Source organism: Aquihabitans sp. G128 (assembly GCF_019048865.1).
Taxonomy (GTDB): domain Bacteria; phylum Actinomycetota; class Acidimicrobiia; order Acidimicrobiales; family Iamiaceae; genus Aquihabitans.
In genome coordinates, this window is record NZ_CP077604.1 from 3811279 (window position 1) to 3923588 (window position 112310).

Annotated in this window: 107 protein-coding genes and 8 pseudogenes (1 of these 115 running past the window's edge); 81 read left to right on the plus strand and 34 right to left on the minus strand. The window is 73.5% G+C overall.

Going from position 1 to position 112310, the window contains the following annotated elements; all coding sequences use genetic code 11:
* Together KSP35_RS18295 and KSP35_RS18300 are read left to right on the plus strand one after the other, a co-directional pair.
* A protein-coding gene (locus KSP35_RS18295; protein WP_216997216.1) for an ABC transporter ATP-binding protein crosses the window boundary here: on the plus strand, nucleotides 1–547 show its 3' portion. The gene continues 119 nt to the left of window position 1, outside the view; 547 of the gene's 666 nt are visible here — the last part of the coding sequence; its start codon lies beyond the left edge, outside the window; the stop codon is at nucleotides 545–547.
* The gene (locus KSP35_RS18300) at nucleotides 544–1302 is read left to right on the plus strand and encodes a hypothetical protein (protein WP_216997217.1); all 759 of its coding nucleotides are present in this window, start codon (nucleotides 544–546) and stop codon (nucleotides 1300–1302) included. Before KSP35_RS18295 ends, KSP35_RS18300 begins: the two co-directional genes overlap by 4 nt.
* Nucleotides 1303–1318: 16 nt before the next feature.
* On the opposite strand, the gene KSP35_RS18305 is transcribed toward KSP35_RS18300, so the two are convergent.
* Both KSP35_RS18305 and KSP35_RS18310 read right to left on the minus strand, forming a co-directional pair.
* A complete protein-coding gene (locus tag KSP35_RS18305; RefSeq protein WP_216997218.1) occupies nucleotides 1319–2092 on the minus strand; it encodes a bifunctional 2-polyprenyl-6-hydroxyphenol methylase/3-demethylubiquinol 3-O-methyltransferase UbiG in 774 nt (257 codons plus the stop codon).
* Entirely contained in the window at nucleotides 2092–4329 is a 2238-nt protein-coding gene (locus KSP35_RS18310; RefSeq protein WP_216997219.1) for an N-acetylneuraminate synthase family protein, read from the minus strand. The genes KSP35_RS18305 and KSP35_RS18310 overlap by 1 nt, the downstream gene beginning before the upstream one ends.
* 175 nt (nucleotides 4330–4504) lie before the next feature.
* Here KSP35_RS18310 and KSP35_RS18315 point away from each other — a divergent pair, with 175 nt between their 5' ends.
* Nucleotides 4505–5422: a GNAT family N-acetyltransferase gene (locus KSP35_RS18315; protein WP_216997220.1), complete on the plus strand. Its 918-nt coding sequence runs from the start codon at nucleotides 4505–4507 to the stop codon at nucleotides 5420–5422.
* Between the two features lie 246 nt (nucleotides 5423–5668).
* A complete protein-coding gene (locus KSP35_RS18320) occupies nucleotides 5669–6097 on the plus strand; it encodes an N-acetyltransferase (protein ID WP_216997221.1) in 429 nt (142 codons plus the stop codon).
* 16 nt (nucleotides 6098–6113) lie between these two features.
* On the opposite strand, the gene KSP35_RS18325 is transcribed toward KSP35_RS18320, so the two are convergent.
* Genes KSP35_RS18325 through KSP35_RS18335 form a run of 3 tightly spaced genes read right to left on the minus strand, consistent with a single transcriptional unit; the run spans nucleotide 6114 to nucleotide 12402 of the window.
* Nucleotides 6114–8318 carry a cytidylyltransferase domain-containing protein gene (locus KSP35_RS18325; RefSeq protein WP_216997222.1) on the minus strand — a complete coding sequence of 735 codons (2205 nt, stop codon included), beginning with the start codon at nucleotides 8316–8318 and terminating at the stop codon, nucleotides 6114–6116.
* 1 nt (nucleotide 8319) lies between these two features.
* Nucleotides 8320–10062 carry a polysaccharide biosynthesis tyrosine autokinase gene (locus tag KSP35_RS18330; RefSeq protein ID WP_216997223.1) on the minus strand — a complete coding sequence of 581 codons (1743 nt, stop codon included), beginning with the start codon at nucleotides 10060–10062 and terminating at the stop codon, nucleotides 8320–8322.
* Between the two features lie 57 nt (nucleotides 10063–10119).
* A complete protein-coding gene (locus tag KSP35_RS18335) occupies nucleotides 10120–12402 on the minus strand; it encodes a glycosyltransferase (RefSeq protein ID WP_216997224.1) in 2283 nt (760 codons plus the stop codon).
* 603 nt (nucleotides 12403–13005) lie between these two features.
* Between KSP35_RS18335 and KSP35_RS18340 the strand changes: the two genes are divergently transcribed.
* The 7 genes and pseudogenes from KSP35_RS18340 (at nucleotide 13006) to KSP35_RS18365 (ending at nucleotide 20686) form a co-directional block, all read left to right on the plus strand.
* Nucleotides 13006–14163 (plus strand): glycosyltransferase family 2 protein, encoded by a 1158-nt coding sequence (locus tag KSP35_RS18340; RefSeq protein ID WP_216997225.1) that lies wholly within the window; start codon nucleotides 13006–13008, stop codon nucleotides 14161–14163.
* Between the two features lie 216 nt (nucleotides 14164–14379).
* A complete protein-coding gene (locus KSP35_RS18345; RefSeq protein ID WP_254127256.1) occupies nucleotides 14380–15390 on the plus strand; it encodes a glycosyltransferase in 1011 nt (336 codons plus the stop codon).
* Between the two features lie 35 nt (nucleotides 15391–15425).
* Nucleotides 15426–16343 (plus strand): annotated as a pseudogene (locus tag KSP35_RS26155) (glycosyltransferase family 4 protein); the annotation flags it as partial.
* Nucleotides 16344–16644: 301 nt separating this feature from the next.
* On the plus strand, nucleotides 16645–18024 hold the full coding sequence (locus KSP35_RS24755; RefSeq protein ID WP_254126844.1) for a phenylacetate--CoA ligase family protein: 1380 nt from the start codon (nucleotides 16645–16647) through the stop codon (nucleotides 18022–18024).
* Nucleotides 18021–19076 (plus strand): glycosyltransferase family 4 protein, encoded by a 1056-nt coding sequence (locus KSP35_RS18355; RefSeq protein ID WP_216997227.1) that lies wholly within the window; start codon nucleotides 18021–18023, stop codon nucleotides 19074–19076. Before KSP35_RS24755 ends, KSP35_RS18355 begins: the two co-directional genes overlap by 4 nt.
* Nucleotides 19077–19100: 24 nt before the next feature.
* Nucleotides 19101–19757 carry a GNAT family N-acetyltransferase gene (locus KSP35_RS18360; RefSeq protein WP_216997228.1) on the plus strand — a complete coding sequence of 219 codons (657 nt, stop codon included), beginning with the start codon at nucleotides 19101–19103 and terminating at the stop codon, nucleotides 19755–19757.
* Entirely contained in the window at nucleotides 19754–20686 is a 933-nt protein-coding gene (locus KSP35_RS18365; protein ID WP_216997229.1) for an NAD-dependent epimerase/dehydratase family protein, read from the plus strand. Before KSP35_RS18360 ends, KSP35_RS18365 begins: the two co-directional genes overlap by 4 nt.
* A gap of 58 nt (nucleotides 20687–20744) precedes the next feature.
* On the opposite strand, the gene KSP35_RS18370 is transcribed toward KSP35_RS18365, so the two are convergent.
* The 4 genes and pseudogenes from KSP35_RS18370 to KSP35_RS18390 form a co-directional block, all read right to left on the minus strand.
* The gene (locus tag KSP35_RS18370; RefSeq protein WP_216997230.1) at nucleotides 20745–22016 is read right to left on the minus strand and encodes a radical SAM protein; all 1272 of its coding nucleotides are present in this window, start codon (nucleotides 22014–22016) and stop codon (nucleotides 20745–20747) included.
* Between the two features lies 1 nt (nucleotide 22017).
* A pseudogene (locus tag KSP35_RS24760) lies at nucleotides 22018–23852 on the minus strand (carbamoyltransferase).
* Complete coding sequence (locus tag KSP35_RS18385; RefSeq protein WP_216997232.1) at nucleotides 23852–24097, minus strand: DUF5989 family protein; 246 nt, start codon at nucleotides 24095–24097, stop codon at nucleotides 23852–23854. Before KSP35_RS18385 ends, KSP35_RS24760 begins: the two are co-directional and overlap by 1 nt.
* Nucleotides 24094–25107 carry a hypothetical protein gene (locus tag KSP35_RS18390; RefSeq protein WP_216997233.1) on the minus strand — a complete coding sequence of 338 codons (1014 nt, stop codon included), beginning with the start codon at nucleotides 25105–25107 and terminating at the stop codon, nucleotides 24094–24096. The genes KSP35_RS18385 and KSP35_RS18390 overlap by 4 nt, the downstream gene beginning before the upstream one ends.
* 370 nt (nucleotides 25108–25477) lie before the next feature.
* Here KSP35_RS18390 and KSP35_RS18395 point away from each other — a divergent pair, with 370 nt between their 5' ends.
* The gene (locus KSP35_RS18395) at nucleotides 25478–25819 is read left to right on the plus strand and encodes a hypothetical protein (protein WP_216997234.1); all 342 of its coding nucleotides are present in this window, start codon (nucleotides 25478–25480) and stop codon (nucleotides 25817–25819) included.
* 102 nt (nucleotides 25820–25921) lie between these two features.
* Here KSP35_RS18395 and KSP35_RS18400 read toward each other — a convergent pair whose 3' ends face one another.
* The 4 genes and pseudogenes from KSP35_RS18400 to KSP35_RS18410 form a co-directional block, all read right to left on the minus strand.
* Nucleotides 25922–26776 (minus strand): carbohydrate deacetylase, encoded by an 855-nt coding sequence (locus tag KSP35_RS18400; protein WP_216997235.1) that lies wholly within the window; start codon nucleotides 26774–26776, stop codon nucleotides 25922–25924.
* A 5-nt stretch (nucleotides 26777–26781) separates the two neighbouring features.
* Nucleotides 26782–27588: a hypothetical protein gene (locus tag KSP35_RS24765; RefSeq protein WP_254126846.1), complete on the minus strand. Its 807-nt coding sequence runs from the start codon at nucleotides 27586–27588 to the stop codon at nucleotides 26782–26784.
* A 542-nt stretch (nucleotides 27589–28130) separates the two neighbouring features.
* Nucleotides 28131–28277 (minus strand): annotated as a pseudogene (locus KSP35_RS26160) (hypothetical protein); the annotation flags it as partial.
* Nucleotides 28278–28318: 41 nt separating this feature from the next.
* Nucleotides 28319–29563, minus strand: a complete 1245-nt coding sequence (locus KSP35_RS18410) for a glycosyltransferase family 4 protein (RefSeq protein WP_216997237.1) — start codon at nucleotides 29561–29563, stop codon at nucleotides 28319–28321.
* Between the two features lie 93 nt (nucleotides 29564–29656).
* Here KSP35_RS18410 and KSP35_RS18415 point away from each other — a divergent pair, with 93 nt between their 5' ends.
* Nucleotides 29657–31855, plus strand: a complete 2199-nt coding sequence (locus KSP35_RS18415; protein WP_216997238.1) for a UbiA family prenyltransferase — start codon at nucleotides 29657–29659, stop codon at nucleotides 31853–31855.
* A 12-nt stretch (nucleotides 31856–31867) separates the two neighbouring features.
* On the opposite strand, the gene KSP35_RS18420 is transcribed toward KSP35_RS18415, so the two are convergent.
* Complete coding sequence (locus KSP35_RS18420; RefSeq protein WP_216997239.1) at nucleotides 31868–33496, minus strand: radical SAM protein; 1629 nt, start codon at nucleotides 33494–33496, stop codon at nucleotides 31868–31870.
* Between the two features lie 90 nt (nucleotides 33497–33586).
* Between KSP35_RS18420 and asnB the strand changes: the two genes are divergently transcribed.
* Entirely contained in the window at nucleotides 33587–35425 is a 1839-nt protein-coding gene (gene asnB / locus KSP35_RS18425) for an asparagine synthase (glutamine-hydrolyzing) (protein ID WP_216997240.1), read from the plus strand.
* 24 nt (nucleotides 35426–35449) lie between these two features.
* Here asnB and KSP35_RS18430 read toward each other — a convergent pair whose 3' ends face one another.
* Nucleotides 35450–37060, minus strand: coding sequence for a radical SAM protein (locus KSP35_RS18430; protein WP_216997241.1), 1611 nt, complete (start codon nucleotides 37058–37060; stop codon nucleotides 35450–35452).
* A gap of 74 nt (nucleotides 37061–37134) precedes the next feature.
* Entirely contained in the window at nucleotides 37135–37806 is a 672-nt protein-coding gene (locus KSP35_RS18435; protein ID WP_216997242.1) for a cyclopropane-fatty-acyl-phospholipid synthase family protein, read from the minus strand.
* A 142-nt stretch (nucleotides 37807–37948) separates the two neighbouring features.
* Between KSP35_RS18435 and KSP35_RS18440 the strand changes: the two genes are divergently transcribed.
* From KSP35_RS18440 to KSP35_RS18455, 5 genes are all read left to right on the plus strand, one after another.
* Nucleotides 37949–40819, plus strand: coding sequence for a hypothetical protein (locus KSP35_RS18440; protein WP_216997243.1), 2871 nt, complete (start codon nucleotides 37949–37951; stop codon nucleotides 40817–40819).
* A gap of 43 nt (nucleotides 40820–40862) precedes the next feature.
* Nucleotides 40863–40994 (plus strand): hypothetical protein, encoded by a 132-nt coding sequence (locus KSP35_RS25120; RefSeq protein WP_256444503.1) that lies wholly within the window; start codon nucleotides 40863–40865, stop codon nucleotides 40992–40994.
* 6 nt (nucleotides 40995–41000) lie between these two features.
* On the plus strand, nucleotides 41001–42848 hold the full coding sequence (locus tag KSP35_RS18445; RefSeq protein ID WP_216997244.1) for a carbamoyltransferase N-terminal domain-containing protein: 1848 nt from the start codon (nucleotides 41001–41003) through the stop codon (nucleotides 42846–42848).
* A gap of 2037 nt (nucleotides 42849–44885) precedes the next feature.
* Nucleotides 44886–46736, plus strand: coding sequence for a phytanoyl-CoA dioxygenase family protein (locus tag KSP35_RS18450; RefSeq protein ID WP_216997245.1), 1851 nt, complete (start codon nucleotides 44886–44888; stop codon nucleotides 46734–46736).
* Entirely contained in the window at nucleotides 46733–47725 is a 993-nt protein-coding gene (locus tag KSP35_RS18455; protein ID WP_216997246.1) for a phytanoyl-CoA dioxygenase family protein, read from the plus strand. Before KSP35_RS18450 ends, KSP35_RS18455 begins: the two co-directional genes overlap by 4 nt.
* Nucleotides 47726–47738: 13 nt before the next feature.
* Here KSP35_RS18455 and KSP35_RS18460 read toward each other — a convergent pair whose 3' ends face one another.
* The 4 genes from KSP35_RS18460 to KSP35_RS18475 form a co-directional block, all read right to left on the minus strand.
* The gene (locus KSP35_RS18460; protein WP_216997247.1) at nucleotides 47739–48584 is read right to left on the minus strand and encodes an ABC transporter permease; all 846 of its coding nucleotides are present in this window, start codon (nucleotides 48582–48584) and stop codon (nucleotides 47739–47741) included.
* An 83-nt stretch (nucleotides 48585–48667) separates the two neighbouring features.
* A complete protein-coding gene (locus KSP35_RS18465; RefSeq protein ID WP_254127260.1) occupies nucleotides 48668–49486 on the minus strand; it encodes a phytanoyl-CoA dioxygenase family protein in 819 nt (272 codons plus the stop codon).
* Between the two features lie 275 nt (nucleotides 49487–49761).
* A complete protein-coding gene (locus tag KSP35_RS18470; RefSeq protein ID WP_216997249.1) occupies nucleotides 49762–50697 on the minus strand; it encodes a phytanoyl-CoA dioxygenase family protein in 936 nt (311 codons plus the stop codon).
* Nucleotides 50698–50709: 12 nt separating this feature from the next.
* Nucleotides 50710–51588 carry a phytanoyl-CoA dioxygenase family protein gene (locus tag KSP35_RS18475; RefSeq protein ID WP_216997250.1) on the minus strand — a complete coding sequence of 293 codons (879 nt, stop codon included), beginning with the start codon at nucleotides 51586–51588 and terminating at the stop codon, nucleotides 50710–50712.
* 110 nt (nucleotides 51589–51698) lie between these two features.
* Here KSP35_RS18475 and KSP35_RS18480 point away from each other — a divergent pair, with 110 nt between their 5' ends.
* Genes KSP35_RS18480 through KSP35_RS18495 form a run of 4 tightly spaced genes read left to right on the plus strand, consistent with a single transcriptional unit; the run spans nucleotide 51699 to nucleotide 54588 of the window.
* Nucleotides 51699–52436 carry a glycosyltransferase family 2 protein gene (locus KSP35_RS18480; RefSeq protein WP_216997251.1) on the plus strand — a complete coding sequence of 246 codons (738 nt, stop codon included), beginning with the start codon at nucleotides 51699–51701 and terminating at the stop codon, nucleotides 52434–52436.
* A gap of 10 nt (nucleotides 52437–52446) precedes the next feature.
* The gene (locus KSP35_RS18485; RefSeq protein ID WP_216997252.1) at nucleotides 52447–53115 is read left to right on the plus strand and encodes a hypothetical protein; all 669 of its coding nucleotides are present in this window, start codon (nucleotides 52447–52449) and stop codon (nucleotides 53113–53115) included.
* Entirely contained in the window at nucleotides 53108–54217 is a 1110-nt protein-coding gene (locus KSP35_RS18490) for an ATP-binding cassette domain-containing protein (RefSeq protein WP_216997253.1), read from the plus strand. Before KSP35_RS18485 ends, KSP35_RS18490 begins: the two co-directional genes overlap by 8 nt.
* Entirely contained in the window at nucleotides 54118–54588 is a 471-nt protein-coding gene (locus KSP35_RS18495) for a hypothetical protein (RefSeq protein WP_217002327.1), read from the plus strand. The genes KSP35_RS18490 and KSP35_RS18495 overlap by 100 nt, the downstream gene beginning before the upstream one ends.
* On the opposite strand, the gene KSP35_RS18500 is transcribed toward KSP35_RS18495, so the two are convergent.
* The 3 genes and pseudogenes from KSP35_RS18500 to KSP35_RS18505 form a co-directional block, all read right to left on the minus strand.
* Nucleotides 54552–54773 (minus strand): hypothetical protein, encoded by a 222-nt coding sequence (locus KSP35_RS18500; RefSeq protein WP_217002328.1) that lies wholly within the window; start codon nucleotides 54771–54773, stop codon nucleotides 54552–54554. The two genes, KSP35_RS18495 and KSP35_RS18500, sit on opposite strands and share 37 nt — an antisense overlap.
* 505 nt (nucleotides 54774–55278) lie before the next feature.
* Nucleotides 55279–55839, minus strand: a pseudogene (locus tag KSP35_RS26165) (ABC transporter ATP-binding protein); the annotation flags it as partial.
* A 14-nt stretch (nucleotides 55840–55853) separates the two neighbouring features.
* Nucleotides 55854–56723 (minus strand): hypothetical protein, encoded by an 870-nt coding sequence (locus tag KSP35_RS18505; protein WP_216997254.1) that lies wholly within the window; start codon nucleotides 56721–56723, stop codon nucleotides 55854–55856.
* 422 nt (nucleotides 56724–57145) lie between these two features.
* On the opposite strand from KSP35_RS18505, the gene rplC reads away from it, so the two are divergent.
* The 23 genes and pseudogenes from rplC to map all read left to right on the plus strand — a co-directional run bounded on the left by rplC (nucleotide 57146) and on the right by map (nucleotide 69432).
* Nucleotides 57146–57784, plus strand: coding sequence for a 50S ribosomal protein L3 (rplC, locus tag KSP35_RS18510; RefSeq protein ID WP_216997255.1), 639 nt, complete (start codon nucleotides 57146–57148; stop codon nucleotides 57782–57784).
* 2 nt (nucleotides 57785–57786) lie between these two features.
* Nucleotides 57787–58422 (plus strand): 50S ribosomal protein L4, encoded by a 636-nt coding sequence (gene rplD / locus KSP35_RS18515; RefSeq protein ID WP_216997256.1) that lies wholly within the window; start codon nucleotides 57787–57789, stop codon nucleotides 58420–58422.
* Nucleotides 58419–58712, plus strand: a complete 294-nt coding sequence (gene rplW / locus KSP35_RS18520) for a 50S ribosomal protein L23 (protein ID WP_216997257.1) — start codon at nucleotides 58419–58421, stop codon at nucleotides 58710–58712. Before rplD ends, rplW begins: the two co-directional genes overlap by 4 nt.
* Nucleotides 58713–58717: 5 nt before the next feature.
* A complete protein-coding gene (gene rplB, locus KSP35_RS18525) occupies nucleotides 58718–59554 on the plus strand; it encodes a 50S ribosomal protein L2 (RefSeq protein WP_216997258.1) in 837 nt (278 codons plus the stop codon).
* A 15-nt stretch (nucleotides 59555–59569) separates the two neighbouring features.
* Nucleotides 59570–59854 carry a 30S ribosomal protein S19 gene (rpsS, locus tag KSP35_RS18530; protein ID WP_216997259.1) on the plus strand — a complete coding sequence of 95 codons (285 nt, stop codon included), beginning with the start codon at nucleotides 59570–59572 and terminating at the stop codon, nucleotides 59852–59854.
* Nucleotides 59855–59913: 59 nt separating this feature from the next.
* Nucleotides 59914–60381 (plus strand): annotated as a pseudogene (gene rplV, locus KSP35_RS24770) (50S ribosomal protein L22); the annotation flags it as partial.
* 224 nt (nucleotides 60382–60605) lie between these two features.
* Nucleotides 60606–61523: a 30S ribosomal protein S3 gene (rpsC, locus tag KSP35_RS18540; protein ID WP_216997261.1), complete on the plus strand. Its 918-nt coding sequence runs from the start codon at nucleotides 60606–60608 to the stop codon at nucleotides 61521–61523.
* Nucleotides 61524–61525: 2 nt separating this feature from the next.
* Nucleotides 61526–61942 carry a 50S ribosomal protein L16 gene (gene rplP / locus KSP35_RS18545; RefSeq protein WP_216997262.1) on the plus strand — a complete coding sequence of 139 codons (417 nt, stop codon included), beginning with the start codon at nucleotides 61526–61528 and terminating at the stop codon, nucleotides 61940–61942.
* A complete protein-coding gene (rpmC, locus tag KSP35_RS18550) occupies nucleotides 61942–62172 on the plus strand; it encodes a 50S ribosomal protein L29 (protein WP_216997263.1) in 231 nt (76 codons plus the stop codon). Before rplP ends, rpmC begins: the two co-directional genes overlap by 1 nt.
* Nucleotides 62172–62447, plus strand: a complete 276-nt coding sequence (gene rpsQ, locus KSP35_RS18555; protein ID WP_216997264.1) for a 30S ribosomal protein S17 — start codon at nucleotides 62172–62174, stop codon at nucleotides 62445–62447. The genes rpmC and rpsQ overlap by 1 nt, the downstream gene beginning before the upstream one ends.
* An 82-nt stretch (nucleotides 62448–62529) precedes the next feature.
* Complete coding sequence (gene rplN, locus KSP35_RS18560) at nucleotides 62530–62898, plus strand: 50S ribosomal protein L14 (protein ID WP_216997265.1); 369 nt, start codon at nucleotides 62530–62532, stop codon at nucleotides 62896–62898.
* Between the two features lie 2 nt (nucleotides 62899–62900).
* Nucleotides 62901–63218, plus strand: a complete 318-nt coding sequence (rplX, locus tag KSP35_RS18565) for a 50S ribosomal protein L24 (RefSeq protein WP_216997266.1) — start codon at nucleotides 62901–62903, stop codon at nucleotides 63216–63218.
* Complete coding sequence (gene rplE, locus KSP35_RS18570; RefSeq protein WP_371748622.1) at nucleotides 63215–63802, plus strand: 50S ribosomal protein L5; 588 nt, start codon at nucleotides 63215–63217, stop codon at nucleotides 63800–63802. The genes rplX and rplE overlap by 4 nt, the downstream gene beginning before the upstream one ends.
* Nucleotides 63802–63987 carry a type Z 30S ribosomal protein S14 gene (locus KSP35_RS18575; protein ID WP_216997267.1) on the plus strand — a complete coding sequence of 62 codons (186 nt, stop codon included), beginning with the start codon at nucleotides 63802–63804 and terminating at the stop codon, nucleotides 63985–63987. The genes rplE and KSP35_RS18575 overlap by 1 nt, the downstream gene beginning before the upstream one ends.
* A gap of 4 nt (nucleotides 63988–63991) precedes the next feature.
* A complete protein-coding gene (rpsH, locus tag KSP35_RS18580) occupies nucleotides 63992–64396 on the plus strand; it encodes a 30S ribosomal protein S8 (protein WP_216997268.1) in 405 nt (134 codons plus the stop codon).
* A gap of 7 nt (nucleotides 64397–64403) precedes the next feature.
* Nucleotides 64404–64943, plus strand: a complete 540-nt coding sequence (gene rplF, locus KSP35_RS18585) for a 50S ribosomal protein L6 (RefSeq protein ID WP_216997269.1) — start codon at nucleotides 64404–64406, stop codon at nucleotides 64941–64943.
* A gap of 8 nt (nucleotides 64944–64951) precedes the next feature.
* Nucleotides 64952–65314 carry a 50S ribosomal protein L18 gene (gene rplR, locus KSP35_RS18590; RefSeq protein WP_216997270.1) on the plus strand — a complete coding sequence of 121 codons (363 nt, stop codon included), beginning with the start codon at nucleotides 64952–64954 and terminating at the stop codon, nucleotides 65312–65314.
* Complete coding sequence (rpsE, locus tag KSP35_RS18595) at nucleotides 65314–65880, plus strand: 30S ribosomal protein S5 (RefSeq protein ID WP_216997271.1); 567 nt, start codon at nucleotides 65314–65316, stop codon at nucleotides 65878–65880. The genes rplR and rpsE overlap by 1 nt, the downstream gene beginning before the upstream one ends.
* Before the next feature lie 2 nt (nucleotides 65881–65882).
* The gene (gene rpmD / locus KSP35_RS18600) at nucleotides 65883–66071 is read left to right on the plus strand and encodes a 50S ribosomal protein L30 (RefSeq protein WP_216997272.1); all 189 of its coding nucleotides are present in this window, start codon (nucleotides 65883–65885) and stop codon (nucleotides 66069–66071) included.
* Nucleotides 66068–66556: a 50S ribosomal protein L15 gene (gene rplO, locus KSP35_RS18605; RefSeq protein WP_216997273.1), complete on the plus strand. Its 489-nt coding sequence runs from the start codon at nucleotides 66068–66070 to the stop codon at nucleotides 66554–66556. Before rpmD ends, rplO begins: the two co-directional genes overlap by 4 nt.
* Nucleotides 66557–66602: 46 nt before the next feature.
* On the plus strand, nucleotides 66603–67991 hold the full coding sequence (gene secY / locus KSP35_RS18610) for a preprotein translocase subunit SecY (RefSeq protein WP_254126847.1): 1389 nt from the start codon (nucleotides 66603–66605) through the stop codon (nucleotides 67989–67991).
* 5 nt (nucleotides 67992–67996) lie between these two features.
* Entirely contained in the window at nucleotides 67997–68659 is a 663-nt protein-coding gene (locus KSP35_RS18615) for an adenylate kinase (RefSeq protein WP_216997274.1), read from the plus strand.
* 2 nt (nucleotides 68660–68661) lie between these two features.
* A complete protein-coding gene (gene map, locus KSP35_RS18620) occupies nucleotides 68662–69432 on the plus strand; it encodes a type I methionyl aminopeptidase (RefSeq protein WP_216997275.1) in 771 nt (256 codons plus the stop codon).
* A 31-nt stretch (nucleotides 69433–69463) separates the two neighbouring features.
* Here map and KSP35_RS18625 read toward each other — a convergent pair whose 3' ends face one another.
* The gene (locus KSP35_RS18625) at nucleotides 69464–70039 is read right to left on the minus strand and encodes a TetR/AcrR family transcriptional regulator (RefSeq protein WP_216997276.1); all 576 of its coding nucleotides are present in this window, start codon (nucleotides 70037–70039) and stop codon (nucleotides 69464–69466) included.
* Between the two features lie 150 nt (nucleotides 70040–70189).
* Here KSP35_RS18625 and KSP35_RS18630 point away from each other — a divergent pair, with 150 nt between their 5' ends.
* The 8 genes from KSP35_RS18630 (at nucleotide 70190) to rplQ (ending at nucleotide 75208) form a co-directional block, all read left to right on the plus strand.
* The gene (locus KSP35_RS18630; protein ID WP_254126848.1) at nucleotides 70190–71869 is read left to right on the plus strand and encodes an MFS transporter; all 1680 of its coding nucleotides are present in this window, start codon (nucleotides 70190–70192) and stop codon (nucleotides 71867–71869) included.
* 200 nt (nucleotides 71870–72069) lie between these two features.
* The gene (gene infA, locus KSP35_RS18635) at nucleotides 72070–72294 is read left to right on the plus strand and encodes a translation initiation factor IF-1 (protein ID WP_217002288.1); all 225 of its coding nucleotides are present in this window, start codon (nucleotides 72070–72072) and stop codon (nucleotides 72292–72294) included.
* Nucleotides 72295–72350: 56 nt separating this feature from the next.
* On the plus strand, nucleotides 72351–72467 hold the full coding sequence (rpmJ, locus tag KSP35_RS18640) for a 50S ribosomal protein L36 (protein ID WP_216997277.1): 117 nt from the start codon (nucleotides 72351–72353) through the stop codon (nucleotides 72465–72467).
* Between the two features lie 2 nt (nucleotides 72468–72469).
* Entirely contained in the window at nucleotides 72470–72847 is a 378-nt protein-coding gene (gene rpsM, locus KSP35_RS18645; RefSeq protein ID WP_216997278.1) for a 30S ribosomal protein S13, read from the plus strand.
* On the plus strand, nucleotides 72847–73245 hold the full coding sequence (rpsK, locus tag KSP35_RS18650; protein WP_216997279.1) for a 30S ribosomal protein S11: 399 nt from the start codon (nucleotides 72847–72849) through the stop codon (nucleotides 73243–73245). Before rpsM ends, rpsK begins: the two co-directional genes overlap by 1 nt.
* Nucleotides 73246–73262: 17 nt before the next feature.
* On the plus strand, nucleotides 73263–73877 hold the full coding sequence (gene rpsD, locus KSP35_RS18655) for a 30S ribosomal protein S4 (RefSeq protein WP_216997280.1): 615 nt from the start codon (nucleotides 73263–73265) through the stop codon (nucleotides 73875–73877).
* Nucleotides 73878–73913: 36 nt separating this feature from the next.
* A complete protein-coding gene (locus tag KSP35_RS18660; protein ID WP_216997281.1) occupies nucleotides 73914–74852 on the plus strand; it encodes a DNA-directed RNA polymerase subunit alpha in 939 nt (312 codons plus the stop codon).
* Between the two features lie 2 nt (nucleotides 74853–74854).
* Entirely contained in the window at nucleotides 74855–75208 is a 354-nt protein-coding gene (rplQ, locus tag KSP35_RS18665; RefSeq protein ID WP_216997282.1) for a 50S ribosomal protein L17, read from the plus strand.
* Between the two features lie 79 nt (nucleotides 75209–75287).
* Here the strand turns inward: rplQ and KSP35_RS18670 are convergent, their stop codons facing one another.
* The 3 genes from KSP35_RS18670 to KSP35_RS18680 are packed head-to-tail and all read right to left on the minus strand — an operon-like array spanning nucleotide 75288 to nucleotide 77460.
* On the minus strand, nucleotides 75288–75641 hold the full coding sequence (locus KSP35_RS18670; protein WP_216997283.1) for a hypothetical protein: 354 nt from the start codon (nucleotides 75639–75641) through the stop codon (nucleotides 75288–75290).
* Nucleotides 75638–76168 carry a sigma factor gene (locus tag KSP35_RS18675; protein WP_216997284.1) on the minus strand — a complete coding sequence of 177 codons (531 nt, stop codon included), beginning with the start codon at nucleotides 76166–76168 and terminating at the stop codon, nucleotides 75638–75640. The genes KSP35_RS18670 and KSP35_RS18675 overlap by 4 nt, the downstream gene beginning before the upstream one ends.
* Nucleotides 76165–77460 (minus strand): NAD(P)-binding protein, encoded by a 1296-nt coding sequence (locus tag KSP35_RS18680; protein WP_216997285.1) that lies wholly within the window; start codon nucleotides 77458–77460, stop codon nucleotides 76165–76167. The genes KSP35_RS18675 and KSP35_RS18680 overlap by 4 nt, the downstream gene beginning before the upstream one ends.
* 209 nt (nucleotides 77461–77669) lie before the next feature.
* Here KSP35_RS18680 and truA point away from each other — a divergent pair, with 209 nt between their 5' ends.
* Together truA and KSP35_RS18690 are read left to right on the plus strand one after the other, a co-directional pair.
* Nucleotides 77670–78494, plus strand: coding sequence for a tRNA pseudouridine(38-40) synthase TruA (truA, locus tag KSP35_RS18685; protein WP_216997286.1), 825 nt, complete (start codon nucleotides 77670–77672; stop codon nucleotides 78492–78494).
* A 122-nt stretch (nucleotides 78495–78616) separates the two neighbouring features.
* Nucleotides 78617–79789 (plus strand): LLM class flavin-dependent oxidoreductase, encoded by a 1173-nt coding sequence (locus KSP35_RS18690; RefSeq protein ID WP_216997287.1) that lies wholly within the window; start codon nucleotides 78617–78619, stop codon nucleotides 79787–79789.
* 13 nt (nucleotides 79790–79802) lie between these two features.
* Here KSP35_RS18690 and KSP35_RS18695 read toward each other — a convergent pair whose 3' ends face one another.
* The 3 genes from KSP35_RS18695 to ilvA all read right to left on the minus strand — a co-directional run bounded on the left by KSP35_RS18695 (nucleotide 79803) and on the right by ilvA (nucleotide 81887).
* Nucleotides 79803–80057 carry a CDGSH iron-sulfur domain-containing protein gene (locus tag KSP35_RS18695; protein ID WP_216997288.1) on the minus strand — a complete coding sequence of 85 codons (255 nt, stop codon included), beginning with the start codon at nucleotides 80055–80057 and terminating at the stop codon, nucleotides 79803–79805.
* A gap of 69 nt (nucleotides 80058–80126) precedes the next feature.
* The gene (locus tag KSP35_RS18700) at nucleotides 80127–80627 is read right to left on the minus strand and encodes a hypothetical protein (protein WP_216997289.1); all 501 of its coding nucleotides are present in this window, start codon (nucleotides 80625–80627) and stop codon (nucleotides 80127–80129) included.
* A 45-nt stretch (nucleotides 80628–80672) separates the two neighbouring features.
* Nucleotides 80673–81887, minus strand: coding sequence for a threonine ammonia-lyase (gene ilvA, locus KSP35_RS18705; RefSeq protein ID WP_216997290.1), 1215 nt, complete (start codon nucleotides 81885–81887; stop codon nucleotides 80673–80675).
* Between the two features lie 207 nt (nucleotides 81888–82094).
* Between ilvA and rplM the strand changes: the two genes are divergently transcribed.
* The 3 genes and pseudogenes from rplM (at nucleotide 82095) to glmM (ending at nucleotide 84406) form a co-directional block, all read left to right on the plus strand.
* Complete coding sequence (gene rplM, locus KSP35_RS18710) at nucleotides 82095–82544, plus strand: 50S ribosomal protein L13 (RefSeq protein ID WP_216997291.1); 450 nt, start codon at nucleotides 82095–82097, stop codon at nucleotides 82542–82544.
* A 13-nt stretch (nucleotides 82545–82557) separates the two neighbouring features.
* The gene (gene rpsI, locus KSP35_RS18715) at nucleotides 82558–82950 is read left to right on the plus strand and encodes a 30S ribosomal protein S9 (RefSeq protein WP_216997292.1); all 393 of its coding nucleotides are present in this window, start codon (nucleotides 82558–82560) and stop codon (nucleotides 82948–82950) included.
* Between the two features lie 111 nt (nucleotides 82951–83061).
* A pseudogene (gene glmM, locus KSP35_RS26170) lies at nucleotides 83062–84406 on the plus strand (phosphoglucosamine mutase).
* A gap of 6 nt (nucleotides 84407–84412) precedes the next feature.
* Here the strand turns inward: glmM and KSP35_RS18725 are convergent.
* On the minus strand, nucleotides 84413–85675 hold the full coding sequence (locus KSP35_RS18725; RefSeq protein WP_216997293.1) for a cation:proton antiporter: 1263 nt from the start codon (nucleotides 85673–85675) through the stop codon (nucleotides 84413–84415).
* A gap of 155 nt (nucleotides 85676–85830) precedes the next feature.
* On the opposite strand from KSP35_RS18725, the gene KSP35_RS18730 reads away from it, so the two are divergent.
* From KSP35_RS18730 to tsaD, 11 genes and pseudogenes are all read left to right on the plus strand, one after another.
* The gene (locus KSP35_RS18730; RefSeq protein ID WP_216997294.1) at nucleotides 85831–89292 is read left to right on the plus strand and encodes an SIS domain-containing protein; all 3462 of its coding nucleotides are present in this window, start codon (nucleotides 85831–85833) and stop codon (nucleotides 89290–89292) included.
* A 70-nt stretch (nucleotides 89293–89362) separates the two neighbouring features.
* Nucleotides 89363–89731, plus strand: a complete 369-nt coding sequence (locus KSP35_RS18735) for a holo-ACP synthase (RefSeq protein ID WP_216997295.1) — start codon at nucleotides 89363–89365, stop codon at nucleotides 89729–89731.
* 38 nt (nucleotides 89732–89769) lie between these two features.
* Nucleotides 89770–90648: an alpha/beta fold hydrolase gene (locus KSP35_RS18740; protein ID WP_216997296.1), complete on the plus strand. Its 879-nt coding sequence runs from the start codon at nucleotides 89770–89772 to the stop codon at nucleotides 90646–90648.
* Between the two features lie 54 nt (nucleotides 90649–90702).
* A complete protein-coding gene (locus tag KSP35_RS18745) occupies nucleotides 90703–92076 on the plus strand; it encodes an NAD(P)H-hydrate dehydratase (RefSeq protein WP_216997297.1) in 1374 nt (457 codons plus the stop codon).
* A complete protein-coding gene (locus tag KSP35_RS18750) occupies nucleotides 92077–92547 on the plus strand; it encodes a CBS domain-containing protein (RefSeq protein ID WP_216997298.1) in 471 nt (156 codons plus the stop codon).
* A gap of 10 nt (nucleotides 92548–92557) precedes the next feature.
* On the plus strand, nucleotides 92558–93688 hold the full coding sequence (gene alr / locus KSP35_RS18755) for an alanine racemase (protein WP_216997299.1): 1131 nt from the start codon (nucleotides 92558–92560) through the stop codon (nucleotides 93686–93688).
* The gene (locus tag KSP35_RS18760; RefSeq protein WP_216997300.1) at nucleotides 93685–94776 is read left to right on the plus strand and encodes an alpha/beta fold hydrolase; all 1092 of its coding nucleotides are present in this window, start codon (nucleotides 93685–93687) and stop codon (nucleotides 94774–94776) included. The genes alr and KSP35_RS18760 overlap by 4 nt, the downstream gene beginning before the upstream one ends.
* A 108-nt stretch (nucleotides 94777–94884) precedes the next feature.
* Complete coding sequence (gene tsaE / locus KSP35_RS18765) at nucleotides 94885–95403, plus strand: tRNA (adenosine(37)-N6)-threonylcarbamoyltransferase complex ATPase subunit type 1 TsaE (RefSeq protein ID WP_216997301.1); 519 nt, start codon at nucleotides 94885–94887, stop codon at nucleotides 95401–95403.
* Between the two features lie 123 nt (nucleotides 95404–95526).
* A pseudogene (gene tsaB, locus KSP35_RS18770) lies at nucleotides 95527–96093 on the plus strand (tRNA (adenosine(37)-N6)-threonylcarbamoyltransferase complex dimerization subunit type 1 TsaB); the annotation flags it as partial.
* A gap of 99 nt (nucleotides 96094–96192) precedes the next feature.
* Entirely contained in the window at nucleotides 96193–96768 is a 576-nt protein-coding gene (rimI, locus tag KSP35_RS18775) for a ribosomal protein S18-alanine N-acetyltransferase (RefSeq protein WP_216997302.1), read from the plus strand.
* A complete protein-coding gene (tsaD, locus tag KSP35_RS18780; protein ID WP_216997303.1) occupies nucleotides 96765–97814 on the plus strand; it encodes a tRNA (adenosine(37)-N6)-threonylcarbamoyltransferase complex transferase subunit TsaD in 1050 nt (349 codons plus the stop codon). The genes rimI and tsaD overlap by 4 nt, the downstream gene beginning before the upstream one ends.
* A 56-nt stretch (nucleotides 97815–97870) precedes the next feature.
* Here tsaD and KSP35_RS18785 read toward each other — a convergent pair whose 3' ends face one another.
* Both KSP35_RS18785 and KSP35_RS18790 read right to left on the minus strand, forming a co-directional pair.
* Nucleotides 97871–98821, minus strand: coding sequence for a GlxA family transcriptional regulator (locus KSP35_RS18785; RefSeq protein WP_371748994.1), 951 nt, complete (start codon nucleotides 98819–98821; stop codon nucleotides 97871–97873).
* Nucleotides 98821–99405 (minus strand): cysteine hydrolase family protein, encoded by a 585-nt coding sequence (locus tag KSP35_RS18790; RefSeq protein ID WP_216997305.1) that lies wholly within the window; start codon nucleotides 99403–99405, stop codon nucleotides 98821–98823. The genes KSP35_RS18785 and KSP35_RS18790 overlap by 1 nt, the downstream gene beginning before the upstream one ends.
* Before the next feature lie 260 nt (nucleotides 99406–99665).
* On the opposite strand from KSP35_RS18790, the gene groES reads away from it, so the two are divergent.
* Both groES and groL read left to right on the plus strand, forming a co-directional pair.
* Complete coding sequence (gene groES, locus KSP35_RS18795) at nucleotides 99666–99959, plus strand: co-chaperone GroES (RefSeq protein ID WP_216997306.1); 294 nt, start codon at nucleotides 99666–99668, stop codon at nucleotides 99957–99959.
* A gap of 14 nt (nucleotides 99960–99973) precedes the next feature.
* Nucleotides 99974–101623 (plus strand): chaperonin GroEL, encoded by a 1650-nt coding sequence (gene groL / locus KSP35_RS18800; protein WP_216997307.1) that lies wholly within the window; start codon nucleotides 99974–99976, stop codon nucleotides 101621–101623.
* A 133-nt stretch (nucleotides 101624–101756) separates the two neighbouring features.
* Here groL and KSP35_RS18805 read toward each other — a convergent pair whose 3' ends face one another.
* Nucleotides 101757–102473, minus strand: a complete 717-nt coding sequence (locus KSP35_RS18805) for a TetR/AcrR family transcriptional regulator (protein ID WP_216997308.1) — start codon at nucleotides 102471–102473, stop codon at nucleotides 101757–101759.
* A gap of 102 nt (nucleotides 102474–102575) precedes the next feature.
* On the opposite strand from KSP35_RS18805, the gene KSP35_RS18810 reads away from it, so the two are divergent.
* The 9 genes and pseudogenes from KSP35_RS18810 (at nucleotide 102576) to guaA (ending at nucleotide 111669) form a co-directional block, all read left to right on the plus strand.
* Entirely contained in the window at nucleotides 102576–102881 is a 306-nt protein-coding gene (locus KSP35_RS18810; RefSeq protein WP_216997309.1) for a hypothetical protein, read from the plus strand.
* 134 nt (nucleotides 102882–103015) lie between these two features.
* The gene (locus KSP35_RS18815; protein WP_216997310.1) at nucleotides 103016–103606 is read left to right on the plus strand and encodes a CoA pyrophosphatase; all 591 of its coding nucleotides are present in this window, start codon (nucleotides 103016–103018) and stop codon (nucleotides 103604–103606) included.
* 94 nt (nucleotides 103607–103700) lie between these two features.
* A complete protein-coding gene (locus KSP35_RS18820; protein WP_371748995.1) occupies nucleotides 103701–104258 on the plus strand; it encodes a YqgE/AlgH family protein in 558 nt (185 codons plus the stop codon).
* A gap of 49 nt (nucleotides 104259–104307) precedes the next feature.
* Nucleotides 104308–104697, plus strand: a complete 390-nt coding sequence (locus KSP35_RS18825; protein ID WP_216997312.1) for a hypothetical protein — start codon at nucleotides 104308–104310, stop codon at nucleotides 104695–104697.
* A 98-nt stretch (nucleotides 104698–104795) separates the two neighbouring features.
* Nucleotides 104796–106274, plus strand: a complete 1479-nt coding sequence (gene guaB, locus KSP35_RS18830) for an IMP dehydrogenase (RefSeq protein WP_216997313.1) — start codon at nucleotides 104796–104798, stop codon at nucleotides 106272–106274.
* Between the two features lie 99 nt (nucleotides 106275–106373).
* Entirely contained in the window at nucleotides 106374–107579 is a 1206-nt protein-coding gene (locus tag KSP35_RS18835; RefSeq protein ID WP_216997314.1) for a hypothetical protein, read from the plus strand.
* 94 nt (nucleotides 107580–107673) lie between these two features.
* Nucleotides 107674–108855, plus strand: a complete 1182-nt coding sequence (locus KSP35_RS18840; RefSeq protein ID WP_216997315.1) for a hypothetical protein — start codon at nucleotides 107674–107676, stop codon at nucleotides 108853–108855.
* Nucleotides 108856–108975: 120 nt separating this feature from the next.
* Nucleotides 108976–110091 (plus strand): GuaB3 family IMP dehydrogenase-related protein, encoded by a 1116-nt coding sequence (locus tag KSP35_RS18845; protein ID WP_254126851.1) that lies wholly within the window; start codon nucleotides 108976–108978, stop codon nucleotides 110089–110091.
* Nucleotides 110088–111669, plus strand: a pseudogene (guaA, locus tag KSP35_RS26175) (glutamine-hydrolyzing GMP synthase). The gene KSP35_RS18845 and the pseudogene guaA overlap by 4 nt, the downstream one beginning before the upstream one ends.
* Nucleotides 111670–112310 lie beyond the last annotated feature (641 nt).

Sequence of the window (112310 nt, forward strand, 5' to 3'; positions counted from 1 at the left end):
CGTCGACGGCATCGAGGCCGGCGAGCTCGAGGACGACGCCTGGTTCCGCGAGGTCGCCTTCGTCCCCCAGGACTGCCGGGTGATCAGCGCGTCGATCCGCGACAACATCCGCTTCTTCCGCCCGCACCTCACCGACGACGAGGTCGTGGAGGCAGCCAAGCGGGCCCACGTCCACGAGGAGATCGTGGCCATGCCCGAGGGCTACGACACCGTGCTCAGCAGCCGTGGCGGCGGTCTCTCGGGCGGGCAGCGCCAGCGCGTGGCGCTGGCCCGGGCGCTGGCCACCACGCCGAGCATCCTCGTGCTCGACGAGCCCACCAGCGCCCTCGACATGCGCAGCGAGGCCCTCGTCCACGAGACGCTCACCAAGCTGCAGGGCTCGGTCACGCTGCTGGTGATCGCCCACCGCCTCTCGACGCTCAAGACCTGCGACCGGATCATGGTGTTCGGCGCCGGCGAGCTCCAGGCGTTCGGCGACCGGGCCACGCTCGAGACCGAGAACGAGTTCTACCGATCGGCCATCGAGCTGTCGAGGCTGCGGTCGTGATCGTGCGGCGGCGGGCGGTCCGCGAGGGCACCGCGGTGCACTGGCGGTTCCGGCCCCGGCCGGGCAGCGACTACGTGGCCAGCGGCTTCGCGCTCGGAGCGGTCATCGACCTCGTCGAGCGCCGGCGGCCGGCGTCCATCCTCGAGGTGGGAGCCGGCATCGGCACCCTGACCACGGCGGTGGCGGAAGCCGCCATCCGGGTCGGGCTCGAGCCGTCCCAGGTGGCGGTCGAGGAGATCGACTTCTGCCTCGAGCAGCTCGACGCCAACCTCGGGTCGCTGGGCGACCGTGTGCGCATCGTCCGGCGGGCGGCCGACGTCCCCGCCGAGGTCGCGCCGTACGAGCTCGTGGTGATCGACGGCGGAGCCACCACCGACCTCCTGCCCGAGGACCAGCCGGGCTGGACCGCGCAGGACGAGCGCGCCGAGGTGGCGGCGTGGATCGGCCGGCTCGCACCGGGGGCGATCGTGGTGGTCGAGAACGAGCGGGCGCCGCAGCGCTCCCACATCGAGGCCGAGGCCACCCGCCCGTACCGCCACGAGCACGTGCGTCCGGTGGACGGCAGCCCGGGGCTCCACCTCTACCAGTTCGACCCGACGCCGGGGCTGCAGGCTCGGGCCCGCGTGCGCGACGCGGTCCGGGCCCTCTGGTTCCCGAGGGGCCTGCGGCTCCTGCGGCGGGCGCACCTCGTGGTGCTGCGCCGTTCGGGCCCGGATCGGGCTGCCGTGGCGCCGGGCGGCGACAGCGGGGCCTGAGCCTCGCCCCCGGCCCTCAGGCGCCGTGGGGCCGGTCGAGGTGCCAGAAGCGGTCGTCGTCGCCGGAGAGCGCGGCGTGGCGGTGCAGGTCCGGGGTGAACCGGTCCGTCCACAGGTCCTCGGTCACGTCGACCCCGGCCCCGCGCCAGCGGTCGAGCAGGTCGGCGCCGTAGATGCGGACGTGGTCCGACTGCCCGTAGAGCCGCTCGTAGTCGGCCGGGTCGGCGCCCTCGACCTCGAAGGTGTCCGGGCGGGCGTCATCCCGGGGGACCACGACGAGGACCTCGCCGTCCGGGGCGGTGATGCGCACGAGCTCGCGCACGGCGGCGCGGTCGTCCGGGACGTGCTCGAGCACGTGGAAGCAGACCACGAGGTCGAAGCTGGCCTCGCCGAAGGGCAGGGCGGTGAGGTCGCCGAGCACGCGGGCCCGGGGCGAGGAGAGGTCGAGGCTGGTGTAGGTGTAGCCCAGCTGGACGGCGAGCGGCTCGACGGTGTGGATCGGCGCGACCTCGAGGAGCCGGGTGCCGGGGGGCACCGGTCCCCGGCGGTTCAGGGCGATGGCGAGCGCGCGATAGCGCTCGCTCGAGCCGCAGGAGGGGCAGATCCGGTTCGGCCGGCGCGGCTTGGTGGAGGACTCGAAGCGCTGGCCGGACCACCCGCACACGGGGCAGCGCACGCGGTCGCCGACCGCGAGCAGCCGGACGTGGGCCTGGCGGCTGAGCCGCCGCTTCCGGCGCCGGAGGGCCGACAGGGCGCGGTCGACGTCGACGCGGCGATCGGGGCGAACCATCAGAACCATGCCTCCAGGCGATCGAGGGCCATCCAGAACCCTTCTCCGTCGTTCTTGTGGCCCTGCCAGATCTCGGGGATGAACGCCACCCCCGGTGCCAGGCGGTCGAGCTGCTCGGCCAGCACGGGCCAGTCGATGTCGCCGTCGCCGACCTGGATCCCCTCGCCGTCGGAGCCGGTGGCGTCGACGAGGTGCAGGTGGCGCACGTGCGGCCCCAGCGTCTCGACGAACGTGGCGAAGGAGGTCCCGCGGTGGTTGCACGCCAGCTTGGAGTGCGACACGTCGAGGCACAGCCCGATGTCGGCGTCGCGGGCGAAGCGGGCGGTGTCCTCGGGATCGACGAACAGGTTGCAGTGGAGCTGGCCGCCCAGGTACCACGGGAACGGCGGCAAGGTCTGGGCGACGAGCTCGACGCCGGTGCGGTCGAGGCGATCGAGGCCGGCTCGGACCCGGTCGTAGCGGGCCTGGCGCTCGGTGGCGGCGAGGGGCGCGTCGGCGGTGAAGCCGCCCAGGCTCACGATCACCGTGGGGCGCTCGGTGCTGGGGAACAGCGGCTTCATCCGGCGGGTCAGCTCGAGGCACCGGTCGAGCTCGAAGATCGAGCGCTCCCACCACTCGTCGTCGGTCGAGGCCAGGTTGAGGATGTGGTCCCCGCGGAACAGGTCCGGGCTGTGGACCGCGAAGTCACAGGTCTGCGGGCCCTTGACGTAGGTCTCGGGGTCGAGGTCCATGTCCTGGTACGACAGGTGGAACTCCACGAAGTCGGGCGCGGCCCGCTGGAGCATGGCGTCGAAGTCGTGGTAGCGGACCGGCAGGCCCCAGGGGCGGCGGAACGCATAGGGCCGGGGCTCGACCCGGTCGGCGTCGAGGTCCGACGGGTAGAAGCAGGTGCCCGCCGCCACCGAGCGGGTGAGCACGTGGCCGATCAGGTCGTTGCGGCGGTTGGGCTGGAGGCCCCGGCCCGGGCCCTGGACGGCGATGTCGGAGCGGGTGACCGTGGCTCCGGCGGCCAGGTCCCGCACGGCCACGAGGCTCTTCGCCAACGTCACGCGGTTCATGGCCTCGCCCTGGCTGATCGAGCGGCTGCGGGGGGAGCCGAGCGACTCCTCCAGCTGGCGGACCTCGGTGACCATGCGGGCCAGCTCGTCCGGCAGCAGGCTGACCTTGTGGTCGTTGCCCTCCATGGAGCGGTCGACGGTGAGGTGCTTCTCGATGATGCGGGCGCCGAGGGCGACCGAGGCCACCGGCACGTGCCAGCCCCGCTCGTGGCCGCTGTAGCCCACCGGGCAGGCGCCGAGCTGGCGGAGGCGCTCGAGGTACCGGAGGTTCACGTCCTTGTAGGGCGCCGGATAGGTCGAGTTGCAGTGCAGCAGGGCGTAGGCCGCGCCGTGCTGCTGGAGCACCGCGACGGCCTCGCGGATCTCGGCCTCGGTGGACATGCCGGTGGACACCAGCACCGGCTTGCCGGTGGCCGCCACCGCGGCGACGAGGTCGTGGTTCGTGAGGTCCGCCGAGGCCACCTTGTAGCCCGGGATCCCGTAGCCCTCCAGCACGGCCACGCTCTCGTGGTCCCACGGCGTGCACAGCGGGACCAGGCCCCGGCTCCGGCAGTGGTCGAAGGCGGTGAACATCTCGTCGTTGGTGAGCTGGAACTTGTCGAGCAGCTCCCGCGTGTACTGCGAGCCGAGGTCCTCGCCGGCCCGGTCGCTGGCGCCGTAGAGCGAGCCGAGGTCGCGGAGCTGGAACTTGGCGCTGTCGGCACCGGCATCGGCGGCGTGGTCGATGAGGGCGAGGGCGGTCGCCAGCGAACCGTTGTGGTTGATGCCGATCTCGGCGATCACGAACGTCGGCTGGTCCTCGCCGATGGTGCGGCCATCGAGCTCCAGGCGGCCGGTCCGCGACGACGCGACCCCCACGAGGTGGCCCTGGTCGTCGACGAGGGGGATGTGGGCGATGCGGTCGTCGAGGAGGCCCTCCAGCTCCGCGGGGCCGGCCGACGCGGGCGCGGTCCGCGGCGACCGGTTGGCGATGTCGCGCACCGGTCGGTGCAGGTCGAGGTCGGCCTGGTCGACCACCCAGCGGCGGAAGTCGCCGTCGGTGAGCACGCCGACGAGGCGGCCGTCGGGCTCGACGCAGAACACCGCACCGTGGCGGTTCGCCGAGATCTGGGCCAGGGCGTCCAGCACCGGGGCGTCGGCGGCGCACGACCAGGAACGGAGGTCTCGGGCGATGATCATCGGTGCACGTCCGTTCGTGGCTGCTGGTGCAGCGGGCCAACGGCGCGCGCTGCTCGTTGCTGGTTCACGACACGGCTCCCCTCCGTCCGGCTCCACAGCCGCCTGGCAACCCTACTGCCGAGCGGCCCGCGATCCAGACGGCGGGAGGGCGCAGCGGCTGTGCCATGCTCGGTCGATGACCACACCAGGGCCGGCACCGGCGTGGCTCGCCGGCCTCGAGGCCCAGGGCATGTCGACCACGTGGTCGCCGGCTGGCCACTGCTGGGTGCGCTTCAAGCGGGTCGCGCACCTCCGCTACCCCACGAACGACCTCGCGCCGCTCGGGGCCGACGAGCGACGGGCGCTGCTGTGGCGCCGTCGCATGGCCGTCCTGCAGTACCACGAGCCGGCGGGCATCGAGCGGGCCAACGCCTCCCTCTACCTCTGCACCACGCGGGACTACGGCATCGACGTGCTGAGCAGCAACAACCGCTCGAAGGTGCGGCGGGGCCTCAAGCGCTTCGAGGTGCGCGAGACCTCGGCCGCCGAGGTCCTGGCCGCCGGCTACCCCAGCTACGCCGACACCCGGGCCCGCCACGGCTCCGGGGCCATGACGCCCGAGCAGTTCCGGGCGAACTGGGAGCGCCAGCTCGAGGTGCCGGGACGGGAGATCTGGGCCGCCTGGGCGGGCGCGGAGATCGCCGCGTTCGGCACCGTGCACCGCTGCGGGCGGTGGGCGTCGATCAGCGCCACCGTCTCCGACCGCGCCCACCTGCGGGACTACCCCAACCACGCCCTGTTCTTCACGATGCTCGAGCACCTGATGGCCGACCCGTCGGTGGAGAGCGTCTCCTACGGCCTCAGCTCGCTGCGCGCCGAGACGGCTCGGGAGTCGCTGCACAGCTTCAAGGTCAGCATCGGGCTCGAAGCCGTACCGGTCGTGCGCAAGGTGGTCCTGCACCCCCTCCTGCGCCCGGCCGTGAACCACGGTTCGCTGGCCGTGGCCGGCGCGGCGGCCCGGCGGGCCCCGGAGGCGAGGCTGCCGAAGGCCGCGCGGGCGGCGCTCGAGTTCCTGCTGGAGCCCGACGCCGACGGCGCGGACGACGCACCGTGACCGGGCCCGGCGCCGCGGGCGCCGGAGCCCGATCGGCCTCCCCGCAGGACGTGCCGCGGGTGGCCGAGCTCCACCGAGCCGTCTTCCCCGAGTACCAGAGCAGCCAGCTCGGACCGGCCTTCTGTCGGAGGCTGGTGGCCCGCTACCTGGCCGATCCGGCCACCGACGTCCTCGTGGTCGACGGGCCCTCGGGCCCGGTGGGCTACCTCGTGGGTGGACCGCCGTCGGTCCAGCGCCGCACCAACGATGCCCTCGCGCCCTGGGCGGTGCTCGCCGCAGCTGCTCGCGCCGCCCGATCCCCGAAGCGCGCTGCGGGGCGCCGGGCCGGCCTGGCGCCGGGCCCGACGGGTGCTGGGCTCGCTGGCTGGTCGAGCTCGAGGGCGGGTCGAGCCGCCGGCCCCGCCGTCGGTCGGAGCACCCGACGCAGAGGTCGAGGCCGACACCCGCGTGGTCCTCGTCGGCGTGGCGCTCGAGGCCCGCGGCGCCGGTGCGGTCGATGCGCTGCTGGGGGAGTTCGCCCGCCGCTCGGTGCAGCGGGGCCACCGCCGGGCCGACCTGCTGGTGGTCGCCGACAACCCGGCTGCCCTCCGGGCCTACGAGCGCAACGGCTGGCGGGACGGCGGCGCTGCGGGCGCCGGCACCGTGCGCTACCTGCTCGACCTCGCGCCGGGCTGACCCGACGAGGGTGCCGTCAGCCCGGCTGGCGGCCGTGGAGCCGGGCGATCGCCCGCTCGGCAGGGTCCAGGTCCTCCGGTCGATCGATGTCGACGCCGCCGCCTGGCGTCTCGAAGGCGATCATCCGGGCGCCCGACATCGAGCCGGCGACCACCACGGGAGCGCGGACGACGTCGATCACCCCGTCGTGGACCCATGCCGGGGGCAGCGCTTGGCGAGGCTCGTTGAAGCGCTCGGCCTCGAGGGTGCCCAGCAGCGGGCGCAGCAGGCCCTCGGCGTCGATCTCGTAGGTCTTCCACGGGGTGATCGGCGCCGGGCTCACCGAGCGCACGGAGGTGGCCGACGGGTCGGCGCGCAGCGCGGCGACCGCCTGGTCGACGAGGCCGGGCGGCCGGGCCGGCGACGTGGGCCGGAGGTGCACGACCAGGCTCGGCTGGTCGCCGCCCGAGGCCTCGATCCAGGAGAGCGCGTGCTGGAACACGGGCAGGTCGGTGACCAGGTCCCCGGCGAGCTCGGCGGGCCGGAGGAACGGCACCTCGGCGCCGAGCTGGCGCGCCGTGGCAGCGATCTCCTCGTCATCGGTCGAGACGATGACCCGGTCGACCGCTGGCGCGGCCAGCGCGGCATCGATGGACCAGGCGATCAGGGGGCGACCGCCCACGAGGACCAGGTTCTTGCGGGGGATCCCGACGCTGCCGCCGCGCGCCGGGATGAGGGCGAGGACGCTCACCGGGCCACGGCGGCCAGGGGGATCGGTGCCGGCGGCGAGCTCATCGGGGGGCGCGCCCGGACGGGCATCCGGACCGACCACGCGGATGAAGGCGAAGGCGAAGGCGATGGGGATCGCGACCACCCGCATGTTGGCGTAGAACATCTGCGCCACGCCCCAGGCCAGGAAGGTGACGCAGGTGGCGCGCGAGGTCCCCGACCGCCGGTAGGCCTGCAGCGAGAGGGCTGCGAACACCACGATCGAGCCCAGCCCGGCCAGCCCGTGCTCGCTCAGCATCCGGGTGAACTCGGTGTGCGAGGAGCCCTCGTTGGCGCACTTGTCCGTGCGCAGCTGGCACAGGTCGTAGGGCAGGCGGGAGTACCGGCTCATGCCCGGGCCCACGCCGAACGCGAGGTGGGACTTGAAGATCTCGACGTCGTTGGTGGCGAGGCCGGTGCGCCCCGACGACGTGTCCTCGAAGCGCTCCTTGAACTTGCCGTCGGTGAAGGCGTCGAGGCGCGGGACGATCAGGTAGTAGCCGACCGCGAAGGCGACGCCCACCACCAGGATCACCTTCCGTCGACCGTCGCGGCTGGTGGACTGGGCGATCACCAGCGCGCCGAGGGCGATGGCCGTGGCGAACATGCCGCCTCGGCTGAAGGTCAGCAGGCTCTGCACGGTGGCGAGGAACGCCAGGCCAGCGGCCATGATCCGGGCCACCAGGTCGACCTCGTTGAGGAACAGGAGGATGGCGGCGAGGACGGTGAGGCCCATCACCGACGACACCTGCACCGGTCCGAAGCCACCGCTGGTGATGAAGTTCGACTCGCTGCCGAACTCGATCGAGCCCTGGGTGGCGATGGTGTCGTTGATGGCCGTGAGGGCGATCGCCAGCGGGCCGACGCCGCCGATGGCCAGGATCCAGAGCAGGCGGCGGTAGAACCACGGCTGGATGGCCATGGGGGAGAGCAGCAGGACCATGGCGGTCAGGGCCGCCGGACCGGCCAGGGCGAAGGCCACCGGCTGGCGGAACGAGCCGCCGCCGACCGTGGACACCGTGACGACGATGGAGGGGAGCAGGAGGGCGAAGTAGAACATCGCCGTCCGCCCGGGCTTGGCGATCGTGCGCACCACCGTGAAGGAGGTGGCGACGGCGAGGATCATCGTGAGGTAGGCCGCCGTGTACTGCGGCACGGGTGCTCGGGTCTGGCGCCACACGATCTCCGCGCCCGGCAGGTAGGCGATGATCGACAGCGACAGCAGGGGGTTGCGGCGCAGCACCGCCCACCCGCCCAAGGCCAGCAGGCCGGCCGCCTGGACGAGGCCGAGGCGGGGTGACTGGCTCATGGCCCGGGCCAGGGCGGCCTGGGCCAGCATGAGGCCGAGGAGGAGCATCCACCGGGGGATGGCCAGCTTCCGGCGGTGCTCGGCGAAGGTGAGCACCTCGCCGGCGCGCGGCCCGGCGGTCCGGAGGTCGGTGGCGGAGGTCCCCGTCACCGGGACGAGGTCCACCTCAGCGACGGTCCTGGATCGGCTCTCGCTCTGCGGCAGGCGGATCCTCCGGAAGGTGGTCGAAGTCGGCCACCGGGACGTCGGCGGCCTGGCGGTGGAGGAACCGGCCGATGATCGGCATCCGCGACCGGCGGACGTAGCCGTAGTACTCGTAGAGCGAGCCGTAGGTGTCCTCGGCGGCCACGCCGTTGAGGACGGTCCCGAGCAGCGGGGAGGAGACCTGGCGCAGCATCTCGACGCCGCGGCGGGCGGTGCGCCGGCTGGTGCGGTTGGCCGAGGCCAGGAAGATGGTGGCGTCGACGACGCGGCTCAGCACCAGGGCATCGGTGACCGGCAGCACCGGCGGGCAGTCGAGGAAGACCACCGAGTACTCCTCGGTGAGCGAGCGGATGATGCTGGCCGAGCGGTCCAGGCTCAGCAGCTCCGACGGGTTCGGGGGCCGGGGGCCGGAGGCCAGCACGCTGATGTTGGGGTGGATCGGCGACTGCTGCACCGCCTCGGCGAGCGTGAGGTCGCCGAGGACCACGGAGGTGAAGCCGATGCTGCCGTCGACCTGCATGAACTGGTGCAAGCGGGGCTTGCGGAGGTCGCAGCCCACCACGCACACCCGCTTGCCGGCCTGGGCGAAGGCCAGGGCCAGGTTCGACAGCAGGGTGGTCTTGCCCTCGCCGGCACCGGAGCTGGTGATCTGGATCAGGTTCATGGGCCGCTCGAGCGCGGCGTACTGGATGGCCGTGCGGAGGCCTCGATAGGACTCGGCCGCCGCCGACATGGGGGCGGCGATGGTGGCGAGGTGGGGCCGGCGGGCATCTCGCCACGTGGGGTCGAGGGGGACCATGCCGATGGTGGGCAGGTCCTTGACCGCTCGCTCGAGGTCGGCCTTCGTGCGCAGCGAGTCGTCGAACTGGTCTCGGACGAACGCGAGGCCCACGCCCAGGAACAGCCCGATCACGAGGGACTGGACGGCGTCGCGCACCGGCGTCGGCGAGACCGGCGTGCTCGGGGCGACGGCCGGGTTCAGCACCTGGACGCCGCCGGTGGTGGCCAGGCGCTCCGAGATCTGCAGGATCTGCAGCCGCTGGGTGTAGTCGGTGAGGCCGGCCTGGGCCTCGGCCCGCTCGGCGTCGGTCTGGGACTTCAACCGGTTCCGCGCCTCCAGCTTGGCGTCGTAGGCGGGGTCGGTGGTGGGCAGCTTCGCCAGCTCGTCGTCGAGCGCCACCAGGGGTTCGTCGATCTTGTTGATCTGGGCCTGGAAGTCGTCGACCTGCTGCTGGACGATGGTCTTGGTGGACGAGAGGTCGGCGAGGATCGCATCGAGCCGCACGTCTTGGTAGGTGCTGGCGTAGACGTTGGCCCGGCGGGCGGCCTCCCGGCCGGTGGTGGCCGTGGCCTGCAGGACGATGACGTCGTCCTCGCCGCCGGCGATGGCCCGCACCCCGATCGGGGAGCCGTAGGCCTTGGCCACGGCGACCTTGACCGTCCGGCTGTTGATGATGCGCAGCTCGTTCTGGAGCGCCCGCTGCGGGTCCGAGACCTGCTGGGTCGGCACCAGGATGTTCTCCGACGTCTTGGCCTGGAGCAGCATCTGGGTGGACGCCTGGTACTGCGGTGCGGCCCGGAGGTCGGTGAGCAGGGAGAGCCCGACGAGGACGACGACGGTGCCGGCGATCCACAGCCAGCGGCGCCGCAGCACCTCGAGGTACTCCCCGATGCTGACCTCAGTGGTGTCTTGTACCGAGTACATGCCATCTTCCCCGGGGCGGCCGGCCGGCCCCGTTGTCCGTTTGGACAGTATGACCGGTCAGCCGACGGCTCCCCGGTCGCGACGGAAGGCCGACCTGGGGCCCTCCCCTGCTCCCGGCCCACCGTCGGAGGGACGGATGAGCAACTGGTGGTATACCTCCTCGACGCGACGCGTGACCAACTCCTGGCCGAAGACGTCCCGGGCGGCGGCCCGGCCGCGATCGCCCATGGCGCGGCGGCCGTCGGGCCCGAGGTCGAGGACCTGCTGCAGCGCGGCGGCGAACTCGTGGGGGTCCCGGGGGACCGGGGCGAAGCCGACGTCGAGGTCGCGCACCGCCGTCATGATCTCGCCGGTGTCGCTGGCCACGAACGGCAGGCCGCTCGCCATGTACTCCAGGACGACCAGGGGGCCGGTCTCGTTCTTCGAGGCCAGGAAGGCCCCGTCGGCCCCGGCGAGGTAGCGCAGGGGCTCGTCGAGCGCGCCGGCGATGCGGACCTGGTCGCCGACGCCCAGGGCCTCGACCATGGCCATGCACCGCTCGTAGAAGGCGCGCTCCGCGCTGGTGCTCCCGATGAACACCAGCCCGATGCGCCGCCGCTGGTCCGGCGGGAGCTCGGCGAGGGCCCGGAGCGCCGTCGGGTGGTCCTTCTGCTGGCGGAAGTTGGCGACCATCGCGAGGACGACCTCCGTGCCCTGCAGGTCGAACGCGGCGCGGAGGTCGACCGGCTCGACGTCGTCGAAGCGTCGGAGGTCGACGCCGCTGCGGGCCAGGTGCACCCGGTCGGCGGGCATCCCGATGGCCGTGCGGGCCCAGCGGCAGAGGCGGCTGTCGACCCCGAGGTACTCGTCGACACCGATCCGCATCGCCTTGCGGAGGTCGGCGCCCGCCCGCCGGTCGAGGTGGAGGCGGCCGTAGTGGTCGTGGAACACGTGGGGCGTGTCGAGGAGCCCGGTCTGGCGGCAGAGCGCCACGATCTTCATGGTGCCGCGGCCGTGGGTGTGGATCACGTCGATGTCGGACCGGCGCACGAAGCGGGCGAAGCGCACCAGCCCGGCGACGTCCCACGTGGCCCGACGGCCGATGACCTCGACGGCGACGTCGTCCCGGAGGACGTCGTGCAGCGGACCGTCGTTGCGCGTGGCGCAGAAGGCCACCTCGTGGGTCCGGCGATCGAGCGAGTTGGCGATGTCGACCGCCACGCGCTCGGCCCCGCCGACCTCGAGGGTGTCGGTGACGGCGAGGACGCGGGTGGGCCGGACGGCGGTCACCGCCTCGCCTCGATCGCGTCGCGCACCGAGCGGGCGACGTCGGCGACGGCTCCGCCGAAGCCGATCGGTGAGCGGTCGTAGCCGCCGGAGCGGACCTCGGCGGCGATCGTGCGCAGGCGGCTCCCCAGGGGGGGCGTCCCGGTCGGCGCGGACCCGGTGGTGCCGGCTGATGGCCTCGAGCTCGTCGGCCTCCTCGAAGTCGCCGAGCAGGTCGGCTCGGCGGGCGGCCTCGGCGAGCTGCTCGGCGCGGACGCGGTGCTCGCGGACGGTGCTCTCCTGGGCGGGGCCGAACGCCTCTCGGGCGGCGCGGAGACGGCGGCGCCGGAGCTCGGCGGGCTCGAGGACCCCGGTCTGCTGGGCGGGGTGCACCCGGAACCCCAGGAGCGGCTCCGGCACGGCCTGGACGGTGCCCACGGCGGCGGCCACCAACGACAGCCACCGGTCGTGGCGCATGGGGGCGACGGGGTCCTCGAGCGACGTGGGGAACGGCAGGGCGGCGTCGACGGCGCGGCGTCGGACGGCCATCGTGCAGCCGGTGCTCAGGGCGCGGCGGGCGAACATCGGGCCGGGCACGATCTCGTTGGTCCGCAGGTAGCGGCCGATGCCTCGGCTGTCCCACAGGCGCCGCCCGATCGGGCGGCCGTCGGCGCCCAACAGGTCGGCGTCGGAGAAGACCAGCGTGAGGATCGGGTCCTGGTCGAGCAGGTCGACGAGGTGGGCCAGCTTCGCCGGGTACCAGACGTCGTCCTGGTCGGCGAGGGCGACGATGCGCCCGGAGCTCCGCTGCAGCGCGAGCTCGAAGTTGGCCGTCGAGCCCACCTGGTGGTCGTTCACCTCGAGCAGGACGGGGAACGGTGCGTCCTCGGCGAACGCCCGGACCAGGTCGACGGTGGCGTCGGTCGACCGGTCGTCCTGGACCACCAGCTCGTCCGGTGGGCGGTCCTGGGCAACCAGGGAGGCGAGCAGGTCGGGCAGCCACGCAGCGCCGTTCCAGGTGCAGAGGGCCACGGTGACCGAGGAACCGGGGCGCGGGGCGACGGCGGGGTCGATGGTTGCTGCGCTGTCGGTCACGGCCCTCCCTCCGAACCAGGGGACCGCAGCGTAGCGACGACGGGCCGCGTGCCCCGAGCCGTCGTCGCGCCGGTCGGGGCTCGGCGGCGGGCGAACACTAAGGTCGAACCCTCATGGCCACGGATCGGGAGGGACCGGTGGACGAGCGCATCGACGTGTTGTCGTGGGGCCCCGCCCCCACGTGGGACCTCGGCGCGACGGTGGTCCTGCCGGACCGCCTCGCCGCCGCGTCGGCGGCCGTCGACGCCCACCTCGCGGGCGACCCCGCACCGTGGACCCTGTTCTGGCACCCCCGCCTCGGCCCGCCGCCCGCCGCGACCGTGCGCGCCCTGGTCGACGGGGCCCAGGCCGACGTGTGGCACGCCGGCCTCGCGCTGGGCACGGCGGGCCTGCCCGCCGAGCACGACTACATCCACCCCACCACCCCGTTCGTGCTCGATCCGGCGCCCGACGTGCCGGGCACGTGTTGGCGGTTGGGGCTCGGGGCGGCGCTCGTCCGCACCCGCGCCCTCGCCGCCGTCGGGGGCCTCGACCCGGCGTTCGAGGGCACCACCGGAGCCGGCCTCGAGCTGGGGCGCCGGCTCCTCGAGCGGGGGGGCGGTCGTGCGCAACGCCCCGGACCTGCTGGCCGCCCCGGGCGCCCTGGCCGACCCCCTCTCGGAACGAGACCGGTTCCTCCTCCTCCGTCGGCTGTTCGGGCGCAAGTGGGTGGTCTACGCCGGCCTCCGTCGCGCGCTCGCCACCCGTCGGCCCGTCCGGGTGGGTCGCGGCCTCGCCGCGTCGGCCCGCGCCGAGCGCGCCACCCCGGCGCCGGTCGCCGGCCTCGTCGAGCGCGAGCCGGTCGCCATCGACCGGACGGCCCGGATCAGCGTGGTGCTGCCGACCCTGGGCCGCTACGAGCTCCTCCGGCCGCTGCTGGCCCAGCTCGGCGCCCAGACGGTGCCCGCCCTCGAGATCCTCGTCGTCGACCAGAACGATCCCGAGAAGCGCGACCTCGCCCTGTACGAGGACTTCGCCGCCATCGGCGTGGTGCCGATCTTCCAGGAGGTGCGGGGCCAGTGGATCTCGCGCAACGCCGCGGTCCAGCGGGCCCAGGGGGACTGGATCGCGTTCATCGACGACGACTCCGAGATCGAGCCGGACTTCCTCGAGGCGCACCTGGAGGGCCTGGCCCGCTACGACGCCCAGCTCACCACCGGCGCCTCGCTGGCGGTCGTGGGCGCACCGATCCCCGAGAACTACGGGTTCTTCCGCGTGGCCGACCAGTGGGACTCGGGCAACGGCCTGTGCCGTCGCTCCCTCTTCGGCGAGGTCGGGCTGTTCGACCAGCGCTACGACCGGCAGCGGCGAGGCGACGCCGAGTTCGGGCTGCGCGTGCAGCTGAGCGGTCGCCTCGTCGTGCACGTCCCGACCGCCACGCGCGTCCACCTCAAGGCGGCCGAGGGCGGGCTGCGGACCTTCGGGCAGTGGGACGGGTTCCGGTCGAAGCAGCGGCTCGGGCCGCTCCCCGTCCCGTCGATGCGCTACTACAGCGCCACGTACCACTCGGCCCGCCAGCAGCGCGAGGACCTCGGCCTCGGCCTGGTCCACGCGCTGGTGCCGTACCACCTGAAGCGGCGGGCCACCCCGCTGCAGTGGGCGGGGTTCGTGGCCAAGGAGCTGCTCCACCTCCCGTCGCTGGTGCGCCGGGTCCGCCAGTCGGGCGTCCTGGCGGCCGAGATGGTCGAGGCCGGCCCCGACATCCCGTCGTTGCAGCCGTGACCCGAGCGGCCCCGGGCGCCACCCCCCGGCGCGTGGCGGTGATCGGCGACATGCCCCACCACCGGGACGCCGACGGCGCCATCCACGGCCTCGAGCCGGTCGTCGCCCAGCTCGATCGCTGGGCCGCGCTCTTCGACGAGCTCGTGCTGTGCGGCCCCCTGGTCGACGGGCCGCCCCCCCTCGGGCTTCGCCCCCTACCGGTCGCCGAACGTGACCATGGTCCCGGTGGCCCGGGCCGGCGGCAACACGTGGCGGGCGAAGCTGGCCATGGCGCCCCAGGTGCCGCGGTGGTTCCTCGAGACCCGACGGGTGGCCCGCTCCGTGGACGCCGTCCACCTGCGCTGCCCCTGCAACATCGGCCTGGTCGCCATCTTCTCGACGTGGCGCGCCGTGCGGTACCGCTACGCCATCTACGCCGGGGTCTGGCGGCCCTACGCGGGCGAGCCGAGGTTCTTCCGCTACCAGCGCGAGCTGCTCGGCAGCCGCCGGTTCGGCGGCCCGGTCAGCGTGTACGCCGGGCCCGACCCCGAGCGGCCGCACCTGGAGCCGTTCTTCAGCCCGTCGCACGACGATGCCTCGTGGGCCGCAGCCGGCCCGGGCGCGGCGCGGACCCGGGCGTCGATCGCCGAACGGCCCGCCGCCGGGCCGTGGCGCCTCGTGGTGGTCGGTCGACTGACCCGGAACAAGAACCAGCGCGCCGCGGTGGAAGCCGTGCGGCTCCTGGTGGAGGGCGGGCTGGACGTCTCCCTCGACGTCGTGGGCGACGGGCCGGAGCTCGGGGCCCTCGAGGCCCAGGTGGCCGCCGCCGGCCTCGCCGATCGCGTGGTCTTCCACGGGATGGTCGACCACGCGGCCGTGATGGCCACCTTCGGGCGTTCCGACCTGCAGCTGCTGACCACCTACCAGGAGGGCTACGGCAAGGTCCTGCTGGAGAGCATGGTCGTCGGCGTGGTGCCGATCTTCTCCTCGAGCCCGGTGTCCGGCCAGATCAGCGGCGACGGCTCCCGGGCCGTGGTGATCGATCCCGACCACCCCGAGCAGGTGGCGGCCGCGGTCCGGGGCCTCGTCGAGGACCGTGACCGCTGGCTGGCGATGATCGACGACGGTCGGGCCTACACCGCCGGGCTCAGCCTGGAGGCCTTCGGCCGCGAGGTCCGCGCGCTGCTCGAGCGGCAGTGGCACGTGCGGCTCCCCGAGCCCGCCTCGCCGACGGACGGGCGACCGTGAGCCCGGGCAAGGCGGACGACCGCTCGTTCCTCTTCGTGACGCAGTACTTCCCGCCCGAGCGCGGCGCGGCGCAGGTCCGGCTGGGGGCGGTCACGCAGGAGCTGGCCCGCCGTGGGCACCGGGTCGAGGTCGTCACGGCCATCCCCAACTACCCCACGGGGCGCCTCTTCCCGGGTTGGCCCCGGCGGCCGGTGCAGCGCCGGACCGAGGACGGGATCTCCGTGGTGCGGGTGTGGCTGTGGGCGGCCATGGGCAGCGGCATCGGCCGGATGGCCAACTACGCCACCTTCGGGGCCATGAGCATCGTCGGCCTGCTGCGCGCCCGGCCGGCCCGTTGGACGGTGGTCGAGTACCCCACGCTGTTCGGCGCCCTCCCGGCCGTGGTCCTCGCCAAGCTGCGCCGCCGCCGGGTCGTCGTCAACGTCGCCGACCTGTGGGTCGATGCTTCCGTGGCCGTCGGGGCGCTGCCGGACGGCGCACTGGTCCGCGTGCTCCTCGCCGTCGAGCGCTGGATGCTGCGCCAGGCCGATGCCGTGAACGCCGTGACCGACGGGGTGCGGGACGCCCTCGTGGCCAAGGGCGTGGCGCTCGACCGGCTCTGCTGGCTCCCGAACGGGGCCGACACCGACCTGTTCCGACCCCGCGCGGCCACCGATGAGGCGCGCAGGGAGGCGGGCCTCGCCCCCGGCGAGCACCTGTTCCTCTATGCCGGGACCCACGGCTACGTCCACGGGCTCGAGGTGGTGCTCGATGCCGCCGAGCTGCTCCGCGACGTGCCGGTGCGCTTCGTGCTGGTGGGCGGCGGCTCCGAGCGCGACGCCCTGATCGCCGATGCCCGGCGCCGGGGGCTGGCCAACGTCGAGCTCCGGGAGCCGGTGGCCCCCGAGCGGGTGGCCGAGCTCCTGGACGTCGCCACCGCCGGCCTCGCCACCGTGCGGGCCGGGGACCTCTACCGCTCCATCCGGTCGGCCAAGATGCTCCCCGTCATGGCGAGCGGCAAGCCGATCCTGTACGCAGGCGACGACGAGGGCGCCGCCCTCGTCGCGCGAGGGCGCCGGCTGGCGCCTGCCCCCGGGCGACGGTGCCGCGCTGGCCGCCGCGGTGCGCGAGGTCCTCGCCGACCCCGAAGAGGCGGCGGCGCGCGGCGCGGGGCCGGGCCTACGTCGAGGCCGAGGCCAGCTGGCACGCCATCGTCGACCGTTGGCTCGAGGACCTTGCGGCGGTCGAGCAGGGTCGGGCGCCGGAGCGGCGGCCGTGAACCTCTCCGACCTCTACGGCCGGTCGCCGGTGCTGGTGCAGAACGCGTTCGCCACCGGCTACGGGCTGCGCGAGCACGCCCGGCGCTACGGCGGCGGCTTCCGCTCGCTGGTCGAGGACCTGGACGCACGCCAGTGGGCCGAGCCGGAGCTCTTGGCCGCCGACCAGGTCTCGCGGCTGCGCCACCAGCTCGCCTGGTGCGCCAGCGAGGTCCCGCACTACCGGGACCTGTTCGCCCGCATCGGGTTCGATGCCGCCGCGGTGCGGTCGGTCGACGACCTGCAGGCGCTGCCGCTGCTGGACAAGGAGCAGGTCCGAGCCGAGCCCGAGCGCTTCGTGCCCGATCGGCGCAAGCTCCGCCTCATCGCCCAGACCACCGGTGGCACCACCGGCACCCCGCTGCGGTACTGGGCCACGCTCGACGCCGTGCGGTGGAACTACGCCACCTACGAGAGCCGCTCGCGCCGGTGGGCCGGTGTGCGCCTGGGCGACCGGACCGCCTCGCTCCACGGCCAGCCGATCGTGCCGGCGGCGCAGCAGCACGGCCCGTTCTGGCGGCGGAACCTGGCCTTCAACCAGCTGTACCTCTCGGTGTACCACCTCAACGAGCGCACGCTGCCGGCCTACGTCGGGGCCCTGGCCGACTTCGAGCCCCGCGTGGTGGTGGGCTACACGTCGGCGGTCCACCGCATCGCCCGGCACCTGCTGGAGCGGGGCGACGTGGGGCGCGTCCTCCCGGACGCCGTGATGGTCAGCTCCGAGACGCTGACCCCGGCGGCTCGCCTGGACATCGAACGGGCCTTCGGCTGCCGGGTGTACAACGGCTACAGCCTCGGTGAGCTGGTGGCCTACGTGTCGGAGTGCCCGCTCGGGTCGCTGCACGTCAGCACCGACTACGGGGTCCTCGAGGTCGGCCCGGAGGGCGCCGCCGGCGAGCTGGTGGCCACCGGCCTGGCCAACCGGGCGATGCCCCTGCTGCGCTACCGCACCGGCGATCGCGGCGCCGCCGCGGCCGTCGGGTGCGAGTGCGGGCGGACCCTGCCGGTGCTGGCCGAGCTCGAGGGGCGCGTCGACGACGTCGTGCACACCCCCGAGGGCTCGGTGGTGGGACCGGCGCCCATGAGCCTGGCCTTCCAACGGGCCTCGCACCTCCGCCGTGCCCAGGTCCTCCAGGACGACGCCTCGTCGATCCGCGTCCTGCTCGAGGTCGCGCCGGCGTTCAGCGAGGCCGACGAGGCGTTCCTCGACGGCGAGCTGCGCAAGCGCCTCGGGACGTCGCTCGCCATCAGCTACGAGGTGGTCGACGAGGTGCCGCGCACCTCGGGGGGCAAGGAGCGCCTCATCATCTCCACGGTGGGCCGCGAGGGCGGGCGATGAGGGCCCGTCGCCAGGCGGTGCTCGGCTTCGTGGGGATCCACGCCGGCCGGCGCACCGACCAGCCCGTCAGCCAGAACGAGACGCTCGCCCTCCTCTTCGAGAGCGTGGGGTACCGGGTGCGACGCACCTCGGCCGTCAAGCACCCGATCCTGCGCACCGCCGACCAGCTCCTCTCCCTCCTGTGGTGGCGGGACGTCGACGTCGTGATCGTGGCGGTGTTCTCGGGCCCGTCGTTCCGGATCGCCGAGTTCTCTTCGTTCCTGGCGCGCCACGTCCGGCCCAAGAAGGTGGTGCTGTTCATGCACGGCGGGAACCTGCCGACCTTCGGGCCGGAGCACGAGCGGCGGGTGCGGCGCACCTTCGACCGCGCCGACCTGCTCCTCGCCCCGTCGCCGTTCATCGCCGATGCCTTCCGGCCGTGGGGCTACGACGTCCGCGTCATCCCCAACGTGCTCAGCATCGATCGCTACCGGTACGACCGCCGCACCGCCGCCCGGCCCGCACTGCTCTGGATGCGGACCTTCCACGAGCACTACCACCCCGAGCTCGCCATCGAGGTGCTGGCTCGCGTGGCCGCCGTGCACCCGGAGGCCACGCTCACCATGGGCGGTGCCGACCACGGGCTGCTCGAGGCCACCCGGGCGCGGGCAGAGGAGCTCGGCGTCCTCGACCGGGTGCGCTTCGCCGGCTACCTCGACGCCGCCGGCAAGCAGGCGGCGTTCGCCGCCCACGACGTGTTCCTCAACACGAACCGGGTCGACAACATGCCGGTCAGCGTGCTGGAGGCCGCCGCCAGCGGCCTCGTCCCCGTGGCCACCGAGGTCGGCGGGATCCCCGACCTGCTGACCGACGGCGTCGACAGCGTGCTGGTGCCCGGCGGCGACGCCGACGCCATGGCGGCCGCCGTCCTGCGCCTGATCGACGACCCGGCGCGCTACGCGGCGCTCGCCGCAGGGGCCCGGGCGCTGGCGGAGTCGTGCGCCTGGCCGGCGGTCGGCCGGCGCTGGCGGGACGAGCTCGAGCTGCTCCTCCCGGCGGTGGTCATCCCGTGATCCCCCCCGGATCCGGCCGGCGAGGTGCTCGTCTCCGACCTCACCCTCGACGACGTCGAGACCATCGCTGCGCTCCACCTCGCCGCGTTCCCGCACAGCGCCCTGTCGACCCTCGGCGAGGAGGCGGTGCGGCGGCACTACCGCTGGCAGTTCGAGGGCCCGCACGACCTCACGGCGCTCGGGGCCTTCTCCGACGACGTCCTGGTGGGCTTCCTGCTGGGCGGGGTGTTCCGCGGGTCCACGAGCGGCTTCGTGAAGCGCGAGCGGTGGTTCCTCGTGGGACAGGTGCTGCGCCACCCGCACGTCCTGGCGCAGACCTCGGGCCGCCGCGTCGCGCCGGTCGCGACCCGCCTGCTCCTGCGGAGGTCGAGCACGGCCCCCGAGCAGCCGAGCCGGGTGCCGGCGGGCTCGCTCGGCGTGCTCGTGGTGGCCGTGGACCCCGACGTCCACCGCCTCGGGGTGGGCACCTCGCTGCTCCGGGCGGCCGAGGCGAGCGCCCGCCGAGACGGCTTCGAGCGGATGCACCTCACGCTGCACCCCGGCAACGTGCCCGCCCTGTCCTTCTATACCGACCAGGGCTGGAGGCGGCTGGGCCTGCCCGGCGACGACGAGCACCAGTGGCTGCTGGGCAAGGAGCTCGGCGCGGCGATCGACCCGGGCGCGCCCGGCTCTGCCCGGTGAAGGTGGTGGTCACCGGCGCGGCCGGGTTCATCGGGTCGCACCTGTGCGAGGCGCTCCTGGCCCGCGGCGACACGGTGGTGGGCGTCGACTGCTTCACCGACTACTACGAGCGGCGCCACAAGGAGGCGAACCTCGAGGGCCTCCACGCCGCGCCGGGCTTCACCCTGGCCGAGGTCGACCTGCGGACGGCCCCGCTCGAGCCCATCGTCGATGGCGCCGATGCGGTGGTCAACGAGGCGGCGACGCCGGGCCTGGTGCTGAGCTGGGACGACTTCGAGCGCTACCAGTCGTGCAACCTGGGGGCCGTCCAGCGGTTGGCGGCGGCCTGCTCGGCCGTGGGCATCGGCCACTTCGTGCAGGCCTCCACCTCGTCGGTGTACGGCGTCGAGGCCACCGGTCCCGAGTCCTCGCCCACGCACCCGGCCTCGCCCTACGGCGTCACCAAGCTCGCCGCCGAGCAGCTGCTCGATGCCTACCGGTCCACCGGCGGGCTGCCGCTGACGGTGCTGCGCTACTTCTCGGTGTACGGGCCCCGGCAACGGCCGGACATGGCCTACCGCACGTTCTGCGACCGGCTCCTCAGGGGCGAGCCGATCACGATCTTCGGCGACGGCGCCCAGACCCGCAGCAACACCTACGTGACCGATGCGGTGGCCGCCACCGTCGCCGCCCTGGACGCCGAGCCGGCCGGTGCCACCTACAACGTGGGTGGTGGACGGGAGCTGGCGCTGCTGGACGCGGTCGCCCTCCTGGCCGAGGCCCTCGGCGTCGACCCGGTCCTCGAGCACCGCCCCGCCCGCCGTGGCGACCAGCGGCGGACCGTCGCCGACACGAGCCGGATCGCCCGGGACCTCGGCTGGGCGCCGGTCGTGGCGCCCGAGGAGGGTCTCCTCCGCCAGGCCCGCTGGGCCCTGGGCCGCCGGCGCTGACGTGCGGCGCCGATGGTGCGGCGCCGATGGGTGCGGCGCCGATCCGGGGCCTCGGACGTCAGCGGGCCCGTCGGGTGGGAGGAGCGACGGGCACGGGCGGCCGGCCGAGGGCCTCGGGCCAACCCTCTCCGGCGCCGCGGCCTCGCAGCGCACCGAGCTGGCGGTGCCACGTGGCGAGTCGAGCGCCGCTCACCGTGGCCTCGACCTCGGGGGTGCGGCTCGTGAGGCCGTCGACCACCCGGTGGAGCTGGTCCTCCGGGAGGTGGTACAGGCTGTGGCGCTCGGGGAACCGCACGGTGTTGATGGCCACGTCCAGGCCGCGCCCCTCGGCGAGCTGGAGGAGCTCGGGGAAGGTCTCCCAGTTGTCGACCATGAGGCAGTGCGTGAGGTTCGTGCGGCCGCCCTGCTCGGCACAGAGGGCGCTGAGCCGATCGAGGTTGGCGAGCACGCCCTCGAACGAGGCGCCCACGCGGATGCGCTCGTAGGCCTCGGCCGTCCCGCCGTCGAGCGAGACGGCCACGAACGGCCGGACCTGGCGCAGGGCCCGCTCGACCCGGGGCGTGAAGGTGGTGGCGTTGGTGACCACCACCACGGCGAGGTCGCTCGAGCCGTGCGTGGCGAGCAGCTCGAGGATGCGCATCGGCTCGGTGCCGAGGAACGGCTCGCCGCCGGTGAAGGTGACGTGGCGCAGGTGGGGGATGAAGGCCACCAGCTCCTCGTAGAACCGCTCGGGGTAGGCGCTCGGCAGCGGCTCCCGGCCCTCTCGGCGCGACCGGATGGCCGAGGACCAGTCGCCGTTGCACATGACGCACTGGAGGTTGCAGGTGTTCGAGACCGCGAACTCGAGCTGCTGCGGCCACCTCGGGTGCGAGCGGGGACCGGCGGGGCGCCCGTCGTACAAGCGGGGGAAGGACCCGACCGCCCCGGACTCCTCGACCTGCCAGGCGCAGAACTCGCACCCCTGGCCGAGGTCGGCGCGCTCGAGGGCACGGCGCAGCGAGGCAGCCGGGGCGCCGTCCCAGATCTCGCGCAGGGTCGATCTCGCGATGCTCCCGAGCGGGTGCTCGGTGTTCTGGCAGCACGCCCGGGCGGTGCCGAACTGGTCGAGGTAGAGCGACACCATGGGGGCGTAGCACGCCGACCAGCGCCACTGGTGGTCGATCTCCCGATCCTCGTCCCAGCCCTCCGGTGCGTCGTCGGGGCGGCGCAGCCCCCGTGCCGACCGGCGGGCGCGCCCCCGCACGGGGCGGGACCACCGCTCGGCGTAGCGCCCGAGCCGCACCGGCAGCGCGGGGCGGTCCCGCTCGGTCGCCGCCTGGTGGGCGGTCACGTCAGTCGAGCTCGATCTCGAGCGCGGGACCGGTCCAGGGCGGCTGCTGGGCCCGCTCGAGCAGGCAGTCCTCGAGGAGCAGCCAGTCGATGTCGGTGTTCACGAAGCACCGGTAGGCGTCATCCGGCGTGGCCACGATGGGCTCGCCGCGGATGTTGAAGGAGGTGTTGACCAGGACCGGGCAGCCGGTGCGGCGGTGGAACGCCTCGAGGATCCGGTGGAAGGCCGGGGCCTGGTCGCGGTCGACGGTCTGGATGCGTGCCGAGTGGTCGACGTGGGTGACGGCGGGGATCTCGGAGCGGACCTGGGCGACCACGTCGGTGAGCGCGCCGCCGGCACCGTCGGCCACCGGCTCCACCCACCGCGCCGCCGCGACGGGGGCCACGAAGGTCATGTAGGGCGAGGCCACGTCGAGGTCGAACCACTCGGCGGCGTGCTCGGCGAGCACGGCAGGCGCGAAGGGCCGGAAGCCCTCGCGCTGCTTCACCCGGAGGTTGAGCGACCGCTGGACCTCGGGGTCCCGGGCGTCGGCCAGGATCGACCGGTGCCCGAGCGCGGGGCCCGAACTCCATGCGCCCCTGGCACACCGCCACCACCTGGCCCTGGGCCAGCAGGGCGGCCACGCGATCGGCCCGCTCGTCGGGGTCGGCGATGCGCTCGAAGGGCCGATCGGCCGCGGCGAGGTCGGCGGCGACGTCGTCGCCCGAGCAGCCGGGGCCGAGGTAGGTGCCGTGCATGGCGTCGGGCTGCTGGGGCGTGCGTGGCCGCTCGAGGACCTGGTGGTGCGCCCACAGGGCACAGCCCAGCGCGCTGCCGGCGTCGCCTGCTGCGGGCTGGACCCACACGTCGTCGAACGTGCCCTCGCGCAGGAGCCTGCCGTTGGCCACGCAGTTGAGCGCGACGCCGCCGGCCAGCACGAGCTGCCGCTCGCCCGTCAGGTCGCGCCGTGCGGGCGGTGCCGAGCACGGCCCGCTCGACCACCTCCTGGATGGAGCGGGCGAGGTCGCACTCCCGCTCGGTGATCTCGGACTCGGGGCTGCGGGCCGGACCACCGAACAGGTCGTCGAAGCGGCGGTTCGTCATGCGCCCGCCCGCCAGGTAGTCGAAGTAGCGCAGGTCGAGGCGGACCGAACCGTCGTCGGAGAGCTCGAGCAGGTCGTCGAGGATGCGGTCGACGTAGGTGGGCCGGCCGTACGGCGCCAGGCCCATCAGCTTGTACTCGCCGGAGTTCACCTGGAACCCGCAGTGGTGGGTGAACGCGGAGTAGAGCAGGCCCAGCGAGTCGGGGAAGCGCTGCTCGCGGAGCAGCTCGACGGATCGGCCGCGCCCGACGCCGATGGAGCTGGTGGCCCACTCCCCGACGCCGTCCATGGTCACGATCGCCGCCCGCTCGAAGGGCGACGGGTAGAACGCGGCGGCGGCGTGGCTGACGTGGTGCTCGGCGTAGAGGAGCTGCTTCGGCATGGTCCAACCGAGCTCGCGGATGCCCCGCTCGACCTCCAAGGAGGTCCAGAGCTTGCGGCCCGACCACTCCGTCATGGCCTTGGGGAAGGTGCGGATGCCCCGGGGCCCGGCCGCGACGTAGCTCTTGAGCACGCGCACGAAGGTGGTCAGCGGCTTGTCGTAGTAGGCGACGGCGGTCAGGCCGTCGACGGGCACCTCGCCGGCCTCCAGGCAGTACCGGATGGCGTCGAGCGGGAACGAGGGGTCGTGCTTCCGGCGGCTGAACCGCTCCTGCTGGGCAGCCGCCACCACCTCGCCGTCGACCACCAGGGCGGCGGCGGCGTCGTGGTAGAGGGCGCTGATGCCCAGGATGGTGGCGGGGGCGGCGGCCATCAGAAGAGGGTGTACACGGCGACGGGGAGCGCGGACGTCGTGGCGGTCACCGCGAGGGCGAAGAGCAGGACGATGGTCACCAGCGGCACGAACCACCAGAGCCGCTGCTCGGCACCGAAGCGGCTGACCTCCCGGGCCAGGCGGAGGCCGTGCTTGAACCGGAGCCCGGTGCGGGTGGCGAGCGGCAGGCCTTGGCCGGGTCGGCGCGCCGGCGACGACGTGCCGCCGTGGTGTGCTGGGCTCATCGGTGCTCCTCGTACCACTTCTGGACCGCGGGCTTCACGTGCTTCCAGATCTCGACCGCCACCAGCCTGGCGCCCTCCTCGTTGGTGTGCCCACCGTCGATGAACACCTCGGGGTGGGCGGCGAGGGTGTCGGCGATGTCGATGGTGGGGGAGGTGAGCAGGTCCCGGGCGTTCTGCTGCGCCTCGCCGTTGTAGCCCACCGGCTGCCAGAAGAGGAACGACCGGACGTCGTAGCGCTTCGACAGGGCCATCGTGAGCTGCTTGCCGTTCTCGTAGACCTTGCCGGCGTCGGTGCCGTCCTGCGGGGTGGTCTGGTAGTTGGAGACGCTCCCGTTGGCGCCCTGCTGCTGGCCGCCGGTGAACTCCTCGCCCGGCGCGTCCCCGGCGCCCTGGCCGGTGGAGGCCGCCGCCGGAGAGGGGCGGAACCAGGCGACGACCTTGTGGATCGCGGAGTGCTTCGAGTACGTGTGGTACAGCTCGCTGAGGCTGGTCTCGGGCTGGGGCTGCTCGGTGAAGCGGGTGGCGATCGTCTTGCCGGCCAGCATCTCGGCGTAGGTGTAGGCCAGCGTGTGGGTCGGGATCGCCACGTTCAGCAGCGACTGGCTGGTGATCTCGTTGGCGCCGTCGTAGAAGATCGAGAAGTCGGGTGCCGCGTGCAGGCCCAGCTCCTGCTCGTAGAGGATCATCTCCTGGAAGTGGGTCCAGCCCCGCTCGCCGTAGTTGTCCATGCGCACCGGCAGCCCGTCGCGCTCGGACAGGCGGGCCACGTAGGAGGCGATGGTGTAGTCGTCGCGCTGGCCCTCGCCCCAGGTCGTGGAGCCGCCGAACATCCAGATCGTCGGCATGGTCGACACGTCGCCCTTCGGGCGGTAGCTGCGCCGGAGCCAGCCCTTGATGTTCACGTAGGGAGAGGAGAAGTCGTCGGGTCGGTACTCGGTGAAGGGCCAGTAGCCGCCAGGGGTGCGCTGGATGTCGGCGAAGTACCGGTCGCGCCAGGGGTACGCCGCCATGGCCGGGAGGTCGGCGCGGGTCGGCCCGGGTGGGGTCGGTGTTGGCCCGCTCGGCCACCGTCCGTGGCACGGCGCCGGAGTCCACGGCCCGGTCCCAGGCCCAGCCGGCGCCGTAGTTGGCGCCCAGGAGCAGGACGATGCAGCCCAACCCCCAGGTCAGGCGGCCGGTGAGGGTGCGGCGTCCCGCCTGGGCGCCCAGCTGGCTGCCCAGCGACGATGCCCGCCCGACCCCGCCGACGTGGGCCGACCAGGTCGATCCGCTCGTCGGCCGCCGGCTGCGGAGCAGGTCCTGTCGCCGAAGCCGCGACCAGGCCCAGGCCGGCACGAGCAGGACCACGAAGATGGCCCCGGCGGCGGCCACGCCCAGCACGTGGCCGATCCGATCGACCGCCCAGGCGATCCCGCGCGCCACGTCGACCCCGGCGGCGAGCAGCACCGCCACCACCAGGCCGACGGCCGCCAGCGCAGCGGCACGGTCGGTGAACGCAGGGTCGCCCCAGGCGATCCCGCGGAGGTTGCCGCCGTCGGTGGTGCCGTAGAGGCCGACCAGGGTGCTGAGGAAGAGGGGGGCGAGCGCCGGCGTGAGCCGCCGGGTCGCGGGCCAGCCGACGAGGACCACGGCGATGGCCAGCTCGATCGCCGCCACCACCGCGGTCCCGCCGAGGAAGGGGTGGCCGGCGCGCCAGAGCACGATCGCGGCGAGCAGCGGTAGGCCGGGCAGCGCGGACCAGAAGGCCCGGTGTTGCAGTTCCACGTGGTCCCCCCTCCCTCTGGCCGGACCGGCGGAACCCTACTCAACCCCGTGGTCCGCAGATCAGGCGCGGCCGCCGTGCTGGCGGGTGACGGAGCTCGGGCCCACGAGGGCGAACCCCGCAGCGGCGACCGCCGACCGGCTGCGCGGGTCGGTGCACGCCGCGAGCTCGTCGGCCCAGCGGTAGGCCCACCGGTACCGGTGGCGCTCGCCGTCCTGGATGGCGCCGGGGTGCAGGTTGACCTCGACCACGTCACCGGCGACGTGGGCCAGGGCGTCGCGGAGGGTGCGGCCGTCGAAGCTGCCGGCTCCGTCGAGGCCCACGAAGCCGTCGCTGGTGGCCAGCCCCGCCGCGGCGAGGTCGGTGCCGAGCGACCGGGCCAGCCGCCGGACCACCACGCCGGTCGGGCCGCGGGCCTCGGACCACGGCCGGCGCACGAACCCGATGCCGTGCGCAGCGGCGGCTTCGAGGATCGGTGCCCGCAGGACCGGCCAGAGCTGGAGGTGCTGGTGGAGGTTGAGGTGGGTGATCGGGCGACCGCCGGAGGCGACGACCTCCAGCTGGGCCGCCAGCTCGCGGCGGACGTCGGCAGGGTCGACCCGCCCGGCGCCCAGGTCGACGACGAGGCGGCGCCACGACGGGCGGAACCGGCCCCGGCGATCGACCAGGGTGGGGATGGCGACGGCCGGTGCCACCGGCGGGTCCTCGCCCACCAGGGCCACGTGGGCACCGACCTCGAGGTCCGGTGCGCCCTCGAGGAGCGAGAGGGTGGCGACGGTGGCCGGGCCGTTGCCCAGGACCGAGGTGGCGGTCACGATGCCCTGGCGGTGGGCGGTCACGATGGCCTCGGCCGTGGCCGTGGTCAGGCCGTAGTCGTCGGCGGTCACCACCAGCTGGCGGGTGGTCGGGCGCACCACGTCGACTACGTCGCGGGGGCGGCGACGTAGAGCAAGGTGCGCTCCGGGCCGGCGGCCTCGGCGAAGCGGTGGGCGTGCAGCTCCTGGCGCTCGTCGCCGCGGCCGACCACCAGGACCCAGGTGGCGATGCGGGGGTCGTCGGAGGGCAGCCACCCCGGGGCCACCGGACCGACGCGGAGCTCGAGGGCGTCCTGGAGGCCGGCGAGCTCGAGGCCCGGCCAGCTGCGGGCGCCGAACGGCTCGGCCCAGGTGGGCACGTCGGCCCCGGCCACCACCTCGTCCTCGAAGCGCAGGTCGAGCGGCTCGCACCCGTAGGCGTCGGCCAAGCGGCGGCGCAGGGCAGCGACCTCGTCGGCCGACAGCCGATCGGGCGCCGGAGGCCCTGCGGCACGGCTGGGCGCGGCGACCGGCGCGGCCACCGGGGTGGACCGCAGCACGAGCTCCACCGGGTGCTCGATCTGCGACCGGACCCGGTCCAGCACCTCCTGCCAGTTGCGGCCGACGAGCTCCGAGCGGAAGGGGGCCGGGAGCGGGGCCAGCTCGGCCAGGACCGCCTCGAGCTCGTGGCGCGGCAGGCGGAGCAGGTCGTGGCGGTGCGGCTGGTTCACGAAGATCACGTTGCCGTTGACCCCGCGCCGGTCGGCCTCCAGCAGGAACGGCAAGGTCTCGCGCCAGTTGTCGGCCATCACGCAGAAGCTGAGCGTGATGCCCTTGCCGCTCTCCTCGCCGAGCGCCTGGAAGCGGTCGACGTTGCGCCAGATGGTGGGGGCGTGGACGCCGACGCGGATCGACTCCAGCGTCTCGGCCTGCATGCCGTCGATCGAGAGGATGGCGTGCGCCTCGAGCTCGCGGACGTAGCGCTCGACGTTCTCGTTGTAGATGGTGCCGTTGGTGGTGATGGTGACCTCGGGGCGGAGGCCGTGGTCCAGGAAGAAGTCCCAGATGCGGCGGTTCTCGCGCGAGGAACGGCTCGCCGCCCTTGAACTGGGCCCGGACGAGGTGCGGGAGGAACTCCTCGAGCTCGGCGAAGAACCGGTCGTCGTAGCCGGCGGGCAGCGGCGGCAGGCCCTCGCGCTTGGCCCGGATGGTCGACGAGAGGCCGCCGTTGCACATGATGCACTGCAGGTTGCAGCGGTTGGACAGGGCGAAGTCCATCATCAGCGGGAACGGGTGCGGGGCGCCCGTGGCATAGCGATCGAAGTGCGACGCCGTGGTCGCCGCCCGGCCGCCGGCCGCTTCGCCGATCTCGCACTCCTGGCAGGCGTACTCGTAGCTGCCCCGCTTCGAGCGCGGCGCGCTGGGCGGCGGTGTTGGCCCCCTCCCAGATGTCACGGAGCGACTGGCGGGCGGGACCGGACACCTGCCCCAGGTGGAACCCGGTGGCGCAGCAGGCCTGGACGGTCCCGTTGGGCTCGAAGTAGAGCGCCGAGTGGGGCGCGTAGCAGGCCGAGGAGAGCGGCGGGGCGGTGGGCGCCCGTCGGGCGAAGATCTTCGTGCGCACGCCCTCCCCCCTCTCGAGCCCCCGGTCCGACTGGGCCGAGGCTATCCGCCCGGCGTCGGGGCGGGCCGGGCCAGGACCCCGTCCAGCACGGCCCGGATGCGGGCGACGCCGACCGGCACGTCGTGGTGCTCGGCCACGAGCGAGCGGGCCCGGTCGCCCACCGTCGCCCGACGGTCGGCATCGCCGAGCAGGTCGGCCAGGGCGGCGGCGAAGGCCGCCACGTCGGGGTGCTCCACGGCGACGCCGGCGCCGTCGTCGGCCAGCCCGGCCACGCCGCCCGTGCGGAAGCAGACCAGGGGCAGCCCGGCGGCGCCGGCTTCGAGGGCCGCAAGGGGGAACGCGTCCTCGCGCGCCGGCAGGGCGAAGACGTCCAGGGCGCCCAGCAGGTGGTCGGGCCGCTCGCTGTGGCGGGCGTGGACGAAGCGGTGGTCCATCCCCAGCCGGCGGGCCTCGTCGGCGAGGTGGCGGCCGTCGATCGAGGCCGGGTCGCCGCCGATCCACGCGACCCACGGGTCCAGCTCCGGGTGGGTGCGGCGCAGCAGCCATGCGGCGTGCAGCAGGCGCTCGGGGTCCTTGCGCCAGTCCGGGAGGCCGACCGATCCCACCACCGCAGCATCGGCCGGGATGCCCAGCCGGCGTCGAGCCTCGGGCCGTGGGAGCGGGGCCACTGCGCCGACGTCGACGAACTCGTCGCAGCGGGTGGTGCGGGCGGGGTCCACGCCGTGGCCGGCGACGAGGAGCTCGGCCACGGGGTGCGACGCGGCGATGACGTGGTCGGCGCGAGCGAGCAGGAAGGCCAGGTCGACCGGGTCGAGCGTCAGGCGGAGGCCCACGTCCAGCTCGTGGACGTGCAGCACCACCGGCGTGGCCGGCGGCGGGTCGAGCGCCCGGAGCAGCGCCGCGGTGGGCGGCGTGGCGGCGTTCACGTACACGAGGTCCACGTCGGCCAGGCGGCGCACCGCCCGGCCCCGGGCCCAGGCCTGGGCGGGGGCCACCAGCGCCGCGCCGCCAGCTCGGCGGAGCGCAGCCGCCACCGGCTCGATCGGCTCGCGGCCCGTGGCGACGGCACGAGCCTCGGCGCCCGCCGCCCGGTAGGTGTCGAGCAGGGGTCCGCCCCGTGCCGTCACCACCGACGCCCGGTCGCCCCGGCCCTCGGCGAGGAGGCCGCGCAGGAGGTGGCCGAGCAAGATCGGTGGCCCGGTCCGCTCGGCGCCGTGCCCGAGGAAGGCGAGGTGGCGGCCGGCGTCGGCGGGGGTCCCCGGTCGGAGGCGATCGGCGGCGGGCACCGCGGAAGCTTCGCACGCCGCCGGGGAATCGGGGCCCTCGACGGGCGGCCGGTACGGTGGTCACCTCAGTTGGGGACGGTCCGGGGGACGGCGGTGCAGACGCGACGGGTGGTGCGCTCCGAGCAGTGGTGGGACCACAAGGTCCCGGTGCTCGTGGCGGCCGGCGCCCTGGCCATCGGCAGCCGGCCGGGCGCAGCGTCGCTCGGCGACCTCGGCCAGCTGGTGCTCCTGGTGGTCTCCGTGGTCGGGGTGGCGGCCTTCGGCCACCTGGTCAACGACTGGTGCGACCTGGAGGCCGACGCTCGAGCGGGCAAGGGCAACCGCCTCGTCGCCCTGTCCGGTGCGCGCCGCACGACCCTGGTGGCGGCTGCGCTCGTCGTCGGGCTGGCGCCCTGGCTGCTGCTCGAGCGCCGACCCGCCGCCCTGCTCGCCCTGGCGCTGGAGCTCGCGCTGCTCCTGGCGTACTCCGTGCCGCCCCTGCGCCTGAAGGGCCGCGGCGCCCTCGGTGCGGCGGCCGACGCCGGCTACGCCTACGCCGTCCCGCTGGTGCTGGTGGTGCTGGCGGTCGGACCGAGGGGCCACCCCCACGCCGGTCCCCTGCTCGCGGTGCTGGCCCTGTGGGGGTTCGTGCAGGGGCTGCGCGGGATCCTCTGGCACCAGATCGAGGACCTCGACGCCGACCAGGCCGCCGGCACCTCGACCTGGGCGCTCGCGCTCGGTCGCCCGCGCGCCGAGCGCCTGGTGGGCACGGCGCTGCTGCCCGTCGAGCTCGTGCTGCTCGCCGCGCTCGTGGTCCTGGTCGGGCGGTGGTGGATCGCCGGGCTGCTGGTGGGGTTCGCCCTGTGGCGGACCTTCCAGCTGCTGTTCCTGTGGACCGAGCCGCTGGACCCGTCCTCGCTGCGCCAGCTGCGCCACCGGGTGCAGGTCGTGGGCTTCGAGTACGTGAACGACCTCCTCGAGCGCTGGCTGCCCCTGGCGGCGGTGGTGTGGGTGGCCTGGTCCTCGCCGTGGTGGTGGCTGGGGGTCGCCGCGGTGCTCCTGGGCTTCCGCAACGCGGTGCGCACCTTCGTGGCGTGGGACGTGTGGGTCCTGCCGGACGGCATCGAACGGCTGGCCTATGCCCGGCGGGCCAGCCGCGACATCCAGGAGGTGGCTCGCCGTCGGCGGGCGCGGGTGGCGGCCGGGCCCGGCGCGCTGGCGGACCCGGCGGCGCGCCGCTGGGTGTTCGTGGTGTGCGGGCCCGCCATGCACGTCGAGACCCTGGCCACCGCCCTCGGCCACCTGCGGCCGCTCACCGCCGCCGAGATCTGGGTGGTCACCGACGTTCGCCGGAACGCCATCCCGATCGACCACCCGGGGATCGACCACGTGGTCGACGTCGCCACGCCGGGCGAGCTCGACGACCACCAGGCCAGCATCTGGCTCAAGACCTCCGTCCACCGCCACCTCCCGCAGGGGGAGTGGTGCTACCTCGACAGCGACATCATCGCGGTGGCCCCCGGCGTCGAGGTGGTGTTCGACCATCGAGACGGTCCGGTGGCCTTCGCCTCGGACCTCACGATCCGCGAGAACTCGGTCGACCGGTTCAGCCCGTGGGCCATGACCTGCTCCTGCCTCGGCTACGACGACGAGCACTCCTGCGGCCACCTCCGGGAGCAGCTCGCGGCGCGCTTCGACGTCGAGGTCCCGGGCGACTGGCTCCACTGGAACGGCGGGGTCTTCGTCTTCGGTCCGGAGGCGGCGCCCGTGCTCGACCTGTGGCACGAGCGGGCCGTGGCCTCCTTCGCCTGGCCCGAGTGGCGCACGAGGGACCAGGGCGCCCTGATCGCCACCGTGTGGTCGCTCGGCCTCCAGGACCTGCCCCGGCTGCCCCCGACCTGCAACTTCATCGCCGACCTGGGCAACTTCGACCTGTGCCTCGACGTGGAGCGTGGGTGGGCGCACCACCCGTCCGGGCCGTGGTACGACGCACGGCTGCTGCACTGCTACACGAGCGCCCTCGAGGACCCCGAGTGGGACCTGGGCCGCGACGTCGAGGCGGTGGTCCTGCGCCGGAGCCGGGTGCGCATCTACCGCTACCGCCGGGCCGAGGCCCAGTCGAAGGTCGCCATGGCGGCCAACGACGTGCGGTGGAGCGTGCAGGAGCGCCTCGAGCTCACCGCCCTGCGGGTGCGCCGCTTCCCGCGCCGGCTGGCGCCCGGCCGCCTGTGGCGGGCGGTGCTGGCCCGCCTGGGACGCTCGGTGGGCGAGCCGCCACCGCCCGGTCCCCAGCGGGCCGACGGCCCGGCCTGACGTCCGGACCGCTCACGTCCAGGCGGTGCTGGCCTCGCGGGTCCTCGGCCGGAGGACGAGGGCCAGCCCGCTGAGGGAGCCGTCGCCGTCGCGGCGGGCGGAGCCGATCAGCTCGTGGTCGCCGCTGGCCTCGACGCCGTTGAGCAGGAGCCAGAAGCGGTCGTCGTCGGTCGGGGCCCGCCGCGTGGCCTGGTGCCAGGACCCGGGATCGCCGAAGGCCGACGCCAAGCGGGCCATGAGCTCGGCCACGGACCGCCCGTCGAGGCCGCTGCCGTCCACCACGAGCGCCGGATCGAGGCGCTGCACCGAGACCGTGCCCTCGAGGTCGACGGTGAAGTGCCCCTCGGGCCCCGCGGACGGGGCCGGCGTCGGGTCGGCTGCGCCTGCGGTCGCGACCTCGGGGAACGGGAGCCACGCCCACCGGCTGGAAGGGCCGGCGACAGGCGTGCCCGGGACCTCATCGGCGTAGCGGTCGCGCTCGGGCCGTGGTCGCTGGAGCAGGTCGGCCCGGTGGGCCAGGGCGTCGACGTGGCTGGTCCAGGCGGCGAGGCGCGGCCCGGTGAGCTCGGGCTCGGTGGCCCGCAGGGTGGCGACCACCGCGGCGAGCTCGTCGCCACCGAGCTGGTAGAGGCTGTGCTCCACCGGCAGGCGGACGACGTTGACGCCGACGTCGAGGCCGCGAGCCTCGGCCAGGCCGAGCGTGCGGTGGAACTCGCGCCAGTTCGACGCCATCAAGCAGGTGGTGATCGACACGTGGTCCGCGCCGACCAGCTCGACGAAGCGGTCGAGGTGCGCCAGGACGTCGGGCAGGTGGGCGCCCACCCGGATGGCGTCGTAGGTCTCGGTGGTCGCCCCGTCGATCGACACGATGAGGTGGGGCTGGAGCACCTCGACCAGGCGCTCCACCCGAGGGGTGAGGGTGGTGCCGTTGGTGATGATGCTGACCGCAGGGGGGCGCTCCAGGGCGGCCAGCTGCTCCATCGCTCGGAGCGGCTCGGCGCCGAGGAAGGGCTCACCGCCGGCGAACTGGACGCTCTCGAGGTGGGGGAGGAACTCGGCCAGCTCGTCGAAGAACGCGTCGTCGTAGGCCCTGGGGAGCGGCGGCAGGTGCTCGCGGCGGCTGCGGATGGCCGAGGACCACTCGCCGTTGCACATCGCGCACTGGAGGTTGCAGGTGTTGGTGAGCGCCAGCTCCATCCGCCGGGGCCAGCGCGGTCGAGGATCGGTGGGGCGGAGGTGGTCGTAGCCGCGGGCGAAGACGATCTCGTCGTTGCCCTCGCGCACCTGCCACGCGCAGAACTCGCAGCCCTCGTCGTAGGAGCCGCCTTCGAGGGCGGTGCGCAGGCGATCGGCCTCGGCGCTGTCCCAGATCTCACGGATGCTCTGGTGGGCGACGTCGCCGAGGAGGGTGCCGGTGTTCTGGCAGCACGCCCGCGCTCGACCCACCTGGTCGAAGTAGATGGTGCTGTGGGGGGCGTAGCAGGCCGACCAGGCCGGCGGCACCGGCGCGGGGACCTCCGGCTCGGCGCGCACCTCGATGCGGCGGCTGCGGCGCAGCGCCTGGCGAAGGCGACCGGCGGCGCGGCTTGCGCCCGGCCCCTCGGGGCTGCCCTCCGGCGCCGGTGCGCACCCACCTCCCATCGGCCCAGTCTGGCCCCTGGCCCGCCGGACCGGCGGTTCGCCGAGGCCCGGTAGGCTGGCGCGCCGCCACCGCAGGGGGAAGGTTGCAGGATGTGCGGCATCGCCGGGATCGTCGGGCCGGGCGCTGAGCGCCAGCAGGCAGCGCTCGACCGCATGCTCGCCGCGCTCGAGCACCGGGGCCCGGACGAGGGCGGCCGGTGGTCGGGCCCCTCGGCGCTGCTGGGCATCCGCCGCCTCTCGATCGTCGATCCGGTCGGCGGCCACCAGCCGGTGGTCGACGCCGAGGCCGGCGTGGTGGTCGTGGCCAACGGGGAGGTCTACGGCCACGACCGCATCCGGGCCCGGTTCCCGGACTTCCCCTACCGGTCGGGCTCCGACATCGAGGTGGTGCCGGCGCTGCACCGGGCGCACGGCGACGGCTTCCTGGCCGCCCTGCCGGGCACCTTCGCCCTGGCCCTCTGGGAGGCGGGCCCGGGCCGCCTCACCCTGGCGCGCGACCGGTTCGGCGAGCGGCCGCTCTACTGGGCCCACCGGCCCGACGGGCTCCTGCTGTTCGCGTCGGAGCCCCAGGCGCTCCGCGCCTCCGGGCTGGTGGAGGTCGAGGTCGACCGAGCGGTGGTGGCCCAGCAGCTCCGTCAGGGCTACGTGCCCCCGGGACGGTCGATCTGGCAGGGGATCTCGTCGCTGCCGCCGGCGTCCTCGCTGCGGTTCGAGGTCGGCGGCCAGCCGCTCCTCGAGCGCTGGTGGTCGCCGCCGGAGGTGGTCGAACCGGCGGGAGGCGTCGGCGATCCGGTCGCCTGGTTCCGGACCGCCCTCGACCGTGCCGTGCAGGACCAGCTCGTCGCCGACGTCCCCGTCGGCACCCTGCTCTCCGGTGGCCTCGACTCGTCCACCGTCTCGGCCTTGGCCGCCCGCCACCACCGCCGTATCGCCGGCTTCGCCTTCGACATGCCGGGCGACTCGGAGGTCCCGTACGCCCAGGCGGTGGCGGACCGGCACGGCATCGACCTCCACGTCCTCCGGCCTTCACCAGACGACCTGGTCGACCTGCTCCAAGACGTGGCCCGCACGTGGGGCGAGCCCCTGGGCGACTCCTCCACCGTGCCGACCCTCCTGCTGAGCCGCTTCGTGCGGCGCGAGGTGACGGTGGCGCTCACCGGTGACGGGGCCGACGAGCTGCTCGGCGGCTACCTGTGCTGGGCGCGGCCCTTCCTGCACCCCGACGACCCGGCCCGCGCTGCGGCCGGCGGGTCGGCACCGGCACCGTCGCGCTGGTGGGCCCGGGGCAGCCGAGCACGCCGCACGGGCGGTCGATCGGTGCCGGCCGGCACCGAGGTGGCTCGCCGCTACGCCGACTTCCGCTCCTACTTCTCGGCGGCCGAGCTGGTGGGCCTCGGCCTCCCGCCGGCCTCCGGGGCCGACGTCGACGTGTCCGGGTACGGGTACGGCACGGCCGACGACATCAGCCGCTTCGACCTCGACCACTACCTGCCGGGCGACATCCTGGTGAAGACGGACCGGGCGTCGATGGCCACCGGGCTCGAGGTGCGGGCCCCGTTCCTCGACGTCGAGGTGGCCGAGGGCTGCCTCCGGCTGCCGGCCCGGTGGAAGGTCGACGCCAGCCACGAGAAGCTGCTCCTGCGCGAGGCCTTCGGCGACCTGCTGCCGCCGCAGGTGGTGGCTCGCCCCAAGCAAGGCTTCGGTTCGCCCATGGCGCGGTGGCTCGCCGAACCGGCGGTGGCCGACCTGGTCCGCGCCGAGCTGACCGATCCGGGTGCGCCGCTGTTCGACCTCTTGGACCGCGCGGCGGTGGCTCCCTACCTGGCCACGCCCGACCAGCGGCTCTGGAACCTGTTGACCCTCGCGCTCTGGTGGCGCCACCACCGCCCCGGCGCCGGCGGCGGCACGGCGGTGGGCCCGCAGCCCTGAGGGGCGGGGCTGCCAGGCGGCCGCTCAGCCCGCCGCCGGCTCGGCGGGCGTGCTCCAGGGGTGGGGGCGGGTGCCGCCGCTCCTCACGGTGAAGGTGGCACCGTCGAGCGTCCCGTCCGGCCGGCGCAGGGCGGTGCCGTACACCTCGGCCCGCGGCGTCGCGCCCACCGGTCCGAGCTGCAGGCAGAAGCGGTCATCATCGGTCGGCTGGCGGCGGGCCACGTAGGCCCACTGGTCGTGGTCGGCGAACGCGGCTCCGAACCGCTGGCCGAGGTCGACCACCGCGGCGCCGTCGAGGTCGTCCAGGTCGATGGGCAGCCCGTCGTCGTGCCGGACCGTCCGCAACGTGCCGGAGCGATCGACCACCAGCACCGCCTCCGGGCCGTCGTGGGGCGGGAGCGCGGTGCCGGCGCTGCCGGCGGTCTCCTCGGCGAAGGGCAACCACGCCCACCGGCTGGTGGGCGGGGGCGCCACCGGCTCGCCGGGCATGCCGTGGTCCGGTCCCCGGGCGGGGCCGTCGCTGCGGAGCACGGCGAGCCGGTTCGCCAGGGCCTCCCGGTGACCGGCCCAGGCGGCGGCCCGCGAGCCGGTGAGGTGGGCCTCCCGAGCGGCGAGGCCGGCGACGACCGCAGCGAGCGCCGGCTCGTCGAGGCGATAGAGGCTGTGGGCGGCGGGGGAGCGCACCACGTTGACCCCGACGTCGATGCCGCGCTCCTCGGCGAGGGCGAGGACGTCGGCGAACTCGTGCCAGTTGCCGACCATGAGGCAGGTCGTGATCGACACCTTGCCGGGTCCGAGGGCGGCGCGCAGACGGTCGAGGTTGGCCAGGACGTCGGGCAGGTGGGCGCCGACCCGGATGGCGTCGTAGGTCTCGGCGGTCGCGCCGTCGAGCGACACGATCACGTCGGGCCGCAGCCCCTCGACGATCCGCTGGACCCTCGGGGTGTAGGTGGTGGCGTTGGTGATGATGGTGACGGCGGGCGGGTCGTCGAGGGCGAGGAGCTGTTCCATCACCCGCAGCGGCTCGGCACCGAGGAACGGCTCGCCACCGGCGAACTGCACCTGTTCGGCGTGCGGGAGGAACTCGGCCAGCTGGTCGAAGAACTCCTCGCCGTAGGCCTTGGGGAGGGGCGGCAGGCCCTCCCGCTGGGTTCGGATGGCGGAGCTCCACTCGCCGTTGCACATGGCGCACTGGAGGTTGCAGGTGTTGGTGAGCGCGAACTCCAGCTGGCGGGGCCAGCGGGGGCGCCGCACGTCGGGCCGGAGCTCGTCGAAGCTCCGGGCGAACACGATGGCGTCGTTGCCCTCGCGCACCTGCCACTCGCAGAACTCGCAACCGGCGCCGTAGTCGTCGACCTCGAGGGCGTGGCGCACGCGCTCGGCCTCGGCGCTCTCCCAGATCTCGCGGAGCGACTGCCGGGTCACGTCGCCGAGGTGGACGCCGGTGTTCTGGCAGCAGGCCCGGACCTTGCCGCGCTGGTCGAAGTACATCGACGAGTGGGGGGCGTAGCAGGCCGACCAGCGGATCGGTGCCGAGGCGGGGGCGGGGGGCGTCGAGCGGTCGGGCCGGCGCAGCAGGGCGCGGCGGGCGGCCCGCCGCAACCCTCCGGACCGACCCTCGTCCACCCCCTCCACCGGGTCAGTCTGGCACCTCGCCCCGACACCTCCTCTCCGTCGATCCTCGCCGCGCCGGGATCGGGAGGCGAGGCTCAGGGGCGCGTGGCGACCAGGGCGGCGTGGGCGTAGGGGTAGCCCCGGTCGAGCGGGATGGAGCGCATCGTCCAGCCGAGGGCGTCGAGGACCGCGGCCGCGTCGTCCAGCGGGCGCGGGTTCAGCGCATCGCCGGCGGTGATCCGCAGCAGGCGGACGGCGACGAGCTCCTGGGCCATGCCGAACCGGTGCTTCCAGCGGGGGCGGGTGGCGACCTCCTTGAGCACGAGCACGCCGCGGTCCCGGAGGGACCGGCACGCGGCGCGCACGGTGGTGCCCAGCGCCGGCGGGTCGAGCAGGTAGAGGACGTCCCCGACCACGACGGCGTCGTACGCCCCCGCGGGCGGCTCCCACCCGGCCGGCACGACCTCGAAGGCCACCCGATCGGCGAGGCCGAGGCGTCGGGCGGCCCGGCGCCCGTGGCGCACCTTGTCGCTCGAGATGTCGACCGCGTGGACCGTCCGCCGGTCCGAGGCCAGCACGAGGTGGAGGGACAGCAGCCCGTGGCCGCAGCCCAGGTCGAGGATGTGCCCGCTGGCGGGCACCAGCGCCTCGACCGCGTCGAGGGGCGCGCAGCGCTGGCGGATCGCGGTGTGCAGGCGCACCTGCGGCCCGGCGTCGGCGAAGCCCGATCGAGCCCGGCGGGCTGCCTCGCTCGTGGTCGGTCGCATGCGCGGATCTCCTGGGCGGGCGGCGATCGTCCGGGCGCCGCCCGGGGCGGATCGCGTGCGGGGCCGGATTGGTACCGTACCCCCGCCCGGATACGCTCCTGACCCCGGCCGGCACCCTCGGCCGGGACCGGGAGTGGTCGTGGTGGCAGCGAATCTCGAGGCGAGCGCTGGCCTCCACCGACCATCGACCGAGCGCCTCCGGCGGGCCGTCGGCGCGCTGGTGGCCGTGGCGGCCGTGCTGGCGCTGGCCCAGGCCGTCGTCGACGTCGCCGCTCGCGCCGCCGAGATCCGGGCCGTCCCCGCGCTCGTCGCCCTCCACCTGGACCTCGTGCTGATCGTGGTGGTGGCGATCGCGCTCGTCCTCCGGCTGGCCCGCCGCAGCCCGGGCCCGAGGGGGGCGGGCGGGTGGCGGCTGGCGACGGCGGGCGCCGCCACGATCGCCATCGTCGCCATCCGCTACGGCGTGTCCCCGGCGGAGCCCACCCGAGGCGTCCTGGTGCCGCTGCTCCTCGTGCCCGCAGCCGCCCTGCTCGCCGACCTGGTCCGCACCCGGGGCGACCTCGGGCCGCAACCGCTCTTCCGCGGGGCGCTCGCCTGGTGCAGCGTCGCGGGGGCCGACCTCCTCGCCCTCTCCGTCGGCGCCGGCCGGGTGGAGCGCCTCGACGTCGGTCCCACCCTCGTCCGACCGGCCGGGATCAGCGTGGTCGTGGTGGCCGGCGTGGCGGCCGTCGCCGCGAGCCGCAGCCGGTCGTTCTTCGACGCAGCGGCGATGGCCCTGGCCGCCGCCGCAGGCGCAGGGCTGGTCGCGGTCGGGTCGCCGGCCGACCGCACGGTGCCCGCCGGCACCCCGCTGCTCGCCGCCGGGGTGCTCGCCGCGGCGCTGGTGGCCTGGGAGCCGGCCCGCCGTCGGGCGGGCGCCCTCGGTCGTCGGGTCGCGACGCTGGCCGCTCGTCCCCTCGGACCGGTGCGACGCCGGGCTTCGGCCGCTCGGGCACGCGCCGCCACGCCGACGCCGGTGCGGGTGGAGCCCCGTCCGCGCCTGGACCGGCGCAGCCGCCTCGTGGCCGGCGCCATGGCGATGGGCTCTGCGGCCTTCGTCGGCTCCGGCGCCTGGTGGGCCCATCGGGTCGGGTGGCAGCCCACCGGGCACTCGGCCACCGTCATGGCCCGCTCCTACGACGTCGGCACGGCCGACCACCCCCTGGTCGGCATGATCACCAGCCTCGGCAACCGCGGCTTCGCCTCCCACCCCGGGCCCCTGCTGTTCGACCTGCTGGCACCGCTCGTCCGTGCGTTCGGGATCCAGGGCGGTGCGCTGGTCGGCGGGGTGGTCGCCGCCGTCACCTGCTGGTGGGTCGCCACCTGGGCCGCGTGGCGGGCTGGTGGCGCGATCGCCGCCGTCGTGGCGTGGGTGACCAGCGCGCTGGTCCTGCAGATCGCCGCCCTGGGCATGGTGGCCGATGCCAACAACGTCTCGCTCACCGTGCCGGCCATGTTCACCGCCGTCGTGGCGGCCTGGGCCGCGTGCACCGGCACGTGGCGGGCGTGGTGGTGGGCGCTGGTGCTCGGGAGCTTGGCCGCGCAGGCGTACCTCCCCCACGGGCTGATCGTCCTCGGACCCGTCCTCTGGTCGGGCTGGGTGGTCGCCCGGGCGCGGAAGGCGCAGGACGATCCGGCGAGCGCGCGGCGGGCCCGGTCGGCGTGGCGCGTCGGCTGGGTGATCGGCGTGCTCGTGTGGCTCCAGCCGGTGATCGAGGCGATCACGTCGCAGGGCGGCAACGTCCGCACCCTGGCCGGCGAGGTCGCCAACCCGGAGCCGTCGGTGGGCCTCGGCGGGATCCCACGGTTCGCGGCCTGGCTGGTCGCCGTGCCGCCCCGTTGGAACGAGGTCACCCGGAGCTTCGCCCTGCCGGGTGCAGCTTCGGACTACGTCGGGGGTTCGGTGCTGGCGGGCCTGCTCGTCCTCGCCCTGTTGTGCGGGGCCTGGTACCGCACCCGGCGCGCGGCGCCGCCGCGCGAGCGCCAGCTGCGGATCCTCGTCGCCCTGGTGGTGGTCGGGGCCATGGTCGATGCCACGCAGCTCCCGAGCGACCTGCTCCACTCCTTCCAACTGCTCTGGCTGGTGGTGGCGTCGCTCACCGTGTGGTTCGCGGTGGCCACCTCGCTCTGCTTCGCCGCCGAACGGCGCCTGGCCGCGTCCGCCGGCGCACCGCGACGACGGCGAGTGGCGGTCCGGGTCGGCGGTGCCTTCGCCGCGGCCGTGTTCCTGGTCGCCGCGGTCTCCGGGCCGAACACCATCGGCGACGTGAAGGGCAGCGACTACACGATCGACGCCATGGTCGGCCCGCTGACGGACCAGACGCTCGACGCGCTGCCCGATCGCACCCCGGTCCTGGTGCTGGGGCTGGACACCCGCTTCAACGTCGCGGCGTTCGACACCGTGACGTCGCACCTCATCGTCGGCGGCATCCCCGTCCGGGTCGAGCCGGCGATCGTGCACTACGGCGCCCGGCGGCAGGTCCACGGGTCCTGGGACGGGCCGATGCTGTGGGTGACGAGCGGGGTGCCGCCGGTGAAGCCGGCCGGGACCCGCCTCGCGGCGGCCTCGGTGCCCGGCTGGTCGAAGGCTCGCTTCGATCGGCTCGCCGAGGAGGTGGGCCGCCAGGCCCGGTCCGGCCCGTCGCTGCGGATCGAGCCGTGGGCGCTCGACGCCCTCCCCCGGTACGTCGGGGCCTGGATCTCGGACCGGCCGTGCCAGGTCGTGGCCGACATCCGCAGCGGGCGGCGATCGGTCGCATCCCTCCCCGCCGGGTTGCTGCTCGTGCTGTACGCCGATGCCGCCATCGCGTCCCCTGCGCTCCCGGCGGGGATGCTCGACCGGGCCACCGCGATCGTGGGCCAGGGCCCGATCGAGGTCTGGCGGGTGGAGCGCGACGAGCCCGGGCCGATCTCGTCCGACCTCCTCCTCCGCGACGGGACCTCCTGCCCCACGGCTCCGGGGGCCGGCCGGTAGGGTCGACGGGTGCTCCGGATCCGCCACTCGTCGTTGCTGCTGCGTGACCTCACGTCCTACGCGCATGAACCGGGCGTGGGGGCTGCTCCTGGTGGTGCTGGTGCTGGGCCTGTTGATGCTGGTCGGCACCGCCACGCAGAGCGCGGTCCCGGTCGCGGTCTACACGCTGCTCTGAGCCTCGGTGGCCACGCGCATCCTCGGCATCAGCGGCCTGTACCACGGCGCGGCCGCCGCCCTGGTGGTCGACGGCGAGGTGGTGGCGGCGGCCCAGGAGGAGCGGTTCACGCGGCGCAAGAACGATCCGTCGCTCCCCGTCCGCTCGATCGAGTACTGCCTCCGGGCGGGCGGCGTCGAGCGCGACGGCATCGACCTGGTGGCGTACTACGAGAAGCCGGTGGCCTCGTTCGTTCGGGTCCTCAAGACCTTCGGGGCCATCGGCATCAAGGGCTTGCCGACCTTCCCCCGGGCGATGGAGGAGTCCCTGCGCACCAAGCTCTGGGTCTCCTACGACATCGAGAAGGCGCTCCGGAAGCTCGGGTTCGATCGCCCGGGGGACGTGGTCTTCGCGGAGCACCACGTCAGCCACGCCGCCGCCGCCTTCTACCCGTCGCCGTTCGACCACGCCGCGATCCTCACCTTCGACGGCGTGGGCGAGTGGGCCACCACGTCGATCGGCAGCGGTCGGGGTCGGCGCATCGACCTGTTGCGCGAGCTCCGGTTCCCCTCCTCGATCGGGCTCCTGTACTCGGCCTTCACCCATGCGGCCGGCTTCTCCGTGAACAGCGGCGAGTACAAGCTGATGGGCCTGGCCCCGTTCGGTGAGCCCACCTACCGGGACCGCATCCTGGGGGACCTGATCGACCTCCGCGACGACGGGTCCTTCACGGTCGACCTCACCTGCTTCGACTACCTCGCCGGTCGCCGGATGACGAACGACCGGTTCGACCAGCTCTTCGACGGCCCCCGGCGGGCGCCCGACGCCCCCGTCACGCGGCGCGAGTGCGACCTCGCCCGGTCGATCCAGGACGTCGTCGAAGAGGTGGTCCTGCGGGTGGCCCGCCACGCGCACGAGCTCACCGGCGCCTCGCAGGCCGTGCTCGGCGGCGGCGTGGCGCTCAACTGCGTGGCCACCGGCCGGCTGCTGCGAGAGGGGCCGTTCGAGGACGTGTGGGTCCAGCCGGCCGCCGGCGATGCCGGTTCCGCCCTCGGCTGCGCCCTCTGGGCCTGGCACGAGGTCGCGGAGGGCGAGCGGCCCGCACCGAGCACCGACGGCATGTCCGGGGGGTTCCTCGGGCCCCGGCCGGACGACGGCGCGGGCACCGACGTGGCCTCGGCGCTGCTCGCGGCGGGCCGGCCCCACGAGCGCATCGCCGATCCCGTCGAGCTGGCTCGCCGGGTGGCCGGGCACCTGGCCGACGGCGCGGTCGTCGGGGTGTGCACCGGTCGGCTCGAGTTCGGTCCCCGGGCCCTGGGGCACCGGTCGATCCTGGCCGACGCCCGCGACCCGGCCATGCACCGCCGCCTGAACGTCGCCACCAAGCACCGCGAGACCTTCCGCCCCTTCGCCCCGGTCGTGCTCGAGCGCGCCGTGTCCGACTGGTTCGACCACGACCGGCCGTCGCCCTACATGTCGTTCGTGGCCACGGTGCGGGGCGCGGAGCCGGCGCCGGCGCCGGGGCCGGGGGCTCCGACCGACGTCGAGGACCTCACGGCCCGGCTGGCCGAGGTCCGCTCACCGATCCCGGCGGTCACCCACGTCGACGGCACGGCCCGGATCCAGACCGTCGACCCGGACCGCCACGCCGACCTGCACCGCCTGCTGGTCGAGTTCGAAGCCCTCACCGGCTGCCCCGTCCTCGTCAACACGTCGTTCAACGTGCGCGGGGAGCCGATCGTCGCCTCGGCCGAGGACGCGTACCGCACGTTCCTGGCGACCGACATCGACTGGCTGGTGCTCGACGACTGCCTGCTGGCCAAGCACGAGCAGGCGGAGCGGGCCGAGGTGCCCGCTCCCGCCGCCGACGCCTGAGGCGAGCCGGAGCGAGATCCGCCGGTGCCGGCCTCAGCCGGCGCTCCGCCCGAGCTGCCGCAACGTCGGCTCCAAGGATGCGTACAACGCCGAGGCGACGAGCTTGGCGCCGAGCTCGTTGGTGTGCACCGAGTCCCAGAACACGGGTTGGCGCACGTCGTCGAAGGTGGTGGTGAGGTCGGTGACGCCGAGGGCTTCCAGCCCGGCCCGGGCCGAGGCGGAGGTCGTCTGGAACGACCCGATGGCGTCGGGGTCGAGCCCGGCCGCCTCGAAGCGCCGCGGTCGTCCCCGGTCAGCACCGCCTTGTCCCTGAGGTCCGGCTGCCAGAAGAACCGGATGGGGACCGAGGCCTCCTTGGCGTAGGTGCGCGCCACCTCCACCCCGTGCCGGTACCGCTGGAACACCAACCGTCCCGACGCCGTCGGCCCGAGCGGGGCGTCGGGCTTGCTGGTCCGGTACGACGGCAGGTCGTCGGGGTCGGTGCCGTCGGCCTCGGCCCGCTCGCGGAGGATCTGGTCGAGCTGGGCGTCGACGAGGGAGGCCGGCTCGTCGGAGCGGCCTCGGCCCTGCGCGGCGAGGACCCCTTGGAGGGCGAGGTCGTTGGCGCCGTCGTAGAAGACCACCAGGTCCGGCGGGGCGCTCCAGGACAGCCGCTCGATGAGGAGCACCACGGACTGCCAGTCGACCGTGGCGGGCACGGCCAGGTTGCGGACCTCGAGGGCGACCCCGTCGGCGTCGGCCCGCCGCACCAGCTCCGAGGCGATCGTGTGGTCGTCACGCTGGCCGGCGCCGAACGCCGCCGAGCCGCCGAAGAGCCAGACGACGAGGGGCGGGCCGAGCGCCGGGTCGGGTGCCCGGGTGGCCCGCACGCCGTCCTCGATGTTGATGTAGTCGGAGGAGAGGTCCCGGAGCTGCCAGCCGCCCGAGGCGGCGTTGAACTGGAGGCCCCGCCAGGCGTGCAGGAGGTCGACGCGCAGGTCCTTGGCCCACGGCGCGCCGGCGAAGGCCGGATCGTCCTCCGCGTGTCGGGTGAACGTGCCGCCCGAGATGGGGGACGCCGCGGTGGGCGAGGACGAGCGGCCGAAGGGGAGCGTCGGGGGGCCGACCAAGGCGACGGCGGCGACCGCTGCGGCCAGCGGGACGGCCAGTCGGGCCCGACCACGTCGACGGGTCCCCCGGGTCGGTTCGAGCTCGCGGGCCGCCATGCTGCCGGGAGCGGGCGCCGCACCGGTCGCGGTGCGCATGCGCCGCGGGTCGACCACGGTCCAGGCCGTCTCGGGGGTCGCCCAGCCCGGATCGAGCGGCGAGTAGCCGACGGCGCGCGAGACCAGGTTGACCGGGGTGATGACGAACAGGACGAGCAGCCCGCCCACGGTGCGGGTGATGCCCACCGATGCCATGCGGGCGAGGCGCTGCACGGCCGATCGCACGCCGTCGGCCACCCCGGGCACCCGGGCGTGGAGCTCGAGCAGCGCCACGACGGCGAAGCTCACGAGGGCGAAGGCGATCGGCGAGCCGTGCCGCCGCCACAGGAGGGCGTTGGCCACCAGGGCGCCGACGGCCAAGCCGGCGACGCCCGGGGAGCGCTCGGGCCGGCCGGCGGAGGACGGCCACCGGACCAGCGCGCCGTAGGCGAGCACGGTGCCGACCGTCGTCGCCCCGACCGGCAGCACGACGCCGAACCGCATCGCGACGATCGCCGCCGCCCCGGCGGCCGTGGCTGCAGCCGCCCCGAGCGCCCGCCGGGACCGGCCCTGGTCGAGCGCCGCGGCGATGGCCACGACCGAGGCGCCGACGACGGCAAGCAGCGCCACGAGCCACCGCTGCTCGGCCCGGACGGGCAGCAACCGCAGGATGGGGCCGGCCGTCCCCAGGGCCCAGGCGGCCACGAGGAGCCGGCGCATCGGCGCTCCCGGCCGCGCTGAGGTGCCCACGCCGCAAGACGCTACCGGGTGGGTCTCGGCGGCGGCACGCGTGCCGCCTGCGGTGCGCTGCGGGGACTGCGGCGTTCGCCGATGGATCGACCATACTGGCCCGATGTCGTTCGCCTCCCGGCTCCGTGCTCGGCTGCGCCCGCCGGACGCCGGTGCGCTGCCGACGACCGAGGCGCGCGACCCCGACCCCGAGGCGGCGGCCGTCGCCTCGGAGGTCCCGGCCCCGGCCGAGGAGGCCCCTCGCGCCGAGGCACCGGGCCCGGCGCCGGTGATCGACGAGACGTTCCCGGCCGACGACGTCGCCCGGTACTACGACGAGTGGAACGAGCGCTACGAAGCGGTGTTCGGCGACGTCTACCAGCACCTCAAGGCCACCGACCACGATGAGCTCCTCGACCACATGATCGAGGTCGCGGGGGTGTCCGACGGCGAGCGACTGCTCGACGCCGGGTGCGGCATCGCCGGCCCGGCCCGGCACTTCGCCGCCCGGCGGCGCGTCCATATCGACGCCGTGACGGTCTCGGCCGCCCAGGCCGAGCGCGCCCGCGAGCTGGTGTCGGAGCAGGGCTTCGACGATCGGATCTCGGTCCACGTGGGGGACTTCCACCACCTCGAGGACGCGGTCGAGGGCGGCACCTACGACCTCGTGTACTTCCTCGAGTCCCTCGTGCACGCCGCCGATCCGGCGCAGGTGCTCCGCTCGGCCTTCGCCGTGCTCCGGCCCGGCGGCCGCCTGTACGTGAAGGACTTCTACCGCGGTCGGAGCGACGACCCGGCTGCGCAGCGGACGATCGACGAGTGCGTCGAGGCCACCAACCGCATCTGCCACCTCACCATCCGCAACACCGAGGACGTGCTGGGGTGGATCGAGGCCGCCGGCTTCGAGATCGCCCTCTCGCAGGCGCTGGCCGTGCCCGCCTACTCGATCGCCGATGGCCACGAGTTCTGCAGCCGCTACGACCTCGACGTGGCCGCCGGGCGCGACCACACCACCACCTACTACCTCGACAACCTCGAGATCGTCGCTCGCAAGCCGGCGCGGCACGACGAGGGGCGCGCCGCGGGTGCCGCCTCGGAGCCGGCCATCGAGGTCGTGGCCGCGCCGCCGGTGGTCGGCGTGCGCAGCGCGGACATCGCGGGCCGGCTGGCCCGCGACGGCTACGTCCGCCTGGGACCCTGCCTGGACGCCGCGGAGGTCCGGGCCGCCGCCGAGGTGTTCGACGAAGCGATGCGGACGGCCGACCGGCCCGTGGGCGACGAGTGGTTCCCCACCGGGCTGCTGCCCGACCCGGAGGTCCGGTCGCTGATCACGGAGCGGCTCACGGAGATCGTGGCGCCCCACCTGGCGTCGATCTTCGAGCCCGACGTGCTCGAGGTGGTGCGGCTCGACTTCTCGGTCAAGCCCTCGTCGCCGGCGAGCGAGCTCGGCCCCCACCAGGACTACTCGCTCGTCGACGAGCGGGTGGCCCAGAGCCTCTACCTCTGGATCCCGCTGGTGGACACCGACGAGGTCAACGGGGCGCTGCACGTGGTCCCGGGGTCGCACCGGTTCGCCAACCGGATCCGTTCGCGGCACGTGCCGGCGGTGTTCGACGAGGTCCTCGACCTGGTCGGCGGCTCGAGCACCCGGATCGAGTGCCAGGCGGGGGAGCTCGTGCTCATGGTGTCCGGGGTGGTCCACCACTCCCCGCCGAACCGCAGCGGTTCGCTCCGCCTGGCCGTCCACGGGATCGTGAAGCCGACGGCGGAGCCGCTGCTCTTCTACTACGCCGACGCCGACACCCCCGCCGACGTGGTCGAGTGCTACGAGGTCGACATCGAGGGCTACCTCCGGGCCACGCAGGAGGGCCGGCCGGCCGGCCGCACCCCGGACCGGCTCGAGGCCCGGCCGCCCTCGAGCATGGCGGCCGACCGGTACCGCAGCGGCCTGGCCGCGGTGCGAGACGCCCGATGACCCCGGTCGCGGCGACCGACGGGGCTCGGGGCGCCCGGACCCAGGACCGCCGGACCCACTTCTGCGACGCGGCGGTCAACGACCAGCTGGCCCGGACGGGCTACGCGGTGCTGCCCCAGCGACTCACCCGCCACGCCGTCGCAGAGCTCGCCGAGCTCCACCGGCTGGCGGTCCGCGAGGTCGGCGCCGACGACTCCGGCCACTTCTACCCGTCGATGATGATCACGTCGCCGTCGGTGCGGGCTCGGCTGTGGGACGGTGTCCAGTCGATCACCGAGCCCTTCCTCGCGCCGCTGTTCGAGCCGGGCGCCGTCGAGGTCCTCGGCGGGCCGTTCGTGTCCAAGCCCGCTTCGCCGAACAGCTTCCGGCTCCCCCACCAGGACCCGACCTCGATCGACGAGCGCCGCCACGTGAGCCTCTCGGTCTGGGTGCCGCTGGTCGACAGCACGCGGGAGAACGGCGCGCTGGAGGTGCTGGCCGGCAGCCACCTCATGGGCAACCACCCCCGCCCACCCGACGTCGAGTCGTTGCACCCGGACCTGGCGGCCGAGGCCCTCCGCAGCTCGACGGCGATCGAGCTGGAAGCGGGCTCGATGATGGTGATCGACGGCGCGGTGATCCACCACTCGCTGCCCAACCGCACCGATCGAGGTCGGGTGGCCGCCATCGCCGGCGTCATCCCGCAGGGCCACGAGCTCTACTACGTCCGCAGCGACGCCGGCGCCGAGGCCGGCACCGCAGAGGTCCACGCCTTCGGCATCGAGGGGTACCGATCCGGTGACCTGCGGGCGCCGGGGCTCGACGAGCGGACGCTCGTCGAGCGCCTGCCCTACCGGCTGGCGACCCTCGAGGACCTGGCCCGGTCCCAGGCCGCGGCGTCGGGCACGACGACCGACGACCACGAACCGCCCACCGCAGGGGTCGGCGAGCCCGGAGCAGGGACCGCCCCGCGCCGGTGGGCCCGTCGGTTCGGCCGTCGCCCCCGCTGATCGGACTGGCGGTTCAGCTCCCCACCCGGTCGACCAGGTGCGGGACCGAGACGCGGAACACCACCCAGCTCGCCGCCAGCAGGACGAGGGTGGCGACGAGGAAGACCTCCATCCGGTAGCCCGGGAAGAGCGCGCCTCCGGTCATCCAGTCCCGCGTGGCGATCAGCACGGGGCTCACCGGGTTGACCTTCAGGAGCGCCGTCGCCGGGCCCTTGACCGGTGCGCTGTAGGCGACCGGCGTGATCAGGAGCCAGAACGGGATGGCCAGGGCCAGGATGCGCGGGATGTCCTGGTACAGCATGCCGAACGGGGCCAGGGCCAACCCGATGGCGAACCCCAGCAGGAGCAGCGAGAGCATGCCGACCGGTGCCAGCAGGAGCCCCCACCCCGGCACGACGCGGTAGTACAGGAGCACGGGGACGATCAGGGTCAGGCGGATCACCATGCTCGTGGCCGCATCGGCCAGGCCGGACAGGAGCAGGGCCTCGGCGGGGAAGCTGACCTTCGTCAGCACGTTGGCCGCGTTGGTGAGCTGCGTGCCGGGCGCCATGAGGCCGTCGACGAAGCCCTGCCACAGCAAGGTGCCCACCAGGATGTAGAGCGGCAGCGGGATCGTGGTGACCCCGCTGTTGAGGATCTGGGACTTGTTGAGGAGGAGCCACACGGCCGTCTGGGCGATGGCGGGGAGGACCATCCACGCGTAGCCGAGGACCGACATGCGGTAGCGCGAGCGCAGGTCGCGGACGAGCAGGCGCCGAGCGAGCGGCAGCGAAGCCCGGAAGGCGTTGCGCGACGTGGTGAGGAACTGTCCCCGGTGGCGCAGCTGCGCCGAGGGCCGGAACGTCGAGTGCGTCGTCACCGTGCGCGGCGGCGCGGCGACGGGTGCCGGCCCGGGGTCGGTTCGCCGTCCACGCCGCCACCGGTTCACGGCGGATCGGACGTTCAACGGCGCCCGAAGAAGCGGCGCCACCGGGGCTGGGGATCCTTGGGGCGGGGCGCACCGTGGATGGGCTGCACCGGCCCGAGGCTCCGCAGGTCGGCGGGGGTGGGCGCCCACTCCGGCAGCGGGTGGACCTCGTCGTCGAAGAGGTGCGGCCCGGTCATGTCGTCGATGTCGACGAAGGGCTCGTAGTCCGCGAAGAACTCGGGGTCCACGCGGTAGCGGTGGGACTGGCCGTCGGGCATCAGGCGGTAGTGGTAGAGCTGCGCGGCCCGCGGGCGGAAGGCCACCCCGACGGCCAGGCGCAGGCCGTCGGTCACGTTCTCGTCGCTGCCGTGCAGCACCCGGTTGTCCCAGACGATGGCCTGGCCGGCAGGGATCTCGAGCAGCACGGACCGGTCGTCGATGGCCTGGCGGACCTCGGGGTCCGAGTAGGGGTAGTGGATCTGGTGGCCGGTGTAGCCGGTGTCGAGCCGGTTGGTGCCCGCGGCGACGAAGATCGCCCCGTTGCGGCTCGTCATGTCGTCGAGCGCCACCCAGACCAGGCCGGTGCGGTAGCGGCTCTCGTCGACGAAGGTCCAGTCCGTGTGGAGGGGCTGGATGCCCCCCCGGCCCGGGCGGCTTGGCCAGGATCGCCCCGGCCCAGAAGTCGTGGTCGGTGAACCAGCCGGCGACCTTCGGCACCAGCGCCTCGCAGACGAGGGCGTCGACCTTCCGGCGCAGCGCCGGCGGGTTGTTCCGCAGCAGGTCGAAGAAGTCCCACGGGGGCGGGGGGAGGATGTCGACGACCGCCTGTCGCAGCGCCGCCACCTCGTCCGCATCGAGCACGGGGGCGACGACCACGCCGTCTCGTTCGAACCCGGCCTGCACCGCAGGGTCACGGAACGTCGGTTCGATGGCGGTGGCGGAGAGGACGCCTTCGACCGGTGGCACGGGTGCACGGTACCAGCCGGGCGCTTTGTCCGACCAAGCAGGTGGCGTCGCTCGGGCCCTCCCGCGGCCCTCGGATCGGGCCGCACCCGAGGTCCTCCGGGCCGCGGCGCGGACGCCGATCGGACCGGCCCAGGAGCGAGGCTCGCCCGTCGCCGGACGGTGGTCAGCCGCGCCGGGAGCGGCGGCGGAAGCGGCGGTGCCGCGGCGGGGCGACTGCGGCTGCGGCTCCGTGGATGGGGTGGACCGGCCCGAGCCCCCGCAGGTCGTCGGGGGTGGGCGCCCAGGTCGGCATCGGGTGGACGCCGTCCTCGGCGAGGTGCGGCCCGGTCAGCTCCTCGACCTCGGTGAAGGCGTCGTAGTGCGTGAGGAACTCCGGGTCGACGCGGTAGCGGTGCGCCTGGCCGTCCGGCATCAGGCGGTAGTGGAGGAGCTGCGCCCCGCGTGGCCGGAAGGCCAGGCCGACGGCCAGGCGGAGGTCGTCGGTCGTGTTCTCGTTGCTCCCGTGGAGCAGCCGGTGCTCCCAGACGACGGCCTGGCCGGCAGGCACGTCGAGCAGCACGGAGCGATCGTCGATGGCCTGGCGGACGGCCGGGTCCGAGTAGGGGTAGTGGATGCCCTGGCCCCGGAACCCGGGATCGAGGCGGTTGGTGCCCGGCGCCACCACGATCGCGCCGTTGCGCAGCGTCATGTCGTCGAGCGCCACCCAGACCAACCCCGTCCGGTACCGGCGCTCGTCGACGAAGGTCCAGTCCGTGTGCAGGTGGATGATCCCCCCTGGGCCCGGCGGCTTGGCCAGGATCGACGCGGCCCAGAAGTCGTGGTCCACGAACCACGCCGCGACCTTGGGCTCCAGCGCCTCGCGCACGAGCGCGCCGACCTGCTTGCGAAGGGTCGGGGGGTTGTTGCGGAGCAGGTCGATGAAGTCCCACGGGGAGGTGGGGAGGATGTCGACGATCGCCTGCCGGAGCGCCGCCGCCTCTCCGGGCTCGAGGACGGGCGTGACGAACACGCCATCTCGTTCGAACGCCGCCTGGCGCTCGGCGTCGCGGAAGGTCGGCTCGACCACGGTGGCGGTGGGGACCCCCTCAGCCTGCGGCACCGGGCGACGGTATCAGCGGGCCGCCTGGCCCGACCAGGTGGTGCGGAGCCGATCGAGGGGCCCCACCCGCCGGCTGCGGCGGCCCATGGCCTTGAGCTCCGCGAGGGTGAGGTCGTCGACCTGGTAGTCGTCGATGGTCCGGACCAGCCGTCCGTCCGGTCGCTCGCCGATGTTGAAGGTGCTGAAGAACGACGGCTCGACGGCGAAGACCTCGACCGCCCCGTCCGGCGCCCGGTAGTAGTGGAGGGGTTGGCTGCCCTGGGGCAGGGCGTTGAGGTACGCCGCCACCCGCATCCGCCCGGAGTGGTTCTGGGCCGTGGTGTGCAACACCCGGCCGTCCATCACCATGACCTCGCCCACCGCGACCTCCACCTCCACCATGAGCTCGTCGCGGAGCTCGTCCACGATCGACTGGTAGGGCACCGGGAAGCCGGGGCTCCCACGCAGGCCGTGCAGGTAGCGGTGGCTGCCGGGCAGGACCGTCATCTTGCCCTCGGCCGCCGTGATGGGGGTGAGGGGCATCCAGCAGGTGATGCCGGCGCCGTCGGCCTCGTCCTTGGTGATCCAGTCCTGGTGGACCGGCACGACCGTGGTGCCGGTGGCCGGCTTGACCATGAAGGCGGCGACCAGCGGGCTGAAGTCGGCGAGGAGCGGGGCGACCTGGGGCCACAGGATCGCCGAGAGCTCGCGGTCGACCTGGGCCTTGTACGCGTTGTCGGCGCTGTGGATGCTGGCGTAGTAGCCCTCGCTGATGCCGGAGTCGATGCGCTCGAACACCTCGAGGGCGGGGCCGACGGCGGACGGGTCCGGCAGGGGCAGGACCACGTACCCGTCCCGCTGGAACCGTCGTTCCAGGCGCCGGTCGTTCAGGGTGGATCGCAGGCGGGGCAAGGAGGGCTCCGTGACGGGGTCGGGGTCCCAGTGGACCATCCGCTCGCGACGAGCGTCAAGGTCGCCTCGCCGGCGGGTCCGCCCTCGACCGGCACCGCTACCCTCGCCGTGTGTCCCATCGGCTGACCGTGGTCTTCCCCGCGCTCGACGAGGCGGAGGGGATCCTGCTCGCGCTCGACGAGGCCGAAGGCGCGCTCGGCGCCCTGGTGGCGTCGGGGGTGCTCGACGGGTACGAGCTCCTCGTGGTGGACGACGGCTCGACCGACCGCACGGCCGAGCTGGTGGCGGACCGGGCGGAGGTCGATCCCGCCGTCCGCCTCTTGCGCCACGGTCGGAACCGGGGCGTCGGGGCCGCGCTCACCACCGCGATCGCCGCGGCGTCGGGGGACGTGCTGCTCTACACCGATGCCGACATGCCGGTCGACCTGGCCGTCGTCGAGCAGGCCCTGCCGCTGCTGGGGCCCGCGGTCGGGCTGGTCGCCGGCTACCGGGGACGGAGCGACGCCGACGGTCGGTTCCGCGCCGTCTGCGCCAGGACCTACGACGTCCTGGCTCGTCGGGTCCTCGGCGTCGTGGAGCGAGACGTCAACTTCCCGTTCAAGCTGATGACCACCGCCACCGCTCGACGGGTGCGGCTGCGCAGCGAAGGCGCCCTCGCCGACCTCGAGCTGCTGGTCGCCATCCGCGGCCTCGGCCTGCGGGTCGAGCAGATGGAGGTCGTCTACCGGCCCCGCCACCTGGGGGAGTCGAAGACCCTCAGCCTCCGCGTCCTCGGCGGCCTGGCGCTCGAGCTGGTGCGCAACGGGCGGTCCATCCGCCGCCTCCGGGCTTCGGAGGGCCACGGCTAGCCTCGACCGGATGGCGTCCCCCAACCTCGGACGGAGGATCGACCGCCGGTTCCTCGTGGCTGCGCTGCTGCTCGCGCTGCTCGGGGCGGTGGCGCTCGGCCTGGCGACGAAGGGCCCCGACCGGGCGACGTCGCGGGAGCTGGCCGAGGGGACGCCCGGCTACAGCGATGCGACGGCGCCTGCGAACACCGCGCCGTTCAAGCTGGGCGCGCCCAAGAACGCCGGCGGCCCCACCACCCTGCTGCTGCCGGAGGACCTCGACACCGAGAGCACCGTCGAGACGACGACCACCCCGCCGACCACCGAGCCGGCCGCCCCGCCGGTCGTGCTGCCGGAGCTGGGCGCGGTCACCGACCTGTGCGGGTTCGAGGCGAACCTGGCCCCGTTCCTGAACCTGGCCGAGGTGGCGCCTTCGAAGGTCCAGCCGCTGGTGGACCGCCTCGTCGACCTGGTCGGACGCTACGCGCAGGTCGCTCCCGGAGACCTGCGCGCCACCCTGCTGGCGATCCAGGGGGACATCGGATCCGTGCGGGACGTGCTGGCCGCGAACGGCTGGGATCCCACCTCCGCGGCGTACGCGCAGAAGGTCGCCGACATCGCCGCGTCGGTCGGTGACCCACAGGCCCTGCCTGCCCTCCTCGATCGAACGGTGGAGCGGGAGCACTCGCTCTGTGGATGAGCTCGAACCGGAGTCGATGACGGGGCCGGGCCCCGAGCCCGGTCCGGTGGTGGAGGTCCGCGGCGTCGCCAAGCGCTACGCACGCGACCTGCACCGCAGCCGGCGCAACGGGCTGGCGTCGATCCTCGGCGAGGTGCGGGGCGGGGCCCCGCCCTCATCGGACCTGCGCGAGAGCGAGTTCTGGGCCCTGCACGGCATCGACCTGGCCATCGAGCCCGGGGCGGCCTTCGGCCTGCTCGGTCGGAACGGCGCCGGCAAGTCGACGCTGCTGCGCCTCGTGTCGGGCATCTCCCGCCCGACCCTCGGTGAGATCCGGCGGCGGGGGAGCGTGGCGTCGCTCCTCGACGTCAGCGCCGGCTTCGACCCGCTGCTGACCGGGGTCGAGAACGTCGACGTCGCGTTCGCGCTGATGAGCGGCGCGCCGCCGAGCCGGGCGCTGGTGGAGCAGGTCATCGAGTTCTCCGGCATCGGCGACGCCGCCCGGCACCCGGTCCGCACGTTCAGCCAGGGCATGCGCATGCGGCTGGGCTTCTCCGTGGCGGTGCACGTCGATCCCGACGTCTTGATCATCGACGAAGCCATCTCGGTGGGCGACGCCAACTTCCAGCTGCAGTGCACCGAGCACCTGCGGTCCTTCCGGCGAGCGGGCGGGACGCTGCTCTTCACCACCCACAGCACGCTCCTGTTCCAACTCCTGGCCTCGACCGGCATGCACCTCGTCGAAGGGCGGGTCTGCTGCACCGGCAAGCCCGAGGACGTGGCGAGCCACTACCTGGAGGAGATCCGCCGCCACTCGAAGGACGGCATCAACCCGGGTCCCGGCATCCTCGACCGGGAGCGGATCACCCACCGCGCCCGGGGCGAGGCCGCCGCGGTCGGCCACGAGCTGCCGGACGACGAGCCCGAGGAGGACTTCACGCCGCTCCCGGGACGGCCGGTGGCCTTCGAGCGCGTGTCGGTCCAGCAGCCCGACGGCTCGCGCGCCCGCACGGGGAGGACCTCGTGCTCCGCTTCGACCTGCGCAGCTCCGAGCCGCAGACCCTGGAGATCGGGTTCACGTTCTGGACGGCCGACCTCTCGATCTGCGTCGCCGCCGACCTGAGCGACGGAGCGCGAGACCACCGGCCCGGCGTGGGCACCTACCGCGTCGGAGCCGAGCGGTTCTCGATCTCCTGCGACGTCGCCGAGTTGCCCCTCCGACCGGGCCGGTACGCCGTTCGTGCCGCCGCGCACGACAGCGCCACGGGGGACATCCTCGGCCTGCACGGCTTCGAGGACACCCCGACCTGGTTCGACGTGGTCGACGAGGCCGAGGGCGCGGGCGAGGCGGGGGATGAGGCCGGCAGCGGCGCAGGTCCGGTGGCCGGGAGCGGCGCAGGCACGAGGACGAGCCCGCTGCGGACCATCCGCGGCGCCACGATCGAGCTCGAGGCCGGCTACTCGGACGAGGCCGAGCGCTCGATCGGCCGGTAGCGGGTGGTGAGGGTCGACAGGGCGAGCGCCCCCTCCATCTGCGCCAGCACGTCGATCCGCGAGTTCCGGGAGACGACCTCGACGGTGGACGGGGCGTCGCTCCAGCCGATCTCGGCGCCGGTCTCGGCGTCGAAGAGGTGGAACGACAGGTGGAAGGTGCCCGGCAGGAGCGGCAGGGCCGGCACCGTGCACCGGAGGATGGTCGGCTCGGCCGGGAGGTCCAGCTCGTCGTGCGGGCCGGCGCCCTCGACGCGCGAGGCAGACCTGCTGGTTCTCGGTGAGCACGTCGAGGTGCCAGGTGACCGCCCCGGCGGTCGGCCGGGCACCGATCGCCACCTCGACGGTGGTGGCGCTGCCGTTGCGCGGCGGCTCGCCGTCGGGACCGGTGCAGGACCCGATGACCACGTCGATGGGGCTCTCGACGGCCTGGTCGGCGTTCTCCGCCACGCGTGGGGTCCAGGTGGGACCGCGACGGGTCTTGCGGAGCAGGAGCGAGATCGCGTGGTTCGGTGCCGTGTCGGCCTCGATCCGACCCTCGTCGAGCACGATGCATCGATCGCAGAGCGCCTGGACCATCCAGAGGTCGTGCGACACGAGCACGAGCGAGCCGCCGTCGCGCAGGTGGGTGCGGACGTGGTCGAGGCACTTCCGCTGGAACGCGATGTCGCCCACGGCGATCACCTCGTCGACGATGAGGAGCTGCGGAGCGAGGTGGGCGGCGATCGCGTAGGCGATGCGGAGCTGCATGCCGTTGCTGTAGGTCCAGACCGGGGCGCCGAGGTAGTCGCCCAGCTCGGAGAAGTCGGCGGCGCGTGCCACGAGCTCGGGGAGGTCGCGCCGGCGCACGCCGTTGATGGCGCCGACAGCCTCGATGTTCTCCCGGCCCGAGAGGATCCGGTCGAACGGCGCCCCCAGGTCGAGGATCGCGGCGTGCGATCCCCGGATGGTGATCGAGCCCGTGTCCGGCCGGGTGAGGCCGTTCAGCAGCCGGAGCAGCGTCGACTTCCCGGCGCCGTTGTGGCCGATCACCCCGAGCGCCTCGCCGGGCGCCACGTCGAAGTCGACGTCGCGGAGGGCCCAGAACTCCCCGGGGCGGAGCGACGCCCGGGGCCGCGTGCCGCCGAACTCCCGGAGGATGTTGCTCGTGCCGTACCGGCGGGCGACCACGAGGTCGCGGGCGTAGCGCTTGCCGAGGTCTCGGACCGAGAGCGTCGGGGCCACCGACGGGTCGGTCGACGGGGCGGGCGCCATCGGCGAGGGGTGGGTCACGCCCAGCTGTGGAATCGGGCGCCGTCGCGATCGAGGTGCAGGAACGCGCCGTAGGTGATGCGCGGCCGCCCCGGTCCGATGTCCTCGACCCGGTGGTAGCGGACGCCGCCGGTGAACGCGATCAGGTCGCCCGGGCCCGGGTCGAAGGTCGCGTGCCGCAGCTCCAGGAAGAGCGCCGCCCGCTCCTCCTCGCCGTAGGACTCGAAGTCGGCCGGCCGCCCGGCGTGGGTGAGGTCGTACAACGTGAGGGTCCCGCCCGAGTCGGGGCGCTGCAGCACCATGAACCAGCTCGTCCAGCCGCGGACCTCGTTGATCCCGAGCAGGTGACCCAGCGCGCCGGCCTCGTTCTGCTCGACGAACTCGTTGCCCACGTGCGGGTACAGCCCGCCCTGGCCCGGCAGGTACCAGCGGAGGTTGCCGGGGTTGTAGGCCCGGCCGTCCTCGGTGGGGGGCACCACCTTGCGGCCGCCTGCCATGGGCTCCAGCACCGAGGCCACCCGCTCGTGGGGGTCGAAGCCGAAGGCGGTGCGGTAGAGCTCGCGCGCCCGCTCGGTGGAGTCGTAGTAGGGGGTGCGGTCCGTCTCGCCCTGGCCGAGCCGGAGCAGCGGCATGCCCAGCACGTGGCCCATGAACTCGTCCGAGCGCTGCTCGTGGAGCTCCTCGAACCCGGAGAGCGCCCGATCCACCTCTCCGGGCGACAGCACGCCGCGCAGCAGGACGGCATCGACCTCGACGTCGGCCAGGCGGAGGAGCAGGTCCGGGTGCTGGGCGGTGTCCGCTGCGGCGATGTCGACGACGCGGAACTCGACCGGCTCCGCCGGACGGCGGCCGCGCAGGCGCTTGGTGACGTCACGGAAGCGGGGCACAGGGGCAAGCTAACCGCTTCGATCGGCGGGCCGCACCGCCCGGGACGCTGCGACGCCGGGCCTCGAACGGCGCCCGGGCGCCCGGCGGCGGCGCCCGCGGGCGCCCGACGGCGCTCGTCGTCACCGTCGCCCGGCCCGTGCGCCGGGCGCCCACCGGCCGGCGGCCGCAGGTCGCGGCGGCCCGCTCGCGCTCGCCGGCGAGTTGGCGTTCCACCCCCCGACGCCGTAGAGTTTCCAACTCGTTGCCCTCTGGCGTTCGCGTCCGGGGGTGAGCGTTTGGAATCTCTGTGAAACCGACGTCCGTGTCGGCCTGGTCCGCCAGGAACCCCACGGCACAACCGAACAGGCGCTCCGCCGGGTCTTCCCGAGCGGAGCGTCCGCGTGAACGGGCCCCGTTCCTCCGCGACCAGGAAGACGCATCGATGGCAACCAAAGCAATCGTCGGCCAGAAGGTCGGCATGACGCAGATCTGGGACGACCAGAACCGGATGATCCCGGTCACGGTCCTCCAGGTCGAGCCGCTCCGGATCGTCCAGATCCGCACCCCCGAGAAGGACGGCTACTCCGCCCTGCAGGTGACCTTCGGCCACAAGAAGGCCTCGAAGCTCACCAAGCCCGTCGCCGGGCAGTACGAGAAGGCCGGCGTCGACCCCGGCGTCCGCCTCGTCGAGCTCCGCCTCGACGACGTGTCGGCCTACGAGGTCGGCCAGGAGATCAGCGTGGCCGAGCTGGCCGACGGCGATCTCATCGACGTCACCGCCGTCAGCAAGGGCAAGGGCTTCGCCGGCGTCATGAAGCGCCACGGCTTCGCCGGCCAGCGCGCCAGCCACGGTGCCCACCGCGTGCACCGTGCGCCGGGCGCCATCGGCCAGTGCGCCACCCCCGGCCGCGTGTTCCGCGGCCAGAAGATGGCCGGGCGCATGGGTGGCGAGAAGGTCACCACGCTGAACCTCACCGTCGTGTCCTCCGACTCCGAGCGCAACCTCCTGCTCGTCAAGGGCGCCGTCCCCGGCCCCAAGGGCGGGCTGGTGCTCATCCGCAACGCCGTGAAGGGGAACTGACCATGGTCGACGTCCTCAGCGCCGCAGGCAAGAAGGCCGGTTCCGTCGAGCTCGACGAAGCGGTGTTCGGCCTCGAGCCCAACGTCTCGGTGATGGCCCAGGTCGTCACCGCCCAGCTGGCCGCCCGTCGCGCCGGCACCCAGTCCACCAAGACCCGCTCCGAGACCCGGGGCGGCGGCGCCAAGCCGTGGGCCCAGAAGGGCACGGGCCGCGCCCGTGCCGGCTCCAGCCGGTCGCCGATCTGGCGTGGCGGCGGCGTGGCCCTCGGCCCGAAGCCCCGCAAGTACGTCCAGAAGACCCCCAAGAAGATGGTGCGCCTCGCCCTGCGCTCGGCCCTGTCCGACCGGGCGGCCGACGGCAAGGTCCTCGTGGTCGACGCCTGGGGCTGGGACGCTCCCAGCACCAAGGCGGCCCGCCAGGCCCTCGAGGCGCTCGGCGCCACCGGCCGGGTCCTCGTGGTCCTCAGCCGCGACGACGCCGTGGCGGCCCGCTCCTTCCGCAACCTCCCCGAGGTCCACGTGATCTCGGTGGGCGAGCTGAACGCCTACGACGTGCTCGTCAACGACGTCGTGGTCTTCACCCAAGCCACCCTGCCCACGTCGGCTCCGGCCGCTTCCACCGAGGAGGAGGGCAAGTGAAGGACCCCCGCGACGTCATCATCGCCCCCATCGTGTCGGAGAAGAGCTACCAGCTCATCGAGGGCAACGTGTACACGTTCCTCGTCCACCCCGACGCCGCCAAGCCCGAGATCCGCAGCGCCATCGAGGAGATCTTCTCGGTGAAGGTCACCAAGGTGAACACGCTGAACCGCAAGGGCAAGTCCACCCGGAACCGCAAGACCGGCAAGCTCGGCAGCCGCCCCGACCGCAAGCGTGCGATCGTCACGCTCGCCGAGGGCGACTCGATCGACCTCTTCAAGGAGGCCTGAGCACCATGGCCCTTCGCAAGCGCAAGCCCACCAGCCCCGGCCGTCGGTTCCAGACCGTCTCCGACTTCGCCGAGATCACCAAGACCAAGCCCGAGAAGTCGCTGCTCGTCTACAAGACGAACACCGGCGGCCGGAACTCCTACGGCCGCAAGACCGCTCGCCACAAGGGCGGCGGCCACAAGCAGCAGTACCGCCTGGTCGACTTCCGTCGCACCAAGGACGGCGTGCCGGCCAAGGTCGCGGCCATCGAGTACGACCCCAACCGCAACTGCCGCATCGCCCTGCTCCACTACCTCGACGGCGAGAAGCGCTACATCCTCGCCCCGCGGAACGTGAAGGTCGGCGATCGCCTCCAGAGCGGCCAGGGCGCCGAGATCCGTCCCGGCAACGCCCTGCCCATGCGCTACATCCCCGTGGGCACGGTCATCCACAACGTCGAGCTCAAGCCGGGCGGCGGCGCCAAGATGGCCCGCGCCGCCGGCGTGAGCGTCCAGCTCGTGGCCAAGGAGGGCGACTACGCCACCCTGCGGCTGCCGAGCACCGAGATGCGCCGCGTGCCGATCGACTGCCGGGCCACCGTCGGTGAGGTCGGCAACGCCGAGGCCGAGCTGATCAAGATCGGCAAGGCCGGCCGCAACCGCTGGAAGGGCGTCCGCCCCCAGACCCGTGGCGTGGCCATGAACCCCGTCGACCACCCCCACGGTGGTGGCGAGGGCAAGACCTCCGGTGGTCGCCACCCCGTGTCGCCTTGGGGCAAGGCCGAAGGCCGCACCCGAGACAAGACCAAGCCGTCCCAGAAGCTGATCGTCCGTCGTCGCCGCACCCGCGGCTCGCGACGGTAAGGCAGGAGAGCCGAGATGCCCCGTTCCCTCAAGAAGGGCCCGTTCGTCGACGACCACCTGCTCAAGAAGGTCGACGCACTGAACACCGCCAGCGAGAAGAAGGTCATCAAGACCTGGTCCCGCCGGTCCACCATCATCCCCGACATGGTCGGGCACACCATCGCCGTGCACGACGGCCGCAAGCACGTTCCGGTCTACGTGACCGAGAGCATGGTCGGCCACAAGCTCGGCGAGTTCGCTCCCACCCGGACGTTCAAGTTCCACGCCGGCCAAGAGCGCAACACGAAGGGTCGTCGCTGACCATGGCACAGAGTGGCACCAAGATCGCTGCCGTCCGCGAAACGCGGAAGGGTGCGACCATCTACAAGACCAACGAGCGCCCCGGCACCCGTGCCGAGGTCCGCTACGTCCGGGTCTCGGCCTACAAGGCCCGTGAGGTCCTCGACCTCGTCCGCGGCAAGCACGTGAACGAGGCGGACGAGATCCTCCAGTTCACCGAGCGCGACATCTCCAACGTCATCCGCAAGGGCCTCGCCTCCGCGGTGGCCAACGCCACCAACAACGACGGCCAGGACCCCGAGGCGCTCTTCGTCTCGGCCTGCTTCGCCGACGAGGGCCCCACGCTCAAGCGCTGGCGCCCCCGTGCCCGGGGCCGCGCCACCCGCATCCGCAAGCGCACCTGCCACATCACGATCATCGTGAGCCGGCTGCCCGAGGCCCAGCTCAAGCTGCGCCTCGAGCGCGAGGCCGCCAGCGGCCGCGCCGGTGCCGGCGCTGCCGGTCGGGCCTCCCGCCGGGCCCGCGTGGCCGAGAGCAAGCGGGCCGCCAAGGCCGAGGCTGCGCACGATCACGATCACGATCACGATCACGACCACGAGCACGAGGACCCGGCCGTCGAGGCCGAGGTCGTCGAGACCACCGAGGCCGTCGAGGCCGAGGTGGAGGCGCCCGAGGTCGAGGCCGAGGCCACCGAGGAGGCGCCGGTCGAGGAGACCGACGCCGCCGAGGGCGCCGACGACGCCACCGAGACCGACGAGAAGGACGAGAAGTAATGGGCCAGAAGGTCAACCCCTACGGCTTCCGCCTGGGCATCACCACCGACTGGAAGTCGCGCTGGTTCGCCGACCGCAAGGCCTACGGCGAGTACATCATCGAGGACTGGAAGATCCGGGACCTGCTGATGAGCTCGCTGCCCCACGCGGCCATCAGCCGCGTCGAGGTCGAGCGCACCCGTGACCGCCTCCGGGTCGACGTGCACACCGCCCGTCCCGGCATCGTCATCGGCCGCCGTGGCTCCGAGGCCGACCGCCTCCGCAGCCGGCTCACCGAGATCACCGGCAACAACAAGGTCCAGCTCAACATCCAGGAGATCAAGCAGCCGGAGCTCGACGCGGCGCTGATCGCCCAGGGCGTGGCCGACCAGCTCGCCGGCCGGGTGGCGTTCCGCCGGGCCATGAAGCGGGCCGTGCAGAACGCGCAGAAGGCCGGCGCCCTCGGCATCCGGGTCCAGTGCTCGGGTCGCCTCGGCGGCTCCGAGATGTCCCGCACCGAGTGGTACCGCGAGGGTCGGGTGCCGCTGCACACGCTCCGCGCCGACATCGACTACGGCTTCCGCGAGGCCAAGACCACCGCCGGCCGCATCGGCGTGAAGGTCTGGATCTACAAGGGCGACATCCTGCCGTACAAGGCCAGCGTCGAGGACAAGATCTCCCGTGAGGCCGCCATGGCCGTCGGCGAGACCTCCGGCGATGCCATCCCGGCCAAGGTCGTCTCGTCCAGCCGCCGCCGCAGCGAGGCCACCCCTGTCGACCAGGCGGCCGTCGCGGCCGATCCGGCCGAAGAGGTCAAGCCCCTGGTCCCGGAGGCCGACCCCGAGATCGAGAAGCTCCTCGAAGAAGAGGAAGCGATCGAGCGCTCGGTGCGCGACCACCAGGAGACCCCCCACTTCCGTCCCGGGGAGAGTGACTGATCATGTTGATGCCCCGCAAGGTCAAGCACCGCAAGCAGCACCGCGGTCGCCTCACCGGAGCCGCCAAGGGCGGCACCCGGGTCACCCAGGGTGACTACGGGATCCAGGCCCTCGAGCCCGGGTGGGTCACCGCCCGCCAGATCGAGGCCGCTCGTATCGCCATGACCCGCCACATCAAGCGTGGTGGCAAGGTCTGGATCAACGTCTTCCCCGACAAGCCCGTCACCGAGAAGCCCGCCGAGACCCGCATGGGCTCCGGCAAGGGCAACCCGGAGCGCTGGGTCGCCGTCGTGAAGCCCGGCCGGGTGCTCTTCGAGCTCACCTACGCCGACCCCGTCGTGGCCAAGGAGGCCATCGACCGGGCGATCCAGAAGCTGCCGATCAAGGCCAAGTTCGTGACCCGGCAGGAGGGGCTCTGATGGCGAAGGCCACCACCACCGCATCCGACCTCGACACCGCTTCCATCGTGGAGCGCCTCGCCGAGGAGAAGGACCGCCTCTTCAAGCTGCGGCTCCAGAACGCCACCGGCACCCTGGAGAACACCGCCGGCCTGAAGAAGGCTCGCAAGGAGATCGCCCGCTACGAGACCGAGCTGCGGGCCCGGGAGATCGAGGCCGCCGAGGCGCTCGCCCTAGAGGAGAAGGCCTGATGGCTGAAGAGACCACTGAAACCCGGGAGAACGCCCGCAAGGTCCGCGAGGGCCTCGTGACGTCGTCTGGCATGGACAAGACCGCGGTCGTGACCGTGAGCACCCGCAAGCCGCACCCCCGGTACAAGAAGTCCATGGCCCGCAGCACCAAGCTCTACGTGCACGACGAGGAGAACACCCTCAACGTGGGCGATCGGGTGAAGGTCGGCGAGACCCGCCCGCTGTCGAAGCTGAAGCGCTGGCGCATCCTGGAGATCCTGGAGCGTGCCAAGTGAGCCGCAGGCGAACCGATGAGACGGCATCCCTGGATCTTCGGGCTGCGTCCACCACCGTGCGTGCACTCGAGGGGGTCGCCCGATGATCCAGCAAGAGAGCCGCCTTCGGGTGGCGGACAACTCCGGTGCCAAGGAAGTCCTGTGCATCAAGGTGCTCGGCGGCTCCCGCCGGCGCTACGCCTCCATCGGCGACATCTTCGTCGCCACGGTCAAGGACGCCATCCCCGGCGCCGGCGTGAAGAAGGGCGACGTCGTGAAGTGCGTCGTCGTCCGCACCAAGAAGGAGAAGCGGCGCCCGGACGGGTCCTACATCCGCTTCGACGAGAACGCTGCGGTCCTCATCAACGACCAGCAGCAGCCGCGTGGCACCCGCATCTTCGGCCCGGTTGGCCGTGAGCTGCGGGACAAGAAGTTCATGCGCATCGTGTCGCTGGCACCGGAGGTGCTCTGACCATGGCAGGTCTCAAGATCAAGAAGGGCGATCGCGTGATCGTCCTGTCCGGCAAGGACAAGGGCAAGGAGGGTGTCGTCCAGCGGGCGCTGCCCGCCGACCGCAAGGTCGTCGTCGAGGGCGTGAACACCGCCAAGCGCCACCAGAAGGCCCGCTCGGCCACCGAGGCCGGCGGCATCCTCGAGATCGACAAGCCCATCGACATCAGCAACGTCGCCCTGATCAGCCCCTCGGATGGCAAGGCCACCCGGGTCGGCTACAAGGTCGTCGACGGCAAGAAGATCCGGGTCTGCAAGCGGACCGGTGAGGAAATCAAGTGACCGACACCGCCACCACCACCGAGAAGTCGGTGCCTCGCCTCAAGGTGAAGTACGACTCCGAGATCCGTGACCAGCTCAAGGCCACCCTGGAGCTCGGCAACATCATGGAGGTCCCCCGCCTCGAGAAGATCGTGGTCAACATGGGTGTCGGCGATGCCGTCGCCCAGGCCTCGCTCCTCGAGCACGCGGTCACCGACCTCACCCTGATCACCGGGCAGAAGCCGCTGATCACCAAGGCCAAGAAGTCGATCGCCTCGTTCAAGCTCCGCGAGGGCAACGCCATCGGCGCCAAGGTCACGCTCCGCAACGACCGCATGTGGGAGTTCCTCGACCGGCTGATCGCCCTGGCGATCCCCCGCATCCGGGACTTCCGTGGCCTGCCGGCCAACAGCTTCGACGGTCGGGGCAACTACACGTTCGGTGTCACCGAGCAGCTGATCTTCCCGGAGATCGACTACGACAAGATCGATCGGACCCGTGGGATGGACATCACCATCGTCACCACGGCCCGTACCAACGCCGAGGGCAAGGCCCTGCTCGATGCCTTCGGCTTCCCGTTCAAGCGCGAAGGGCAGCAGAACTAATGGCCAAGAAGGCTCTGATCAACAAGGCCAACAAGAAGCCCAAGTTCAAGGTGCGGGGCTACACGCGCTGCCAGAAGTGCGGGCGACCGCACTCGGTGTACCGGAAGTTCCTCCTCTGCCGCATCTGCCTGCGGGACATGGTCCACGCAGGCGAGATCCCCGGCGTGACCAAGGCGAGTTGGTGACCACATGACCATGACCGATCCCATCGCTGACATGCTCACCCGCATCCGCAACGCCAACGTGGCGATGCACGACGAGGTGATCATGCCGTCCTCCAAGAAGAAGGAGGCCCTCGCGGCCATCCTGAAGAAGGAGGGCTACATCGAGGACTTCGCGGTTGCCGACAACGGCACCCGCCCGGGGAGCTCGCTCACCGTCACCATGAAGTACTCCCCCGAGCGGGCCCGGACCATCTCCGGCCTCCGCCGGGTGTCCAAGCCCGGCCTCCGGGTCTACTCGGCCGCCAACGAGGTCCCCCGCGTCCTCGGTGGGCTGGGTGTCGCCGTCGTCTCGACCAGCCAGGGCCTCATGACCGACCGCGAGGCGCGCAAGCGCCACGTGGGCGGCGAAGTCCTGTGCTTCGTCTGGTAGGAGCACCATGTCCCGCATCGGCAAGTCCCCGATCACCGTCCCCGGCGGCGTCGACGTCACGGTCAACGACCGCCACGTCACCGTCAAGGGCCCGAAGGGCACCCTCGAGCGCGAGCTCCCGGGCACCATCACGGTCCGCCAGGACGGCGACGAGCTCCTCGTGGAGCGCCCCGACGACGAGCGCCAGACCCGTGCCATGCACGGCCTGGTCCGCTCCCTCGTCAACAACATGGTCGTCGGCGTGACCGACGGCTTCACCAAGGAGCTCGAGATCATCGGCGTCGGCTACCGAGCCACGGCCAAGGGTGCTGACGCCCTCGACCTCGCCCTCGGCTTCAGCCACCCCGTCGTGGTGAACGCCCCCGCCGGCATCACCTTCGAGGTCCCCACGCCCAACCGCATCGCGGTGAAGGGCTCCGACAAGGAGCTCGTGGGCCAGGTCGCCGCCGACATCCGCAAGCTGCGCAAGCCCGAGCCGTACAAGGGCAAGGGCGTCCGCTACCTCGGTGAGCACGTGGTCCGCAAGGCCGGCAAGTCCGGGAAGTAGGAACGTCAATGTCTGATTCCGCGAAGAAGAACCGCGAAGCACGGATCCGCCGCCACCGCCGCGTCCGCAAGAAGGTCAAGGGCACCGCCGAGCGCCCGCGCCTGGCCGTGTTCCGCTCCAACAAGCACATCACCGCCCAGATCATCGACGACCGCGCCGGGCACACCCTGGCCGCGGCGTCGACCACCGAGCCCTCGGTCGAGGGTGCGGGCGGCAACGTCGACGCCGCCACCAAGGTGGGCGAGCTCCTGGCCTCTCGGGCCAAGGACGCCGGCGTCACCACCGTCGTGTTCGACCGCGGTGGCAACCTCTACCACGGCCGCATCGCGGCGCTCGCCGATGCTGCTCGCAAGGGTGGACTGGAGTTCTGATGGCCCCGAACAACAACAACGACGTGCAGCTGCGTGAGTCGCGCGTCATCAACATCAACCGCGTGGCCAAGGTGGTCAAGGGCGGCCGTCGGTTCTCCTTCACCGCCCTCGTGGTGATCGGCGACGGCGCCGGCCGGGTCGGCCTCGGCTACGGCAAGGCCAAGGAGGTGCCCCTCGCCATCCAGAAGGGCACCGAGGAGGCCCGCAAGAACCTCTTCTCCGTGGCCCTCGCCGGCTCCACCATCACCCACCCCACCACCGGGGTCATGGGCGCCGGTCGGGTCATGCTCAAGCCCGCCGCCCCCGGCACCGGCGTGATCGCCGGTGGCGCCGCCCGCGCCATCCTCGAAGAGGCCGGCATCCACGACGTGCTCTGCAAGTCGCTCGGCTCGGCCAACCACATCAACGTGGCCCGCGCCACCATCAACGGCCTCAAGGGCCTGAAGCGCCCCGACGAGATCGCCCGCCTGCGCGGCCTCTCGCCGGAGGAGTTCGTCCCCAAGGGCCTGCTCGATGCCTACAACGAGAGCCAGCGCGGCCCGCTGGTCGTCGACGAGGTGAAGTGAACATGGCCGACCTGAAGGTCACCCAGACCCGTTCCACGATCGGCTCCAAGCCCAAGCAGCGCGGCACCATCCGTGCGCTCGGCCTCGGCCGCATCGGCAAGTCCAACACCCTCCCCGATCGCCCGGAGATCCGCGGCATGATCGCTCGGGTGCCCCACCTCGTCTCCGTCGAAGAGGTTGCTGAGTCATGAAGGTCCACGACCTCAAGCCCGCTGAGGGCTCCAACAAGGCTGCGCGCCGCGTCGGTCGCGGCATCGGCGGCAAGGGCGGCAAGACCGCCGGCCGTGGCACCAAGGGCCAGAAGGCCCGCGGCTCCATCCCGGCCAGCTTCGAAGGCGGCCAGATGCCGCTGCACATGCGGATCCCGAAGCTCAAGGGCTTCACCAACCCGTTCCGCGTGGAGTACCAGGCCATCAACCTCGACACCCTCGAGGAGAGCGGCCTGGCCGAGGTCTCCCCGGAGACCCTCCTGGGCATCGGCCTGGTCGGCAAGGACTCCCTGGTCAAGGTGCTGGGCCGGGGCGAGCTGTCCCGTGCCGTCACCGTGAAGGCCCACGCCTTCTCGAAGTCGGCCGAAGCGGCCATCACCGCCGCGGGCGGTACGGTGGAACGCCTGCCCCTCCCGTGGGGAGAGCGTCGCCCGCCCGCCAAGGGCAACCAGTTCACCAACCGCTGATCCGGACGGCCATCGGCCGCTTCTCAACCGCCCTTCAGGAGCGAGAGTGTCGACCCTCCGCAACGTCCTCAAGATCCCGGAGCTCCGCAACAAGCTCCTGTTCACGCTCTTCATGGTGGCGGTGTATCGCTTCGGTGCCCACATCCCGGTGCCCGGCATCGACCTCGCGTCCATCAAGGACCTCGAGGCCCGTGCCGACCAGGGCGGCGTGCTCGACTTCCTCCGGACCTTCTCCGGCGGCGCCATCACGCAGTTCTCGATCTTCGCGCTCGGGATCATGCCGTACATCACGGCGTCGATCATCATGCAGATCCTGGCGGTGGTGATCCCCAAGCTCGAGCAGTGGCAGGAGCAGGGGGCGGTCGGCCAGCGCAAGATCACCCAGTGGACCCGGTACCTCGGCGTCGCCATCGCCCTCCTGCAGGGCACCGGCATCACCTACCTGTTCCACACCGGTGGCGGCGGCGGCTTCGGCTCGGCCGGCAACAGCACGGGCCTCGACCTGTTCGGCGACCACTACAACGCCGGGCGCTTCGCCCTGGTGGTGCTCACCCTCACCGCCGGCTTCTCGCTGCTCATGTGGTTCGGCGAGGTCGTCACCCAGCGCGGCGTCGGCAACGGCATGTCGATCCTGATCTTCGCCTCCGTCGTGAGCCGCCTCCCCGCCAACTTCGGCACGGTGAAGGCCGAGTCCGGCCTCTTCGCCATGGTGGCCATCGCCCTCATGTTCGTGGTGCTGCTGGTGGCCATCGTGTTCGTCGAGCAGGGCGTCCGCCGCATCCCGGTGCAGTTCGCCAAGCGCCAGGTCGGCCGCAAGATGTACGGCGGCCAGAGCACCTACATCCCGCTCAAGGTCAACGGGGCCGGCGTGATCTCGATCATCTTCGCCAGCTCGGTGCTCTACCTGCCGGTGATCGTGTCGCAGATCCTGCCGGTGGGCAGCCACACCGCCACCGACCCGAACTGGGCCTTCAACGTCCAGAAGTGGGTGAACAACCACCTGGTCCGCTCGACCTCGCCGTTCTACCTGACCTTCTACGGCATCCTGATCATCGCCTTCGCCTACTTCTACACGGCCATCCAGTTCGACCCGCACAAGCAGGCCGACCAGATCCGCAAGCAGGGCGGGTTCATCCCCGGCATCCGCCCCGGCTACCAGACCGAGCGCTACCTGGCCAAGATCCTCTCCCGGATCACGCTGCCCGGCGCCCTCTTCGTGGCCGGCATCGCCCTGATCCCCGCCTTCGCCATCGGCAAGAGCCTCGGTGACACCACCGGCGGCCAGCAGCTGGGCTTCTTCGGCATCTCCATCCTCATCGCCGTGGGCGTGGCCCTCGAGACGGTCAAGCAGATCGACGGCCAGCTGATGATGCGCAACTACGAGGGCTTCTTGAACACCAAGACCAAGCCCGCCGCCAAGGGCTCGTCGAAGTAACCGCGATGACCGACGGCATCCGCCTCGTCATGCTCGGCCGCCAGGGCGCGGGCAAGGGAACCCAAGCAGTCCGGTTGGCGCAGCACTTCGTCGTGCCGCACATCTCCACGGGCGACATGCTGCGCGCCGCGGTGGCCACCGGCACCGAGTTCGGCCTGAAGGCCAAGTCGGTCATGGACGGCGGAGGCCTGGTCTCCGACGAGATCATGGTCGGCATCGTCGACGAGCGGCTCAACGCCGACGACACCACGTCGCGGGGCTACATCCTCGACGGCTTCCCCCGGACCGAGGCCCAGGCCCTGGCGCTGGAGAAGATCACCGCCGATCGCCCGCTCGACATCGTCCTGAACCTCGAGGTGCCCGAGGACGTCGTCCTCGAGCGCATCACCAAGCGCCGGGTGTGCAAGACCTGCGGCCACATCTACTCCGTCGACGCCCCGCCCAAGAACGGCTGGCTCTGCGACATCGACGGTGGCGAGGTCGTGCAGCGCGAGGACGACACCGTCGAGGCGGTGCGCAAGCGCCTCGACCTGTACGCGGCCGAGACGCTGCCGCTCGTCGCCTTCTACGGCGACCGTGGCCTGCTGCGCGAGGTCGACGGGCTCGGCACCCCCGAGGCCGTCTTCGCCCGGCTGCTCGAAGCCGTGTCCACGCACCAGCAGGTCTGAGCGTGCTGTTCTCCCGCACCGCTGCGGTGCGGACCCCCGAGCAGATCGCCGTCATGCGCCGGGCGGGCCGCGTGGTGGCCGAGATGCACGACAAGATCCGCGCCGCCATCCGGCCCGGCGTCACCACCGGCGAGCTCGACCGCATCGGCCGCGAGGTGATCGCCTCGCGCGGCGCCACCTCGAACTTCCTCGGGTACTCGTCGCCGCCGTTCCCCGGCGTCATCTGCGCCTCGCCCAACGAGATGGTCGTGCACGGCATCCCGTCCGACGACCTCGTGCTCCACGAGGGCGACATCATCTCCATCGACTGCGGCGCCATCGTCGACGGCTGGCACGGCGACGCCGCCTTCACCGCCCCGGTGGGCACCGTCCGGCCCGAGCTGCTGAAGCTGATCGAGGTCACCGAGGCATCGCTGACGGCGGCGGTGGCGGCCATGGTCGCCGGCGCCCGCATCGGCGACATCGGCCACGCGGTGGAGACCACGGCCTACGCCGGCGGCATGAGCGTGGTCGAGGGCTACACCGGCCACGCCATCGGCCAGGCCATGCACGAGCCGCCCAACGTCCCCAACCAGGGCGACCCGGGCACCGGCGCCAAGCTGCGGGTGGGCAACGTGCTCGCCGTCGAGCCGATGCTGGTCCTGGGCGATCCGGAGACCGCGCTGCTCGACGACGACTGGAGCGTGGTCACCGCCTCGGGCGACTGGGCCGCCCACGCCGAGCACACCATCGCCATCACCGAGCACGGCCCCGAGATCCTCACCCTCCCCTGACGGGAGGTGCGGCCGGCGGGCGACCGCCGGCTCAGCGGTAGGTGGTGCGCAGGAAGGTGGTGCGGGCGTCGACGAACGCCGCGCTCGTCACCGGCGTGCCCGTGACCAGGCGGGCGAGCTGGGGGAAGGCCACCGGGAACATGACCTGGGCCACCCGGGACAGCACCACCTGGGCGGGGTCGAGCTCGGCGGGGATCTCGCCGGCGGCCTGGGCCTGGCGCACCCGCTCCACCAGCTCGAGGTAGAGCTCGCGCCGGCCGTCCTCCTCGGCGACCGCGCCCTCGGGGCCGGCCTCCAGGGCCTCCCACATCAGGAGGCGGACGTAGTCGGGGTCCTCGAGGTGCGTGCGCGCTGCTGCGGCCAGGCGGGCGCCGGTGGTGGGGGAGTCGTCGGCCGGGACCCCCTTGGGCTGGGCGAGCCGCTCGCGCAGGATCTCGCGGAACAGCCCGTCCTTCGAGCCGAAGTAGTAGTAGACGAGCTGCTTGTTGACCCCGGCGGCCTCGGCGATGGCGTCGACGCGGGCGCCGGCGATCCCCTTGGCGGAGAACTCGTGGCGGGCGGCCGCCAGCAGCTTGGCCCGGGTGGCCTCGGGATCTCGGGTGGCCATGGTGGCGGGTCTCCTCTGCTCGGCGCCGGGGCGGCCGGGCGGGTGGGGGCCGGAGGCCCAATCGTGGCCCACGGGCGGCCGGCCCGCGGAACGGTGTGGTTCAACCGGTTGGTTGATAGCTTGGCCGGGTCCGAGACGAGGGAGCAAGCCGTGGACGAGAAGACCCTGCACGAGCGCCGGTGGTGGACCCTGGCGGTGCTGTGCCTGTCGCTGATGGTCATCGGCGTCGACAACACCATCCTCAACGTGGCCCTGCCCAAGATCGTGGGCGACCTCGGGGCCAAGGGCTCCCAGCTGCAGTGGATGATCGACGCCTACACGATCGTGTTCGCCTCGCTGCTGCTCACCGCCGGGGCCCTGGGGGACCGGTTCGGGCGCAAGCGCATGCTGCACGGCGGCGTGATCGTGTTCGGCACCTGCTCGACCCTGGCGGCGTTCTCCGGCTCGGCCACCGGCCTCATCGGCGCCCGGGCCCTGATGGGCATCGGCGGCGCCGCCATCTTCCCGACCACCCTGTCGATCCTCACCAACACCTTCACCGATCCGGCCGAGCGGGCCAAGGCCATCGGCATCTGGGCCGGGGTCACCGGCCTGGGCGTGGCGCTCGGCCCGCTCGGCGGCGGCCTGCTGCTCGAGCACTTCTGGTGGGGCTCGGTCTTCCTGGTCAACGTGCCGCTGTGCCTCGCGGCGCTGGTGCTGGGCTGGTTCGTGATCCCCGACTCGAAGGACCCGTCCGAGGGCCGCCTCGACCCGCTCGGTTCGCTGCTGTCGATCGGCGCACTGTTCGGCATCCTCTTCGCCCTGATCGAGGGCCCGGACCAGGGCTGGCTGTCGGCCCCCGTGGTGGGCGCGTTCCTGGTGGGCGCGGCCCTGCTCGCCGCCTTCGCCTGGTGGGAGCTGCACTGCGAGCACCCCATGCTCGACCTGCACTTCTTCTCGAACCCCCGGTTCTCGGCGGCCTCGGCCACCATCACGCTCACCTACTTCGCCCTGTTCGGCTCCACCTTCCTGCTCACCCAGTACTTCCAGTTCGTGCTCGGGTACTCGCCGCTCAAGGCCGGGTTCATGACCGCTCCCGTGGCCGTCGGCCTCATGGTCGGCGGGCCCACCGCGCCGCGGCTCGTGCGGCGCTTCGGCACCAAGTACGTCGTCACCGGTGGCCTCACGCTGGTGGGCCTGTGCCTGCTGACCTACGCCTCCGACACGGCCATGTCGTCGCTGGCGATCGGCGGCGTGGTGCGGCTGCTCTTCGGCCTCGGGATCGGCCTGACCACCGCACCGGCCACGGAGTCGATCATGGGCTCGCTGCCCCGGGGGAAGGCGGGGGTGGGCTCGGCGGTCAACGACACCACCCGCCAGACCGGGGGCGCCCTGGGCGTTGCCGTGCTGGGCTCGATCTTCTCGGCGAACTACCGGTCGATCATCGACGGCCGGCTGGCCGGGGTGCCGCCGGCGGCGGCCGAGGCGGCCCGGGACTCCATCGGCAAGGCGGTGGGCGTGCTCGACAAGGTGCCCGCCGGCACCGCCCAGGTCATCCGGGGCGATGCCGACCACGCCTACCTCCAGAGCATGCACGTCGTGTACCCGATCGCGGCGGCCGCGGTGGCCCTGGCGGCGCTCATCACCCTCCGGTACCTGCCGGCCCGGGCGTCGGTGGCGGTCGACGACGTGGCCGACGACGCCGACGAGCGCACCGCCGAGGAGCTCTCGGCGGCGATCGGCCTGGAGGACGCCCTGCCCGACGTGCCCCACCAGGTCGACCCGGCGCCCGACGGCGGTGGGGACGGGCCCGGCCCGGAGCGCCCGGCCGTGCCGACGGGCTCCCGGTGACGCCGGTAGGCTCGTCGCCGGCGCCGTCGGCCCGGCGGAACCCCCCATCGAGTCCCTCGCGGGCGCCGGTCGGTGTGGTAGAGCGGCCAACTTGGATGCTCGGCGCAGAGGCGTTAGCATCTTCCTTCGGCCCTGACAGCCGTCGCGTCTCCTGGCGCGCCGGTTGGTGAGCCGAGACAGGTACGACCAGGAGATTTCCGCTGCCCAAGCCCAAAGAAGACGCGATCGTCCTCGAAGGCACCGTGCTCGAAGCGCAGAAAAACGCGATGTTCCGTGTTGAGCTGCAGGACGGTCACGAGGTGTTGGCGCACATCTCGGGGAAAATGCGCATGCACTACATCCGGATCCTTCCGGGCGACAAGGTGCAGGTGGAACTCACGCCGTACGACCTGTCGCGCGGCCGGATCACCTATCGGTTCAAGTAAGCCAGTAGCCGCTCCGCTGACCCAGCGGGCGGTCGACCATCGATCTCGAGGCATTGATGAAGGTCAAACCCAGCGTCAAGACAATCTGTGAGCACTGCAAGGTCATCCGCCGCCACGGCCGGGTCCAGGTCATCTGCTCTTCCAACCCCCGGCACAAGCAGAGGCAGGGCTAGCAATGGCACGCATTTCCGGCGTCGACATCCCGCGCGAGAAGCGCCTGGTGATCTCGCTCACGTACGTCTTCGGCATCGGTCGCACCACGGCCGAGCAGATCTGCGCCGCAGCAGGCATCGATGAGAGCACCCGCACCCGGGACCTCACCGACGAGGAGATCAACAAGATCCGCGCCTACATCGACCAGAACGTCAAGGTCGAGGGCGACCTGAAGCGCGAGGTCCAGCAGGACATCAAGCGGAAGATGGAGATCGGCTCCTACCAGGGCCTCCGTCACCGCAAGGGCCTCCCGGTGCGCGGCCAGCGCACCCACACCAACGCCCGGACCCGCAAGGGCCCGAAGAAGACCGTCGCCGGGAAGAAGAAGGTTCGCAAGTAATGGCCAAGCCCAAGCCCGGAGGCCGTCGGCCCCGCAAGAAAGAGCGCAAGAACGTCACCTACGGGGTGGCGCACATCAAGAGCTCGTTCAACAACACGATCGTCTCGATCACCGACCAGGAGGGCAACGTGATCTCCTGGGCCTCGGCCGGCAACGTCGGGTTCAAGGGGTCTCGCAAGAGCACCCCCTTCGCCGCCCAGATGGCCGCCGAGAAGGCCGCCAAGGGCGCCATGGAGCACGGCGTGCGCAAGGTCGACGTCGTGGTGAAGGGTCCCGGCTCCGGCCGAGAGACCGCCATCCGTTCCATCCAGAACACCGGGATCGAGGTCACGGGCATCAAGGACGTGACCCCCATGCCCCACAACGGCTGCCGCCCCCCCAAGCGGCGTCGGATCTGACGCGGGGTTAAGGATTCATGGCTCGTTACACAGGTCCCAAGGTCAAGATCTCCCGCCGCCTCGGCGTGAACATCTTCGAGAACGAGAAGGGTGCCAAGGCGCTGAACAAGCGCCCGTACCCCCCGGGTGAGCACGGCCGCAGCCGTCGCCGCCAGCCCTCCGAGTACCTCCTGCAGCTGCAGGAGAAGCAGAAGGCGAAGTACATCTACGGCGTCCTCGAGCGCCAGTTCTCCAACCTCTACAAGGAGGCCAGCCGCCAGAAGGGCGTCACCGGCGAGAACCTCCTCCGCATGCTGGAGCAGCGCCTCGACAACATCGTCTTCCGTGCCGGCTGGGCCTCCACCCGGCCCCAGGCCCGCCAGTTCGTGGGCCACGGGCTCATCAACGTCAACGGCAAGCGAGTCGACATCCCGAGCTACCGGGTGCGCAAGGGCGACGTCATCTCGCTGCGCGAGAAGCCCCGCCAGATGATCGTCATCCGCCACAACCTCGACACCATCGATCGGCTCAAGCCGGCGTGGATCGAGGTCGGCGACGGCGGCTTCCAGGTCACGATCGCCGAGCTGCCCGTCCGTGCGCAGATCGACGTCCCCGTGCGGGAGCAGCTCATCATCGAGCTGTACTCCAAGTAACCGCGCCCACCGAACATTCCCTGAGGAAGGCTTCACATGCTGGTCATTCAGCGTCCCACGGTCGAGCCCGTCGGTGAGGAAGAGAGCAACCGGCAGCGGTTCGCCATCAGCCCGCTCGAGCCCGGCTTCGGCCACACGCTCGGCAACTCGCTGCGCCGCACCCTGCTCTCGTCGATCCCCGGCGCGGCCATCACGGCCGTCCGCTTCGACGATGCGCTCCACGAGTTCGACACCATCACCGGGGTCACGGAGGATGTCACCGACATCATCCTGAACCTCAAGGACCTGGTGCTCACCTCGGTCTCCGACGAGCCCGTCACCCTGCGCCTCGACGTGCGGGGCCCGGCCGAGATCACCGGGGCCGACATCCAGGCCACGTCCGACGTCGAGGTGCTCAACGCCTCGCACACCATCGCCACCCTGAACGAGAAGGGCCGCCTCGCGTTCGACGTCACCGTCGAGCGTGGCCGTGGCTACCTCTCGGCCGACCGGGACAAGGGCACCAACACCATCGGCGTCATCCCGGTGGACTCGATCTTCTCGCCGGTGCGCCGCGTGACCTTCCTGGTCGAGCCCACCCGCGTCGAGATGGACACGAACTACGACCGCCTCGTCCTCGACATCGAGACCGACGGGTCGATCACCCCTCGCGACGCCCTGGCGTCCGCCGGCGACACGCTCACCAAGCTGGTGCAGCTCGTCGCCGACATGAGCGAGGAGCCCCCCACCCTCGAGCTCGGTGAGACCAGCGCCACCATGGCGTCCTCGCCCGAGCTGGAGATGCCGATCGAAGACCTCGATCTCTCCGAGCGTCCCCGCAACTGCCTCAAGCGCGCCCAGGTCAACACCGTGGGCGAGCTGCTGCGCAAGAGCGAGGATGACCTCCTGGCCATCACGAACTTCGGCCAGAAGTCGCTCGATGAGGTCAAGGAGAAGCTGAACGAGCGGGGCCTGGCGCTCCGCGGGATGGAATAGACATGCCAGCAACCCCGAAGCGCGGCCGCCGGTTCGGCGGCACCGCCCAGCACCAGAAGCTGATGATGGCGAACCTCGTGTCGTCGCTCATCGCTGCCGAGGGCATCACCACCACCGAGGCCAAGGCCAAGGCCCTGCGCCCGGTGGCCGAGAAGGTCATCACCAAGGCCAAGAAGGGCGGGCTCCACAACCACCGCCTCGTCGTGGCCTACCTGAACGACAAGGAGATCGCCGCCAAGCTGTTCGACGACGTCGGACCTCGCTACGCCGATCGCAACGGTGGCTACACCCGCATCCTCAAGCTCGGACCTCGCCAGGGCGACAACGCCCCCATGGCTCGCATCGAGCTGGTCTAGGTCCTCGCCGCTCCCGAGCGGCACCGACCCGGCGAACGCCCGCTCTTCGGAGCGGGCGTTCGGCGTTTTCGGGCGGGGGTCAGGAGATGGGTGGCGCGTCGAGGGTGGTGACCTTGGTGGGGTTGATGACGATCCAGATCCGGTGGACCTGGCCGTCGGCCACCGAGAAGGCAAGGGCGAAGGGCGTGGCGGCGGCTCGCTCGACGTGGATGCCCGGCTGGCCGTTGACCACGCGGGCGGAGATGACGTCGTCGGGCCCGAGCCGGGCGGCCAGGTTGGCCATGAACCGCGGGATGCGGGCGGCCACCACGGGGCGGCGGGCCGCGTGGTGCTCGGCGCCGCCGTCGCTCACGGCCAGGGCGTCGTCGGCCAGCAGCGCGACGAGGCCGTCGAGGTCGCCGGCCTGGGCGGCCAGCAGGAACGCGCTGGTCACCTCCCAGGCCGCGTCGTCGGTGGGGGCGAAGCGGGGGCGGCCGTCGCGGACCCGCGTGCAGGGCGCGGGAGGCCACCTGTCGGCAGGCCTCTGGGGTCTTGTCGACCACGCGGGCGATCTCGTCGAAGGGCAGGGCGAAGACGTCGGCCAGCAGGAACACCACCCGCTCGACGGGCCCGAGCCGCTTCGAGCACGGCGAGGAAGCCGATGGTCAGCGACTCGGCCAGCTCGGCCCGGTCGGCCGGGCCGGGCTCGGTGGTGGCGGCGTCGGGGAGCCAGGGGCCGACGTAGGCCTCGCGCTGGTGGCGGGCGGACTTGAGGCGGTCGAGGGCCAGGCGGCTCGTCACCGTGGTGAGCCAGGCGGCCGGTCGCTCGATGGTGGAGGGGTCGGCCCGCTGCCAGCGCAGCCAGGCGTCCTGCACCACGTCGTCGGCCTCGGCCCGCGACCCGGTGATGCGGTACGCCAGGCCCACGAGGCGGCGGCGCTCGGCCTCGAAGGTGTCGTCGTCGTGGAGGACACCGGTCATGCCACCGCCATCGTTGCCGCTCGCCGGGCCGCCTGCCGACCCGCTTCGGCGCCGCTCGCGATCGCGGCGTCGGCGAGGAGGCCGACGGGACCGACCCAGTCGCCGGCGAGCAGGACGCCGGGTCGGTCGGCGGCCGAGGCTTCGGGGCGGCCGGAGAGCCCGCCGCCCTGGGCGGTGGGCAGGCCCCCGGTGACCACCATCTCGGCCAGGAAGCGCTCCTCGGCCACGTCGGCCTCGGCGACGCCCGCCTCGGCGGCGGCGGATCGGAGCCAGGCGCGCTGCGCCTTGGCGTCGAGCGCCTCGCCGGCGGCGTGGTTGCGCATCAGGTGCACGACCACCTGGCCGGGTGGGGCGAGCAGGGCGGGCGGGCAGTGGGTGCTGAGGTAGAGCGGCTCGCCCACGCCGAACACCACCGGGTGGGCCGGCGGGCGGCGCAGCCCCAGCTCGAGGCAGGCGGCGGTGACCGGCGGGCTGAGGTGGTCGGCGCCGACCAGCGGCGCACCGAGCAGGGCTTCGGCCGCGGAGGGGGTGCCGGTGGCCAGCACCACCGTCCGGGCCTGGAGGCGGTGGTCCACCGCCTCCACGGTGGCTGCGCCGTCCGCTCCGGCGGGGAGCACCGCCCGGGCGGCGACCGGGCGGACCTCGACGCCGGCGTCCCAGGCGGCCGCCCGCAGCTGGTCGACCAGGCTCTGGAAGCCGCCGTCGAGGTAGCGGACGCCGGGGGCCAGGGCGAGCTGCAGCTGGGCGACGAGGGCGCCGGCGTCGAGGTCGTCCAGGTCGGCGGCGTAGGTGGCGACCCGGGCCAGCATCCGGACCAGGTCGGCCGCCACCGGCGAGAGGCGCTGGTCGGCCAGGTAGGCGGCGAACGTCGTGCCGCTCAGAGCCGGGGCGTCGACCTTCGGGAGCCGGGCCAGGAGCCCGGCCAGGCGGACCTTGTCGCCCGGCCGCAGCAACGAGGTCCGCAGCAGGGACATCGGCCCGCTGGGGAGGCGGTGCAGCCGGCCGTCGCGCCGCGCCATCGCCCGGCCCAGCGCCGGCGCTCCGCCCGCCGAGAGGTCGACGCCGAGCGCCTCCAGGGCCGGTCGGCCGGCGCCGCCCAGGTACAGCGCGCGTGGGCCCCGGTTGAAGCGGAACCCGCTGCGCTCGTCGACCCGGGCCCGCCCGCCGAGCGGGTGGGGCTCGAGCAGGACGGTCCGCCCGCCCGCTCGGGCCGCGGTGGTGGCGGCCACCAGGCCGGCCAGGCCGCCGCCCACCACCAGGGTGTCGATGTCGGGTTCGCTCGTCGGGCCCATGGGTCGCTCCTCGGGGTCGGGGTTCGCCGTCACGACGAGCGCCGCCCCCCGATCGTGACACCGACCCGCCACCCCGACCGGACCCGACCCCGCCCCACCAGCCCGTGCTGCGACCAGCGGCCCGATCTCCGGCTTCGGTCGCGGTCCCGGTCGCGCGCTCGGGACGCCGGGCCCGACGGGGTGGCGGGCGGCCGGTAACCTCCGGCGCCGTGACCCTGTTCGACCCCGCCGAGCTCACCGAGGGGCCGGTCGGCCCGCTGGTGCGGGTGCGGCTGGTGGTGGCCTACGACGGGGCGCCCTTCCACGGCTTCGCCGTCAACACGGGCGTGCGCACCGTGGCCGGGGTGCTCACCGACACCATCGGGACCGTGCTCGGGCACGCCGTCGAGCTCACCTGCGCCGGGCGCACCGACAAGGGCGTGCACGCCCGGGGCCAGGTCGTCACCTTCGATGCGGCACCCGAGCGCCTGGACCTGCCGGGCCTCATGCGGTCGGTCAACAAGATGTGCGGCCCGGCCATCGCCGTCACCGACGCCGCCCTGGTGGCCGACGACTTCGATGCCCGGTTCTCGGCGCGGGCTCGCCGCTACCGCTACCGCATCCTGAACCGCCCGGCACCGGACCCGTTCCAGGCCCACTTCGCCTGGCACGTCGACGAGCCGCTGTCGCTGCCGGCCATGGTCCTGGCCTGCGACCCGCTGATCGGCTCGCACGACTTCGCCGCCTTCTGCCGCCGGCCGAAGCGCCGCGACGGCGAGCAGGCCTCCTTGGTCCGCGACGTGACCGAGGCGGTCTGGCACGACGACGGGGGTGGGGACCTCCGCTTCGAGATCGAGGCCTCGTCGTTCTGCCACCAGATGGTCCGCTCGGTGGTCGGCACGCTGGTCGACGTGGGGCGGGGCAAGAAGCACGCCGGCGACGTGCTCGCCATCATCCGGTCGGGCGATCGCAACCGGGCCGGCGACCTCGCGCCGCCGCAGGGCCTCACGCTGTGGACCGTCCGGTACGACGGTTGGGACTCCGCCCCCGGCTGACCACCGACGTCGGTTCGGGCGGCTCGCCGCCACGTTGACGGGCCTCGGGCCGCCACCCCATACTCGCCCGATCCGGTCGGGCTCCGCGCCCGCAGCGGCCGGACCGAGTTGAGGGGAAGCGCATGTCGATCGTGTTCCACTGGTTCCTGCCGACCAACGGGGACGGGCGGCGCCTGGTCGAGCCCGAGCCACCCGTGCCCGGCGTGGCCGGCGGCAGCCGGCCCGCCACGCTCAGCTACCTCACCCAGATCACCGCCGCCGCCGAGGACCTCGGCTTCGAGGGCGCCCTCACCCCGGCCGGGCCCTGGTGCGACGACGCGTGGATCACCACCATGGCGCTGGCCCAGCGGACCCGGCGGCTCAAGTTCCTGGTGGCGTTCCGACCCGGGGTCACCTCGCCGACGCTCGCCGCCCAGATGTCGGCGTCGTACCAGTTCCACAGCGGCGGCCGCCTCCTCCTCAACGTCGTCACCGGTGGCGACTCCGCCGAGCAGCACTCCTACGGCGACTGGCTGGGCAAGGACGACCGCTACGTGCGCTGTGGCGAGTTCCTCGACGTCGTCCGGGGCCTGTGGGCCGGTGAGGTCGTCGACTACGACGGCACCCACATCAAGGTCGAGGGCGGTGCGCTCGGCCGCCAGCCCGACCCGGTGCCGCCCGTGTACTTCGCCGGCTCGTCGCCACCGGCCCTCGCCATCGCCGCCAAGCACGCCGACGTCTACCTGACCTGGGGCGAGCCGCCGGAGCAGGTGGCCGAGAAGCTCGACCGGGTGCGCGCCCTGGCCGCCGCCGAGGGGCGCACCATCCGGTTCGGCATCCGGCTCCACGTGGTCAGCCGGGATCGCGCCGAGGACGCGTGGGCGGCGGCGAACGCGCTGCTCGACGGGATCAGCGACGAGGAGATCGCCAAGGTCCACGCCCGGATGGCCACCACCGAGTCCGAGGGCCAGAAGCGGATGCTCGCCCTCCACGGCGGCACGCGGGACGACCTCGAGATCGCCCCGAACCTGTGGGCCGGCGTCGGCCTGGCCCGCGGCGGGGCCGGCACCGCGCTGGTGGGGAGCCACACCGAGGTGGCGGACCGGATCGAGGAGTACCGGGCCATCGGCATCGACGAGTTCATCCTCTCGGGCTACCCGCACCTCGAGGAGCTCTACTGGTTCGGGGAGGGCGTGCTGCCGGTGCTCGAGGGGCGGGGCTCCTGGGTGCGGCCCGAGGCCGCCGCCGAGGGGATGCACACCGGCACCGTCGCCCAGGGCGGCGTGGCGTTCGGCGTGGTGCCCGACCGGCGCTGAACGCTCCGCCCCGTCAGGGGCGGCCGGGCTTGCGGGCCACCGGGACGCCGGGTGCCGAGAAGCCCACGCGCTTGTGGGACCCGTCGCAGCTCGGCTTGTCCGCCGAGTGGCCGCACCGGCAGAGGAAGAGGCGCTGGGCGGGCTCGACGGTGCCGTCCGGCCGGGTCAGCCCGACCGGGCCGTCGACCACCAGCGGCCCGTCGGCGCGAGGCGTCACGGTGACGGCGGTGGTCACCGCCGCCTCGTCGGCATCGTCGCTGCTGGGCACGGTCGGCTCCTCCTCGGTGGTCGACGCAGGGCGCACGGTAGCGAGCGCCGGTCCCGCTTCGGCGCCCGGTCAGTGGCCGTGGTCGTCGCCGGCGTCATCGGCGTCGCTCTCGACCTGGGCCACCCACCACCGGCCGTCGACCTGCACCACCTCCACGTCCTCGCCGTAGCTGCCGTCGGCGGCCTCCACGCGGAACCAGGTGCCGGTGGGGCGGTCGAGCGCCGTCACCTGCGCGCCGGTGTAGATCCGCCGGCTCCGGGCCTTGGTGGCGGCGTCGGCATCGGCCACCACGCTGCTGGTGGCCCGCTCGCAGTACCCCTCGGCGTCGGTGTCGTCGTAGGCCGCCATCTCCGCCCGCTTCGACGGGGTGAACAGCTCGCAGGTGCCCGCGAGGTCGTAGCGCTTCGAGGCGGCCACGTGGAGCTCCACCACCCCTCGAGCCGAGGCTGCGCCGCCGGGATCGTCGCCGTCGCTGCCGCCCCCGCAGGCGGTCGCACCGAGGCCCAGCACGAGGAGGGCGACGGCCGTGGCGGTGCGTCGGCGTGGTCGGGTGGGCGGGTTGGGGGACAAGCAGGACCCTCCGTGCGGTCCCCGCCGAGGCTAGGCGCCGCCGCCCTACAGCTGCTCGACCTGGTAGCCGGCGGCTCGCAACCGGTCGAGGACCTCCAGGCGGTGGGCGGGGTCCCGCGTCTCGAGGGTGAAGAGCAGCTCCACCTCGTCGGGGCCCACCCGCACGCCCTGGCGGTGGTGCTCGATGTCGAGGATGTTCAGCCCCGTCTCGGCCACCGAGCGCACGATGAGCGAGAGGGCGCCGGGCTGGTCGGGCACCACGATGCGCAGCCGGAGGTAGCGGCCGACGGCGGTGAGGCCGTGCTCGATGAGGTGGGAGAGCATGAGCGGGTCGACGTTGCCGCCGGACAGGATGGCGACCGCCGGGTCGGTGCCCGCGACGCGACCGGCGAGCAGGGCGGCCAGGCCCACGACGCCCGAGGGCTCCACCACCTGCTTGGCCCGCTCGAGCAGCAGCAGGAGGGCCGTGGCGATCTCGTGGTCGGTCACCGAGATCACGTCGTCGACCAGGGCGTGGGCGTGGGCCAGGGTGAGGGCGGAGGGCGACTTGATGGCGATGCCGTCGGCGATGGTGCGCACGGGGTGGAAGCCGGTGGGGGCGAAGGCGTCGAGCGAGGCCCGCATGGACGCCGCGCCGGCCGCCTCCACGCCGATGATGCGCACCCCGGGCCGTCGAGCTCGGAGGGCGACCGCCACCCCGGCGAGCAGGCCGCCACCGCCGACGGGCACCAGCACCACCCCGGCGTCGGGCGCCTCCTCGGCCAGCTCCAGGCCGAGCGTGCCCTGGCCGGCGATGATGGCCGGGTGGTCGAACGGGGGCACGAAGCGGGCGCCGTGCTCGGCGGCCCACGCCTTGGCCTCCTGGATGCAGTCGTCGACGAGGACGTGGCCGAGCCGGACCTCGGCGCCGTAGGCCTTGGTGGCCTGGACCTTCGGGATGGGCGCGGCGGCGGGCATGAAGATGACCGAGCGCTTGCCGAGGAGGGTGGCGGCCAGGGCCACCCCCTGGGCGTGGTTGCCGGCCGATGCCGCCACCACCAGGTCCTCCTCCGCCGGCAGGTGCGAGAGCAGGTGGTAGGCGCCGCGGATCTTGAACGAGCCGGTCCGCTGGCGGTGCTCGGTCTTGAGCAGGACCTCCCGGCCGCAGAGCCGGGAGAGGGTCTCGGTGGGCTCGGTGGGGGTGGGGCGGAGGATGCCGGCCAGCCCCGCACGGGCCTGTTCGATCTCGGCCACCTGGACCAACGCGACGTCGTCGCTCATGGGCCCGACCCTAGGACCGGCCCTCGCCGGGTGCTCGGAGAAGCTCGACCCGCGCCCACGCGCCCGGCACCGTCCCCCACCCGACGCGCTCCGCCTGCTATTTGCTCCGCTCGGGCGGCGGGCCGTAACGTGTCAACCCGGCCCTGAGGCCCGTCTCACGACGCGTCCTCCGGGGTCCCCGAGAAGTTTGAACCAAGGAATCGTCGCGTGGCCACCTACACCCCGAAAATCTCCGAGATCGAGCGTGCCTGGGTGCTCATCGACGCCGAGGGCCTCGTCCTCGGTCGTCTGGCCACCGAGGTGGCGCACATCCTCCGGGGCAAGCACAAGCCCACCTTCGCCCCCCACATCGACACCGGTGACCACGTCGTGATCATCAACGCCGACAAGGTCGTCCTCACCTCGGACAAGGGCGCCAAGAAGCGGATCTACCGCCACTCCGGGTTCCCGGGCGGCATCTCGTCGGAGACCTACGACACCTTCCTCGGCCGCAAGCCCGCCGACGCGGTGCGCAACACCATCCGCGGCATGCTGCCCCACAACCGCCTCGGTGCGGCCCAGCTCAAGAAGCTGAAGGTCTACGCCGGCCCCACCCACCCGCACGCTGCCCAGCAGCCGCAGACGCTCGAGCTGGCTCACGCCCGCCGCAGCGCGTAGGAGAAGCAGTCTCGTGAGCAAGCCACTGGTGCAGTCCACCGGCCGCCGCAAGGAAGCCGTCGCCCGAGTCCGTCTGCGTGACGGCGAGGGCAAGATCACGATCAACGGCCGTGACGTGGAGGACTTCTTCCCGAACCCCACGCACCGCATGATCCTCTCCGAGCCCCTGCGCCTCACGCAGCTCGAGGAGACCTACGACGTCGACGTCACCATGCACGGTGGCGGCGTCACCGGCCAGGCCGGCGCCCTGCGCCTCGGCATCGCCCGTGGCCTCATCGAGCTCGACCCCGAGCTGCGGGCCGTGCTCAAGCGGGCCGGGTTCCTCACCCGTGACGACCGCAAGAAGGAATCCAAGAAGTACGGCCTCAAGAAGGCCCGCAAGGCCCCGCAGTACTCCAAGCGCTAGCTGGTCGGGGCTCCGCCCCACCGCTCGCCCGCAATCGCCGACCTGGCGTGTGGCCCCACTACGGTGCGGCCGCACGCCAGTCGCCGTTTTCGCCCGAGGTCCGCAGCTCCCATGACGTTGAAGTTCGGCACCGACGGGGTGCGCGGGGTGGCCAACCGGGAGCTCACGCCCGAGCTCGCCCTCACCCTGGGGCGCGCTGCGGCGCGGGTGCTGGGCGGCGACCGCTGGGTGATCGGCAGCGACACGCGGCGCTCGGGGCCGCTGCTCGCCGCGGCGCTGGCGTCGGGCCTCGCCTCCGAGGGCGTCGAGGTGGTCGACCTCGGCGTGCTGCCCACGCCGGCGGTGGCCCGCGTGTCGGCGGTCGACGGCGTCCCCGCGGCGGTGATCTCGGCGTCGCACAACCCGTTCGGCGACAACGGCATCAAGCTGTTCGCCGCCGGCGGGTCCAAGCTCTCCGACGAGGTCGAGGAGTCCCTCGAGGCCGAGCTGGCCGCCCTCAACGCCCACGGCGACCCCCGGCCCCGCCCCGAGGGCGCCGACGTCGGGACCCTCACCAGCGATGCCACCGGGGCCGACCGCTACGTCGCCCACCTGGTGGGCTCGGTGCTCGAGGGGCGTCGGCTCGACGGCCTGCGCATCGTGGTCGACACCGCCAACGGCGCGGCGTCACGCCTGGCCCTCCCGGTCCTCACCGCCCTCGGCGCCACGGCCACCGCCATCCACGACCAGCCCGACGGCCGGAACATCAACGACCGGTGTGGCTCGACCTACCCCGAGGACCTGCAGCGGGCGGTGCTCGCCGAGGGGGCCGACCTCGGCCTGGCGTTCGACGGGGATGCCGATCGGGTGCTGGCGGTCGATGCCGAGGGCGCCCTGGTCGACGGTGACCAGATCATCGCCGTGTGCGCCATCGACCGGCGCGCGCGGCACGCTGCCGCACGACACCGTGGTGGTGACGGTCATGAGCAACCTCGGCTTCCGCCAGGGCATGGCCCGCCACGGCATCACCGTGCTCGACACCGCGGTCGGCGACCGGTACGTGCTCGAGGCGCTCGACCGGGGCGGCCTCTCGCTGGGCGGCGAGCAGTCCGGCCACGTCATCTTCCGAGACCTCGCCTCCACCGGCGACGGGCTCCTCACGGGCCTGTTCCTGGCCGACCTGGTGGTGCGGTCCGGCCGACCGCTGGCGGACCTGGCGGCCGACGCCATGGTGCGGCTGCCGCAGGTCCTCGTGAACGTGCGCACGGCGCGGCGCGACCCCGCCCTGCTCGACCGGCTCGCACCCGACGTCGCGGCGCTCGAGGCCCGCCTCGGCGACCGAGGCCGGGTGCTGCTGCGCGCCAGCGGCACCGAGCCCCTGGTGCGGGTGATGGTCGAGGCGCCCACCGACGCCGAGGCGCGGTCCGAGGCCGAGGCCCTGGCCGCCGCGGTCGAGCGGGCCGCCGCGACCGGCTGAGGCGGGTCAGCTCGGCGGGTCGGCGAGCATCGACGCGACGGCTGGTGCGCCTGCCTCCGGCACCAGGTTCGCCCGCCGCAGGACCGGGACCGCCATGATCGTGGTGGCCAGCGCCATGACGACCATGATCGTGAACATCGTGTCGTCGATCAGGCCGCGCTCCAGGCCGACGGTGAGGATCACGATCTCGGTCAGGCCCCGCGTGTTCATGAGCAGTCCGATGGTGGTGGCGTCCCGCCAGCTCTCGCCGGTCAGGCGGGCGGCGACGGTGGCGCCGCCGAGCTTGCCGGCGACGGCGACCAGGGTGACGACGGCGGCGATTCCCCAGAGCCACGGCTCGTCGAGCAGGCCGAGGCGCGTCGAGAGGCCCACGAGCATGAAGAACACCGGCAGCAGCACGGCGTCGGTGACGGCGGACAGCCGGTCGGCGAGGACCAGCTTGTCGCCCTTGCGCTCGGGCATCACCGTCCCGGCCAGGAAGGCGCCGAACAGGGCGTGGATGCCGATGAGGTCCGTGGTCCAGGCCGAAGCGAAGGCCAGGCCGAGGGCCAGCGCCAGGGGCACCTCGTAGCGGGCCAGGAGGGGCCGCACGACCCACCACATCGCGGCGCCGAACGCCAGGGACCAGGCCAGGGTGGCGAGCACGGTGGCGACGCCCCCGCCGCCCGCCACCGCCAGGACGGCGGCGAGGATGCACCAGGCCGTGACGTCGTCGACGGCTGCGCACGTGAGCGCCATGGCGCCCACCGGCGTCCGGTCGAGGCCCGTCTCCTGCAGGATGCGGGCGAGGACCGGGAAGGCCGTCACCGCCATGGCTGCGCCCACGAAGAGGCAGAAGGGGAGCAGGTCGGACGGTGCGTCGAGCACGCCGTGGAGCCACCACGCCAAGAGGGCTCCGCCGACGAACGGGAGGATGATCGAGACGTGGCTCACCACCACCGCCCGGTGCCGCTGCCCGCGGAGGTGGCGGCGGTCGAGCTCCATGCCGACGACGAACATGAACAGGATCAGCCCGATGTCCGACAGGGGCTTGAGCTGGCCGACCACCTCGGCGGGGAACACCCGTGAGGTCGCTTCGGGCCACGCGGCGCCGAGCACGCTCGGGCCGAGGACGATGCCGCCGACGATCTCGCCGAGCACCCGTGGCTGGCCGATGCGGCGGGCCAGGGAGCCCGAGGCGTGGGCGACGACGACGATGACCGCCACCGCCAGGATCGTGTGCCGGCTCAGGTCGGCGCCCGTGAGCGCCCCCAGGATCACCCCTCCCATGTCGGCGAGCGTAGCGGCGCGGGGGCAGGGGCCTCCCCGGCTCGGGCCCCGCTGGGTCGCAGGCGACGGTGCCACGTGGCCCGGCCAGTAGGTTGGTGCGGCTGCCGGGCCCCCTCGGTGGCGGATCGAGACCCGACCCCGAGGCGTCCCCACCCATGTGCGGCATCATCGCGGTGCTCCGGCGCCGGAGCGACCGAACCCCTCCGACCGCCGGTGAGCTGCTGGAGCAGCTGGCGGGCCGTGCCGAGGTGCTGCTCGCCGCCCCGCCGAGCGACCTGGCGCCCGTGGTCGACGCGGTGGCCGAGCGAGCCGAGCAGGTCGATCGCCTCCTGCGGGGGACGGCGGGCGTGCTGGGGCTGCTGGCCGATCGGTCGCTCCCCGGCGCCCTCGAGGCCCAGTTCGTCGAGGTCGCTGCCGCCCTGGCCGACCGCGAGGCCGCCCTCGACGCCGAGCCGACCGACCCGGCGGGCCTCGAAGCCACCAACGCCGCGGTGATCCGCCTGAAGGACGCCCTCTGGGCGGTCCAGCGCGACCGGCTCCGCACGGCCCGGGCCGTCGCCGACCTCGCCGGTGCCGCGCCGAGCCGGGCCGCCATCGAGGCGTTCGCCTCGGTGCAGGCCGCGCTGTCGGCCATCGATCGGCTGGAGGTCCGCGGCCGGGACTCCGCCGGGCTCACCCTGCTGGTGCGCGGCCACGGCCTCGACCTCGACGATCCGGCGATCCACGCCCTCTGCGCCGCCCGGCTCGGCGACCCGCTCTTCACCGCCGGCGCCGTGCGCGTCACGCCCGAAGGCCACCTGAGCCTCGTCTACAAGGCGGCCGCCGAGATCGGCGAGCTGGGCGACAACACCCGGGTGCTGCGCGACGCCATCCGCGAGGACGCCCTCCTCCAGCGGGCGCTGGTCGCCGACACCGCCGAGGTCACCGTCCTCGGCCACACCCGTTGGGCGTCGATCGGGATCATCTCCCAGCCCAACGCCCACCCCATGAACTCCGACGAAGTCGACCGGGTCGACGGCCCGTACGTCACCGCGGCGCTCAACGGCGACGTCGACAACTTCGCCGACCTCAAGGTGGCCGACGAGCTGCGCATCGCGGCCGAGATCACCAGCGACGCCAAGGTCATCCCCACGCTCGTGTCCCGCCGCCTCGCCGCAGGGGACGAGGCGGTGGAGGCGTTCCGCCAGAGCGTGCGGCGGTTCGACGGCTCCGTCGCCGTGGCCGCCAGCGTCGCCGGCGCCCCCGACCGCCTCCAGCTCGCCCTGCGGGGCAGCGGCCAGGCCCTCTACGTCGGTCTGGACGAGGACCTCTACGTGGTCGCCTCCGAGCCCTACGGCGTGGTCGAGGACGCCACCCGCTACTTCCGGCTCGACGGCGAGACCCCGGCCGACCCCACCGACCCGTCTGCCTCCCGTGGGCAGGTGGTCGAGCTCGACGCCGCCCTCGCCGGCACCGTCGAGGGCATCCGCCGCTTCTCCTACGACGGCACCGAGCTCCCGGTCGGCGAGCGGGAGCTGGTCACGCCGGAGGTCACCACCCGCGACATCGACCGCGGCGCCTTCCAGCACTTCCTGCTCAAGGAGATCACCGAGGCGCCCGGGTCGTTCCGCAAGACCCTGCGGGGCAAGATCGCCCCCGGCGCCGACGGGCTGCTCCGGGTGGTCCTCGGCGACGACACCCTGCCGCCGGCGGTGCGGGCCGACCTCGCCTCCGGCGCCATCACGCGCGTGCTGGTGATCGGGCAGGGGACCGCGGCGGTGGCCGGGCAGAGCCTGGCCCGCAACCTCACCGCCGAGCTGGCGGCCACGCCGGTGCGGGTGGAGGCGCTGCCCGCCACGGAGCTGTCGGGGTTCTCCCTGCGGGCCGACATGGCCGACACGCTCATCGTGGCCATCAGCCAGTCCGGCACCACCACCGACACGAACCGCACGGTCGACCTCGTCCGCGGCCGCGGCGCTCGGGTGATCGCCATCGTCAACCGGCGCGCCAGCGACCTGACCGACAAGAGCGACGGCGTGCTCTACACGTCCGACGGACGCGACGTGGAGATGAGCGTCGCCTCCACCAAGGCGTTCTACGCCCAGATCGCCGCCGGCTTCCTCCTCTCCGCCGCCATCGCCCAGGAGGTGCCCGGCACGGCCGACGGCGCCGCGCACCGGAGCCAGCTGCTGGCCGGGCTGCGCGAGCTGCCCACCGCCATGGAGGCCACCCTCGCCCGCCGCGAGGTCATCGCCGAGGCCGCCCAGGAGCTCACGCCGTCTCGCCGCTACTGGGCGATCGTCGGCTCCGGCGCGAACCGGGTGGCGGCCGAGGAGATCCGGATCAAGCTGTCCGAGCTCTGCTACAAGGCGATCGCCTCCGACGCCATCGAGGACAAGAAGCACATCGACCTCTCGTCGGAGCCGCTGATCCTGGTGTGCGCAGCCGGGCTGTCCGGCTCGAACGCCGACGACGTGGCGAAGGAGGTGGCCATCTACCGCGCCCACAAGGCCACGCCGATCGTCATCGCCACCGAGGACGAGGACCGCTTCAACGCCGCCCTGCGGGTGCTCACGGTCCCGTCGGTCGAGCCGGAGCTGGCCTTCGTGCTGACCACCGTCGTCGGGCACCTGTTCGGCTACGAGGCGGCGCTGGCCATCGACGCCCAGGCCCGCCCGCTGCGCGAGGCCCGCGGCGCCATCGAGGAGGCGGTGTCCGGCCCCTCGGTCCCCGACGCCGACCGGCTGCTCGTCGCCCTCCGGCCCACCTTCGAATCGGTCTCGGCGCGGTTCCACGACGGGCTCCGCACCGGCGCCTACAACGGGCACCTCGAGGCCGGCACCGCGGTGCGGCTGTCGTCGATGTTCCGCTACGCCACCGGCCTGGCCCCGCTGGACGCCTACCAGAGCGAGCACGGTCGGGTGGGCACGCCGAGCATGGTCATCGAGGACCTCACCGCCGCCCTGACCGGCGCCATCGAGGAGCTCACCCGCCCGGTCGACGCCATCAAGCACCAGGCCAAGACCGTCACGGTGGGCATCTCCCGCTCCGACGAGGGCCTCCTGGACGTGCCGCTGGTCAGCGCGGCGCTGGGCGCCGGCGCCGCCCGCGACCGGCTCAGCTACAAGGCCCTGCGGACCCTGGCCGGCCTGGACGCCGCCGTCGAGGAGGTCGTCGGGTACACCCGCTACCGCATCGAGGGCGACGTCGAGGGCGGCGACGCCACCATCGTCGTGGTGGACCGCGGCGGCATCGCCCGGGACCTGCCGCTGCGCACCGAGCGCAACCCGCAGCTGCGGGGCACCAAGCACCGGGTGGCCTTCGAGCGGGAGGTCACCGTGGCGGTGGGCCGCAGCGACGGCCGATCGCTGGTGCTCATCCCCGAGGTGAAGGGGAACCAGTGCACCGGCATCACCCTGTTGCACGCCCGGTTCGCCCCCGCCCTGCCCGCCGGTCGCATGCGCTCGGTGCTCGAGTCCTACCGGGACCGCTACGCGGCGCTCAAGGACGCGGTGACCGAGACCGAGCCCACGTTCCGCGACGACCTCCTCGGCGGCGTCGCCCCCACCGAGCTGCTGACCACGCCGGTCAACGTGCTGGCCGACCGGTGGCGCACGGGCACCGAGGCGTCGGCGTGATCATCGTCATCGTGGTGTTCGTGGTGGCCCTGGTGATGATCGGCATCGCGTTCGTCGACAACCGCCGCGGATGATCGGCATCGGGGTCGACCTCGTCGACGTCGACCGCTTGCGGACCTCGCTGGCCCGCACCCCCTCGCTCGCCGATCGCCTCTTCACCCCGGGGGAGCGGGACTACGCGCTCGCGGCGCGCGACCCCACCGAGCGCTTCGCCGCCCGATTCGCCGCCAAGGAGGCCGTGCTGAAGGCCCTCGGCGTCGGCCTCGGCGCGGCGGACTGGCACGACATCGAGGTGGTGCGGGCCGAGAGCGGCGCCCCGTCGCTCGTGCTGACGGGCCGGGCCCGGGCCCTGTCCGACGCCGCCGGCGTCGGGAGGTGGCTGCTGACGCTCACCCACACGGCCCGCACCGCCGAGGCCATCGCCGTCGCGCTGCCCTGACCACCGGCCCAGCGGGGCGGCGTAGCGTGCGTGGCCCTATGGGCCAGGCCGAGGTGATCACGCTGACCGACGGGCGCACGCTGGGCTTCGACGACGTGGGCGACCCGATGGGCAGCGCCGTCCTCTACGTCCACGGCTCGCCGGACTCGCGCCGGGCCCGCCACCCGGACGACGACCTCGCCGCCCGGCTCGGCGTGCGGCTGGTGGCGGTGGACCGACCCGGCGCCGGGCTCTCCTCGCCGCACCCGGACGGCACCGTGGGCTCCTTCGCCGACGATGCCATCGCCCTGGCCGACCACCTCGGCGTGCACCGGTGGCTGCCCTTCGCGTGGTCCGCCGGCTCCGTCTACGCCCTGGCCGTCGCCGCTCGCCACCCGGAGCGGGTGGCCCGGGTGGCCGTGGCCGCCGGCCTGGTCCCCTTCGCCGCCTACGCCACCCCCGGCATCCTCGACGACGCCGACGGCGGCCGCTGGATGGTGGCCGAGCTGGGCGAGGAGCTGGGCGCAGCCGGCCTGGCCGAGGCTGCCGCCCCGATGCTGGCGCCGTACCCGTGCGACGTGGCCCTGGCCCGCGAGCACGTCCTGGAGCAGGCCGACCCGGTCCGGCGGCGCGAGCTCGAGGCGATCCCCGGTGCCGTCGATGCCCTGGCGGCCGGTGTGGCCGACTCGGTGGCCCACGGCCTGGGCGGGCTGGTCCGGGACCTGGAGCTCCAGGTGGAAGCGCCCGACGTGTCCTGGGACGACGTCGCCGCACCGGTCGACCTCTGGTACGGCCAGCGGGACGCGACCGCGCCGCCGGCCTTCGGCACCTGGTGGGCCGAGCACCTCCGCTGGGGCGAGCTCACCGTCGTCCCCGACGCCGGCCACCTGGTGGCCCTCTCGCACTGGGAGCCCATCCTCGCCCGCCTCCTGACCTGACCCCGGGCCCGGCGACACGGTCTGGTGGGAGGCGGCCAGGGCAGGATGGGGCGGATGCAGGCGATCATGACCCCCGAGGAGATGGCGGCGGTCGACGCGGCCGCCTCGGAGCCGGTGGAGGAGCTGGTCGAACGGGCCGGGGCGGCGATCGCCCGGGCGGCCGTCGAGCTGCTCGGCGGCACCTACGGGCGGCGGGTGGTGGTGCTGGCCGGGAAGGGCAACAACGGCGCCGACGGCCGGGCCGCGGCCGACCGCCTCCGTCGCCGCGGGGTCCGGTGCACGGTGGTCGACGCCGCCGACGCCCCGCCGACGCTTCCGGCGGCCGACCTGGTCATCGACGCGGCCTACGGGACCGGGTTCCGCGGCTCCTTCCAGCCGCCGGCCGTGGCCGACCCGACCACGCCGGTCCTGGCCGTCGACATCCCGAGCGGGGTGTCGGGCCTGACCGGCGACGCGTCCGGGTCGCCGTGGCCTGCCGTGCGCACGGTCACCTTCGCCGCCCTCAAGCCGGGCCTGCTCCTGGGCGAGGGCCCCGGCCTGGCGGGCCAGGTGGTGCTGGCCGACATCGGGCTCGACGTGTCCGGAGCCCGGGCCTGGCGGGTCGAGGCCGAGGACGTGGCGGCCTGGCTGCCCGCCCGCCCGACGGACAGCCACAAGTGGAAGGCGGCGGCGTGGCTGGTGGCCGGCTCGCCGGGGATGGTCGGCGCGGCCCACCTGGCCACGCGAGCCGCCCAGCGGGCCGGCGCCGGCTACGTGCGGCTGAGCACGCCCGGCTCCGACCAGGACCCGTTCGCCCCCACCGAGGCGGTGGTGGTCGCGCTGGCGGCCGAGGGCTGGGCGTCGACCGTGCTCGACGGCGAGGATCGGTTCGGCGCGCTGGCCGTCGGGCCCGGACTGGGCACCGGAGCGGGAGACGCCGAGCAGGTCCGCCTGCTCGTGGCGGGCTCGCGCTCGCCGGTGGTCGTTGACGGAGACGGGCTGCGAGCACTGGGCCCCGGCGCCGCCGAGGCCATCTCGGAGCGCGCCCCGGACGCCGGGCCCGTGGTGCTGACGCCCCACGACGGCGAGTTCGAGGCGCTCGACGGGGGCCCGCCGGAGGCCGGCCGCTTCGCTGCGGCCCGGCGGCTGGCCGGCGCCACCGGCGCCGTCGTGCTGCTGAAGGGGCCCACCACCCTGATGGCCCGGCCCGACGGCCACGTGTGGGCCACGACCACGGGCGACGCCCGCCTGGCCAGCGCCGGCACCGGCGACGTGCTCACCGGCACCGTGGTCGCCCTCCTCGCCCAGGGGATGCCCGCCGACCGGGCCGCGAGCGCTGCCGCCTACCTCCACGGTCGGGCCGGCGCCCTAGCCTGGCGCCGCGGCTTGGTGGCCGGCGACGTCGTCGACCAGCTGCCCGCCGCCCTGTCCGAGCTGCCCGGAGGCTAGATGTCGCGCCAATCGCCCGTGTCCGAGGTCATGACCGTCGAGGTCCTGACCTTCTCGCCCGACGACCTGGTGGGTGATGCCATGCAGGTGCTGGTCGACCGGGGCATCGACGGCGCACCGGTGGTCACCGCCGCCGGCGAGGTCGTGGGCATGCTCTCCACGGGCGACCTGATCGTGCAGGAGAGCCGGCTGCACTTCCCGACGGTGATCTCGCTGCTGGGCGCCACCCTCGAGCTGCCCAGCTCCAAGAAGCACTTCGACGACGACCTCCGCCGCACCCTGGCCAGCACGGTCGGCGAGGTCATGCAGGCGGACCCGGTCACCATCGGTGCCGACGACACCGTCGAGGAGGCCGCCACCCTCTTGCACGAGCACGACATCTCGCGGCTCCCGGTGGTGGGCGACGCCGGCCTCGTGGGCATCGTGTCGCGCGTCGACATCCTCCGGTCGATCATCCGCGACGACGCCTGACGGCTGCGCCGTGCGCCCCGTCTGGGCCGACGTCGACCTCGACGCGGTCACCGCCAACGTCCGAGCGCTCCGAGCCGTCGTCGGCCCGGTGCTGTTCTGCGCGGTCGTGAAGGCCGACGGCTACGGCCACGGTGCCGTGCCGGTCGCCAGCGCGGCGCTGGCCGGTGGCGCCGACCTGCTCGGGGTGGCCCTGGTGGCCGAGGGCGCCGAGCTGCGCGACGCCGGGTCGGCGGCGCCGATCCTGGTCCTCTCCCAGGCGTCGCCGGACGAGCTGGACGTGCTCGTCGGGTGCGACCTCGAGGCCACCGCGTACACCGAGGCCGGCGTCGCCGGCCTGGCGGCCGCCGCCCGGCGCGCCGGCCGTGGTGCCGAGCGCCCGGTCCGGGTCCACCTGAAGGTCGACACCGGCATGCACCGCGTGGGGGCCCAGCCCGACGAGGTCGTCGCCCTCGCTCGGTCCATCGACGTCGAGCCGGGGCTGGCCCTCGCCTCGGTGTTCACCCACTGCGCGGTGGCCGACGAGCCCGACGACCCGTTCACCGCCGAGCAGCTCCGCCGCTACGAGGAGGTCCTCGCCGACCTCGCCGCCGCCGGCATCGACGTGCCGCTGCGCCACGCGGCCAACACGGCGGCGGCCATCGCCCACCCCGATGCCCGCTACGACGTGGTGCGCTGCGGGATCGGCATCTACGGCCTCGATCCCAGCGCCGAGGTGGCCGGCCGGGTGCCCCTGCGGCCGGCCATGGCGCTCCGGTCCCGCGTGTCCCACGTGAAGCGGGTGGCGGCCGGTGAGGGGATCTCCTACGGGCTGCGCTACCGGCCCGAGCGCGAGACCACCATCGCCACCGTGCCCCTGGGCTACGCCGACGGCGTGCCCCGGGCCCTGTCGTCGGTGGGCGCCGAGGTCCTGGTCGGCGGTCGGCGCCGGCCGATCGCCGGGACCGTGACCATGGACCAGTTCCTGGTCGACTGCGGCGACGACCCGGTGGCGGTCGGCGACGACGTCGTGCTGCTGGGCGAGCAGGGCGGCGACCGCATCGGCGCCGACGACTGGGCCCGGCGGCTCGGCACCATCAGCTACGAGATCGTCTGCGGCATCAGCACCCGGGTGCCGCGGCGCTACCTGGAGACGGACACGTGAACACCAAGAAGCTGGTCGGCCTCGGGGCCACCGCCCTCGGCATCGGCGCAGCGGCAGCCGGCGCCTACCGCGCCACCCACCCGCGCGACGCCCAGGGCCCGGTCACGCCGGAGGCCGGTCGGCGCGCGCCCGGCTCGGTGCCCGATGCGCTGCTGGACCTGCCGGCCGACGTCGTCCACCACGAGCTGGGCACGCCCGACGGCGGGGTGGTCCACGCCATCGAGCGGGGCCAGGGCCGGCCGCTCGTGCTGCTCCACGGCATCACCCTGCGGGCCGACGTGTGGGCGCCCCAGTTCCACCAGCTCGCCGACCGCTTCCGGGTCATCGCCGTCGACCTCCGCGGCCACGGCAGCTCCCGGGCCGGCAGCGACGGCTACGGCATCCCCCGCCTGGCCGCCGACCTCGCCACCCTGCTCGTGGGGCTCGACCTGCACGACGCCATCGTCGTCGGCCACTCCATGGGCGGCATGACCGCCATGCAGTTCTGCGGCGACTTCCCCGAGGTGCTGGCCGAGCGGGTGGCCGGGCTGGTCTTCGTGGCCACCCGCGCCCACCAGGTCATGCCGCCCTACGTCGACCGGCTCGCCAAGCGCCTCGTGGGCTCGGGCCAGCGCCGCCTCGACGGCGGTCGGGAGCTGCCCGCCCGGGCGGCGGTGAACGAGCGCATCGTGCGGGCGGCCTTCGGCGACCGCCCCTCGAAGAAGGCCATCGCCGTCGTGGCCGAGATGGGCCGGTCGATGGACGCCCGGGCGCTCATCCCGTCGGTCGACGGCCTCATCGACCACGACGCCCGTGCCGCGCTGCGCGCCACCGACACGCCGTCGCTGGTGGTCGTGGGCACCCGAGACCTGCTGACCCCGGTGCCGTCGGGCCGCCACCTCGCCCACCTGCTGCCCCACGCCGAGCTCGTGGTGCTGCCCAAGGCCGGCCACCAGCTCATGCAGGAGCGGCCCACGGAGCTGGCCGAGCTCATCGACGCCTTCGCCGCCAAGCTGGCCGGGCGCCAGCCGTCGGTGTCCGCCGCGGTCGACGCCTCCGCCGGGCCCGTCGACGCCGACCAGGTCGAGGCCACCCCCGAGCCCGCCTGACCGGCCCGGTCGTTGCGGTCCGGGTCGGGGCGGTCACTACGATCGGACGGTGCACCCCGTCGCCCCTGCCCCCGCCTCCACGGCGCTCCGGCACCGGCGGTCGGCACCGTGAGGCCCCAGGCCCAGGTGGCCCGCACCGCCTCCGCCGCCCAGACCCAGACCCTCGCCGCCGCCCTCGCCGGCCTGTGCGGGCCGGGCGACCTGATCGTGCTGGCGGGCGACATGGGAGCCGGCAAGACGGCCTTCGCCCAGGGCTTCGCGCTGGGGCTCGGCATCGCCGACCGGGTGACCAGCCCCACCTTCACCATCGTGCGGGAGTACGCCGGCGGGCGCCTGGCCCTGCACCACCTCGACGTGTACCGGCTCGACCAGCTGCGGGAGGTCCTGGAGCTGGGCGTGAGCGAGATGCTCGACGAGGAGGCGGTGATGCTGGTCGAGTGGGGCGACGCCGTGCTGCCGGCCCTGGGCGACCAGTACCTCGAGATCCGCATCTCCTTCGGCGAGGGCGACGACGACCGACGGCTGGAGATCTCGCCTCGCGGCCGCCTGTGGGCCGCCCGCGAGCGGGTGCTGGGCGAGGCCCTCGCCAGCTGGACCGAACCTGAACCAGGAGACCCATCGTGCTGATCCTCGGCCTCGAGAGCGCCACCGCGCAGGTGGGCTGCGCCATCGGCGGCCACGAGGGCGTGCTGGCGTCGTCGCACTCGGCGCGGCAAGCGCCACGCCGAGAACCTCACGCCGGCCGTCGAGTTCGTGTGCCGCCAGGCCCGCGTGGAGCTGTCGGAGATCTCGTGCGTCGCGGTCGACCACGGCCCGGGCCTCTTCACCGGCCTCCGCGTGGGCGTCGCGTCGGGCAAGGCCATCGCCCAGGCCCTGCGGGTGCCCATGATCGCGGTGTCGAGCCTGGACCTCCTGGCCTTCCCCCTGCGCTTCACCGATCGGCGGATCGCAGCGGTCATCGACGCCCGGCGCGGCGAGGTGTTCTGGGCCTTCTACCGGCAGGTGCCGGGCGGCATCCAGCGCATCAGCGAGCCCACCGTCGGCTCGCCCGACGAGCTGGCGGCCGAGCTGCTGGCCCAGCACGGCGACACGATCCTGGCCGGCGACGGCGCCATCCGCTACGCCGAGCACTTCGCCCAGCGGCCGGGCGTCGAGCTGGCCGGCGGCGACCACGCCTATCCCTCGGCGCGCTCCCTGGTGCAGCTGGCCCACGCCAAGGCGCTCCGCGAGGACTGGGTGCGGCCTCACGAGATCGAGCTGCTGTACCTGCGCAAGCCCGACGCCGAGATCAACTGGTCCATGCGGGCGGGCGCCTGATGGCCGCCGCACCCCGTGCCCTCCGGCCGACCGGGCGCTGACGTGGCCGGCAACGTCGACGGCCGCGCGCCGTCCGGTCTGGTGGTCACCGTGTCGCCCATGCGCCGCCGGCACCTGCGCGCCATCCTGGCCATCGAGGCCCAGGTGTACCCCCGGCCCTGGTCGTCGCGGCTCTTCGAGGACGAGCTGGAGCGGGGCGGGCGGGTCTACCTGGTGGCCCGCGTCGGGCCCACCGTGGTGGGCTACGCAGGCCTCCTGATGATCGCCGACGACGGCCACGTGGCCACCGTGGCGGTCGACCCGGTGTGGCAGGGCCACCGCGTGGCCACCCGGCTGCTGGCGGAGCTGGTGCGCCAGTCGCAGCGGCTGGGCGCCAACCAGCTGACGCTGGAGGTGCGCATGTCGAACGTGCGCGCCCAGGGCCTGTACCGCCGGTTCGGCTTCGCCCCGGCCGGCGCCCGCAAGGGCTACTACGGCGACAACGGCGAGGACGCCCTCGTCATGTGGGCCCACGAGATCGGCAGCGACGACTACCAGGCCCGGCTCGACGCGATCGACGCCGACCTGGTCCCGGCCACGGCCCGACTGGGCTTCGACGCACCCGTGGGCGTCGGAGCGGGAGCGGGCGACGGTGCCCACCCCGCCTCGTCCCGCGGCAGGATGGAGCGACCATGACCGCCTTCGACCCGACCGTCCCGTCCCGCCCCGGCGTCGACGCCCACACCCGCATCCTCGGGATCGAGACCTCCTGCGACGAGACCGCCGCCTCGGTGGTGGTCGGCGGCCACGTGGTGCGCTCGTCGGTGGTGTCGAGCCAGGTCGACATCCACGCCCGCTTCGGCGGGGTGGTCCCCGAGATCGCCAGCCGCGCCCACGTCGACCTGCTCACGCCGGTCATCGCCGAGGCGCTCGTGGAGGCCGGGGTCGAGGGGCCCGAGCTCGACGCCGTGGCCGCCACCTACGGGCCGGGCCTGGTGGGCTCGCTGCTCGTGGGCGTGAGCACCGCCAAGGCCCTGGCCCTCGTCTGGGGCGTGCCCTTCGTGGCCGTCAACCACCTCGAGGCCCACCTCTACGCCGCCCTCGTCGAGGACCCCAGCCTCGAGCTGCCGGTGGTGGTGCTGCTCGTGTCCGGCGGCCACACCATGCTCATCGAGATGGAGGGCCACGGCCGGTACCGCCTGCTCGGCTCCACCATCGACGGCGCGGCGGGCGAGGCCTTCGACAAGGTCGGCCGCTACCTGGGCCTCGGCTACCCCGGTGGCCCGGCGATCGACCGCATCGCCATGGAGGGGGACCCGCACGCCATCGCCTTCCCCCGGGCGCTGATGGCCGACGGGCTCGACTTCTCCTTCTCGGGCCTGAAGACCTCGGTGGTCAACCACGTGCGCAAGCACCCGGAGGTCGCCACGGCCGACGTCGCCGCCAGCTTCCAGGAGGCGGTGGTCGACGTCCTGGTCACCAAGGCCCGCCGGGCCGCCCAGCAGATCGGGGCCAAGGGCCTGGTGCTCGGCGGCGGCGTGGCCGCCAACTCGCTCCTGCGCGAGCGGTTCCTGTCGGCCTGCGTCGAGGACGGCATCCACGGCTTCCTGCCCAGCCGGGCCATGTGCACCGACAACGCCGCCATGGTGGCCGCCGCCGCCTGGTGGCGCCTCGGCGCCGACGGCCCCAGCCCGCTCGACACGGGCGCCGACCCGAACCTGCGCCTCCAGCTGCTCGACTGAGGTCGACCGGCTCGACCAGCTCGACCGGCTCGTACGAGCAGGTCGGGCCGCGCGGCTCAGGCCGGGCGGCGGGCGAAGGCCTGGCCGGGCGCGGTGCCGGTCTCGGCGCGCCACACGCGGCGGAACTGGCGGGCGTCGTCGTAGCCCGCGGCTGCGGCCGCGGCCTCGACCGTGGCGCCCGACGCCAGCACGGCCCGGGCGTGCTCCACCCGGATCCGGCGCTGGTAGGCGAGCGGGGTCAGCCCGGTCGCGGCCACGAAGGCCCGGTGCAGCGTGCGGGTGCTGGCCGGGGCGCGCGCCGCGAGCTCGGCGAGGGGCAGCGGTTCGGCGAAGCGGCGGTCGATCTCGTCCTGCACGCGGTGGACCAGGTCGTCGAGGTGGTTGCGGTGGCGCAGCAGCGCGCTGTCCTGCTCGGCGTCGCCGTTGCGGCGGGCGTAGACCACCATGTCCCGCGCCACCGCGGCGGCTGCCGCCGGGCCGTGGTCGGTCGCCACCAGGTGCAGGGCGAGGTCGATGCCGCTGGCGATCCCCGCGGAGGTGAGCACGCGATCGTCCTCGGCGTAGAGCACGTCGCGCTGGACGCGCGCCGCCGGGTGGCGCGCCGCGAGCTGGGCCTGCACGCCGTGGTGGGTGGTGCAGCGCCGCCCGTCGAGCAGGCCGGCGCGGCCGAGCACCTCGGCGCCGGCGCAGATCGAGCCCACCCGACCGCCTGCGGCGTGGTGGGCGCGGAGGCGGTCGAGCGTGGCCGTCGAGACCTGCCCGGGGTCGTCGAGCAGGCGTGCTCGGAAGCCGGGGACGAGCACGAGGTCGGACGGGCCGAGGTCGGGCCAGGTGGTCGCCGCTTCCAGGCCCAGGCCCTGGGCGCTGGGCACGCGGGCCGACTCGCCCACGAAGTGCAGCTGGTAGCCCCAGCCGAGGTCGTCGGCGCTGGAGAACGCCTGGGCCGGCCCGGCCAGGTCGAGCAGGTGGACCTGGGGCAGCAGCACGAAGGCGACCTGGCGGCGGATCACGAGGCGAGGTGCTCCTCGACGGTGGTGATCGTGGCGAAGCGCCCGGCCAGGGCGTACTCGGTGCGAGCCAGCACGTCCTGGACGCCCAGCGTGGTGGGGTCGGCGGCCACCTCGGCGAACGGTCGGTCCGCCACCGCGGCGCGGTGCGGGATGGGGAACGTCGCGGTGGCGTCGATGACGAAGTCGACGGCGTAGCCGAGGTCGGCGGCGAGGCGGGTGGTGGTCTCGCAGCACTGCTCGGTCTGGATGCCCGTCACCGCCAGCCGGGTCACGCCGCGCTCGGTCAGCAGCTGCGCCAGGTTCGTGGTGGTGAACGCGTTGCGGGAGGTCTTCACCAGGACGGGCTCGCCGGCGCGGGGCTCCAGCCCGTCCATCAGGGCGACGTGCGGGCTGCCGGGCTCGAAGGGGCCGCCGGTGCCCGGCTCGGTGTGGAGGATCCACACCACCAGGTCGCCGGTCTCCCGGTAGCGGTCGACGAGCGGCCGCACCTGCTCGACGATGCCGGGGTTGGAGCACCAGGGCCAGTACGGCCGGACGGTGAACGAGTTCTGCACGTCGATGACGAGGAGGGCGCGGTTCATGCCGCCACCATCGTGGTCCAGCGCCGTTGGCAGAAGGGCATCGGCGGACGACGACCGGACGGATCGTGCCATCGATCGTCGGTCTCCAGCCCCCGAGCGGGGCGGCCGCGGCCGTCCCGCCCAGCGGGAATTAGCACTCTCGGGCCGCGACTGCTTGCGACTCGGGGGATCGCGCCGTATCGTTGGCACTCGCCATAGAGGAGTGCTAACGCCGGTTTGGAGCGTTGGCACGGACCACTACTCACGCCATGGAGGCGCTGATGTCCCTGCAGCCGCTCGAAGATCGCATCATCGTGAAGCCCGGTGATGCCGAAGAGACCACCGCCAGCGGGCTGGTCATCCCCGACACCGCCAAGGAGAAGCCCCAGCAGGGCGAGGTCCTGGCCGTGGGCGAGGGCCGCTGGGACGAGGACGGCGAGAAGCGCATCCCCGTCGACGTCAAGGTCGGCGACATCGTCGTCTACTCCAAGTACGGCGGCACCGAGATCACGTCGGATGGCCAGGACGTCCTGATCCTGAACGCCCGTGACGTGCTCGCGATCGTCAAGAACTGAGCTGAGGAACGCACATGTCGAAGATCCTGAAGTTTGACGAAGAGGCCCGCCGCGGCCTCGAGGCGGGCGTGAACAAGCTCGCCGACGCCGTCAAGGTGACCCTCGGCCCGAAGGGCCGCAACGTGGTGCTGGAGAAGAAGTTCGGCGCCCCCACCATCACCAACGACGGCGTGTCCATCGCTCGTGAGATCGAGCTGGAGGACCCCTACGAGAACATGGGCGCCCAGCTCGTCAAGGAGGTGGCCACCAAGACCAACGACGTCGCTGGCGACGGCACCACCACCGCCACCGTGCTCGCCCAGGCGCTCGTCCGCGAGGGCCTGCGCAACGTCACCGCCGGCGCCAACCCCATGGCCCTCAAGCGGGGCATCGACAAGGCCGTCGCGGCCGCCGTCGAGTCCATCAAGGACCAGGCCAAGGAGATCGACGACCGCAGCGAGATCGCCCAGGTCGCCACCATCTCGGCCAACAACGACAAGGCCATCGGCGAGGTCCTCGCCGACGCCATCGACAAGGTCGGCAAGGACGGTGTCGTCACCGTCGAGGAGTCGAACACCTTCGGCATCGAGCTCGAGTTCACCGAGGGCATGCAGTTCGACAAGGGCTACCTGTCGCCGTACTTCGTCTCGGACCCCGAGCGCCAGGAAGCGGTCCTCGAGGACGCCCTGATCCTGTTCACCGAGAGCAAGATCTCCTCGGTCCAGGACCTCGTGCCGGTGCTCGAGAAGGTCATGCAGACCGGCAAGCCGCTGCTGATCATCGCCGAGGACATCGAGGGCGAGGCCCTCGCCACCCTCGTGGTCAACAAGATCCGCGGCACCTTCAACTCGGTCGCCGTCAAGGCCCCCGGGTTCGGTGAGCGCCGCAAGGCCATGCTGGCCGACATCGCCACCCTCACCGGTGGACAGGTCATCTCCGAGACGGTGGGCCTCAAGCTCGAGACCACCACGCTCGACCTGCTCGGCTCCGCCCGCAAGATCGTGGTCACCAAGGACCTCACCACCATCGTCGACGGCGGCGGCTCGGCCGACGACGTCAACGGTCGCGTGGCGCAGATCAAGCGCGAGATCGAGGACACCGACTCCGACTGGGATCGCGAGAAGCTCCAGGAGCGCCTCGCCAAGCTGGCCGGCGGCGTCGCCGTCGTCCAGGTCGGTGCGGCCACCGAGGTGGAGCTCAAGGAGAAGAAGCACCGCATCGAGGGCGCGCTGTCCGCCACGCGTGCGGCCATCGAAGAGGGCATCGTCCCCGGCGGTGGCACGGCTCTGGTCCGAGCTCGCGCCGCGGTCGCCAAGGCCATCGAGGGCCTGGAGGGCGACGAGGCCACCGGGGCCAAGTCGGTCCACAAGGCGCTCGGCGCGCCGGCCCGCCTGATCGCCGGCAACGCCGGCCTCGAAGGGGCCGTCGTGGTGCAGCAGGTCGAGTCCGAGCTCGGGGCCTACGGCCTCAACGCCGCCACCGGCGTGTTCGAGGACCTGCTCAAGGCCGGCGTCATCGACCCGGCCAAGGTGACCCGTGCGGCGCTGCAGAACGCGGCGTCGATCGCCGGGCTCCTGCTCACCACCGAGGCCATCGTCGCCGACAAGCCCGAGGAAGAGGGCGCCGGCGGCGGCATGCCGGGCGGCATGCCCGGTGGCATGGGCGGCATGGGCGGCATGATGTAGCAACCCCCTCCCACGAGGTGGTTCGACGGTGCCCGGGCTTCGGCCCGGGCACCGTCGCGTCCGGGGGTGGCCCGGCGCACCCTCGGCGTGGCGTCGGTGGCCCGTGCCGGGCCGCCGACCGGCGAGCGGTCGTTCAGTCGCCGGAGGTGGCCAGGCGGGCGGCCCGGTCGGGAGCCGCGTAGACCGGCTTCACCGCGACGTCCGGGTCGGACCACGCGTGGTGGCCCGCCACCGGGAACTTGGCCTCGAGGTAGGCCAGCATCACGTCGACGTACTCGGCGGTGGTGGCCTCGCGATCGGGGTCGGCCTGGTCGGCGGCGGCCGCCAGCACCAGGTGGGCCAGGGTTACCATGACCTCGGAGGTGCGGGCCACGATGGGCTCCGGCAGGCCGGGCACGCGCAGCTCGATCAGGGCGCGGATGTGGCCGAGCAGGCCTTCGCGCAGCCGTTGGCCGGCGCCGGACCGGCCACCCGGCACCATGGCCGAGACGAGCAGGGCCGGCAGGGCCCGCTGGTCGCGGGTCTCGGCCACCAAGCGGTCGATGACCCGGTGCAGGAACTCGCCGATGCGCTCCTCGGGACCGATGTTGCCCAGGAGGTCGGCGTACAGGTCGACGAGGTGGGCCAGGTAGCGGTCGGTCAGGGCCTCGGCGAGCGCCGCCTTGTCCGGGAACCACCGGTAGAGCGTGCCGACCGGGACGTCGGCGCGTGCCGCGACCAGGTTGGTGGTGGCGGCGTCGTAGCCGACCTCCTCGAAGACCTCGGCGGCGACGTCGAGGAGCAGCTCGACCCGCGCCGCGGATCGCGCCTGGCGCGGTCGGTTGCGCAGGTGGCTGTTCGCTTCGGCCATCGATCCCTCCTCGCCCGCCGGATGGTCTGGGGCAACGCTACCCGGCCCGGACCGGCCGCCTCGGACCGGTGGCGCCGGGACCCCGGTCGGTAGGCTGCGGTGATGGAACGACCCCCTGCCGATCCCTCGAAGCTGCTGGCCTCCTGGGACGACTGGGAGCGGGGCGAGATCACCCCGGGCCGGGTCCTCGCGGATCTCAAGACGGGCGGCCTGCGCGACGTGCTCGACCACCTGGCGGGGCCCGACGGCGCCGCCACCGACGACGGCGTCGACGCCGGCGCCCTGCAGGCCCGGTGGATGACCTGGGAGCGCGGCGAGGCCGCGCCGGGCCAGGTGGTGGAGGACCTGCAGCGCGGCGGGCTGCGCGGCGTGGTGGCCCACCTGGCCGCCGCCGTCGAGCAGGCCTGACCCGACCCGTGGCCGGGCCCGTCGCCGACCCGCCCGCGCGGGGAGGCCCGCAGCACATCCCGCGCCCGCCCTCGGCCCGACCGGGCCCGGCCGCTCCGTGGTCCCACCTCGACGACGCCGATCGGCGCGTCGACGTGGCCCGGCTGCGCGCCGCCTTCGCCGCGGTCGATCCGCCGGTGCGCTCCGTGCGGGAGGGCTCGGTCCGGCGCGGCTCGGCGGTGCTGGCGCCGATCTACGAGCACGACGGCGAGGCGTTCGTCGTCCTGACCCGCCGCTCGGCCCGGCTGCGGGTCCACAGCGGCGAGGTCAGCTTCCCGGGCGGCGGCCAGGAGCCCGGCGAGGACCTGGCCGACACCGCCCGGCGCGAGGCCTGGGAGGAGGTGGCGCTCGACCCGGCGTCGGTGGAGCTGATCGGCGAGCTCGACCACCTGAGCACCATCACCAGCGACTCGTTCATCGTGCCCTACGTCGGGCTGCTCCCGGGTCGCCCGCAGCTCGTCGCCAGCCCTGCCGAGGTCGAGGCCGTGCTCCACGTCCCGCTCGCTGAGCTGCTCGACCCCGAGGTGTACCGCGAGGAGCGGTGGGACCTGTTCGGCGCCGAGCGATCCATCTTCTTCTTCGAGCTCTACGGCGACACCGTGTGGGGCGCCACCGCCGCCATGCTGCGCCAGCTGCTCGGGCTCGCCACCGGCACCGTGGGACGGGGCGACCTTCGGCACCTCTGAGCCGGTTCGGGGCGCTCCGGGCGTACCCTCGGGTCGTGGACCACCACGACCTGCTGCCGGCGCCGGGCCCCACCGCCTCCGTCCCGACCACGGGATCGGTGCCGTCGTGAGCCAGGCCGGGCGGCTGCTCGTGGCCACCCCGCTCATCGGGGACCCGAACTTCGAGCGGACGGTGGTGCTGCTGCTGGCCCACGGGGGCGAGGGCGCGTTCGGCGTGGTGATCAACCGGCCGAGCGAGACCAGCGTCCACGAGGTGGCCGACGAGTGGGCGCCGCACGTCGCCGCGCCCGGCGTGGTCTTCGTCGGCGGGCCGGTGGGCACCGACTCCGTGGTGGGCATCGCCCGCTGCGTGGCCGACCCCGGTCCCTCGTTCGGCCGCCTGGTGGGCGACCTCGGCACCGTCGACCTCCACCGCCCGCCGGGCGGCGACGACCACCCCTGGTCCGGCGTGCGCCTCTTCGCCGGCTCCGCCGGCTGGGCCCCGGGCCAGCTGGAGGACGAGCTCGAGGAGGGCGCGTGGTGGGTGGTCGACCCCACCCCCGACGACCTCACCACCGCCGACCCGTCGGCGCTGTGGGCCGCCGTGCTCCGCCGCCAGCCCGGGCAGGTGGCCTGGTTCGCCAACCACCCGCTCGACACGTCGGCCAACTGAGCGGGACCACCTCGACGCCTCGGCGCTGGGGGAGCGGTAGCGTTCCGCCATGGCCACGCTCTCGTTCGAAGGTGAGACCCACGGCGAGCTGGTGGTGAAGGTGCGCCGATGGCTGGCATCGGTCGAGGGCCAGGACGAGGGCAACCTCACCACCCACGAGGCCATCGAGCAGGGCGCGGAGCTCACCAAGGAAGCCCTCCGGATCATCGCCTCGGCGGCCCCGGAGCCGGTGGCCCAGAGCGAGATCGTCAAGGCGCTCACCAGCGCCGGCTACAAGGCCACCGACGCCACCAAGCAGGCCCTGGTGGACGGGCTCGACAGCGTCGAGGAGGTCACCGGCGGCAGCGTGGTGAAGCTGGCTCGGGACGCCTCGAAGACGGTGGTGTACCAGATGAACACCGCGGTGGCCCGGCAGATCCTGAAGTCGCTCCGGCGCTGAGCGGGCGGCCGCCGTGGGCTGATGTCACGCAGCGGCACCTCGCCCGCACCGGCCCGGGCCGGTAGCCTGCGGCCACGACCAGCCGCCCGGGAGCCCTCATGGCCGAGTTCACGTCCGACCGCTTCGCCACCGAAGGCCTGACCTTCGACGACGTGCTCCTGGTCCCCGCGGCCAGCGACGTCCTGCCCAACGAGGTCTCCACCTCCTCCTTCGTGACGCCGGGCATCGAGCTGCACGTGCCGATCCTGTCGGCCGCCATGGACACCGTCACCGAGGCCAGCCTCGCCATCGCCATGGCCCGCACGGGCGGCCTCGGCATCGTCCACCGGAACCTCTCGGTGACCGACCAGGTCGGCGAGGTCGACAAGGTGAAGCGGTCCGAGTCCGGGATGATCGTCGACCCGATCACGCTCGGGCCCGACGCCCTGGTGGCCGACGCGCTCGACCTCATGGCCCGGTTCAAGATCTCCGGCGTCCCCATCACCGACGGCGACCGCCGGCTGGTGGGCATCCTCACCAACCGCGACCTGCGCTTCCACGACGACGTCAACCAGCGCATCGGCGACGTCATGACCAGCGAGGGCCTGGTGACGGCCCCGCAGGGGACCACCCTGGAGGAGGCCCAGGCCGTGCTGGGCCGCCACCGCATCGAGAAGCTGCCGGTGGTCGACGCCGAGGGCCGGCTCTCGGGGCTCATCACCGTCAAGGACATCCAGAAGCGCATCCAGTACCCGGACGCCACCAAGGACGCCCAGGGCCGGCTCCGGGTGGGGGCTGCGGTCGGCACCGGCCCGGACGCCTTCGAGCGGGCCGGCGCCCTCGTCGACGTCGGCGTCGACGTGCTCGTGGTCGACACCGCCCACGGCCACTCGAGCGGCGTGCTCGACATCCTCGCCAAGATGGTCGAGGAGTTCCCGGTCCCGATCATCGCCGGCAACGTCGCCACCTACGACGGCTCCCGTGCCCTGCTCGACGCCGGCGCCGCCGCGGTGAAGGTCGGCGTGGGCCCCGGCTCGATCTGCACCACCCGCGTGGTCGCCGGCGTCGGCGTGCCCCAGCTGACCGCCATCGCCGACGCCGCCCGGGCCGCCCAGGACTACGACGCCTGCGTCATCGGCGACGGCGGCATCCAGTTCTCCGGCGACATCGCCAAGGCGCTGGCCGCCGGCGCCGACACCGTGATGCTCGGCAGCCTGCTCGCCGGCGTCGACGAGAGCCCCGGCGACGTCGTGCTCTACCAGGGCGAGCGGTTCAAGGAGTACCGGGGCATGGGCTCCATGGGCGCCATGAAGACCCGCTCGTACTCCAAGGACCGCTACTTCCAGGGCGACGTGATCGACGCCGAGAAGCTGGTGCCCGAGGGCATCGAGGGCCGCGTGGCCTACAAGGGCCCGGTGCGCCGCATCATCTTCCAGCTGGTGGGCGGGCTGCGACAGGCCATGGGCTACTGCGGCGCCGGCACGATCGACGCCCTCCACGAGGCGAAGTTCATCCGCATCACCGGCGCCGGCCTGCGCGAGAGCCACCCGCACGACATCACGATCACCGCCGAGGCTCCGAACTACGCCAACCGCTGAGGCGGGGCGTCACCACCAGAGGTGACGACCGCACGGAACGTGGCCGGTAGGGTGGCGCCCGCCCGGAGGAGCCGCCTCGGGCCGTACCCGGGAGCTCCCATGGCCCGTCGCCTCGCCTCCATCGCCGCTGCCGGCGCCGTCCTCGTCGGCCTCTTGGCCACGGCCCCGCCCCTGGCGTCCGCCGAGGTCGACACCACCTACGGCTGGGACCACCGCGCCGCCACCGTCAGCGGGACCTACCAGGTGGTGGTGGGCCAGTTCGCCGGCGACGAAGCCAGCGACATCCTCTTCTACGGCAAGGGCTCGGCCGCCGACACCCTGTGGATCGGCAACGCCGGCGAGCGGGGCCAGGCCGGCTTCGACGTCGTGCCGCTGACCATCGGCGGCGACGTCACGCTGGTGGTCGGCGACTTCGGCGGCGACAGCTACGACGACCTGCTGCTCTACGGCAAGGGCGCCGAGCCCGACGCCCTGTGGACCTCGATCGACGCCGAGGCCATCTTCAGCAAGCGGGCCGTGACCATCGGGGGCACCTACCTGCCGACGGTGCTCACCGACTACCGCGACGGCGGCAAGGACGACATCGTCTTCCTCGGCCCGGGCGCCACGCCGGACTACCTCTGGCACTTCACCGACTCGCCCGGCACCACGAACTACGAGGGGCCCGGCACGTACGCGAGCCGCTCGCTCACGGTGAACGGCAGCTACCAGCTGGTGCCCGGCGACTACAGCGGCGACGGCATCGGCGACCTCGTCCTCTACCAGCCCGGCACCGCCGCGGACTACAAGTGGGTCTTCAACACCGCTGGCGCCGTGACCGAGTCGAAGCTCACCGTCAACGGGACCTACCGCCCGGTCCCGATCCTCGGCGTGCCCTACGACGCCATCCTCTGGTGGGCCGACGGCACGGCCGGCAAGGCCTTCTGGGCCAGCAACGGCAGCACGTTCGTGGCCAAGCCGGTGCCGGCGGAGAACGCCACCGGCACCGTGACGCCCTACGGCCTGGGCTCCGCCGTGATCGAGCAGCCCGGCGCCGGCAAGGCCGAGCGCCAGTTCTTCTACGACGGCACCGCAGCCAGCTTCTACACGCTGGCCAACGTGGCCAAGCACGACCAGACGGTGGCCAAGCCCCTCGTCGGCAACCTCGACGACGACGCCGACGGCTACCTCGACATCTTCTGGTACGGGCCCGGCAGCGCCCGCGACGAGCTCTGGTACAGCCCCTCGACGCTGGCGGCCAAGGCCGCCCCGGCACCCTCGGGCGTGCCCGTGCAGGCCAAGCCGGACGGGCTCGAGCCCCGCTGATCGGGCGGGGGCTGTCCGCTATGGTCGATCCGCCTGGCGGACGCACCCCGGGTGCGGGTGCCAGCAGCTCCCGGCGGAGATGGAGGAGGACCCCGTGGTCCGACGTCTGACGGTGGCCGTGGCAGCGGCCGCCCTGTTCCTGGGCCTGATCGCCCCCACCACCGCGTCGGCGACGCCCGACCCCGACTACGGCTGGGACTACCAGTCGCTGAGCATCAGCGGCAGCTACACCATGCTCAAGGGCCAGTTCGCCGGCGACGGCGCCACCGACGTGCTCTTCTACGGCGCCGGCTCGGCGCCCGACTCCCTGTGGATCGGCAAGTCCGGCACCCAGGGCGCCAACGGCTTCACCAAGGTCAACCTGACCATCAACGGCACCTACGTGCCGGTCGTCGGCGACTTCGGTGGCGACGACTACGACGACATCCTCTTCTACGGCCGTGGCACCAACGGCGACTCCCTCTGGACCTCGGCCGACGTCGCCGGGTACTTCACGACCAAGTCGCTGTCGATCGGTGGCACGTACCTGCCCAAGGTGCTCCACGACTACCGCGGCGTCGGCGCCAAGGACGACGTCCTCTTCCTCGGCCCGGGCTCGGCGCCGGACTACCTCTGGCACTTCACCGACCAGGTGGGCACCAGCGGGTACGACGGGCCCGGCACCTACGCCAGCAAGTCCCTGAAGGTCAACGGCGCCTACCAGCTCGTCGTCGGCGACTTCAGCGGTGACCTGCTCGACGACGTCGTGCTCTACCAGCCCGGCACCGCCGCGGACTACAAGTGGGTCAGCAACGCCGCCGGCGCCTTCGCCCAGACGAACCTGACGGTGAACGGCACCTACCAGCCCGTCACCGTGCGCCACGAGCAGTACGACGGCATCTACTGGTGGGCCAGCGGCTCCCCGAACGAGGCCTACTGGACCAGCAACGGCACCTCGTTCACGGCCCGGACCGTGGGCCAGTACCCCGGCCTCACCGGCACGGCTTCGGAGTTCGGCGGCTACGGCGTGCTCGTCCAGTCCGATGCCGAGCGCGACGGCTACGTCTACGCCGACGAGACCAGCGCCGACTCGTACTACCTGGCCAACGAGAGCCACGACTTCGGCGTGGCCACCCAGTTCGCCACCGGCGACTTCGACCGGGACGGCAACTTCGACGTGCTCTGGTACGGCCCCGGCTCCCGCCCCGACCAGGTCTGGTACGGCCTGCCGGCCAACAACAAGGCCGCCGACCACGCCCCCTCGGCCGAGCGCACCACCCCCTTCGCCGAGCGCTGAGCTTCCGCTCACCCCCATCCCGTCCACCACGGCCCCGACCCCGCTCCGGCGGGGTCGGGGCCGGCGGTGCGCGCCGCGTAGGCTCGGACCTTTCCCGGAACGGGGTCGAGGGAGCGCAACGTGGCTGAGATCGAGATCGGCATGGGGAAGGTCGGGAGGCGGGCCTACGGGCTCGACGACCTGGCCCTCGTCCCGAGTCGCCGCACCCGGGACCCCGAGGACGTCGACCTGTCCTGGGAGATCGACGCCTTCCGCTTCGACCTGCCGATCATGGCCGCCGCCATGGACTCCGTCGTCAGCCCGGCCTCGGCCGTGGCCATCGGCGAGCTGGGCGGCGTGGGCGTGCTGGCCCTCGAGGGGCTCTGGACCCGCTACGACGACCCCGAGCCGCTCCTGGCCGAGATCGCCGAGCTCGAAGGCCCCACGGCAACCGCTCGGCTGCAGGCGCTCTACGCCGAGCCCATCAAGCCCGAGCTGATCCGTGACCGCATCAAGGAGATCCGTGGCGCCGGCGTGGTCTCGTGCGCGGCCATCACGCCGCAGCGGCTGCCCACCTTCGCCGACGCCCTGCTGGCCGCCGAGCTCGACCTGCTGGTGATCCAGGGCTCGGTGGTCTCCGCCGAGCACGTCACCAAGGAGGGCGATCCGCTCAACCTGAAGACCTTCGTGCGCCGGTTCGACATCCCGGTGATCGTCGGCGGGTGCGCCAGCTACCAGGCCGCCCGCCACCTCATGCGCACCGGTGCCGCCGGGATCCTCGTGGGGGTCGGCGCTGGCGCCACCTCCACCACCCGCACCGTGCTCGGCGTGGGCGCCGCCCAGGCGACGGCCATCGCCGACGCCCGCGCCGCCCGCATGCGCCACCTCGACGAGACCGGGGTCTACGTGCACCTCATCGCCGACGGCGGCATCACCACCGGCGGCGACATCGCCAAGGCGGTGGCCTGTGGCGCCGACGCGGTCATGGTGGGCGCCCCGCTCGCGGCCGCCAGCGACGCCCCCGGCCACGGCTGGCACTGGGGCCTCAACGGCGGCCACGCCGACCTGCCCCGCTCCGATCGCGTGCCGGCCACGCCGGCCGGCACCCTGGCCGAGGTGCTCGTGGGCCCGGCCCACCGCAGCGACGGCCGCACCAACCTGGCCGGCGCCCTGCGGCGCACCATGGCCACCTGCGGCTACCCCACCCTGAAGGAGCTCCAGAAGGCGGAGCTCACGATCACCCCGGTGCACCCATGACCGATGCCCCCGTCCCCGCTGCCTCCACCCCGGGGAGCGACGCCGACGGCCCGATCCTCGTGGTCGACTTCGGCGCCCAGTACGCCCAGCTCATCGCCCGGCGCGTGCGCGAGGCGCACGTCTACAGCGAGATCGTGCCCCACACCATCACCGCCGCCGAGATCGCCGCCCGGCGCCCGGCCGGCGTGATCTTCTCCGGCGGCCCGAAGTCGGTCCACGTCGAGGGCGCCCCGGTGATCGACGCCGACGTGTACGACCTCGGCGTGCCCGTGCTGGGCATCTGCTACGGCGCCCAGCTGGTGGCCCAGCAGCTGCCCGGCGGCGTCGTCGCCCACACCGGCCGCGGCGAGTACGGCCGCACCGAGCTCACCGTCACCACGCCGGGCGTGCTGTTCGGCCCCACCCAGCCGGCCACCCAGCCGGTGTGGATGAGCCACTTCGACTCCATCTCCACCGCGCCCGACGGCTTCACCGTCACCGCCTCGTCTCCCGATGCGCCGGTGGCCGCCATGGAGGACGTCGAGCGCCGCATCCACGCCGTGCAGTTCCACCCCGAGGTGGTCCACACCCCGCACGGCCAGGCCATGCTCGAGCACTTCCTCTACGACGTGTGCGGGTGCCCCCCCGTCCTGGACCATGGGCTCGGTCATCGACGACCAGGTCGCCGCGGTGCGGGCCCAGGTCGGCTCGGCCAAGGTCATCTGCGCCCTCTCCGGCGGCGTCGACTCCGCGGTGGCGGCCGCCCTGGTCCACAAGGCCATCGGCCCGCAGCTCACGTGCGTGTTCGTCGACACCGGCCTCATGCGCCTCGCCGAGGGCGACCAGGTGGTCGAGACCTTCCAGCGCCACCAGGGCATCGAGCTCATCCACGTGCGGGCCGCCGACCGCTACTTCGAGAAGCTCGAGGGCGTGCTCGACCCGGAGGACAAGCGCAAGGCCATCGGCGAGCTGTTCATCCGCATCTTCGAGGAGGCCGCCGGCGGCATCGAGGACGCCAAGTTCCTCGTGCAGGGCACGCTCTACCCCGACGTCATCGAGTCGGGCACCGCCAGCGCCGCCAAGATCAAGAGCCACCACAACGTCGGCGGCCTGCCCGAGGACATGGAGTTCGACCTGGTCGAGCCGCTCCGGGCCCTCTTCAAGGACGAGGTCCGCAAGGTCGGCACCGAGCTCGGCCTCCCGGACGAGATCGTCTGGCGCCAGCCGTTCCCGGGCCCCGGCCTGGGCGTGCGCATCATCGGCGAGGTCACCCCGGACAAGGTCGCCATCCTCCAGAAGGCCGACGCCATCGTCCGCGAGGAGATCCGCGCCGCCGGCCTGGAGCGCGAGATCTGGCAGGCCTTCGCCGTGCTGCCCGACATCCGCAGCGTCGGCGTCATGGGCGACGAGCGCACCTACGGGTACCCGATCATCATCCGCGCCGTGACGTCCGAGGACGCCATGACCGCCGACTGGGCCCGCCTGCCCTACGACCTGCTCGAGCGCATGAGCAGCCGCATCATCAACGAGGTCGACGGCGTCAACCGCGTCGCCTACGACGTGACCTCCAAGCCCCCCGGCACCATCGAGTGGGAGTAGCGCTCCTGCCCTGAGCTGGGGGCGGAGCGGGTCGGTGCGGGGTGGCGTCGGGTGGGGGAGCGAGCAGGTGGGGGCGGGGTCGGTGGCGAAGCCCACGAGCTTCGGTGGAAGTCCTTCGGCGCCTCAGAAGTGCGTGAGATCGGCCGATGTCTTCCCGGAGAGCAGGATGGACGTCGACCGGCGCAACGAGGAAGGGGCGGTCAGGGTGCCCGATGCCGAGATCGCCGACGTCGCCGACCACCACGCCGACGACCTGGCCGCGCTCCACCGCGTGTCGACGCTGCCGCCGGGCGACCCCGAGGAGCGCCTCGGGCAGTGGCTCGAGGCCGGTTCGGCCGTGCTGGAGGCCCGGCAGGGCGTGGTGCTGATCGGCCAGGACGGCGAGCTGCTCGTGCGGGCCGCCACCGGGGGCGCAGCCGGCGGCGTGCTGGTGGGCGACGAGATCGTCGACCGGCGCATCGAGGAGGCCCTGGTCCGGCGGTCGACGGTGGCCACCCTCGGTGGCACGGGCCCGGTGCCCGACGACGCCGAGCTCGGCGCCGGTGCGCTGGTGGCCAGCCCGCTGTGGGTCTCGGGCCAGGTGGCCGGGGCGGTGGCGTTCCTGGCCGGGGCCGACCACCCGCCGTTCGAGACGTGGGCCC

Excerpts from the sequence above, each read along its gene's own strand:
- KSP35_RS18305 (WP_216997218.1), bottom strand. The coding sequence starts at position 2,092 with ATGGTTCGCCCCGATCGCCGCGTCGACGTCGACCGCGCCCTGTCGGCC.
- KSP35_RS18310 (WP_216997219.1), bottom strand. The coding sequence starts at position 4,329 with ATGATCATCGCCCGAGACCTCCGTTCCTGGTCGTGCGCCGCCGACGCC.
- KSP35_RS18315 (WP_216997220.1), top strand. The coding sequence starts at position 4,505 with ATGACCACACCAGGGCCGGCACCGGCGTGGCTCGCCGGCCTCGAGGCC.
- KSP35_RS18320 (WP_216997221.1), top strand. The coding sequence starts at position 5,669 with ATGCCCTCGCGCCCTGGGCGGTGCTCGCCGCAGCTGCTCGCGCCGCCC.
- KSP35_RS18330 (WP_216997223.1), bottom strand. The coding sequence starts at position 10,062 with ATGTACTCGGTACAAGACACCACTGAGGTCAGCATCGGGGAGTACCTC.
- KSP35_RS18345 (WP_254127256.1), top strand. The coding sequence starts at position 14,380 with ATGGTCCCGGTGGCCCGGGCCGGCGGCAACACGTGGCGGGCGAAGCTG.
- KSP35_RS18355 (WP_216997227.1), top strand. The coding sequence starts at position 18,021 with ATGAGGGCCCGTCGCCAGGCGGTGCTCGGCTTCGTGGGGATCCACGCC.
- KSP35_RS18385 (WP_216997232.1), bottom strand. The coding sequence starts at position 24,097 with ATGAGCCCAGCACACCACGGCGGCACGTCGTCGCCGGCGCGCCGACCC.
- KSP35_RS18390 (WP_216997233.1), bottom strand. The coding sequence starts at position 25,107 with ATGGCGGCGTACCCCTGGCGCGACCGGTACTTCGCCGACATCCAGCGC.
- KSP35_RS24765 (WP_254126846.1), bottom strand. The coding sequence starts at position 27,588 with ATGCAGGCCGAGACGCTGGAGTCGATCCGCGTCGGCGTCCACGCCCCC.
- KSP35_RS18420 (WP_216997239.1), bottom strand. The coding sequence starts at position 33,496 with ATGGGAGGTGGGTGCGCACCGGCGCCGGAGGGCAGCCCCGAGGGGCCG.
- asnB (WP_216997240.1), top strand. The coding sequence starts at position 33,587 with ATGTGCGGCATCGCCGGGATCGTCGGGCCGGGCGCTGAGCGCCAGCAG.
- KSP35_RS18435 (WP_216997242.1), bottom strand. The coding sequence starts at position 37,806 with ATGCGACCGACCACGAGCGAGGCAGCCCGCCGGGCTCGATCGGGCTTC.
- KSP35_RS18450 (WP_216997245.1), top strand. The coding sequence starts at position 44,886 with ATGTCGTTCGCCTCCCGGCTCCGTGCTCGGCTGCGCCCGCCGGACGCC.
- KSP35_RS18455 (WP_216997246.1), top strand. The coding sequence starts at position 46,733 with ATGACCCCGGTCGCGGCGACCGACGGGGCTCGGGGCGCCCGGACCCAG.
- KSP35_RS18465 (WP_254127260.1), bottom strand. The coding sequence starts at position 49,486 with ATGCGGACGAGGTGGCGGCGCTGCGACAGGCGGTCGTCGACATCCTCC.
- KSP35_RS18485 (WP_216997252.1), top strand. The coding sequence starts at position 52,447 with ATGGCGTCCCCCAACCTCGGACGGAGGATCGACCGCCGGTTCCTCGTG.
- rplC (WP_216997255.1), top strand. The coding sequence starts at position 57,146 with ATGGCAACCAAAGCAATCGTCGGCCAGAAGGTCGGCATGACGCAGATC.
- rplD (WP_216997256.1), top strand. The coding sequence starts at position 57,787 with ATGGTCGACGTCCTCAGCGCCGCAGGCAAGAAGGCCGGTTCCGTCGAG.
- rplB (WP_216997258.1), top strand. The coding sequence starts at position 58,718 with ATGGCCCTTCGCAAGCGCAAGCCCACCAGCCCCGGCCGTCGGTTCCAG.
- rpsS (WP_216997259.1), top strand. The coding sequence starts at position 59,570 with ATGCCCCGTTCCCTCAAGAAGGGCCCGTTCGTCGACGACCACCTGCTC.
- rpsC (WP_216997261.1), top strand. The coding sequence starts at position 60,606 with ATGGGCCAGAAGGTCAACCCCTACGGCTTCCGCCTGGGCATCACCACC.
- rplP (WP_216997262.1), top strand. The coding sequence starts at position 61,526 with ATGTTGATGCCCCGCAAGGTCAAGCACCGCAAGCAGCACCGCGGTCGC.
- rpmC (WP_216997263.1), top strand. The coding sequence starts at position 61,942 with ATGGCGAAGGCCACCACCACCGCATCCGACCTCGACACCGCTTCCATC.
- rpsQ (WP_216997264.1), top strand. The coding sequence starts at position 62,172 with ATGGCTGAAGAGACCACTGAAACCCGGGAGAACGCCCGCAAGGTCCGC.
- rplN (WP_216997265.1), top strand. The coding sequence starts at position 62,530 with ATGATCCAGCAAGAGAGCCGCCTTCGGGTGGCGGACAACTCCGGTGCC.
- rplX (WP_216997266.1), top strand. The coding sequence starts at position 62,901 with ATGGCAGGTCTCAAGATCAAGAAGGGCGATCGCGTGATCGTCCTGTCC.
- KSP35_RS18575 (WP_216997267.1), top strand. The coding sequence starts at position 63,802 with ATGGCCAAGAAGGCTCTGATCAACAAGGCCAACAAGAAGCCCAAGTTC.
- rpsH (WP_216997268.1), top strand. The coding sequence starts at position 63,992 with ATGACCATGACCGATCCCATCGCTGACATGCTCACCCGCATCCGCAAC.
- rplF (WP_216997269.1), top strand. The coding sequence starts at position 64,404 with ATGTCCCGCATCGGCAAGTCCCCGATCACCGTCCCCGGCGGCGTCGAC.
- rplR (WP_216997270.1), top strand. The coding sequence starts at position 64,952 with ATGTCTGATTCCGCGAAGAAGAACCGCGAAGCACGGATCCGCCGCCAC.
- rpsE (WP_216997271.1), top strand. The coding sequence starts at position 65,314 with ATGGCCCCGAACAACAACAACGACGTGCAGCTGCGTGAGTCGCGCGTC.
- rpmD (WP_216997272.1), top strand. The coding sequence starts at position 65,883 with ATGGCCGACCTGAAGGTCACCCAGACCCGTTCCACGATCGGCTCCAAG.
- rplO (WP_216997273.1), top strand. The coding sequence starts at position 66,068 with ATGAAGGTCCACGACCTCAAGCCCGCTGAGGGCTCCAACAAGGCTGCG.
- KSP35_RS18615 (WP_216997274.1), top strand. The coding sequence starts at position 67,997 with ATGACCGACGGCATCCGCCTCGTCATGCTCGGCCGCCAGGGCGCGGGC.
- KSP35_RS18625 (WP_216997276.1), bottom strand. The coding sequence starts at position 70,039 with ATGGCCACCCGAGATCCCGAGGCCACCCGGGCCAAGCTGCTGGCGGCC.
- rpmJ (WP_216997277.1), top strand. The coding sequence starts at position 72,351 with ATGAAGGTCAAACCCAGCGTCAAGACAATCTGTGAGCACTGCAAGGTC.
- rpsM (WP_216997278.1), top strand. The coding sequence starts at position 72,470 with ATGGCACGCATTTCCGGCGTCGACATCCCGCGCGAGAAGCGCCTGGTG.
- rpsK (WP_216997279.1), top strand. The coding sequence starts at position 72,847 with ATGGCCAAGCCCAAGCCCGGAGGCCGTCGGCCCCGCAAGAAAGAGCGC.
- rpsD (WP_216997280.1), top strand. The coding sequence starts at position 73,263 with ATGGCTCGTTACACAGGTCCCAAGGTCAAGATCTCCCGCCGCCTCGGC.
- KSP35_RS18660 (WP_216997281.1), top strand. The coding sequence starts at position 73,914 with ATGCTGGTCATTCAGCGTCCCACGGTCGAGCCCGTCGGTGAGGAAGAG.
- rplQ (WP_216997282.1), top strand. The coding sequence starts at position 74,855 with ATGCCAGCAACCCCGAAGCGCGGCCGCCGGTTCGGCGGCACCGCCCAG.
- KSP35_RS18675 (WP_216997284.1), bottom strand. The coding sequence starts at position 76,168 with ATGACCGGTGTCCTCCACGACGACGACACCTTCGAGGCCGAGCGCCGC.
- KSP35_RS18680 (WP_216997285.1), bottom strand. The coding sequence starts at position 77,460 with ATGGGCCCGACGAGCGAACCCGACATCGACACCCTGGTGGTGGGCGGC.
- KSP35_RS18690 (WP_216997287.1), top strand. The coding sequence starts at position 78,617 with ATGTCGATCGTGTTCCACTGGTTCCTGCCGACCAACGGGGACGGGCGG.
- ilvA (WP_216997290.1), bottom strand. The coding sequence starts at position 81,887 with ATGAGCGACGACGTCGCGTTGGTCCAGGTGGCCGAGATCGAACAGGCC.
- KSP35_RS18725 (WP_216997293.1), bottom strand. The coding sequence starts at position 85,675 with ATGGGAGGGGTGATCCTGGGGGCGCTCACGGGCGCCGACCTGAGCCGG.
- KSP35_RS18730 (WP_216997294.1), top strand. The coding sequence starts at position 85,831 with ATGTGCGGCATCATCGCGGTGCTCCGGCGCCGGAGCGACCGAACCCCT.
- KSP35_RS18735 (WP_216997295.1), top strand. The coding sequence starts at position 89,363 with ATGATCGGCATCGGGGTCGACCTCGTCGACGTCGACCGCTTGCGGACC.
- KSP35_RS18740 (WP_216997296.1), top strand. The coding sequence starts at position 89,770 with ATGGGCCAGGCCGAGGTGATCACGCTGACCGACGGGCGCACGCTGGGC.
- KSP35_RS18745 (WP_216997297.1), top strand. The coding sequence starts at position 90,703 with ATGCAGGCGATCATGACCCCCGAGGAGATGGCGGCGGTCGACGCGGCC.
- KSP35_RS18750 (WP_216997298.1), top strand. The coding sequence starts at position 92,077 with ATGTCGCGCCAATCGCCCGTGTCCGAGGTCATGACCGTCGAGGTCCTG.
- rimI (WP_216997302.1), top strand. The coding sequence starts at position 96,193 with ATGCGCCGCCGGCACCTGCGCGCCATCCTGGCCATCGAGGCCCAGGTG.
- tsaD (WP_216997303.1), top strand. The coding sequence starts at position 96,765 with ATGACCGCCTTCGACCCGACCGTCCCGTCCCGCCCCGGCGTCGACGCC.
- KSP35_RS18790 (WP_216997305.1), bottom strand. The coding sequence starts at position 99,405 with ATGAACCGCGCCCTCCTCGTCATCGACGTGCAGAACTCGTTCACCGTC.
- groES (WP_216997306.1), top strand. The coding sequence starts at position 99,666 with ATGTCCCTGCAGCCGCTCGAAGATCGCATCATCGTGAAGCCCGGTGAT.
- groL (WP_216997307.1), top strand. The coding sequence starts at position 99,974 with ATGTCGAAGATCCTGAAGTTTGACGAAGAGGCCCGCCGCGGCCTCGAG.
- KSP35_RS18805 (WP_216997308.1), bottom strand. The coding sequence starts at position 102,473 with ATGGCCGAAGCGAACAGCCACCTGCGCAACCGACCGCGCCAGGCGCGA.
- KSP35_RS18810 (WP_216997309.1), top strand. The coding sequence starts at position 102,576 with ATGGAACGACCCCCTGCCGATCCCTCGAAGCTGCTGGCCTCCTGGGAC.
- KSP35_RS18825 (WP_216997312.1), top strand. The coding sequence starts at position 104,308 with ATGGCCACGCTCTCGTTCGAAGGTGAGACCCACGGCGAGCTGGTGGTG.
- guaB (WP_216997313.1), top strand. The coding sequence starts at position 104,796 with ATGGCCGAGTTCACGTCCGACCGCTTCGCCACCGAAGGCCTGACCTTC.
- KSP35_RS18835 (WP_216997314.1), top strand. The coding sequence starts at position 106,374 with ATGGCCCGTCGCCTCGCCTCCATCGCCGCTGCCGGCGCCGTCCTCGTC.